The organism is Spirosoma terrae (assembly GCF_010435915.1).
In the GTDB taxonomy this organism is placed as follows: Bacteria; Bacteroidota; Bacteroidia; order Cytophagales; family Spirosomataceae; genus Spirosoma; species Spirosoma terrae.
On record NZ_JAAFZH010000009.1, the window covers coordinates 1 to 115,343 of the forward strand.

Below are 115,343 nucleotides of genomic sequence, written 5' to 3' on the forward strand. Positions count from 1 at the left end.
TCCAAGGGTAATGGGCAACTTCAAATAGGAAACCTCGAATGTATTCTCCCCAGACATATAGACCTTGTCCCTCATTGATAGCGTCAATACAAAGCAGTACCCGCGATCCAAGCGTTTCTCCATAACTGTTAAGCGTTGCTAGAAAGGTATCGCGATTGCACGATAAATGTAATTGACGTAGTATCTGTGTCCAAGGCTCATCTGTCGTTGTAAAGTGCTGACCTAATACAAGAACTGTTGGTAGATTTTCTTCTTTACGCTTTTGAGCAATATCAGCTAACAAATGTGATTTCCCCATCCCAGCATCGCCGGATAACAATATGGCGGGAGAATTTGCGGCTTGCACTTCTAAGCTATTGATGTACTCGCGATATTTATGAATGCTACTACTGACCTCACGAAATTTCTCAATATCCCATCCATAAGAATTAGAATATTCACTGTCATATTGTCCTGATGCTTTCTTCTTTTCCTTTGCGATTCTGTTCAATTCATAAAATCGGCTTATAATATCATTCACACAACTTAAAAGCTGATTGAACGCATCGATGATTACTTCCCGATTAACAATCGATAAACGATAAGGCCGGTTGATTTCCTCAAACTGATTCAGTAGAGTTAAATGTTGTTTAAATATATCTCCCAGCTCATTTACGCGTTGATCTTGAACATGCAGTTGATGGATGGCTTTATAAGCGGTAATCTTAAATTGATTAAACTCCTCAGACCAGCGGACTAAAAAGTGAGTATCTCGGGCTAAACCATGAAACACTTTGGCAATAGGTAATTGGAAATCGACTTCTGGGGTATATCGATTACCAAGATGACAAATACTTTCACCTAACCGACGAGTAAACCATTCTTCCGATAGTTCAGTCTCCTGAAACCAGAAACTAGACCGTCCCACATTGATAGGTCGACTTAAGCGGTCAAATAACTCATAGTTACCCCAGTATATAAAATCAACCGTACGGTTCGTGCGTTGAGCTAAGCCTTGCCATTTTTCCACTCGCTCATTCCACTTATCCATAAACCACCGCTGCTTATCAATTCGGGGGTCTTCACGGTCCAGTGGCGTGCAGATATAATAACGAATTAATTTAGGATGCTTATTTAGGACAGTTTCAATAGATTCATCTAATTGGCGCCATTGAGTTTCACTCATTGAAGTAAAAAACTTTGCTTGCCAGCCATATTCCTCGTCAGTTGACAAGGTACAGTAGGCTTCCTTTCCGCCATCCGGAGCGGCAACTCTAATAAATTGTACACGATTTCCAATTGGTTCAGAATCGGCCAATTGGCAAACCAACTCTTCAAATGCTTTCTTCTGATCGCCATCATAAGGGCGCAGTTTCAGCCATTGCGTATTCATAGTATTCAGCTAAACTCTCAAATAACTAAGCCAATATAATAAGTGGCTAACTCTAACCGAAATTGATTAAGAATAAGTGATAGATTTCTCTTTTTGCCGTATTTTTATCGGCTTACAACCTAATCGTCAGAATACAATACCATGAAAACTACATTTCTTACAACGGCACTTCTGTTGCCATTGCTAGCGGTAGCCCAACCCAAGGCAAAGAAAGCCGTTGCCCCCGCCGTAGACGCTGACAAAAAAACAATCATCTCGAATCTGGATAAACGATTCCCTGAATATGCCGGAATTTCGAAACAAATCTGGGATTTTGCCGAATTGGGTTACCTGGAAGAGAAAAGCTCAGCACTGCTGGAAGAACAGCTAAAGAAAGAGGGTTTTGAAGTGCAGACAGGCGTGGCGGGTATCCCAACGGCTTTCGTTGCTACGTATGGTTCGGGGAAACCGGTGATTGGGATTCTTGGCGAGTATGACGCCTTACCCGGTTTGGCTACGGAAGCAAAACCAGAATTTACACCTATCGCCGGACAGAAAGGCGGCCACGGATGCGGCCACAATCTATTCGGAACGGCGTCGGTGGCGGCCGCCGTTGAAGTGAAAGAATGGTTGAAGAAATCGGGGCATTCAGGCACTATTAAGATATTTGGCTGCCCAGCCGAAGAGGGCGGCTCGGCCAAGGTGTATATGGTTCGTGAAGGTTTGTTTAACGATGTCGACGTAGCACTACACTGGCATCCGGGAGCGGCCAACGCGGCCGATGCGGGCACGTCGCTGGCCAATAAAAATGCGAAATTCCGTTTCCGTGGAATTGCCGCTCACGCAGCGGCATCGCCGGAGCGTGGCCGCTCGGCGCTGGACGGCGTTGAAGCAATGAACATGATGGTCAACATGATGCGTGAGCATATTCCCTCCGATACCCGTATCCATTACGTTATTACGAAAGGTGGCGAAGCGCCGAATGTAGTGCCTGCTTTTGCTGAGGTATATTACTATGCCCGCCATCAGGACAGAGCCATCGTGCAAAGTGTCTGGAAACGGATCGAAAATGCGGCAGAAGGAGCCGCTAAAGGTACTGGCACAAAAGTAGAGTGGGAAGTTCTGGGTGGCGTTTATGATCTGTTGCCAAACGTAACGCTGGCCGAAGTGATGCACCAGAATCTGAAAACGGTAGGTGGTGTCAACTACACCCCTGAAGAAACGGCTTTTGCGAAGAAAATCAGCGAAACGTTCGACAGAAAAGTACCGATCGAAGATGCGGCCGTAGTCAAAGATTTCCGGGATGCATCGGGTAGTCCAACCAGCGGTGGCTCAACCGATGTAGGCGACGTAAGCTGGGCCGTTCCAACCGTGGGTTTATCGACCGCTACGTGGGTTCCGGGTTCATCGGCACACAGCTGGCAGTCAACAGCGGCTAGCGGCATGAGTATCGGTCAGAAAGGGATGATCGTAGCGGCTAAAACGCTGGCCATGACAGCGCTTGATCTGTATAAAACCCCGGCGCTCATTGAGAAGGCCCGCGTCGAATGGAATCAGAAACGCGGAGCCGATTTCAAATACGAAGCGCTGCTCGGCGACCGGAAGCCCGCTCTGGACTACCGGAAATAATACATAACCCCTAAATCCCCTAAAGGGGACTTTGCTCCCGAGCGAACAAAGTCCCCTTTAGGGGATTTAGGGGTTTCAGACTATTTTATATTTGACAGAAATTCAGCGATCTTTCTCAATACATTTTCTTTATTTCCTATAACTTCTTCATTTCGGAAACGAATTACAGTAAGGCCAAATTCTTCAAGTATATATGTGCGGTTAGCGTCATATTCCTGCTGATCGCTCGAATCATGCACACTTCCATCAAGTTCAACAACTAATTTGGCCGCGTGACAATAAAAATCAGCTATAAAGTATGAAATCGGATGTTGTGCTTTAAAGCGAAACCCTTTCAGCTTGTTAGTTCGCAGTTCTTCCCAAAGCAACAGCTCAGCAGGCGTCATCGCTTCCCGAAGTTTTTTAGCATTCTCAAACAGTTGAGAAGAGGCTCCATAAAACATATCACTTGCCATTTGCCTTGTTCTCTACAGCGTTAGTCTTAAAGACGTACTAAGTAGTTCTAGTCACCCCTAAATCCCCTAAAGGGAACTTTACTCGCCAGTTAATAAAGTCCCCTTTAGGGGATTTAAGGGTTAAGAGGCAATTGTATGTTGTAGAGATTACGTTGTCCATTGCTTCATAGTCCGTACCTTTGCGGCAGAATTCAAAGAATGGAGCCCGGTTACTATTAAATACAACAGCGTTTTCATTCTTTCACTCTTTCGCTCTTTACCTATGCTTCGAACGCATACCTGCGGAGAACTCCGCCTTTCTGATGTTAATAATACGGTCGTATTGACCGGCTGGGTCCAAACCATTCGCGATAAAGGTGGCGTACTGTGGATCGATCTGCGCGACCGCTATGGCATTACGCAATTGTTGCTCGAAGACGGTCAATCGTCGGCCGAGCTGTTCGCGACCGCACGTTCGCTGGGTCGCGAATTTGTTCTGAAAGCCTCCGGAACAGTTATTGAACGGAAGTCGAAGAATCCCAACTTACCAACTGGCGATATTGAGATCAAGGTTACGACTCTGGACGTTCTGAATCCAGCCAAACTTCCTCCGTTCCTGATTGACGACGAAACCGATGGCGGTGACGACCTTCGGATGAAATATCGCTACCTCGATCTGCGTCGAAATCCCGTTCGGCGGAATCTTGAATTGCGCCATCGAATGGCTCAGCAAACTCGCCTTTACATGGACGGGCAGAACTTTATTGAGGTTGAAACGCCGGTTCTGATCAAGTCTACCCCCGAAGGTGCCAGAGATTTTGTGGTTCCCAGCCGCATGAATCCGGGCGAATTTTATGCCCTGCCCCAATCGCCACAAACATTCAAGCAGTTATTGATGGTATCGGGTTTTGACCGTTACTATCAGATTGTCAAGTGTTTCCGCGACGAAGACCTTCGGGCCGACCGTCAGCCTGAGTTTACACAGATCGACTGCGAAATGTCGTTTGTGGAGCAGGAAGATATTCTAAACATGTTCGAAGGGTTGGTACGTCATCTGTTCAAAGCCGTGAAGGGTATCGATCTGGCCGAAGTTCCGCGGATGACGTACGCCGATGCCATGCGGCTCTATGGTTCCGATAAGCCCGATACTCGCTTTGGTATGCAATTCGTTGAACTAAAAGGCACGTTCGATACGGTCGATATGACATCGGGCAAAGGCTTCGGTGTGTTCGACTCCGCCGAAATCGTTGTCGGTATCAACGTGCCTGGCTGTGCTTCGTATACACGCAAACAACTTGACGAGCTAACCGACTGGATCAAACGCCCGCAAATCGGCGCCAAAGGCCTGATTTATGTTCGCTATAACGAAGATCGCGACGGCGAACCGGGTACATTAAAATCGTCGGTCGATAAATTCTATTCTGAAGAGGATCTGAAAGCATGGGCGGCTCATTTTGGTGCCAAACCCGGCGATCTGATGCTGATTATTTCGGGTGATGCCGCTAAAGCGCGCAAACAACTCAATGAATTACGGCTGGAGATGGGTAGCCGGTTGGGTCTACGCGATCCAAACGTATTCAGTACGTTGTGGGTACTCGACTTCCCATTACTGGAATATGGCGAAGAAGAACAACGCTGGTTTGCTATGCACCATCCGTTCACATCGCCCAAACCGGAAGATATTCCATTGCTGGAAAGCGATTTGGGTGCTGTTCGGGCGAATGCCTACGATCTGGTCATCAACGGTACAGAAGTGGGCGGTGGCTCAATCCGGATTTTTAACCGCGATTTGCAGGCTCGTATGTTCAGTATCCTGGGCTTCTCGGACGAAGAAGCGAAGGCTCAGTTCGGCTTCCTGATGGATGCTTTCGAATACGGCGCTCCTCCGCATGGTGGTATTGCATTCGGGTTCGACCGGTTGTGTTCTCTGTTTGGCGGGGCCGACTCGATCCGTGATTTTATTGCTTTCCCGAAAAACAACTCGGGTCGCGACGTAATGATTGATTCGCCATCGACAATTTCCGGCAAACAACTTGATGAGTTGAAAATCGCAACCCTAGCGAAATAAGTTGCCTGTAGCGCGGACCTCCGGTCCGCGTAGCCGTAGGCTGATTTTGCAACTAGCATTATTAGCCTACGGCTACGCGGACCAGAGGTCCACGCTACATAGCTACCCAAGGATCGCGGGTCTGCTGTTGAAATCGCTTTAGTTTTTCCTGCATCCGTTTCAACGTAGCCTGATGCGCTGGATTCGTAGCCAGGTTCTTTAGTTCGTCGGGGTCAGCCTGCAAATCGTACAGCTCAAATTTGGGTCGTTTCAGATAGGCCGCTACGCTACGTTTCCCGTACAATTTCTCTTTCCGTTTCAATACGTCCTGCCAGGTATACGAATTATAGAGATCAAGAGCCATCGGAAAAGGCAGTTGATGGGCTAGGTTGTTAATCAACTTATACCGACGTTCGCGCAAAACCCGCATCGGATAATACATGGTTATTTCGTGTAATGAATGTGATCCATACACATCATCCCACCCCGTTACGTTGTCTTGCTCAACAATGTTCTTGAATGAACGCCCCTGCCGTGCTATGTTGGAAACACCGGCAACATCCAGCAAGGTCGGCGTTACGTCTGTCCATGAGATCATGGCATGTTGCACAAACCCGCGCTTTGCTGGTTTCGGCAATTTAACAATACAGGGTAGTTTCATACCGGGCTCATACAGAGTTGTTTTAGCGCCCGGGAACGGTGCCCCATTGTCGGAAAGATAGATAATGATGGTATTGTCGTACTTTCCTGCATCTTTCAGATAGTCAATCAATCGGCCTACTCCCTGATCAATTCGGCTGATCGATTCGTAGTATTGAGCTAGCTCAGCCCGGCAGGCTTTGGAATCTGGCAGATAAGCCGGAACCCGAACGTCGCGGGGTTGATAGAAATGGTCGCCAACTTGCGGATAACCACCGGGTTTGTTGCCAAACAAATTAGGTTTCGTTCCATCAAAAATGGGATTTCCGTCGGCAGCAACGGTGTTACTACGGTGTGGATCATCAGACGCAAAATATAGAAAGAAGGGCTGGTCTGATTTTTCGTTAATGAAGTCATAGCATAAGCGTGCCATCTCTACGGGGCTCCGCCCGATCGATGTAGGGTTATTGACGCTCCCTGCCTGCAACACCTGCTGAAAATGATAGACTTTTTCAGGCGCTACGTGCAGCTTACCAATCCTCGCGGTGCGGTAACCAATCTGTTCGAGCATAACAGGCAACGACCTAACCGTGTCAAACGAGCTGAAATGGTGAATCTGATGTTCTAATCCATACATTCCATTTGCGTGATTATGTAATCCAGTCAGTAAGACCGAGCGACTAGGACTACAACTGGCCGACGTGCAGAATGCATTCGTAAAACGGGTTCCGTCGGCCGCTAACTGATCAATGTGTGGCGTCCTTACGGCTGCATTACCGTAGCAACCCACCGCTTCCTGCCCATGATCATCAGCAACAATTAGAACAATATTGGGCCGCGAATTGGCTTGTTGAACCAGTACGTCTTTTCGATGGATCTGATGGTCTGGCAATTCCGCAAAGCCATACAAGCTGATTACTAAGACGATCGAAAGGGCTCTTATCAGATAGCTCATATTTACCGATAGCATTATTAGCTACAAGTATAGTTTTTCTAAACGGCTTTCTTCCGTTCCTATCAGAAATGTGGCAAGAAGCAGGTTGCTCGACTGAAACGTAGAAGAACAGAGAGAAGCATTCGAAGCTCATCAAATGCAACCAAAAACAATGAATAATACCTAGATAATACCTATAGCTACCAAAAACCGAGATTATTTAATTCTTAGTAAAAAGCCACAGACCGGTTAATAACGCTACTTGCCTTCTAGTAAGTCAACTGTATATTTTGTAGATGCTTTTTTAACCAGACAATAACTGAACTAATGCAAACTATCCACATCCCCTCTGTTTATGAATCGACGTATACTGTACTGGTCGCTACAGGCTAGTTTTATCAGTTTACTAGTGTATTTTGGCCTGCAATCAGGTTGTGCACAAACCATCACGACGACCAATCTCCCCATTGTTCTCATTAATACGGAAGGTCAAACCATTAATGACGAACCAGGTATTGTCTGTACGCTGCAAATCATAGACGATTCGAGCGGCATTAATTCGCCATCGGCCACGCCCAATGCTTATAATGGTAAGGCTAAAATTGAATTTCGTGGCTGTAGCAGTCAGAATTTCCCCAAAAAACAGCTCGGCATAGAGCTTCGTTCGTCTATTGACGTTACCGAATCCATTGATGTTCCACTACTCGGCTTTCCAGAAGAAAGTGATTGGATACTGAATGCTTCTTATACCGACAAAACCTTTGCGCGTGATCAACTGGCCTATCATATGTCCAGAAAATCGGGGCGATATGCTTCCCGGACACGACCCGTGGAGGTTATTATCAATGGCGTCTATCAGGGAATTTTTATTTTTCAGGAAAAGATCAAACGAGACGCGAATCGGGTAAATATCAACAAATTAGACCCCACAGACCTGGGCAATAACTCCATTACGGGTGGATACATTGTTAAGATCGATAAATCATGCGGCAACTTCGATCCAACGCATCAGTGGCAATCGGCTTATTCGAGTCCCGGCGGCAATCGACCACACTACTGGCTGACCGACTACCCTAATGACAAAAATCTGGTTAGCCAGCAGTATACATATATCAAGAATTACGTCAACAGTTTTGAAACAATGATGGCCAGTAGCACCTGCTGCCATGCGACGAACGGCTACTCTAAATACATTATAGACGATACGTTTGTTGATTACTTTCTGTTGGAAGAAATTAGTAGTAATGCCGATGCGTATCGATTCAGTACGTTTATTTCGAAAGAGCGGGAAAGTAAGGGCGGCAAACTGTCGGCAGGTCCCGTCTGGGATTTTAACCTGGCCTTCGGTTTTCTGACTAGTGCCTTTAATGGCAATACGAATAGCTATGAAGGCTGGCGCTACCTGGCCCCCGGCGATCCTGCTTTCCCAGTACCTTTCTGGTGGGGAAAACTTTTGTCCTGTTGCGCTTATAATCACAAAGTGGTAAGCCGTTATCGGCAACTTCGCCAGACGGTCTGGCATACCGATTCGCTGATGGCTTTCATTGATAACCAGTATGATTCGCTTAGCCAGGGGGCTTACGCCCGTAATTTCCAGAAATGGCCCATTATTGGTGTGTCGCTATGGAATGATCAGCCATCCTATAATGGCGCTACGTTACAGGCAGAGGTCAATTATCTGAAAACCTGGCTTACCAACCGACTCAACTGGATGGATGCCAATATTGGCACTTTCATTCAGGAGCCACTAGCTACGTTAAGCGCAGGCAATAAGTCGGTCAACGTTGGCCAACCCGCTTCGCTTTCCATTTCATTCACGGGAAGTGGGCCCTGGTCCTATACCTTATCGTCGGGTCAATCAGGAACGGCCTCCACAAGTCCAGCCGTTATTACCGTATCGCCGACTCAAAGCACTACGTATACGATTCAGGGAGTCAGCAATAGCTGTGGCTCAGGAATTCAATCGGGCACTGTAATCGTGACGGTTTTACCCGACTCTGCCGATCTTTCTTTATCAATGGTAACAAACCGGCGAGTGGTCAATGTTGGAGATACTATTGATTTAACCCTGACGGTACGTAACGAAGGGCCCAAAATTTCCCGATCCATAGTAGCCCAGAATCGACTACCTGTAGGATTAACATTTCTGAACAGTTCATCTTCGGCCGTCACGGCTGCCGATGGCATTGTATCTATATCGACCGATAGCTTGCTGGTAGGCGACGAAATTTCCTACACCTATCAGGTACGTGTTGACAGTAGTGGGTGTTTTTGGAATGCCGCCCAGTTGCTAAGTGCCAGTACGCTTGACCCAGATAGTCAACCCGATAGCGGCACCGGCGACGGTCAGGACGATATGGCTACCACCGATATACGGGTAGGCAATGATGCGTCGATGCGTTTGTTCACGTCAGCGAACCCTAATCAAACGCCCCTACCGAACGTAGTAAGCAGCCAACCTATTCCTGATCCTAATAAAGTTGATTTAGGTCTGTCTGTTGTTTCGAGCCAATTAGTCCCTAAACCCAGTGATACGGTAATTTTCACCCTGATTGTCCAGAATAAAGGAGGTAAAACCGCAACTAATGTTTCGGTTCAGTTAGCGCTGCCTACGGGATGGCAAACCAACCCGGCCAGTGGCCTGCAAATTACCGGGCAAAACGCTACGTTGTTGATTAGCACAATTCCCTCACTGGGTAGTATCTCCACCGACGTAGCCATCCAGGTTTCCAATGAAGGGTTGTTACAAGGGCAGATTGTCAGTTGCAACGAAATCAACGCCGGTTCTGTACTGGGCAATGGTTTCAATAATGGCGAAAAAGACGAAGCCAATGTAGCGCTACGTATGCGTTAAAATAACCTATTCTATTCGTGTTTTGAGTGTAATAGGAACGATATTTGTGCGACATAAAGCACTGATTTATCGCAAAGCGTGCCAAAAACACAGCTTAAACGATAAATCAGTGCTTTTGTCATATATAAACCAATTATTATGCCAAACCCCATACATAACTAGATCATAATCAGCTAGTTCAACCTTCGCAACAACACTGTTTGCGAGTTTCATCCACTCCCCCTAAAACCACATCAATAACCATGTCCAGTTGCATTAGGACATTTGCTATTTTATTTCTACTCTGGTGGCCAGTGTTGGGTTTTTCTCAACTTACCGTTACCAGCCCCGTTCCCCGAATTGTTTATCAACGGAACCAACTGGATGTAGCCAATATAGTTGTTACAGGTCAGGCCCCATCAAACGCAACTAGTGTTGAGGCCCGTTTTGTACCCATGGCCGTAGGGCAGGGTGAAATCACGGCCTGGTTATCTTTATCGTTCTTACCGTCATCGACTACCTATCGAGGAACGATCACCGTCAAGAAAGGATACTACCGGCTGGATGTCAGAGCCAAAACCGGATCGACCATCCTGGCCGAAACCAAAGTTAATCGGGTCGGTGTAGGCGAAGTATTTATAATCGCGGGCCAATCGAATGCCTATGGGGGTTTTGAGCGAGTGCCTAACTCCCAGGAGGATCGGGTTTCGTGCCTCGATTTTCGTCAGACCATGATTGACGAATACCTGTTGCCCTTTCGATTTAGTAATGTTAGCTATGGCAGTAACATCGGTCCTAGTCAGCCCCCTCATCTTTGGGGGGTCTTAGGCGACCGGCTCGTCCGACGGTTGAACGCACCGGTTATGTTCCTGGGAGCTGCCCTGGGGGGAACATCAAGTGCCGAATGGCAACAATCGGCAGCGGGAAACCTTGGGAACACACTTAATTCGTCGGTTTACAGACGCCTGGGCCTTACATTAATGCACTATGCCTCGCGCACGGGCGTGCGGGCCGTTCTGTGGCATCAGGGAGAAAGTGACCTTTCGACCAGTACAGAAACCTATTTCAATAATATTCAGTACGTTATAAATAAATCGCGCCAGCAAACAGGTTTTAATCAGTTAGCCTGGATGGTTTCGCGGGCTTCGTACATACTGGGAAATACGAGTCCTCCCGTAATTGCCGCTCAGAACCAGCTTATTGCTCAGGTTCCCAATGTATTTGCCGGACCAGCCACTGATAGTATTGTTGGCTCTGCGAACCGCCCCGACAATATCCATTTGTACGGGGAAGGTCTCTATCGCTTTATCAACACCTGGGAGCAATGTCTAAATACTGCTTTCTTCGCCAATTCGGTTCCTTTTTCGCCAAACAACGAAGCGACTCTAATTACCAGTGGCTATACATTGCCTCTAACCCGACGACCTGGCGAAACAATTCAGGTTGCCTCGCTACGTTCCGACGCCCACGAAAATGATAACCAGTACGTTGCTCAAATTCTCCGCGCCGATAATAACCAGTTGGTTTATGAATCGCCGGCCACGAACAGCAATCCGATCATGGTTACGTTACCCGCCAATCTGCCCGATGGTCAGTATCGTATGCGAACGCGCTCAACCCATCCTATTACACTCGGAACCCTGGGCGAAGCATTTCAGGTACAACAGTCAGCCGCTTCTACCGGGCCACAATCAGCCACATTGCTGACCGTACAGGGCGGAACCGATGATCCTGTAATCCAACGGTTTGGCTACCGCTACGAAGCAGGCAGCCACGGTTTCTTTAGCATGGTTCGGGCCACGGCACCCGTTGAGATTCGTATACAACGTATCGATGGAGGCAGTTTTAGTGATTCAGGGTGGAATCTGGCGGGGCCCAAAGAACAATTTCCCGATTATTTAGAATTTGCCGATTTTAACTATATCAGAAATTATCCACCTGCTGCATTTGGTGTTGGCGGTGTTGCGCCGGGTCGTTATCGATTCTCGGTACGTCGGCAGGGCGATTCCGGAACTGGCTTGTGGTTCGACGTAACGCCCATCGACGGACGTAACATCTTGTACTATGCCATGGAACCAATCGGTACAGTTGCTCCTATCCTGACAGCTGACGGCTTACCGACACCCTGTGTTACGGGCACATTTCCAGTTTACATCAATATCAGCGAAGGCGCTGTCAATAACGGCAATACGTTTACGATTCAGTTGTCTGATCCCGCAGGCTCGTTTACTAGCCCAACAACCATCGGCAGCGGTAACAACAGCCCGGTAATGGCCACTATTCCAGCCAACTTACTGGCCAGCAATACGTATCGCATCCGAGCTATCGGCAGTAATCCGGCGGTGGTTGGTATGCCAAGCTCACCCTTAACGATTTGCAGTAGCCTGGCCGATTTGTCGATGGGCATGCAGGTTGACAATCGGGTGCCCACACTCAATCAAATTGTTTCAGTAACCCTTACCATAACCAACGACGGCCCGCAGCCAGCTACTGGTGTTCGAGCACAAAGCCTATTACCCCCTAATGTCGAATTCGTTGATTCGCCCAATCCGGGAATTACGGCAAGCGGGAATGCTGTAACACTCAACGCAGGTTCAATATCGGTTGGTCAGACAATACCCTACACGTTCCGCATGAAGGCTACCCAGGCGGGTACGTTTTTTACAGCCGCTCAAATCACCGAAAGCCAGCTCCAGGACCCAGACAGCCAACCCAACAGTGGCACCGGCGATGGTCAGGACGATGCCAGTATGGTTGATATGCGTACTCCCGATGCAGTAGGTCCGCTGGTGGTTTCTCCCAACCCTAACCAAACTCCGCTCCCACCGGTAGCATCTAGCCAACCCCCTGCCGACCCCACCAAAGCCGATCTTAGTTTAGACGTAACAGCCAGTCAATTAACTGTAGCAGCAAATGTTTCCCTAACACTAACTGTTACGGTCAAAAACCGAGGGGGCTTAACCGCTACCAATGCTGTTGTACGGCTACTACTGCCTGGGAGCTGGCAGGTAACGAACTCAAGTGGACTGACTATTAGTGGACAGCTCGTGTCAGCAACTATAAGTTCCATTGCGGTCGATGGTTCTGCCACTATCAATATACCGTTACAAGCGGGTACTGGGGGTACAGCACAGGTTCAAATCTTCAGTGTTAACCAACCCGACTCAGATTCTACACCGGGTAATGGCTATACCAACGGCGAGGACGATGAGGCTAGTATTAGCGTTAGAGCGCGCTGATTTTACAGGTAAGTTATATACTATTTCTGGCGCTTTCTGCGTATATTGATAGGCCTTTTAACACTAAAAGGCCTATTTTTTTATAGCTCAGAACATAAAGCGGATAAACTCTTTACTACCAATTCGTTGTCGAATTTGAAGGCCGATTTATGCTTATGTCAAAGGCGCACTACGTTTTCGGAGTAAAAGCTTTTAACTAGGCGCAATTTTAATCTATTAAAATCTGTTGGAATAAAGCATACTCTTTGGGAGTTGCTTAGCACCTGACACCATGGAAGCCACAACGTTAGTACCTACTGAAAAACAACGCTATCAGAAGCATTTAAACTTACCAGAAATCGGTACAGCCGGTCAATTAAAACTCAAGAATGCTCGTGTTTTGGTAGTTGGAGCGGGCGGATTGGGATGCCCCGTATTACAGTACCTGACAGCGGCTGGCGTTGGCACCATCGGCGTGATCGATCCTGACGTAATTGACCTTAGCAATCTTCAGCGTCAGATACTTTATAATACCGATGAGGTTGGTAAGCCCAAAGCCAAAGCCGCTGTTAACCATCTGAATCGGCTCAATCCCGATATTTCATTCGATACGTATACGATGGCGCTGGACATTAACAATGCCAGAGGTATTATCGAAGCCTATGACATCGTCGTTGACTGCACCGATAACTTTAAGGTTCGCTATCTGGTCAATGATGTATGTGTGTTCCTTAAAAAGCCCTTCGTTTACGGAGCAATCCATCGTTTTGAAGGACAGGTAGCTGTCCTGAACGCAGCGCTGGAAAATGGCCAGCGTGGGCCAACGTATCGTTGCCTATTTCCTGAATACCCCAACGATATAGAAATTCCAAACTGCAGCGTTACGGGCGTGCTGGGCGTGCTGCCTGGCGTTATCGGAACGTATCAGGCCAACGAAGTAATCAAACTAATTACGGGTATTGGGCAATCATTAAATGAACACTTGCTGATGATTGACCTTCTGGCGATGACCCAGCAACGTATCAAAACCAAACGTCGCGCCGATGCCGAAGAACTGGCCCGGCAAGGGTTAGCCTCGGGGTACCGCTCATCGACCGTAGCAGTAGGTCCACAAAAAATATCGGTGCAGGAATTGTCTGACCGGTTGGCTCTAGGCGAAGAAATATTCTTACTCGACGTTCGCGAACGGCCAGAATATGATCTGTGCCATCTCGAAGGCTCAGTACTGATTCCGGTCAGTATGATCCCCAATAATCGGAAACGAATTCCGACCGACCGACCAGTAGTTATCTATTGCCATCACGGCATTCGATCGGCCAACGTAGTCAATTACCTCTACGCTCAGGAAGGAATGACCAATCTGTATAACCTCGATGGCGGTATCGATGCATGGGCCCGAGACATTGAACCCGAAATGGCTACGTATTAATTAACGCCCTAGCCTTCGCTGACATAATGCCATGACCAACCGTTGTGGCATTACGTTTATCCCCCAACAGGCAGCCCACAAATAGGAACCAACACATACTGGCGGCTGTTTCCCGATTGCTATTGGCACGTATTACTTACTCTGGCTAATGGCATTATTTTAATAATCATGTTTGTCAACGTATTAAAATCCAAGCTCCATCGTGTCAAAGTCACACAGGCGGAGCTGAATTACGTCGGCAGTATTACCATCGACGAAGATCTGATGGATGCTGCCGGATTGTTCGAAAACGAGCAAGTACATATTGTCAACAATAACAACGGCGAGCGGCTCATTACGTACGTCATCAAAGGCGAACGAGGTTCAGGCATCATCTGCCTGAATGGAGCCGCAGCACGAAAAGCGCAGGTCGGCGACATTATCATCATCATCGCCTATGCCATGATGACGCCCGAAGAAGCAAAAACCTATAAACCTACCGTTGTTTTCCCCGACGGCAGTAATCAGCTTGTGAAGGTTTAACAGGTTGCCCGACCGCTGGATAGAAGGAAGGATGAAAAGGAGATAGAAATCAATACGGACTGATTCTCCTTTTCATCCTTCTTGTTTTTACTCCTTACTTTTGCAATATGAATGTAAAGAACGTTTTCCAATACGTTATTTCTCTGGCACTGGCTGGTGGCTTATTATGGTTTACTTTTCAGCAAAGCCATCTGGACCCCGATGATTTATGGAAAAAAATCAGCACGGCCGATTATCGATGGATACTACTATCGTCCGTCCTGACCCTGGTGGCCCACTGGAGCCGCGCCGAACGATGGCGTACGCTGCTGGAACCAGTCGTTCCCCAACGCCCGTCCTCACTCGATACAACAGTTAGCGTTTTGACCGGTTATCTGGCGAATATGGCTTTACCCCGAGCCGGCGAAGTGGCTCGTTGCGGTACTCTCTACCGACTGACCGGCGTACCCGTTAATGTTAGCTTTGGCACCGTAGTAGCAGAGCGACTATTCGACTTGCTGATGCTGCTACTGTTGCTGGCAGCTACGTTTGTACTGGAATTTAATCGCCTGAGCCAGTTTTTCATGGATTTTCTGGGTGGTAAGCTACCTAAAGGATCGAGTAGCTCTGGGCTAATCATCATGGCCGTTGTCGCCTTGTTAGGGGTTGCACTACTCGCCTGGTTTTTGTTTAATCGGTATCGCGAAGCCCTCGGCAAACACCCACTTTATCAAAAAGTATCTAGCTTTTTAGCGGGTTTATTGCAAGGGCTGTTGAGCGTTCGTAAACTACGTCGGCCGGGCGCTTTCATATTCCATACGGTGCTGATCTGGACGATGTATTACTTCATGTCCTATACGCTCTTTTTTGCCATGCCTGCTACGTCGGATCTAGGTCCGTTGGCCGGATTAACCATTCTGGTCGTTGGTTCACTAGGCATGGCAGCCCCCACGCCGGGCGGTATTGGCTCATTCCATTTACTGGTTGGTCAGGTTGCTTTGTTATACGGCCTAACCAGTCAGGATGGTCAGGTTCTCGCTACGTTCATTCATGGTGTGTCCACTATGATGGTTATTATTCTGGGCGTATTAAGCCTACTGGTTGTCTTGCTACGTCGCAATAAAACGACTGAACTGGCCGACGTACTTGACGACCCTAACGCGATTAAACTGGAGCGATAAATTACGCTCACTATTCTTACATGACTGAGTCCAAAATTCTCACCCGCGATCAGGCCATTCAACAGGCCGAGCGCTGGCATGCGGAAGGCAAGCAGCTTGTTTTTACCAACGGTTGCTTCGATATTGTCCACCTTGGGCATATCGATTATCTGGAAAAGGCCCGGAATTTAGGGGATCGCCTGATTCTTGGCCTTAATACCGATGCGTCGGTTAGTTGCATAAAAGGGCCGCTACGTCCGGTTGTCAATGAGTACGCACGAGCGCGTTTAATGGCTGCGCTTGAATTTGTCGATGCCGTTACACTGTTTGATGAGCCAACCCCGCTGGAGCTTATTGAAGCAGTCCAACCTGATATACTTGTTAAGGGAGACGATTATTCGGTCGCCAATATTGTAGGAGCCGATTTTGTGTTAGGACACGGAGGACGCGTAGAAACAATTTCGCTCGTACCGGGTTATTCTACTACAAAGCTTATTGAACGTATCAAGCAGAGCTTTTGAGATTACCACCATAAGTATTTTCCGTTAGTCCTGATTAAAATATACTTATAGACGACGGAAGCTATTTCACTATAAACTACTGACTAACAATAGACTGACTGACCCAATCAGTCAGTTTTTTTATACCACTTAATTTTTAATCTACCAAACGAGTAGAAGTTAACAAATATATTCCTTAGCTTTATTCCATAAGTTACTACTCACCGACCTATAACTGAATCGTTTTAGCTTGTAACACCTTGTAAACCAGAAGTATAATGCTTTTCTTAGTACGCCATAACTATCTGTGGGCACTAAGCTTTTTTCTTCTTTGCTTATGGCCCGTTTCAGGAAAATCGTCAACAGATTACACGGGTGATCTGATTTTAGGCTATTGGCTTTTCCCAGCGAAAGGATCGAGTGTAGAACTGTATAAATCGGGTGACCGCTATTTCGGCCGGATCGCTGATGTGGCCCCGATGGGAAAGCAGCAATTTGGTATTACTAAAAATCAGCTACTTATGTGCGACCTGGAATTCGACGGAGAAGGCTGGTCGGGTGGCAAGCTCATTCATCCAAAAACGGGGAATCGTTTCGATGTGGCTCTCAAAATGGTTGATTCAAAAACAATTCACGTCACCGTTTACAAAGGGTTTCGGTGGATAGGCAAAGATTTTGTCTTAACCAGAAAATAAATCTAATACGTAGCATTTTTTTATTGCGAGAACGCCAATGGCCTCCTGAAATCGTCGGGAGGCCATTGGCGTTTTTAGGAGCTAAGCGGCCTGTAGTCTTGATAAATGGTTCAGAATTTGGAGACATTTCTGAAAAACTATTGTTTACTATATGATGGGCTAGTAAGTTGCCCGTTACTAATACGTATAAACCTGACCAAAAAACGATGATTTCACCTTGGTTATTAATGCTCCTTATTTTCGGCCTCAGCGCGTTTGTAAGCTGGCGACTGCGAAGTAAGTTCAATGAATACTCACAGATTGGTTTAAGTAATGGCCTTAGTGGCGCTGAAATCGCTCAACGGATGCTACAGCAAAATGGCATCTATGATGTGCGCGTTGTGTCTACCGAAGGTGCGTTAACGGACCACTATAATCCACAGGATAAAACGGTTAACCTGAGTAACGATGTATATTATGGACGTAGCGTTGCGGCTGCCGCCGTTGCCGCTCACGAATGTGGGCACGCGGTACAGCACAAAATGGCGTATGGCCCTTTGCAGATGCGATCAGCTCTAGTGCCAATCCTGTCCGTATCGTCCCGGTACTTGCAGTGGGTTATCCTGCTGGGTATTTTCATGCTTCAGACTACACCTATTCCGCTGGCTATAGGGGTGGCTCTGTTTGCACTGACAACCTTGTTTAGCTTTATTACGCTCCCTGTTGAGTTCGACGCCAGCCGTCGGGCATTGGCCTGGATTCAAAATCAGGGCGTTGTTAATCAGCGGGAATATGGATTTGCAAAAGATGCTCTTTGGTGGGCTGCCATGACCTACGTAGTAGCCGCTTTAGGCTCGCTGGCTACGTTACTCTATTACGCCAGCATTCTGGCAGGTGGTCGCCGTAGTGACTAATCCTTCTTTATACATAACTAAAAAGTCCCGGTCGAAAAACGACCGGGACTTTTAGTTATAGCCTGTTTATGGTTATCCGATTCTCAACTTGGCTAAGCCGAGTAAAGCTTCGTATGTCGATTCGACCATTACCTCATTAGGTGCCGACCGATCAATTAACATACCAGCCACGGCCACGGCAAGGGCGATCACCAGAGCAGGCCAGAAGCCGACAATCGTAAAACTATCCATAAGCTTATCGATTAACTTAAGCAGAATGGCCGTTACGACGATACGGATAATTCCCGTCAGGAGGAAGAACGTGACCAGGTTAAGCGGAAACCGAATAATCCAGCCCACAAAGAAGTTAAGCAAGCCAAGCAATACGGCAATAAGCAGTGCAGTTCCGAAATTTTTCACATCGACTTGCGGCATGATGTAAGCCAGTCCAAAAATCACAGCTGCGTCTACCAGTAAGTGTAGTATAAGATTCATACAGAAACGTTTGAATGGTTTTTGAGAAAACTGATTATAAACCAGGTTGTTTGGCGAAGATATAATTACTTTTGAACGAATAGTAGCTTAATGCTATAGCTCTGCGAAAGAACCACCTGGCAAAACGAAATAGATAGCACTATAAAGTCATCTGTTTCAACGCGATACATACGATGGAGTCATTTCCTCAACTAGAAACCGAACGGCTCATTCTATCGCAGTTGCGGGCCAGCGATATTCCAGCCATTGTCGACTACGCCAATCACAAACGTATTGCTGACTACACGCTCAATATTCCCTATCCTTATTCGGAGAACGACGCTATTTACTGGCTTAATCAGGCGCATCAGGGTTTTCGGAACAACACGTTGTTTGTCTTTGCAATCCGGCAAAAGTCCGATCAGTCCTTTATGGGCGGCATTGGCTTACATATTGAGCAACGATTTAATCGGGCTGAGATTGGCTACTGGCTTGCAGAACCATTCTGGAATCAGGGCTACATGACAGAAGCCGCAACAACCCTTATTGAATTCGGCTTTAACCAGCTCCATTTACATAAAATTACCTCCTCCCATTTTACACAAAATCCCGCTTCTGGTCAGGTTTTGATCAAAAGCGGGATGCATAAGGAGGGTGAGTTAAAAGAGCACGTTCGAAAAGGCGCTGCCTATCATACCCTGCTTGTATATGGATTGACCCGAAGCGATTATGAACAGGCTTCGGGCCGGAGAAACGATCAATGACTATGCGAATCGGGTTCGAATTCCAGTGAAATCGAATTCATACAAAACCGCTTGTAGGTTGGCGCGGGACCATCGTCAAATATATGCCCTAAATGCGAATCGCAACGGCCACAGAGCACTTCAGTACGTCGCATTCCATAGGAATTGTCGGCCCGGTAAATGACTCGATTTTTGCCAATCGGCTCAAAGAAACTCGGCCAGCCGCAGCTACTGGCAAACTTGGCATCTGACTTAAAAAGAACATTACCACACACAGCACAGTAGTACGTTCCTTTTGTGTCGCTATTCCAGTATTTACCGGTAAAAGCCCGTTCAGTGGCTTGCTCTCTAGCCACGGCATATAAATCGGGGGAGAGTATTTTTTTCCACTCTTCGTTGGAAACAGTCAGATGATGCGTGTCGGTATGAGAATAATAGGGATTGTTTTTATGATTCTCGTCCGACTGACGATCCTGAGAAAACGCGTTGAAAGTTGACATAATCAGCAATAAGAATAACGTGAGTTTACCTGGCATGGGTTAAACGGATAGGGTACTACTTAAGTTTGTCGTGGAAGACCTTTTTGAATTTGGCCAATTCGGGCTGTATCACAATCTGGCAGTAAGGCTGGCCCTGATTCTGATTGTAATAATCCTGGTGATAATCTTCTGCTTTATAGAAAATCGTGTAGGGGTTCACCTGAGTTACAATCTTGCTTTTGTACGCCTTTTCGGTATTTAACTTCGTGATGTAATAGTTGGCTTTCTGCTTCTGCGACGCGTTATGATAGAAAATAGCGGACCGATACTGCGTTCCTACGTCGTTGCCCTGACGATTAAGTTGGGTAGGATCATGCGCCGTAAAAAAGGCAGCCAATAAATCGTCATAGCTAATCTGGGCTGGATCATAAACGATAGTACAGGCTTCGGCATGACCCGTTTCACCTGTGCAAACCTGCTTATACGTAGGGTTTGCTACGTGTCCGCCTATGTAGCCCGAAACTACTTTCTTTACGCCCTTCAACTGTTGAAACTTAGCCTCCGTACACCAGAAACAGCCGGTTGCGAACGTAGCCGTATCCAGACGGGCAGCGAACGTAACGGTGTTTACTGTATTTAACTTATTTGTTTGTTTACGGACACCAGCATTCAGCGTAAATGCGAACAGAGCATACGTAGCAACTAGCCACATGGGCAACCAAACAACATTTTTTTTCATGGGTTTCAGCAACGTCCTTACTTTTTGAATGAGCTATTGAACAGTAAACAGCCCTACGTAACAACGTTAAAAACCCATTTTTTGTGCCATTTGGTACAATTTACGAACGTAGCAGAACAGATAGAATAAAGAGACCTGCCCCACTTTATTCTACTACGTACCGGGAATCAATATGCCTGACACCGGTCGGTTAGTCGCGCTTCAGATCGGCGAGTGTGCCCTTTATCAATGCCTTCATTTTACTATTGCTAAGCATTGGATTATCATCTTTGGTGATGATTTTGCACCGGAACGTAACCAGAAAAGGAGTATCTTTTTTGTCGAACAGCATCTTAGGCAGTAACCCAATCGATTGACCCGGTTTTACCGTTACCGGAAACACGACAGGAGTTGTCCCCTGCTTTTTAATGATGATTGGGTCAGTCTGCTCCCCCTCCGCAATTTCTTTACCATCAATAGCCACAGTATAGTGCGCATCGGTGAACTGAAAAGGGAAGTTATTCTTATTCGTTACGTTCACCTTGGTTGCTACGTCGGTTTTCTTTAGCCCCAGCTTACCAAAATCAATATCATCAATCTCAATCTTAGGCAGATAAACGGTAGGCATCCTACGGGTAATGGTTTGGGTAAACGTGCGTTCCCCTACGATAGGAACATCCAGATCGAAGCGGCAGCGAACGGTATAATTGGTACTATCAATATCCTTCCGATCCAGCGTATTTAAAACAGTCAATAGTTTCTTATTGATCACACGAACCGGTAAGGTCACCAACGTACTATCGCCTGACTCTACCGTAATGGGTTTCTCGTACGCGTCTTCGACAACGGGGGTATTGGCAATGAGAACTGTATAACTTAATCGTCGGGCCTGGAAACCGATTGGCAATGGATTATCGACCAAAAGTTTCACATTCATGGTAGTCTGGTCGTCGTCAATTTCCGTAATCTCCATAGTCGTCATTTCCAGACGAGGTTTTAATGTATTGTCGTAAGGACCATCTTCAGAGGCAGCCTCATTTTTTAAACGACTATACCATATATAAGCGCCAGCAATGCCCAGTAGCAAGAGTACGATGGCAACAATCCATCCCTTTTTCATAATGATGAGTATGATAAATACTATTTCGGACCAACATAGGCCTACGGCCCTTCATAGAACGAAATAGATTTGATTACAACTAATTGGCAAGCCACTCCGGTAAACAGGGCGGGGTTCAGCAGATAAGGAACTGTGAGCGTTTAGATTCGCAGCAACCTCTATTATAACCGTAGAACAGCTGCCATCGATTTTGTTTTCATAACCTAGGTTGAGCACATTGTTAAACAGACATTTATTAATTCAGCCAACGCCCAGTTTATGATGATTGTTTGTATAACCTACCGAAGTAATCATTCGTGGTGATTTCCTGGCCGTTTCCTTACTTTCGGAAGTCTGTTTTCCAATCCAGGACTCATTATTTCAGCCACCAATACGTAGTGTACCGGCGTAGAAAGTCATGGAAAAGGCAATACTCCACGAATTCTGATAGAGCTTCAATACCCAGCCTCCTATTTTGTGTGCAGACCGGAGAGTCCAAGTCCCCGCACGACTAGGCAACGGTCGACGAACTACCTTCTCTGATTCCTTGACCAACAAGTCCATTTTTCTAGGAAAATGCACACAAAGCAGAATCAGCCTACCCGTTAGCTTACTACCGGAACCGTTTCCTCACTCCTAAGGTGTTTGTTCAGGCTGTTAGTCAATAGCTGATAGTTTGTTATAAGACAGTATCCAATCTTTTCACAAATGATTAGCGATGAAACAACTGAACTCCTTATTACTTATTCTGGGCTTACTGGGCTGTTCGGGTCAGTCAAGCGACAGCTCCGACACGGGTAATAATAATCAGTCGGGCGACGGTAGCATTGCCCGCCGGGTTAGTGGTACATGGTTACTCAGTACAGATTATCATTATCAGGATCGGTGCAACTACATGCCCGAAGAGTTTGTACGGAACTTGTTCAAGTTGGGCGAGAACGTAGAATTAGCCAAACACAGCGATCTGAATAGCTGTGAATTCCGTTGGGGATCTAACCATATAGGCTTTCATCTGGAAAGCGAAAAACCGTTCGAATCCACCTACCAGTCGGAATATCATTTCAACAAACTCTTTGAACCCGAAGCGAACAAAAGCGCAGATAGCAGTGAACCTAAACCGACACTCTTCGGCCCTGCTCCACAAGGTACTGGCTCCGAATCGCCTGCCGACAATACTGCTTCTACTACCGAGGAAGATTCTATCCGTGGAGCCGACCCCAAAGCCCCACTCGAAGGTATTACGCATCCCACTCCTCCATTAGCCACTCCCGCTCAGAACACGGCGACTGGGGTAGCAGTCAATGGTGTAGGCGATAAAGCCATCTGGGAGCCCGGCAAAAAGACGTTACACGTATTGTATATAAATCATGTCTTCAGCGTATCGGCTCAAATGCCGGGAGATCCGGCTAACCTCAAACAGGGCTGTATTTCTCTGGCCAAACTAGTGGTCGACTCCCTCCATGACCCTACCGACTAGCCAACTCCTATAAACAGACTAAAACCTTCCTCTTCTATAATCTCTCCGTATAGCCAAATGCGCTGCATATGGCGCCCATAGTGCCAATCAAGTTCAATAAATCTATCATAAATCCATTTAGAGCAACCTATGCTAGCGATGAATTATCGGGGCCCTCGACGGGTTAGAATCGACTCTAAACCCTACCCCGAAATAAAACACCCCGAAGATGCTATTGTGCGGGTTACACGGTCATGTATTTGTGGTTCCGATCTGCATTTGTACAATGGCAACGTACCGGATACCCGAGTCGGCTCCACGTTCGGCCACGAATTTGTAGGCGTAGTGGAAGAGATTGGTTCAGACGTAGAAAAACTGAAAGTAGGCGACAACGTACTGGTTCCCTTCAACATCGCCTGTGGCAAATGTTCGTTTTGTCAGCAGGGCTTGTATGGCAATTGCCACGAATCCAACCCGCAGGCAACGGCGGTTGGCGGCATTTTTGGCTACTCGCACACAGCCGGTGGCTTTGATGGTGGTCAGGCCGAATACGTACGAGTACCGTACGCCAATTTTGGCCCAACGGTTATCCCGCCAGGTATGGACCCCGACGACGCCGTTCTTCTAACCGACGTAGTACCAACCGGCTATCAGGCCGCTGAAATGGCCGGAATTCAGCCTGGCGATACAGTTGTTGTGTTTGGAGCGGGGCCAGTTGGCATCATGGCGGCCCGGTGTTCCTGGCTGTTTGGCGCAGGCCGGGTTATCGTTATTGATCAGGTCGACTATCGGCTGGAGTTTGTCCGAAATTATGCACCCTGCGAAGCTTATAATTTTAAGGGGATGGACGATCCGGTGGTCTTCATCAAGAAAATAACGGACTGGATTGGTGCCGATGTTTGTATTGATGCGGTCGGCGCCGAAGCCGCTGGCAGCGCTCTTCAAACCATTACTGGCCGAAAATTATTGATTCAGGCAGGTTCAGCCACAGCGCTGCACTGGGCAATCAATTCCGTCAGAAAGGGCGGTGTTGTTTCCATTGTGGGGGTGTATGGCCCAACCGATAACCTGGTTCCTATTGGCAACGTAGTAAACAAGGGAATTACTATCCGGGCCAATCAGGCTTCGGTAAAACGACTGCTTCCCCGACTGATCGATCACGTTCAAAATGGCATTTTAAATCCCAAAGCGCTGATTACTCACCGCGTGCCGCTGGAAGACGTAGCGGATGCCTATAACATCTTCTCGAACAAACTAGACAACTGCATTAAACCGGTTCTGATTCCGTCGACCAGAAGCTAAACGAACGTATCATGGAAGCACAAGCAAAAGACTATTCTCATATTCTGGGTTGGGGCATCGATGCGGACCCTAAAAACGACCCCACCTACCCCATCAAGCAACGTAACGGCAACCTAACCGACCCTAAGGGGTACACCTGGGATCGGCCCGTCCAGCAACCCGTCGACGTAGAAATACTGCATTCAAAAGAACGACCGAATGTAAGTGCCGTGTTTGGTACGTCGGTACCACCATCAGGACTTAGCGGACAAATTCGACGGTTTGCTTTCCGGTTTAGCGAGTCGGAATACGGTCATTGGCTCCCCTTGCTGGTTGCCGACCGAGTTAACGTAGTGGAAGGCATTATCGATGATTTCAGGCAGGGACGCGTGCCAAATATTCTCGCTGAAAAGGGAATGAGTGCCGACTGGAAATACAATCGAAAAGGCCTGCTTCAGCAAGCAATTATCGGAGCCGTTGTGGCAACTGCCGTTATTACGTTCCTGTCCAGAGATAAACGTCCGACAAAACGAGCGTACTAAACTCTTTATGAATCAATCCCTTTCAACATAAGCACTCTTAAACAACAACGTTATGGCAGAAGATAAAACCCTGGAAAAAGTCGAAAAGGAATACGAAAGCCAACGGATCACGGGTAATCAGGATAATGGCACCCAGCATGGTAGTAAAGGAACCGGACGGAGTTCCGTTTCCCATAAAAGCTCTTCCAAAGGTAGTAGCAGCGCAGGCGGCTCAACTGGCGGCAGCAAATCGGGACGTAGTAAATAAGCAATAAAGCATATGGCTCGACCTGGGCGGATTGGATTCAATCCGCCCAGGTCGTTTTTATACTAGTAAACTAGCCACGACAGGTTATTTTCGTGATAGATTCCAACCTTTACGTCTCAGAGAGAATCAGTTAGAAAACTAAGCTCCTTAACCGATGCGTTCACTTTACCTTATCCTCTGTCTAGTGTCATTATCGATCAGTTGCCGGGATACTGATACGGTTCGGGCCATCAATTCGCCGGTTCGATCTCTGGCTGATTTACCGGCCATTTACCAACCTGTTCAGCAAGGTAGTGAACTAGCCGGGCGTTTAAAAAGCCAGAAACAGGCTGGAGAACTAAATTCCGAATGGCGTTACAACCAGTCGGGCAACCTGGTGGAAAGTCGCTGGTATCGATCAGGCGACGTAGTAACCGCAGATCAATATCGCTATGACGTTGATGGTCGCTTACGGTTTATTCAGCACTTCGATAATGAATGCATGTTATCCAGCTACTCGGAATGTAAAGGCGCGGTAAAATGGACAAGCTATAGCGAAGTAGATACCGACAATACTGGCCGAATTCAGGAGATCCGGACGTATCTGAAACAGTCAGAGCAATGGCAGCTTCGGAGCATAGCTGTTTATGCCTATAACAGCCAAAATCAACCAGTGAAGGTACTACGGTATACCAATGATCGTAAACTGGCCTCGAGTCAGGAATTTACCTACGACAGTAATGGCAACATTACGTCTATGCGGGAGATTAATCAGTCCGCTACGTCCGATCTTGCTGACCGCACGTTTCATTATGAGTACGATAAAGGCCTAAACCCTTATATCGGAACTGTACATTACGTATCACCTTTTTTCTCCAGTAAACATATGCAGCATACGCCCGGTGCTACGTATCAATACGCGCCCAATGGCTATCCGACACGAATTGATCAGAACAATGTAACAACCGAGCTAATTTACTATTGATCCGCCAGTTTACTTCTCCGAAAGCCATACGAGAAATAGATAGCCAATCCTATGATCAGCCAGATGCCGAATATTTGCCAGTTGCTGGCTCCCAGCTCGGTCATTAGATACAGGTTAGTCAGAATACCAATGACGGGTAATAATGAAAAATTATGGCGGAAACCCTGAACCGCCAGCACGATCCATACACCCCAGAAAACAAAGAGTAGTGGTTTGCTTTCCATCGTAGCCAAGAAATCGGTACTGGTTATGCCATAGCCCAAAGCCACCAGCAAGGCTAAACCGATGATATACTTACCATTAACATAAGGCACCTTAAACTTCGACTGCGCCGACAGCCCTTTCGCATCCAGAAACAGAATACCCGCGCAGACAAGAATAAACGCGAAGAAGGTACCCACACTCGTCAGATCGACAAAAAACTTAAGATCCATAAACATGGACGGCACCGCCACAATAATACCGGTAATTATGGTAGCAAAGGATGGCGTTTTAAACGTGGGGTGAATGGTCGAAAAGCGTTTCCAAAGCAGTCCATCGCGGCTCATGGTCATCCAGATCCGTGGCTGACCGAGTTGATACACCAGCAACGCACTGGTGATGGCTACTACCGCGCTCACCGAGATAACTCCTGCCACAAAGTTGAGATTCACTTTCTGGAAAACGTAAGCCAGCGGATCACTTACGTTCAACTCACTATAAGGCACCATTCCCGTTAAGACTAACGTAATCATGACGTAGAGCGTAGTACAGATAGCCAGGCAGTACAGCATGGCTCGAGGCAGATCTCGCTGTGGATTTTTACATTCTTCCGCCGTAGTTGAAATAGAGTCGAAGCCGATAAATGCAAAGAAAACCGAGGCCACTCCACTCAATACGCCAGCCACACCGTTTGGTGCAAACGGCGACCAGTTCGCTGGTTTCACATAAAAAGCCCCTACCGCAATTACCAAACCGATTACCGCCAGTTTCAGTATAACCAGAATATTACTGGCTGTCCGTGATTCTTTGATGCCGATATAGACCAGTGCTGTAATAAGTACCGTAACGGCACCCGCAGGCAGATTAGCAATTAGTTTCAGGCTGCCGAGCATGGGTGCATTAGCATACGCGTCGGCCAGAATACGGGTGTTTTCAGGAAGGGTGCTAAGGGCGGCTCCACTTTGCTGGGTTTGCTGAACCAGCTCAAAAGCGCTGGCAGCCGAGCCATAGTCGGTAGCAAAATACTTGGGGAACGTAATACCAAACCCACTGAGCATAGACGTAAAATACTCAGACCATGAAATAGCCACGACCATGTTACTGACTGCATATTCAAGAATCAGAGCCCAGCCGATTACCCAGGCAAAAATTTCCCCAAATGCTACGTAAGCGTATGTATAAGCACTACCGCTGACGGGTACGGTGCTAGCAAACTGAGCGTAACTGAGGGCCGTAAAAACACACGCAATAGCCGTAAAAACAAACAGCAGCGACACGGCCGGTCCACCATTGTAACTAGCCAGGCCAATGGTGCTGAAAATACCGGCACCAATAATAGCCGCGATACCAAACGATGTCAGGTCACGAACACCTAATGTTTTGACTAGCTTACTTGATTCGCCTTCGGCGGCATCACTCAGAATTTGTGTTACGGTCTTTTTGCGAAAAATGGACATGTATAGGTCTGAAAAACGGTGTCTATTCACGTTAAACGCTAAAAATAGGCATTCTTTCCCGTTCCGCAAAAGCCTATAGACCATTCAGCGAATAGCAAACCCCAACCCAGATTACTAAAAGAAAGCCATCAATGAATGGCTCGTTGATGGCTTTTTCACGGTATTGGACGTAGTCATGTAGACCTCGGCTCTACATGACTACGTCCATGTTTAAAATCCTGACTATGATACGTCCATAGACGACAACGTATCACGAAGAAAAGCGTAGTATTTACTAATGAATAAATTGCTGGAACGAAAAGTCGGGCTGGTGCATCGCCATTTCGTTCTCGCTTGATTCACGCTGGGCGTCAGTTGCATAAACAATCATTTTTTGTTCATAATCGCTGATTGCTGCTTCTATGCTTTCAAACGTACCATTGGTTAGATTTTCAGACAAGATCAATGCATCCATCAGGCCGGTATTCACTCCCTGACCAGCAAAAGGCGGCATCAAATGAGCAGCATCGCCGATCAGCGTTATTGGCAACGGACGATCCGTTTTCCAGGGTTTATCTAACGGCAATTTTCTCGTCGACAAGCCAACAAAAAAAGAAGTAGCCTGAATTACCTGCAGATACCGTTCGTCCCAATCAGAAAGCCTATCGGAGAGAAATGTATGAATACTGTCTCTGTCCTGAAAATCCAAGGCGTTTCCGTTCGCCCAGTTCTCTGGCTTTTTAAACATGACGCCATAGCTTAATACACCGTTGTTATAGGGGTTGGCGACTAATAAATTACCCTTATGAGCAGTCATTAGTCGGTTACCATAGCATAGTTGATAAAACTCCGGACAGTTTATTGCTGGCTCAGGTACATCTCCCTGTATGATAAATGTACCGGTATCATACACGTCAGCCTCCGTTACGTAGCTCCTGACTCTGGACATCCCGCCATTGGCAACGATAACAAAATCGGCGGTTGCGTCTGGTTTATCGTCGAATTGCAACAACCATTTCCCATCCCGTTCTTTGAGCTCCGTCACTTTTCTATCCCAGACAACGGTGCCGTCTTTCAAACTGTCGAGCAATAGTTGTCTTAAATCGTTTCTATTGATTTCGGGGTTATCAAACTGGTTTTCGGGAGTAGTTTCTTTCTTCGACAATACGTTGCCATGCTCATCAGCAATAGTAACGCCCATAGGTAACGCCGTAGCGTAATAGCGCTCCAGCAAGCCTGCTTTTTTCATGGCTTCCTGCCCCGAATGTTTATGCAGGTCTAACGTACCACCCCAAATTCGGGCCTGTGGACCGTTGTCTCGTTCATACACCGTTACGTCGGCTCCTTGCTGCTGTAGCAATCGGGCCATTGTTAGCCCAACCGGCCCTGCACCAAGAATAGTTATTTTTTTATCGTTCAATAGCATGGTTTTGCGTTGTTTACTGATCAATTGCAACGCAAAATTCCGAAACACCACTACGTTGATCTTGTACAAACGCGACAAAATCGTTGCTGACCGCCTGTTTCCTCTCCCGAGCTTTTCGGGCAAAAGCCGCCGGTGTGGTGCCGCTGTAGCGTTTGAATTCTCTACTCAGGTGGGCCTGATCGGTATAACCCAGCTCATGAGCCAGCCCCGCCAGACTGGCGTTGGGGTAAAGCCATAAATGATTTCGAACCTGCTCGAAGCGTATCAGCCCCGAAACGTCTTTAACCGAATAGCCAGCCGATCGCTTGAACTTTCGCTCCAGGGTACGAACGGTTGTGTGAGCCTCAGCCGCTACCCGACTTACCGACATGGTTCCGGCTGATTTGCGCATGGCAGCACCGGCTTTGAACAGCATACTATCGGTGGCGACACCAGCCCGAGCCTGCAAAAAATACTGCGTAAGTTCAGCAATTGCTTCATCGATCCTACCGGCCTGAATCCATCCAGCCAACCTGGCCTGAAGCTGAGCAACGGGATGCTCAACGGTACGTATTGCGCCTTTATCAGATGGTAAGCCAAGCAAATCGAATACAGTCCAGGGGAAGCATCGTACGGCAACAAGTTCCAGGCAGTTTTCCGCGTAGAACTGTATAGGTTGATTGAGTAAGCCCACCATAAACGGTGATGGCAACGGTTGCAAATTAGTATTACCACCAATACTACAGCCACTTCCGATATGAAAAATAATTTCAGCGTAGCCATCAGGGGTTACCTCAAAACTCGACGGTTGTTCTCCGAAGTCTATGCGGTTGTACCAAAAGCATTTTATGGTGTCCTGCAGCTCTTCAGGCGGCTCAAATTCCAGATGTTGCATCATGAAAGATAAGTGGTTGCGTGCTCTAAGTCAAAAACGAATCTGTTACCCGTGGAGTTGGGCTTTACTCAATGCTTCAGAATCTAATGCTTCAGGAAATTGCCGGTTTTATTACGTAATCTATGGTACACGCTCTCATTTTTTGTGTGTTATCGCCACATTCTGTTTAGGCCTTTACACGTTAGATACAAGAAGTTGTATATTGGATAGTTTACTTTTGCCCAGACCTATGTCATGCTGCTTAAGCAGTCACCTATTCATTTCATTTTGTCATGTCTATACAGGTTAAAAACCTTACTAAAGAATATAACCAGCAGCGAGCCGTTAATCAGATTTCTCTGACGGTTCAACCGGGCGAAATTGTTGGATTTCTTGGCCCTAACGGCGCGGGAAAATCCACAACCATGAAAATTGCTACTGGCTATCTACCACCTACCGACGGAACGGTCGAAGTAAATGGCTTCGATGTTCGAACCAATCCGATGGATGTCCGCAAGAGTGTTGGTTATTTACCAGAGCATAATCCGCTGTACCTGGATTTGTATGTCAAAGAATACCTCCGTTTTTCGGGTTCGTTACATGGACTACGTAGTGACGAGTTAGGCAAACGGATCTCTGAAACCATTGAGTTAGTTGGTTTGGGGCGCGAGCAGCACAAACGAATCAGCCAACTGTCAAAAGGATACCGTCAGCGCGTGGGTTTAGCGCAGGCGTTACTGCATAATCCGCCCGTCTTGATTCTGGATGAACCAACAACAGGACTGGATCCGAACCAATTAGCCGAGATCAGACAGGTTATCCGCGATGCGGGACGTAACAAAACGGTGCTCTTTTCAACCCACATTATGCAGGAAGTTGAGGCCGTCTGCGACCGGGTCGTTATTATCAATCGCGGTCAGATTGTGGCCGACAGTCCGCTTAGTCAACTCAGAAGTAGTTCAGCCAGCAACGCCATTGTAGTGGTTGCCGAGTTTGAGAATGACTTACCTCAACCAGCGATTTTATCAGCCATCCAGGGCGTAGACTCAATTGAGCCGCTCGGTAAAGGTCAGTACCGAATAAAAGCGGGGCCGACTGTCGATCTGCGGGCGGCTATTTTCCGGCTGGCTGCCGACCAGAACCTCACGCTGGTTGGGCTTCGGCAACAGGAAAACTCGCTGGAAGGAATTTTTAAAGAATTAACGAAATAGCTATAACTAGAAAGGCCGCGATACGTATCGCGGCCTTTCTAGTTATGGAGCACACCCAGTACGATGCTACTTTGTTGTAGCCATCAATGGATACTGATCAAAAATAGACCGCACAATTCCTTTGAAGTAATTATTCTTGAAGTTCTGATTACGCATCATTTTGGATGCATATCCCTTCCAGATAACCTGATAGGATTCCGCATCGATCAGCGAGATCATCAGCGTGCCTTCGTCCAGATTATAGTCGATACGTTTATACGTAGCGTCATCATCTTCGCGCACTACCCAGTCTTTAATGACGGGCTGCTGATAACCCCGGAAACGGAGATCAGAGCGGAAGATATTGTACGAAATAAGCAGATTAGGATTCCGGTTGCTTACCCGATAGCCACGAGCTTCCATTTGATGGCGAATGGCATCCTGAATATCGGAACAGAGGAGGGTTGAATCAACGAATTCGCACTCGAGGAAGTTAAACGATTCGTAATTTTTAAAATGACCTTCGTAGCTATAATCATGCTCCACAAATAGTCTGCTGGGCGAACACCCCGCCATAGCGACAATGGCCATTACAAACAAAACACCAATGCACTTTTTCATACTCCAGCTTGTAAAGGTTTTCTTAATAGTATACTAGGATATATTGTTACAGAAATCAATCTTATGCACGAACTCAAATATATACGTAAATGTTTGGCAAACAATGGGCTACCGCCAAATTTTAATCCTTTTTTACCCCACGGTAGAACTCCAGCCCACGGCGCATTTCGGTACCCGTAACTGATATATCGAACGCACAGCTCCCTGCTCCATCCAGGAGTGCCATACGAACCTGATTACCCCGATTTTTTTTATCCTGAAGCGTCAGTGAAAGTATGGGATCCATATCCTCATCCATTAGTCGCACATTACCATATACGGCAAACATGTACTCTTCGATTTGCGTAAGCAACGTCTCATCGATCATTTTTTTATGAAAGGCGATATAAGCTTCAGCAACCATGCCTACCGCAATAGCTTCACCGTGCAAAAGGCGTTTGCGGGGCTGGGTCAAAAAATACGTTTCAACGGCATGGCCCAGCGTATGGCCAAAATTCAGAATCTTGCGTAATCCTTTCTCAGTAGGGTCCTGCGTCACCACTTTTTCTTTAACGGCAACCGAATGTGCTACTAACGTTGGCCAATCCTGCTCGTTAAGATCACGACGACGAATTTCATCCCACATGCTGGCATCAGCGATCAGGCAATGTTTTATTATTTCGGCAAAGCCCGAACGAAGCTCTCTTTCCGGTAACGTCTGCAAAAAAGACGGATCAATCAGCACAGCATTGGGCAATTGAAACACGCCAATGTGGTTTTTGTATCCTCGAAAATCAATGCCAAGCTTTCCGCCAACGCTAGCGTCTACCTGCGCCAGTAACGTAGTGGGTATTTGCGCGAACGCAATACCGCGCTTGTACGTAGCGGCACAAAAGCCACCCATATCGCCAACAACACCACCGCCCAGATTAAGCACCAGCCCATGACGATCGAAGTTAGCCCGAGTCAGCGCATCCCAGATCATCTCGCAGGTGGCAATATGTTTTTGTTCTTCACCGGCTTTAATACGTATCAGCGTATGTTTCGGAAGCAACGGCTTCAGTTCTGGGTAGCAGAAACGAAAGGTATGATTATCGGCAATGACGGCAACAGCCGAGAAATCATAAGACTGGAGGAAAGCTGGCAGGCTTTCAGTGATGGACGCAATAGTTACTGTTGACATACTGTAAAAGTACGGCAGACGAAGCTCGATATGTAAGTAATCCAATAAGTATTTTTAATAGCTAGTCAATATTTTAGCTTTGCACTTCTTACTCTATCTTAACCTCTACCTTCCCTATAATGAAGTTCCGATATCGTGTTCTCACAGGTTTATTCCTGCTCTCCACCATCACTTATCTGGACCGCGTTTGTATGAATGTGGTCAGCAAATACGTCAAATCGGACTTACATCTTGACAATCAGCAATTTGGCTGGATATTAGGCGCATTTTCGCTATCCTATGCCCTGTTTGAGATGCCAACCGGCTCATTAGGTGATAAAGTCGGACCACGTCGGATTTTAGCGCGCGTCGTACTCTGGTGGTCTGGCTTCACAGCGCTCACCGGAACTGCCTTCAATTTTATCTATCTGCTCATCGTACGCTTTCTATTTGGTGCTGGCGAAGCAGGTGCGTACCCCAATGCGTCTATTGTGATTGCCCGCTGGTTTCCGGCCGTCGAAGTAGGGCGTGCCCAATCGGTCATCTGGGCAGCCGGGCGTTTAGGTGGCGCCTTAACGCCCCTGCTGGTTATTCCGCTGGTTCACTGGGCTGGCTGGCGCTGGGCATTCGGTATTCTCGGTCTGGTAGGCGTTCTGTGGGCCGTTGGCTGGTACGTCTGGTTTCGCGATGAACCAGCCGCTAAAGAGGGGATAAGTGACGAAGAGGTCCGAGAGATCGAACGAGGGCGTAAAATCAAATTTGCCGATCACCAGATTCCCTGGAAGGACATTGTCCGTAACCCTGCCTTGTGGTCGTTGATGCTGATGTGCCACCTGTTCTTCTACGGTTCCTATTTCTTCACCAACTGGTCGTCCGTTTACTTTCAGGAAGGACGGGGTATGACGGAAGATGAAACCAAAAACTTTATTTCGCTCTCCTATTTTCTGGGGGCCATTGGTTGTTTAGTAGGCGGCTTACTGAGCGACGTATTATCGAAAAAGTTCGGGCTGAAATTCGGACGCCGGGCGGTGGGCATGGGCGGACTAGGTTTATCCAGCTTATTCTTCCTATTGGCCGGATTAGCCACCGACAATCAAACGGCAGGCTATCTGCTGGCGATGTGTGTCTTATTAAAAGATCTGGCTTTACCCGTAGCGTTCGCAGTTTGTGTAGACATTGGCCAACGTAACGCCGGAATTGTTGCCGGATCGATGAATTTTGCGGGACAGTTGGGTGGCTTTTTCATTACAATTCTCTTCGGCATTATCGTTGAGCAAACGAAGAATTTCAATTACCCGCTGTTTTTGATTGCTGGGTGCCTACTCGTCAGCGCTTTACTCTGGTTACGTATTGATCCCACCAAAGCCGTTACGATTCAAACTAAAGCCTAAAGTAAACAAGGCCGTTACGTTCAACCTAAACGTAACGGCCTTGTTTACTTGCACAATTAACTTAGGAAATAACTTTCAGACCGTCGGCAAATGCCTTCATCTGGTCCATCGTTCCCAGACTTACGCGGCACCAGTACTGGCCATCAAACTTCCACTGACGAATACTGACGCCCTGCTCCATCATACGGCCAACAAAATCTTCGCCTTTCATCCGAATAGGGAACATCACGAAATTAGCGCCCGACGGCAAGGGTTCGTAGCTATGCTGTTTTAATACGCCCAGCAAATAGTCTTTCGACTCTTTTGTTTTACCGAGCGAGAACTTAATAAAATCTTTGTCCTGCAGGCTCACCATTGCCGCTCTCAACGTAGTCATGCTGATACAACCGCCACCCGTAGCAAACTTGCTGATCTGCTCCAGCAATTCAGGCTTAGCAATCATGTAGCCCGTCCGAAGCCCCGCAAAACCGTGAACTTTTGAGAAGGTTTTGGTAATGATTACGTTACTTCCTTTTTTCACCATATCCACCATGGAATAGGCTTTAGGGTCTGGCGTATAATCGATATAGGCTTCGTCAACCAGGATCGGCGTTTTAGCCCCTACGGATTCGCAGAAGGCCCGCAACTTAGACGGATCAACGATAATGGCCGTCGGATTGTTCGGGTTACAGAGATATACCATACCGGTCTGGCTCCCTACCCGCTCATTGAGCTTATTCAGGTTAATGTCGTAGCCATCGGCCGCCACCAGCGGTACCCGATCCATGGTAAGACCGTGCTTTACGGCCGTGCGCGGTAAGGCATCAAACGTCGGGTCTGGTGCAACAATCGTCCGTCCGGCATTTGGTCGGTAAGCAGCCCAAAGAGCAGCCGCTGTCAGCAACTCACCCGAACCTGCACCCAACAGGATGTAGTCTTCGGGAACGCCCTCGGTTTCAGCGACCAGCTTCCGAAACTGCCGGGCATACTCCATCGCGTACAGGTAACCATCAGGCGCAGCTTCTGTGATCGTTTTCAATGCTTTAGGCGAAGGCCCATAGGGGTTTTCGTTGGCCGACAGCCGGGCTTTGATGGCACCAACTTTGGGAACTTTGTAGCCAGCAGGTACTTCGGGTTCGGGTTCACAAAAAGCTGCCGGAGCAGCCGCCAGACTTAAGCCAGATAACATGCTGGCACGCAGCCAGTCGCGACGATTGATTGACATAGGAAAGCGTTGGTATTTAGAGAAATGAGTTATAACTAACTAATCCATAAAAGACTGCTTTACCCCATAATCAGATAAGCAATCGCTAAAACCGTTTTGTTGTACCAACTTTTACACAACAAATATAACTAATAGCAATCATAGACATATATTATTTCAATAATAAAGTATTTTGCAAGATAAAATTCTCAGGAAAATACATTTTACCACAATACACTATAAATAATCATAGCACACCAGCCGTTCTTTTTAAACCTATACCAATATTTGCAGGAGTCAGAAAACGCTTTATCATAAAACGCTAGACCAACTTGACACATGACAACTTATTAGTACATTGCTCTTTGTTCACCTCCCAAGAAAGTTTTCTTTCAGGTTGTTTCTTTCTTTGACCATTGGCAGCTTTAAGGGAAAGTGGAACATATACCCAGTCTCCCCTACTCTATGTAACTGATTTTTATCGTTCATGAAATCATCTTTATTCTATGTAAGAAATAGTTTATCCAGACTACTTCTTCTTTTCTTTGTCCTGTGCAGCTGGCAAGTTCTGGCGCAAAAAAACACGTATACGTTTCAGGGAAAAATTACGACCAAAGACGCTGCCGCTATGCCTGGTGCGTCGATAGGTATAGTTGGTACGTCGTCTGGAGGTATTACCGACGCTACAGGCGAATATCGCTTCACGGCAGCACTCACGCCCGGAAACTACACACTTCAGTTTAGTTCGGTGGGCTACCAGACCCAGACCCAACGTATCACCATAGGCGGCACGACCACCATCACAACCAATGCCAGCCTGGGCGATGATGCACTCGGCCTCGATGAGGTAGTTGTCACGGGAACTTCGGGAGCAACCAGTCGAAAGCAATTAGGTAATACGATTGCTACGGTCCAGTCGAAAGATTTTCAGCTATCGGCTGCTACGTCTATCGATCAGGCGCTGGCGGGTAAAATCTCCGGGGCTCAGATCAACCAGAACTCTGGAAATCCTGCGGGTGGCATCAGTATACGCCTACGGGGACCCAGCACCATCGTCGGATCGTCGGACCCACTCTACATTGTGGATGGCGTTCTTATCAACAACGACTCCCGCGAGTTGATCGATTTAGGCGGATATGCGCAGAACCGTCTGGTCGATATTAACCCGAACGACATTGACCGAATTGAAATCATCAAAGGTGCCGCTGCCGCTGCTATTTATGGATCAAGAGCCAATAACGGGGTGGTTCAGATTTTCACGAAGCGTGGCCGGGAAGGCAAACCGTCAATCAATTTTTCGACCCAGTTTCGGTTGAGCGACATTCGTAAAACACTGCCTTACAATGAATATCCGTTCACGTTCAACAACACTACAGTTACCGATCCGGCTCAAACGCCCGTAACGCGTTACGATCTCCAGAAAGATATTTTCCGAACAGCAGCTGGACATGAGCAATACCTGTCGGTTTCGGGCGGTACGCCTACCACGCAATATTTCTTTTCAGGATCGCTTTTTGCCAATCAGGGTATTGTCAAAGCATCGGATTTCACACGGGCATCGAGCCGGATGCGCATTCAGCAAACGCTAACCAAATGGGCCACATTAAGCATCGGCTCTAATTATGTTTATAGCAATAGCCACGAAATCCCGAACGGCGGTATCAATGAAGCCTATGGTGCGCTGACAGGTTTTATTTTTAGCAATAACTTCATTAACCCGCAACCCGATCCAACAACGGGTGTTTTCCCGTCTACAGCTCCGGTATCGGTAGTTCGTCGGACTAACCCGCTGGAAGCCATCGCCCGTTTCGATTTCCGTCAGCGAACTAGCCGCTACATTGGTGATGTACAGCTTAACCTGACTCCGGTACGTGGTTTGGGCGTCGATTTTACCTTTGGTCTTGATACGTACTCGCAGCTGGCAACGGGTTATATTCCGCCCAACAACACAACGCCTTCTTACAACGCAGGCTACTCACGCAAAAGCGAAGCCTCTGTAATACAGATCAACAACGATCTGAACATCCGTTATCAGGCCAACCCAACCGAATGGCTGAAATCGACAACGGGTGTAGGCGCAACCATACAATATGACCGCAGCTTTACAACGGGTATTACAGCCCAGCAATTAGGTGTTTTTGGACAAACCATTAACAACGGTGCTAATATCGTAGCGGCTGAATCGCGTACCGAACGTAGCTTCATCGGCGTTTTTGCTCAGCAAACCTTTGGTTTATTCAACCGATTCTTCGTAACAGGAGCCGGTCGGGTCGATGCGGCTTCGGTGTATGGTATCGACAATCGCTGGCAGTTCTATCCAAAAGTGAGCGGCTCCTACGTAGTGTCAGAAGAATCGTTCTGGAAAGGTTCTGCCCTCAATACAATTCTGCCGGAGTTCAAACTTCGGGCAGCCTGGGGTCAGGCCGGTAACCTGACCGCTATTGGTCCTTACGATCGGTTTACCAACTACTCTCCCGTAACGGTTGGTGGTCTGGTTGGTTACCTTGCCCCTGCTCAGCTAGGTAATTTCAGCGTTAAACCCGAACGTCAGACCGAACTGGAAATCGGTACGGATTTCAGTCTAGCCAATAACCGGATCGGCGTCGAGTTTACGTATTACAACAAGCAGGTTAAAGACCTGATCCTGAACCGAACGCTTTCGCCCAGCACTGGCTACAACAACCGGTTTGTGAACATCGGCACGATGACAAACAAGGGCTTTGAATTATTGGTACGGGCCATTCTGGTCGAAACGAAAAATGTACGGTGGAACGTAACAGCCACCTACACACACAATAAGAACGTAACGGACGGTGTAGAAGGGAATGGCGTCTTGCCATTTGCGGGCGGTTTTGGCCAGGTAGCCGCCGTTAATGGCTACGCCCTTGGCGCGTTTTACGCTACGTTCTTTGCCCGTAATCCAGACGGAAGCCTTTTACTGACGCCAGGCGGCTTGCCACAACGGGAACGTGGCATTCAGGGAGCCAACGGTACGTATACCGTTCAGCGCGGTGCCGATGGCCAGCCTAGCGGTACCATTTTGAGCAAAGTGATCGGTAATCCAAACCCGACCGCTATTTATTCCCTCATCAACGAAGTATCGGTGGGTCAGCGCTGGTCATTCCGGATGCAGTGGGATGCGATGCAGCATTTCGACGTATTCAATTTTACGAAACGAGTTGGCGACCGCGACTTATACGGTGGTCTGAAAGGATATGAAGCCGAGCTTCGGGGCGAAGTGCCTAAAGGAACGAGTGCTGCCTTATTCAGTATATTCGAAAACTGGATCGAAGATGGATCGTTCGTAAAACTACGGGAGCTTTCAGCCGCTTATACCGTCGCACCGAAATTCTGGGGTCTCAAAAATGTTCGGTTTAGCATTGCTGGCCGGAACCTGCTTTCCATCGATAATTACAGTGGCTACGACCCCGAAACAAACGCAGCTGGCCAGTCTAATGCCGTGCGGGGCTTCGACTTCGTGGAAGTTCCTATTCCAAGAACATTGACGGTTGGTATCAACGCAAATTTTTAAGGACTAGAAACGACCATAGGGTTCGACCTTCAAACGCTATTATCATGAAATCGATACGAATTTTTTTATTCATAGCCGCCCTCTCGATGGCAGGTTGTAAACTAGACCTTACCAACCCCAACGGCCCCACCGATGCTCAGGTTCTCAATACCCGCGATGGTATGATAACGCTCAGCATTGGTATGCGGCAATTTTATTCAACTTCCGGTCTGGAATCACTCATCTTAACGCCAGGTACTACGGCTCGTGAAACAAAAGGCATTACAACCTTCACCAATATTCTGGAAATAGACGCAGGCGGCACATCGTTGCCTACCTTCAATGGGAACGTACTGAATCTATGGCTGCGCCTGTTACGGGTGATGGGCATGGCAGAAGACATCATGGCTAACGCGCCAACGGTACTGGCCGGAGATGCCGCTATGCGTAGTGGTGTACTGGCTCATGCCAATCTCTTCAAAGCTATGGCGCTAGGTGGGCTGGCTACTGCCTTCGAGCAAATACCTCTGCAAACCAATAAAGGGGGTCAGGCCACTTTCTCTGACCGCAAAGCCGCTCTGACCGAAGCAATCCGGTTATTAGATGAAGCCGCTACGTTAGTAACGACTACCCCGCCTTCGGCCGCTTTTAACAGTCAGGTTGCCGGTACGGACTTCGACCTGATCAATACGATACAGGCTTATCGGGCTCGTTACAATCTGGTAGCGGGGAACTATACTGCCGCCATTACGGCAGCCAATGCCGTTAATCTGAGCGCTCGTTCCCAGTTCGTTTATAATACCCAGAGTCCTAACCCGGTTTATCAGCAGGTTCAGATTTCGGCTAACTACGCGCCTAGGGCTAATTTTGGTTTACCAACTTCGCTGGTTGAAACGGCCGACGGACGACTGGCTTTTTATCTGACTACCCCCGATAAAACGGTTAATGGGGAGCAGCTAAAAACTCTAAAAGGCTTCTTTGATGCTATAGACCGCCCAATACCTGTTTATCTACCCGACGAGGTTCGTCTGGCCAGAGCCGAAGCGCTGGTACGTAGCAACGGCGATCTAAACGCAGCCGTAGCCGATATCAATGCGGTGCGCACGCAAAAAACGGGCGATCCTTTTGGCGTCTATGCCGGATTGAATGCTTATAGCGGAGCCGTCACGGCTGAGGCATTATTAGTGGAGATTTACAAACAACGGGGAGCCGAATTGTTCCTGACAGGTCAACGCCTGGAAGATAGCCGTCGATTTAATCGGCCTGCTCCTCCAGCAAACCTTACCGAACGCAACCGAAATTTCTATCCGTATCCAGATCAGGAGCGTTTAACGAACCCCAATACACCGGCAGATCCGGCGATTTAATCTGGGGTAAAACTATAAGTTACACAAATAGGCTTCGGGTACACTAGAAGCCTATTTTGTATAATATACCTCCATATATATTTCTTTGAATTGAGCTAACGGTCAATCTTACTTACCTTTTCTACCGTAAATACCCTTACTGGTTGCTTTTCTGCTTATTCCTGAATCTGATAAGCAGTTCTAACCAAAACAGTGTGAAAATGCGCTTACTGACCGTTACTCTATATGGGTAACCCCGTCAGACCTATTGTTTACCTTCCAGCCATTATAATAGGTCTATACGTTATGAAAACGGTGCTTTTAACAGGCGCGAATGGTTTTTTAGGTGGACACCTTTGTCGGGAATTACTCGCACGAGGGTACGGAGTTCGGGCTTTTGTTCGTCCGCAGGGTGATAATCGAGTATTGAACGGATTGCCTGTAGATGTCTGGCCGGGCGATCTTCGGGAAATTGATAATGTGCGGGCAGCTACGTATGGCTGCGATTACGTTATTCACGCCGGAGCGTTGGCTCAGGTAAATCCAGCTCGTTCACGTACCGTTGTTGACACCAACATTGGCGGAACGGCCGCTGTTCTGGCGGCCGCTATCCAGGCAGATGTAGAGCGACTAGTTTTTGTAGGTACGGCTAACGTCTTTGGTTTTGGGACAAAAGATAAGCCCGGCGACGAAACCTCTCCCTACATGGGCGAACCATATGGATTAGATTATATGGACAGCAAAAAGGCAGCCACAAACCTGGTTCTTCAGGCCGTGCGGGCAGATAAAGTCCCTGCTGTACTGGTTCATCCAACCTTCATGATTGGGCCATTAGACTATAAAATCACCTCTAATGCTTTACTCCTGGCCCTACATCGCCGTCAGGTAGCGGGTATTCCGGCTGGGGGAAAAAATTACATTCATGTTGCCGATGCGGCCGTAGCCACCGTAAACGCTTTAACAATGGGAACAATCGGCGAATCGTATATACTCGGTAACGAAAACTTAAGCTACGACGAGTTTTTCTCACTAGTTGCCGAGATTGCTAAGGTCAAAAAACCTGCGTACACTATACCTCCGCTTATTACGTCCATTATAGGGCGACTGAGCGAATGGCAAGGTCGAACACTAGGCGTTCGTAGTCAGCTCAATGTGGCAATGGCGATGGTTGCTAATGACAGTCATTATTTTAACGTATCGAAAGCCGTCAATACACTTAAGCTGCCCCAAACGCCTATTCGGATCGCCATCCAACAGGCTTTCGACTGGTTCCGGCAGCAGGGTTATGTTTAACACAAAAAAGGCTCTCAGTAATTTGAGAGCCTTTTTTGTGTAGACTATTGCTATCGAACTAGTGAACTGTTTCCAGTTCTCGCTCGACTCGGTTACGTGAACGATCAGCAGGTTTCAGACGTAGCAAAATGCGTTTTTTTATACGCATCCAACGCTCATACAGTGATGATTCTTTCAGGAAGTTCCACTTCTCTGCTTTCTTCTCCTGTTTGTGCTCTTCAGGATCGTATAACATTCCAGTACACAAACAATGCTTACGATTTGTGCGGGTCAGTACATCGAAGTTCGTGCAGCTCGAACAGCCTTTCCAGAAAGCGTCATCGCCCGGCAACTCACTTAACGTAACGGGCTGATAACCCAGATCAGAGTTTATTTTCATGACGGCCAGACTGGTCGTGATGCCAATAATCTTAGCTTCTGGAAACATCGTCCGCGACAGCTCAAATGCTTTTGCCTTGATACGTGTAGCAATACCACTTTTGCGATGGTCAGGATGAACAATCAGGCCAGAGTTCGCTACAAATTTACCGTGTTCCCACGTTTCAATATAGCAAAAACCAACCCATTCGCCTGATAGCGTCATGGCTATAATAGCCTTGCCCTCAAGCATTTTCTCCATAACGTAAATGGGTGAGCGTTTGGCAATACCGGTTCCCCGGGCTTTTGCGCTCTCCTCCATTTCTCGGCAAATGGTTTCGGCCAGCCGTAAATGGTTCTCATTGGCGACCTGAACAATGTATTTATCGTTTACTATTTCGGGCGTAATCATCGTCGTTGAAAAGGCGGTTAGTTAACCGCAAACGGAGACGGCGTAATCCGTGCTGTTTGTTAAGATGAAAAAATAAGAAAAAGTCGGAAAAGGTTTACCGCATAGGCAAACAAAGCGATATGGTCCTTTCGGACCTAAACCGAAATGGCGTAGTATGGAAGAAGGTCGGTATGTAAACGAGCTTTGCCATCGGTTGTTTTGCTGAAAAAGCGGACAATGTTAGATAGATTATCCGGCTCTTGCAATAGGATAACGTTATTTTTTTCAGATAGTTCGGAACCGGCAAAAAAAATACAGCACCAAATTGTACTTACCTACTTTAAAAACTGTATTTTATTGAAATTCATTGCACTATACCAAGATAACTTACCAGCGCTTTTTATCGAATGGCCAGCTCGGTTTTCGCATCAAAAAAATGAGCTTTTCCCAGATTCCAGCCGACATATACCGACTGACCAAATTCCAGTAAAGTGTCTCCTGACAGCTTAGCTACAAATCGCTGTTCCTCAATCGTAAAATAAGCGAGTACTTCGCTACCCATATGTTCAACGACCTGAATCGTTGTTACGTATAGAGTCTGATTAGTTTCTATTAACGACACGCTGATATCTTCAGCCCGAAGCCCCATAATTACTTCTTCACCTTCATACGTTTTCAAGGACTGCTCGTGGCCTGTATCGGTCAGGGGTAGAGTAAGCGTCTTTTGTTTACTCAAAAAGCAGAGCGTACTATCTTTACGCACAATCTGTCCCGCCAGAAAATTCATCGGTGGTGTCCCGATAAAACCCGCTACAAATAGATTGGCGGGTTGATTATAAAGCTTCAATGGGGTATCGAACTGCATGACGTCGCCACTACGTAAGACAACAATCCGGTCGCCGAGCGTCATCGCTTCTATCTGATCGTGGGTTACGTAGATCATAGTCGTCAGTAACTCCCGATGCAATTTTTGCAGCTCGATACGAGTCTGGCCTCGAAGTTTGGCGTCAAGGTTACTGAGTGGCTCGTCAAACAGAAAAACTTTGGGGTTACGCACTATGGCCCGGCCAATGGCCACCCGCTGTCGCTGCCCGCCCGACATATCTTTGGGTTTCCGATCGATCAGGTTTTCGATGTCAAGAATTTTGGCCGCCTGCATCACTCGTTTCCGAATCTCATCTTTCGGCATATTCCGAAGTTTTAGCCCGAACGCCATGTTATCGTAAACCGTCATGTGTGGATACAGGGCGTAATTCTGAAAAACCATAGCAATATCTCGATCCTTGGGCGGTAGGTCGTTGATACGTTGACCATCCAGCAGCAGGTCGCCGTCGGTAATTTCTTCGAGTCCCGCAATCATTCGCAGCAACGTTGATTTACCACAGCCCGATGGTCCTACCAACACCACAAATTCGCGGTCTTTAATGTCTATATTGACGTCTTTAATTACGTTCGTCCCCTTGTCATAAGCCTTGGCAATATGACGTAGTATAACTTCAGCCATAGTTTTTATTGATGGAAATCCCGGCCTGTTTCTAGTTGTATTTTTTCAATGCGTTAATGGCCTCTGGGTATTGTTCCAGCCGCTGAAATGCCCAGAGAGATTCAATGGTCGATTCAGCTCCTGAATTGTAGTTCACTTTTCCAGTTGCCCCGATGCCATCATAACCACGGCCAGTTGCTACGTCATACATAATCGCTTTAGCAACATTATTTCCCAGAAACCAGCTTGCCAACTTCCCGGCCAGCTCAGCGTATTCAGGCTTTTTAGTTTGTTCGTAAGCCTCCAGCGAAGCCCAGATCATTGGCCTGATGCCATAGGCGATTTGCGAAAAACGGCTGGTTCTGACCGGTTCCATCCCCTTCTTCGTTGACCTCACCTCAAATGACTCCAGAAATCCCTGCCGAAGCAGATACGGATAAAAATGGTCTATCTCACGACGGGCAGCCGCCACCCATTCTGGTCGATTAAGCGCTTTCCCGACACGTAGCAACGCATACGACTGATCACTGGCGTAGGCGTGCCAGTTATTCTCAAAGCTCAATATGGCTCCATATGGGAATCGATTCTTATCGCCATGCTGCATGGACAGAATTCCTTCACCCAGCGCATCGATCAGTTTCAGCAAATCGAGAGTGGGATGTTGCTGGTAAATAGTATTCAAGCTCAGCAACATAATGGCCGCCTGATCGGTACCTGAACCAAACGGCAGCCAGCCCGGCACTCGCACGCCTTTAACAACCTGATACGTCTTCGGCTGGCTGCCATAATCACGTAGCATATTGGCCACCAGCTTTTGTGTAGCAGCCTGAATACGATCTGCCAGTTCAGCCTCTCTTTTCTGGTAGTACGGCTTCGCTTCTGTCAGTAGCCACATTGCCCGCCACGACCAGAAGTTCGGTTCTGCTACGCTTGTCCGAAATGTTTTGTTAATCGTGCGGTCTGGCCAGAGAAAATTATAAAAATACCCCGCCCCGGCCTCCTGGTCGGGGGCTTGTAGCTGTAACACAAACTCGACCATCGTCCGCAGCTTCGTTTGCTTATCCTGATTCATATCAATGTCAGGCTCTCCCAGCAGAAACAGACCTGCGCGCGCTACGTCATCGATGCACGTAAACCCTTCGTCGGCGTCGGTAACCAGATGATAATCCGGGGCTTCGCTGTAAATAGCGATCGTGCCGACGTCAATACCGCTCGTTTTCAGTTGAACACTCTGATAGAGATGGTTCAGATGAGACAAATTGACGTATCGGGGTGTAGTCCGCTGAGCCAACGAATTACTCGCATTCCAGAAGAGCACCAAGAAAAAAACAAAAAGCAAACGTACCAAAGAAACCATAACGCCAATGCTAAACAGACAAGCTAATCTTTAAGCCCCGAAGACGCCATACTACGTATGAAGTGCTTCTGGAAAAACAGATATAAAACAACAATAGGAATCGCCAGCATCACGGCCGCAGCAATCTTAACGCCCAACTGCCCTTCAGCCCGGCCACCCACCGAAAACAAGGTGACCAGTTGAGGCATCGTCATGGTCGATTCATCGCGAATGACGATCAGTGGCCAGAGCGCTTCGTTCCACAACCCCATAAATGTTAGAATGGTAATGGTCAGCACCGTCGGAAAAATATTCGGGATGAGTACCTGAAAAATGATTCGAAGCTCCCCCGCTCCATCGATCCGGGCCGCGTCAATCAGAGCCTGTGGCAAACTTTGAAACGCCTGCCGAAATAAAAGCACCGACAAGGAATTGAGCGCGAAGGGAACAATCAGGGCCAGGTACGTATCGACCCAACCTAGTTTCACCATGGTGATATAGTTCGGAATCAGTGTGATCTGAAAGGGCAGGGTCATTGTAAAGATGATCAGGTAGAAGATTATGTTTTTGCCCACGAAATCGAGACGGGCCAGCGCGTACCCAACCATAGCCCCGGATAGTAGGACCAGACCCGTAGTCAACACAGCCACCAGCGCACTGTTCAGGAAGGCCCGATCCAATGGAATTTTTGTGAATACCGTTACGTAGTTGTTCCAGGTGAAATCGACGGGCAGCAGGGTTAGCTCGCCTAAACTACTTTCCGACGATAGCGACGCGCTCAGCATCCATATAAACGGGTAGATGAACGACAAGGCGGCCAAAACCAGAAGCGAATATTTCAGGATCGTCTGAAGCATGATACAAAAGATGGTCTAGACTTCCTGTTCAACGTAACGGCGCTGGATGATCACCACAAACAGAATAATCAGCGCAAAGCAAAACCCTAACGTAGCGGAATACCCCATGTGGTAGTACTGAAAGGCCTGCCGATAGATATACATCACTGCCGACAGTGTCGTGTTCATAGGCCCTCCTTCCGTCATGATATACGGCTCCACAAAGAGCGAAAAACCACCTATGGTCGACAGCACCACCACCGTAAAAATTGTAGGATTGATCATCGGTAAAGTAATATACCGAAACTTCTGCCAGTTAGTCGCTCCTTCCAGATCCGCTGCTTCGTAGAGTTGCACGGGCACCGATTGAAGACCTACTAAAAACAAAATAATATACAGGCCAACGTTTTTCCAGGTTGCCATCACCGCAATAGAATACATAGCTACAGCCGGATCATCGAGCCAGGCGACACGGGCCATCCCGACAGTCGTCAACAGGCGGTTCAGAATACCTGAATTGTAGCTCAGCAACTGCTGCCACAGAATGGTAACGACAACGCCGGATACGATGACCGGCAGAAAAAAAGCAGCTCGAAAAAAGGAAGCCCCCCGAACAGTTCGATTCAGTAATTCAGCCAGTGTCAGCGCGACCAAAATTTGCAAGGGTATATGTACAATCAGGAAACGTACGGTATTCCAGACAGCCTGCCAGAACAGTCGATCATGAATCAGATGCCGGTAGTTGGCAAGACCCACATACTTCATGGGGGAAATAATATTCCAGCTGTGAAAAGTCAGCACTACCGAAAATACAACCGGAAACGCCACAAACACCGAAAAGTGCAGCAGATAAGGCGAAACCAACAGATAAGGCATCCACTTTTTCATCGTGATCGAATGATTCGCTGATTGAGTAACTGGCTAGACCGACACGTATGCATTTATTCTCTCAATTTGTGCCCAGTAACACATCCACTGCCCTTGCCGCATCAGCAATAGCCGCTTCAGGCGTTTTTTTATTAAAAATGACACACGCTTCGTATTCCTGTGAAATAATATCAAATACCTCAACAATGACTTCGCAATTATCAACTCCTTTAATGTAGCGGGACTGTTGGGCAAATGGCTTCAGACGAGGATTGTTGGCGAGGAACGTAGCAAAAAACGGATCGGTGTCTACGTGCTTACGGCGGGGAAACTGGTTGGTCAGTTCCATCAACTGCCGATCCCCTTCTTTATCAATGAGCGTTTTCACGAACTCCCAAGCCGTTTGAGGATCACGGCAGGTGTTGAAAATGACGATATTCTTCGGATCGCCGTAGGTATACACTGGCCCCTGATGTCCATCGGGCACCGGCATGGTATAAATTCCATAGTCGAAACCAGGATCTTTGAATTTATCCAGAAAGCTCACCGTCCATGGACCCGTAAACTGCGTAGCGATACGTTGCGCCAGAAAAGGATCGCGGGTTGCCGAGAGCCGCTCCCTGGCAAAATAATCATTCTTATACAGCGTCTGTAGAAACCTGAACACCTCAATAGCGTACTGATTGTTAAAAGCAGCTTTGTTGTTCTTGATGAGGGGGGCGCCGTTAGAAGCCGCCAGATACAACGGGTAAAAATTGAACAGGCGTTGATACCAAATGGCTTTCACTTCGGTATAGCCCAGCCACTGATCGACATACCCATCTCCGTTTTTATCCTGTCTGAACTGGCGGCCTGCCTCCAGATACGTCGAATAGGTATAGGGAGGCTGTGCACTACGTAGTGCGCTGAGAGCCGGAATATTACAAAACAGCATAATCGGATTTACTTTCCAGGGCACCTGATAGATATGGCCGTCGGATGAGGTAATTTCCCGAATCACGGCACTGTCGCACCGAGCCGCAATAAACTCTCGAAATCCCGTTAACGTATCCAGCGGAATCAGAACGCCTGCCTTGGCATACATCTCAACATTACCCTGCCACATGTTGGCATAAATGTCGGGTGTTGTCTTGCCAACAACTGACGCCAGAATAATCTCTTCGCTCGACTGCCCTTCTGGTATCGGCTGGTAACGTAGTGGTTTATCAGGATGTAGCTTTTTCCAACGTTCGGTTTGCTGTTGAGCAAATGTAATTTCACCCGCATTGTTGGAGCACCAGAACGTGATAGGTTGATCGGTAGACTGCTCACGGTGGCAGCTACTAATCAGCACACTTACGAACAGTAAGCGAAAAATCATACGCTATCGTTAATTGGCATTTACTCAAAAACCCCATAATAATACAAACAAACCTACAAATAATCGTGGACAACGGCCTTTTATGACCTACAAACCCTATCCGAATAGCAATCTGTCTTTTTTAGGCTTAGTGGGCCACGAATCAGAATCCGTCTACTTCTCCGTTTGAAATCCGGACCGACCTTGCTAACTTTGAGTATGGAAAATTTCGTGGTCTCGGCCCGCAAGTACCGCCCTGCTACTTTTGATACCGTTGTTGGGCAGGAGCACATTACTACCACCCTTAAAAACGCTATCAAGACCAATCATTTAGCGTCGGCGTTTTTATTCTGTGGGCCGCGCGGAGTGGGCAAAACCACCTGTGCCCGGATTCTGGCCAAGACAATTAACTGCCAAAACCTGACTCCTGAAGGAGAAGCCTGCGATACCTGCGAATCGTGCGTTAGCTTCAAACAGAATGCATCGTTCAACATTCACGAGTTGGATGCGGCATCGAATAACTCCGTTGAAGACATCCGAAATCTGATTGATCAGGTTCGTTACCCACCCCAGTCAGGTAAGTATAAGATTTATATTATTGACGAGGTTCATATGCTCTCGTCGGCGGCTTTCAACGCCTTTCTGAAAACGCTGGAAGAACCTCCCTCCTACGCGATTTTCATTCTGGCCACGACCGAAAAGCATAAGATTCTGCCAACCATTCTGTCGCGTTGTCAGATTTTCGATTTCAATCGAATTCAGCCCCAGCATATTGCCGACCACCTGGCCCGAATTGCTGAAAAAGAAAACATCACGGCCGAAACCGAAGCCCTGGACCTGATTGCTCAGAAAGCAGACGGTGGCCTTCGGGATGCCCTATCGATGTTCGATCTGAACGTAACGTTTGCCGCCGATCGGATTATTCGGTACAAGGAAGTGCTGGATAACCTGCACATTCTGGATTACGACTATTATTTCAAGCTTACTGACCTACTGCTGGCTGGCAACCTGCCTCAAAGTCTGCTGACGGTCGATGAGATACTACGAAAAGGGTTCGATGGCCACCAGTTCGTGGTCGGTTTATGCCGGCACTTCCGCGATTTGCTGGTCTGTAAGGATGCCGCCACCGTTCAATTACTCCAGGTAACCGAAAACGTCCGTCGGCAATACCTCGACCAGTCGGCTCACGCGCCGATGTCATTCCTGCTGTCGGCCCTTAGTCTGGGCGGCCAGTGCGACATGAATTATAAGCAGGCCAAGGACCAGCGGTTGCATATTGAGCTTTGGCTGATGAAACTGGCTAACCTGCGAAACCTGCTTGACTGGAATGCTTTGCCCGACAACGTCGATAAGGTAGCGCCGGTAACTAGTAGCCGCCCCGCTGAAAGTATTGCTACCGGCCAGCCAGCCGTCGAAAAAAAAAACGGTCAGCCAGTCCAGAGCAGTCCATCCCCGTCTGATTCCGGTCATCAACTGGCCGAAAGTCAGCCCATCACCAGCGAGCCCGTAACCAGTTACCAAACGAACGTAACGAACGGCTCGCCAGCGAATGGTGTCGTTTCGGCTACTCCACAGGCGCCCGTACATGGAGCTAACGGCACGACGACGAAAGCACTGCCGCCCAAGCAGCCTATTCCTGCGCCGGTACGTCCACCGGGTAGCAAGCTACGTTCTACCCTATCGCTGAACGCCAGCGTAGCGGCAGGTCCTTCGACCGACACCGCCGAAGTAGCTTCCTCGTTTAACACAACTCGTGTTGATAAGGCATTCAATCTGGATGATTTACAGGATGTCTGGTCAACATTTGCCCGCATCCGTAAGCAGCAGAACGACATTACGTCGGAGCAGGTTGTTCTTAACAGAGAGCTGACGCTTGACGGAACCACCGTTCATTTAACGCTCGACAATACGTTGCAGGTCGATTTCCTGAACGAATTGAAGCCTGATTTACTGGGCTACCTGCGGAAAGAACTTCAGAATAGCCAGATACAGATTGAACATAAAGTGGTGATTCAGGAAGTCAAGAAGATGATTTACAGCTCGCAGGACAAATTCAACTATCTGGCCGAAAAGAACCCTGCCCTGCACGAACTACGAAAAGTACTCAATCTGGAAGTCGACTACTAACCGGGATTTAACGGATAAAGGGATAACAGCAAAATCTGTTGTTATCCCCTTATCCGTTAAATCCCGCAGATTCTGACAGCGGTTCTGATTATCGATACGCTTTAGCCTCCCGAATCAGCGATTTGTATTCACTCACTGCCAGCGCTTTCTTGTAGAACATTTTGGCTCGATTTCGGTCATTAGCTCGAGCAGCGATCCGTGCAATTCCGGAATAGGCAAAGCCGTGGTATTCCTTCGTATAAGCTTCACTAAAAGGAAGTTTCAGCGCTTTTTCGTAGAACGCTAGCGCGTCTTTATCGTTTTTCTCATCATATTCAGCCAGCATTCCCTCGAACGTATTGACGGCCAGAGGTACCAGCTTGTTCGACATTTTCTTCAATTGCTCTACGTAGGGTCTGGCTTCGGCGTAACGACCCGACAAGAGTAGAGCTTCCGCATTGATCATTCCGAACAGTGGATTGTTGGGATATTTATCAGCCAGATATTTCGTGTATGTAGAAGCCCGGCTGGGATTCATCTCGTGCTTCAGGTAAATATGCGCCAGATAGTAATTAGCCACAGGCCGCATAAATACCGACTTTTTACTTGCTATGTCGATTTGTTTCAATCCCTGCGCCATATCGCCATCCTGAAAGAAAAGCATAAACGGTTTCACGACCGAATGATCCATTGGATAACGTTCGATGTAGTAATTGTAAAGACCCGACGTAAAATAAAAATCAGGAGTCTTGTTAACCAGTGTAAAACCCGATTTCAGATAACTATATGCTTTTTTAGACTCCCCAACGGCCTTCAGCGCATCGCCCCGATTGTTATATAACGACGCCAGATAACTATGAGCGGTTAATGCGAAAAACACCCCTTCAGGATCATCTTCGTTTTTATCTAGCATAGGCTTGGAAAGTGCCAGCCCGCGCTCGGCGGCCTGAATAAACTGCGCCGTAGCCGCTTTATTCTCATGTAATGGCAAGTACTGAAGCTCCAGTTGAGTAGCGCGCAGAATCGGGCCGATTGGGTGCTGCGGATACCGGGTCTGAATTTGTTTGATCATCCCTTCGGCTTCGGCAAAATCGCAGTTGTACAGATTATCGAGCGTTTTCAATACCGTCTGCTGAAAAGATGGATCGTTCATCACCTGCGCTCGGCTAACCAGCGATAAGCACAGACTAGTAAAAAGAAAGAATAGGTATTTCAAGGCCATTACCATTTATGTGATGAACCATCGTTTGATTCTATACAAGCCGAAACGTACTTTTGTTAACAGCGTATTATCTAACGATAGCTATACGCAAAAGTTTTATCTATGATTCATTACGAACAGTTCGTACTCAATAATGGCCTGCGCGTATTTGTCCACGAAGACGAATCGACTCCCATTGCAGCCGTTAATATTCTTTACAACGTAGGTTCACGCGACGAAGATCCAGAAAAAACGGGATTTGCTCATTTATTTGAACACCTGATGTTTGGCGGTTCCCGGCACATCCCTTCGTACGATGAACCCCTGCAAAAAGTAGGTGGCGAAAATAACGCCTTCACTAGTCCAGATATCACCAACTATTACATTACCCTTCCGGCGGCCAATCTGGAAACGGCGTTCTGGCTCGAATCGGACCGGATGCTGAGCCTGTCGTTCGATCCGCAGGTGCTGGATGTGCAGCAGAAGGTGGTCATTGAAGAATTCAAACAGCGCTATCTGAATCAGCCATATGGCGACGTCTGGCTCAAGCTACGTCCACTGGCTTACCAACAACACCCGTATCGCTGGGCAACGATCGGCAAAGACATAAACCATATCGAAAACGCTACGTTGGACGACGTAAAAGACTTTTTCTTCAAGTATTATCTGCCCAACAATGCCGTTCTAGTCGTGGCGGGCAACGTAACGGTTGAGCAGGTCAAACAGCTATGCGCTAAGTGGTTTGAACCTATTCCGGCAGGACCGCAGTATATCCGGCAACTCCCCACGGAGCCTATTCAGACCGAAGCCCGCAAGCTCGAAACATCGGCGAAGGTTCCGTTGAACGGCTTGTACAAAGCCTACCATATGCCAGGTCGCTTTGAGCCAGGTTTCCATACCGCCGATCTCTTGAGCGATATGCTTGGACGTAGTAAATCATCGCGGCTCTACCAGAAACTACTGCGCGATAATCCCCTCTTCAGCAACGTTGGGGCATATATTACGTCGTCTATCGATCCGGGGTTGCTGGTTATTCAGGGAACGCTCAATAGTGGCGTAACCCTCGAAGAAGCCGATGCAGCTGTAGAGGCCGTCGTTCAGGAATTTATCGATCAAACTGTATCGGAAGAGGAACTGGCGAAAGTAAAAAACCAGGCCGAAGCAACACTCGCTTTTTCTGAAGTTGAGCTGCTGAACCGGGCTATGAACCTTGCCTTCGCAGCCAATGCGGGCAACCCCGACCTGGTTAATCAGGAAGCGGCCCACATCCAGGCCATTACGTCCAACGACATCCAGGCTATGGCGCAGCAGGTGTTACGTAAAGACAATTGTTCAACGCTCTATTATCGGGCTGACGCATCGGCGGCATAGAATGAAAATACGCGTAGGACAAGGGTATGATGTGCATCGCCTGGAAGAAGGGCGTGCTTTCTGGCTGGGCGGTATTCAGATTCCCAGTACGTTCGGGCCGGTTGGCCATTCCGATGCCGATGTGGTCTGCCACGTACTGTGCGATGCGCTGCTGGGAGCCGCCAACATGCGTAACATCGGCTACCACTTCTCAGATAAAGACCCGCGCTGGAAAGGCGTAGACAGCAAACTTCTGCTGGCCGAAGTGCTACGTATGGTACGGGGCGCAGGCTACGAGATTTCAAACGTCGACGTAACGGTCGTTTTGCAGGAACCCAAGCTTAACCCACATATCCCGGCCATGAAAGCGTGTCTGGCCGACGTAATGGCCATCCCGGAAGACGACATTTCCATCAAAGCAACCACTTCGGAGCATATTGGTTTTGTGGGCCGGGGCGAAGGCATTGCCGCTCATTGTGTGGCTCTTATCTTTAAGGATTAGTTTACTACAACCGCTTGTATGAAAAGCCTGATTTACCTCCCTGTTTTCCTGTTGGCAGGCGTAGTTGCCTGTGGTCAGCCCAAACCGACTCAACCCGATATGCCACTCGGCTTTGAAGAGTACGATCCGGTTTCGACGCTGAAAGTACCCGAGCACAAACTGACCCGCTCGAAGTATCCGTTTATTGACGTGCACAACCATCAGTATCAGATGGATCGTGAAGACCTGAGCAAGTTAATTGCGCAGATGGACGATCTGAACATGGGGTTAATGATCAATCTAAGCGGTCGGGGTTTCAGCAACAGTGAAGCGGAGAGCACCAAGTTTTTCGACAACGCTCTGGCTAACATTCAGAAAAGTAATCCAAAGCGATTGGCCTTGTTTACGAACCTCAATTTTAGCAATGTCGACGATAAAAACTGGACGGCTATAGCCGTCAAAACCCTGGAGGACGACGTAAAAAAAGGGGCTCATGGACTAAAAATCTATAAAAACCTAGGTTTCAACGTTAAAGACGATAAAGGAAAGCGAGTCCGGGTTGATGATCCGCGTCTTGATCCGGTCTGGGCTAAATGTGGTGAGTTAGGCGTTCCGGTACTGATCCACACGGCCGATCCTAAATCCTTCTGGGACCCAATGGATCGGTATAACGAGCGTTGGCTGGAATTGAAACTGCACGGTGGCCGGAAACGGTCGGCCAACGATCCGGTGCCCTGGGAACAACTGATTGCCGAACAGCATAATGTGTTCAGAAAGCATCCGAAAACCAAGTTTATTGCCGCTCACATGGGCTGGTTCCCAAATGATCTGCAAAAGCTCGACAGCTTGATGACTGTTTTCCCAAACATGAATGTTGAAATTGGGGCCGTTATCGCCGAACTAGGCCGCCAGCCCAGAGCGTCGCGTAAATTCTTCGAAAAATACCAGGATCGGATTCTGTTTGGCAAAGACAGCTGGGTTCCTTCCGAATATGCTACGTATTTCCGGGTGCTGGAAAGCGACGACGAGTATTTTCCATACCACAAAAAATACCATGCTTTCTGGCGTATGTACGGCATGGCTCTCCCCGACGAAATCCTGAAAAAAGTCTATTACAAAAACGCGCTACGTATCATTCCGGGCCTCGACAAGAGCCAGTTTCCTAATTAACGTAAAAAGTTAATTTCCCACAGAGACACGGAGGCCACAGTGAGTTGATTTAGTATAATCGATACCTCCGTGTTCTCCTTGTCTCTGTGGGAAATAATCAACAGTAAGTTTACTTACTTAATAACTCTTCTTGGGGCTACCAACTTCAGGTTCTTTTCGCTCCTCTGTAAAAATGAAAATCACCAGAATCAACCTGTACCGGTACGATATTTCGCTTAAAGCACCCATTGCTATCTCGCTGGGAACGATTGAACACGCTCGCAATATGTTGGTCGAAATACAGACGAATGAGAGCATCACGGGCTGGGGCGAAGGCTCACCATTCTGGATGATTGCCGGTGAAACACAGTCCTCGGGATTAGCAGCCGCTCATGATATGGCACGGTTGCTCATCGGTCGAAATCCGCTGGATATCGAGGGGTGTATTAACGCATTAGTACGTTATTTACCCGCTCACCCAACCACCCGCTCGGCCTTCGATATGGCCTTGTATGACCTGGCAGCTAAAGCAGCCCATATGCCACTCTACCAGTTTCTGGGTGGCGAAAAACGGGCGCTCGTAACCGACGAAACTATTTACATCAATACGCCTGAGCGGATGGTGGCCGACGCGCTACGTATCAAAGAAAAAGGCGCGGAAGCGATTAAGGTAAAATTAGGAACGAATCTGCGGGATGATATAGCCCGGATAGAGGCCATTCGGGAAGCGATTGGCGACGAAATTCCTATCCGGACAGATGCCAATCAGGGTTGGGACACTATTACGGCTCAGGCCGTGCTACGGGGTATTGGCGACTGGAACGTTCAGTATTGCGAGCAACCCATTAAGCGTCACGATATTGCCGGGCTACGCCAGATTCGGCAACACGTAGCGGTCCCGATTATGGCCGACGAAAGCCTGTTCGATGCCGCCGACGCCATCCGACTGGTACGCGAAGAAGCTGTCGATTATTTCAATATCAAGCTATCGAAAAGTGGGGGTATTTTTGAGGCTTTAAAGATCAATGCCATTGCCGAAGCCGCCGGTATTCCGTGTATGATCGGCTGTATGTCGGAGTCGCGGCTGGCGCTGACGGCCAATGCTCATTTCGCAGCGGCTCGGCAGAACGTACGCTTTTGCGATCTGGACGGCTGTTTCGAACATGCCGACGATCCGGTTTACAATGGCATAACCTATAACGGCTATCAGATTGAGCTACCCGAACTGCCCGGAATCGGGGCCGAGGTCGACTCTGCTTTCCTGGCTCAATCTGAGCGTATTAGCATCGCTTAACTGACTACATGATTTCGATTACTACTGTCCAGTCCGATACCGACGTACGCGGCATTCTGGCTCTACAACAAAAAAATCTGCGCAAAAATGTCTCCCTCGACGTTCAGGTCGATCAGGGGTTTGTAACGGTTGAACATGACCCGGCCGTGCTTACCCGCATGAATCAGGCGGCTCCCAGCATCATTGCCAAAGATGGCGATACGGTTGTCGGTTACGCGCTGACGATGCTTCCTCAATTCGGGAGTGATGTTCCAGAGCTGCTCCCCCTCTTCGATTTAATTGATACGCTAACGTATCAGGACAAACCGTTACGTTCCTACAACTGGTACGTAATGGGTCAGGTTTGTGTAGCAGACGGTTATCGGGGCCAGCGGTTGTTTGACCGAATGTATGATCACCACCGGGAAGTGTATAGTACTACGTATCAGCTCCTGATCACGGATATTTCCGCCAATAACGTCCGTTCGCTACGTGCCCACGCCCGCGTCGGTTTTGAGGCAATACACGAATTTCATGATCCGGCTATCGGCGAAACCTGGGTGGTTGTTGCCTGGGATTGGGGAAAGTAGAAAATAAATAGCTTGTCGTTTTCACCAGTATAAATGACAAGCTATTCAACCAATGCGTTTACTCCTCCTACTTACTTTTATTACTCCATCACTTTTTGCCCAATCACCCCAGACCTTCACAATCCCTAAATCGGCTACCGAAGCTGGTTTCTCGGCCGATCGGCTAAAACGACTCGATACCTGGCTGCAGGGTTTGATTGATCAGGGCATTGCCCCCAATGCTGTTACGTTCGTAGCGCATAAAGGCAAAATTGTTCATTATAAAGCGTTCGGGTATAAGAATCTGGAAAGGGAAATACCCCTGAAACGCGACGATATGTATCGGATTGCCTCGCAGTCGAAAGCAATTACGACCGTTACGTTGATGACGTTGTATGAAGAGGAGAAATTTCTGCTCGATGATCCTATTTCGAAATACATTCCGGCCTTTAAAAATCCCAGGGTGCTGGTTAAATACGACAAAAACGATCCGACTGGCGGCTCTTATGAAACACGTCCGGCCAAAGGAGAAATCACCATCCGACAGTTACTTAGCCACAATGCAGGCTTACCCTATGAGCATCCACTCGACAAACGGCCAGAATTTAACGTGTCCTTTTTTAATTCGTTAGCGGCTGATAAGCTCGAAAATGCGATTAATAAATTGGCGAAACGCCCGTTGCTACGTGACCCCGGCAGCGATTCGACCGGAGCCGGATTTACGTATGGCCTGAACACCGACATCATTGGTCGACTCGTTGAAATACTATCCGGCAAACCCCTCGACGTTGCCATGCGCGAACGCGTTCTGACGCCACTGGGTATGAACGATACGTACTTTTATCTTCCCGATACGAAAGCCAGTCGATTGGTTGAACTATACAGCAAATCGAGCATGGATAAGCCATTGACACTCCACACCAACGAAGCGTATCGCCATTCATCGACAACAGGGGCCAAAACGTATTTTTCGGGCGGAGCGGGCTTGATCAGTACGGCCGAAGACTACGCTAAATTCGCTCAGATGCTATTGAATGGCGGACTGTTCAATAACCAGCGTATTCTGGGTAGAAAGACGGTTGAGATGATGCTACGTAACCAGATAGGTGCTGCCGAGGTGTGGGATCGGAAAGACAAATTCGGATTGGGAGTGCAGTTGATCACCGAAAATTCGCGCTATGGCGATCAGGCGTCACCGGGCTCCTTCGGCTGGGGCGGCATGTATTGCTCCGAGTTTACGGTCGATCCTAAAGAACAGCTTGTTATGGTGATCTTTACGAATGTACAACCATACGCGTATTACAGCGATTTCGTCAGAAAATTCCGGATTGCTGTTTATCAGGCATTAGAGTAAACACGCGGTTGGCTCTCCTTTCGTTATCATATCGTTATCAACCCCAACTAGCTATGAATCCGCAAAAAACCGCTGTTGTTCTGATCGAATATCAGAATGATTTCACCTCGCCGGGAGGTAGTCTGCACGACGCTGTCAAGGGCGTTATGGCGTCAACCAATATGCTCCAGAACACGATTGAGCTGGTTCAGAAAGCCCGCGAAGCCGGAGCTGTGATCATTCATTCGCCCATTAGCTTTCAGGAAGGTTATTTTGAAATTACTAAACACCCATACGGTATCCTGAAAGGAGTTGTCGATAGCCAATCGTTTCGCAAAGGATCGTGGGGTGTCGAAATCGTGGATTCGATGGCTCCTCAACCGGGCGATATTGTGCTGGAAGGAAAACGCGGATTAGACGCGTTCGCTAGTACCAATCTGGACTTTATTCTACGTAGCAAAGGGATTGAAACCATTGCCTTGGGCGGATTTCTGACGAATTGCTGCGTGGAATCAACCATGCGTTCGGGTTATGAAAAAGGCTTTGAAGTGATTACGCTCACCGACTGTACCGCTACGTTGAGTGAAGAGGAACAAACCTTTGCCTGCACCAAGAATTTTCCCATGTTTTCTAAACCTATGGCGCATGATCAATTCCTGGACGAACTGACGGGCGAAACCGTCCACGACGTTGAAACAAGAGGCTATTCGGCCTAATCGTTTACAGCCCTAAAAGGTTGCCCCTAACTTTTTAGGGCTAATTGCTTTCTGGACGTAGGAAAGAGCAGGAAAGTTGTATCAGGAAAGAATATCAATTTTACAAACCACTTTTTCTCCCCCAGGAAACAAGTGGCCCAAGCCCTCGAAAATGCCCTAAACCTTTTACTTATGAATGCTATTCTGGGAGTTTTTTATCATGCTGTCGGTGGGTTTGCTTCCGGCAGTTTTTATTTGCCCTTCCGTAACGTTAAACAATGGTCGTGGGAAAGTGCCTGGATAGTGGGTGGTGTAGCCTCATGGATTATTGTTCCCTGGGTTATGGGCAGCCTAACCGTTAACGGGCTGATACCCAGCATTACGTCGGCCGATAGCAGCACACTTTTCTGGACATTCTTTTTCGGCGTTCTCTGGGGTATTGGGGGCTTAACCTTCGGATTGACCATGCGTTATCTGGGTATATCACTCGGCATGGCGGTCGCTCTCGGCTTTTGTTCCGCGTTCGGCACACTTGTGCCACCCATCTGGGAAGGTAAAACCGATATGCTCCTTCACACGCGAACCGGCCATTTCACCTTGGGTGGTGTTGCCATGTGTTTAGCGGGTATTGCCGTTTGTGGCTGGGCCGGCATGCTTAAAGAAAAAGAACTCAACCCCGAACAGCAAAAGGCAACCGTGGCCGAATTTGATCTGCGAAAAGGAATTATTGTTGCTACAGTTTCGGGAATTCTAAGTGCCTGCTTTGCCTTCGCACTGGCGGCCGGTCGTCCGATTGCGCAACAGGCCGTTTCGAACGGAACCGACCCACTCTGGCAGAATAATGCGATCTATCCCGTGTTGATGTTTGGCGGCTTTATCACCAATTTTATCTGGTGTATGATTCTGAACCGGCGGAATAAGTCCTTCGGCGACTACACAGATAGTCAGACTCCTTTGCTACGTAATTACGTCTGGGCGCTTCTGGCCGGAACAACCTGGTATTTTCAGTTCTTCTTCTACGGCATGGGCGATAATTATCTTCCCGATGGCATCCGGTTCGCAGGCTGGACCATGCACATGGCTTTTATTATTACGTTCAGTACCCTCTGGGGCTTGATTCTTTGGGAATGGCGGGGCGCCAGCCGCCGTACCTATGGTGTTGTCTTTGCCGGGTTGTTCCTGATTGTACTATCAACCGTACTGATTAGTCTGGGTACACAATCCTAATTGTTTTTTGAGAGGATTAACAAGATTGACGGGAAACTAAAAAGAGTACGAATAAAATCATGTTAATTCTGTTAATCCTGTCGGGAAAGAACCGATTTCCAGACGGGCATCGTTATTTTCGTAAGTGAATAGTTGTAGAAGATGAACGTAGGCTTATTTATTCCCTGTTACGTCGATCAGTTTTATCCGAAAGTAGGCATTGCCACTTTACGATTGCTCGAATCTCTCGGCGTCAATGTCATTTTCCCTATGGAGCAGACCTGTTGCGGCCAGCCTATGGCCAACTCAGGTTTCCAGAGCTTGTCGGTGGGCTGCGACAGGAATTTTATCCGAAATTTTGCGAATTGCGATGTGGTCGTGGGCCCTTCGGGAAGTTGTGTTCTTCATCTTAAAGATCACTTACATTCCGACGAAAACCCCGCCGAAGCAACCCGGCTACGTAACAACGTCTATGAACTTTGCGAGTTTCTGACCGATGTTCTGAAAGTCAGCGAATTGCCTAAAGCTCGTTTCCCGCATCGGGTAGGCTTGCACACCAGTTGCCACGGTCAGCGCGGACTCCACCTGTCGTCAATGTCGGAATTGATGGCGCCAAAGTTTTCCAAGCCAGAAACTTTGCTACGTATGGTTGACGGACTTGATCTTATTCAGCTATCGCAGCCCGACGAATGTTGTGGGTTTGGCGGTACGTTCTGCGTATTCGAAGAGGCTGTTTCGTCCAAAATGGGGAAAGACCGCGTGGCTGACCACCTCCGACACGGTGCCGAAGTAATTACGGGTGGCGACATGTCGTGCCTGATGCAGTTAGAAGGCGTGTTACGTCGTCAGAAAGCGCCCGTCCGGGTGATGCACATTGCCGAAATTCTGACGGCCGAAAATTAAATCAACTTTATGAAAACGGCTTCACCTAAACATGCCACAGCTGCGGAAACGTTTGTCCGCGACGAAGAGAACACAGACTGGCACAACGAAACGCTGTGGTTCGTACGTAGCAAGCGCGACCGGGCAGCCCAAACAATACCTGAGTGGGAAGCCTTACGGGAACAGGCATCCCAGATTAAAAACCATGCGCTGTCGAACCTGGATAACTACCTGATTCAGTTGGAAGAAAACGCCCGCCGAAACGGAATTACAGTTCACTGGGCGGCTAACGGCGACGAACATAACCAGATCGTTTACGATATTCTTCGGAAACACAACGCAACCAAAATTGTCAAGAGCAAATCGATGCTCACCGAAGAGTGCCATTTGAATCCGTTTTTGATTAAACAGGGCATCGAGGTCATCGATACAGACCTGGGCGAGCGAATCATTCAGCTCCGGGAAGAGCCGCCCAGCCACATCGTGATGCCGGCTATTCACCTCAAGAAGAAGCACATCGGCGATTTATTCCATAAACACCTCGGCACTGACGCTGGCGCTGACGATCCACAATACCTGACCGAAGCAGCCCGTATCCACCTGCGGCAGAAGTTTCTGATGGCCGATGTAGCCATTACGGGCGTAAACTTCGCCGTTGCCGAAACGGGTGGCTTCGTTGTCTGTACTAACGAAGGGAACGCAGACCTTGGCGTTCATCTATCTAAGGTTCACATTGCCTGCATGGGCATTGAAAAAGTAATTCCGAAGGCCGAGCACCTCGGTGTATTTCTTCGTTTACTGGCCCGATCGGCTACCGGACAAGCCATAACGACCTTCTCCAGCCATTTTCAAAAGCCTGCTCCCGGTCAGGAAATGCACCTGGTCCTGGTCGATAATGGTCGGACGCGTCAGTTAGCCAGCCCCGACTTTCGGAACTCGCTGAAATGTATCCGTTGCGCAGCCTGCATGAATACCTGCCCGGTATACCGACGTAGCGGAGGCCATAGCTATCATTCGGCTGTGGCTGGGCCAATTGGCTCTATTCTGGCCCCAAATATCGATATGAACGAATACGCCGATCTGCCGTTTGCTTCAACGCTTTGCGGATCGTGTTCCAATGTATGTCCGGTGAAAATCGATATCCATCAGCAACTCTATAAATGGCGGCAGGTTTTGGGGGCTGCCGGAGCCGTTGAGCCAGCTAAAAAAGTAGGAATGGCCGGCATGGACGCCTTGTTTAGCCGTCCCTGGTTATATCGTTTTGCTGGCAGAGCTGGCCGCTGGCTTATGCAAACCTTCCCGTCACTGGCCAATAAGCCGGGCTTAAATCCGTGGGCTATTCACCGCGACATGCCACAACCTCCCGAACAAAGTTTCCGCGACTGGTACGCGCAACAAAACAAAAAAACGAATGGCTGAAACGAGCACACGTGATACAATCTTAGCAGCCATCCGGCGCGGTAAACCTGATCTCTTGCCTTTGCCCGATCCGATTGGCTTCCCTCCCAACATTACGCCCGACAACCTCGTCGAATCGTTTATGACGATGGTAAAAACAAACGGCGGCCGAGCTATTCGGGTATCATCCATGGATGAGGCTAAAGCGTTTCTGGCAACCGATTATGACCTGAGTTTGCCGGTGCTGAGCCATGTGCCGGGCCTCGACATAAGCAACTTCACCCCCGCCGAAGAACTTCGGTTACTGGATACGCTACATCTGGTTGTACTGGAGGGAATCGTTGGCGTGGCCGAAAATGCAGCTATCTGGGTTGACGAAGCGGCTATGGGCATTCGGGTTTTACCATTCATTACGCTTAATCTATCGATTGTCATTTCAGAGAAAAATCTGGTTGGCAACATGCATGAAGCGTATCCCCGAATCGATACCAGCGTAGGCTTCGGAACATTTATTGCCGGACCCTCGAAAACCGCCGATATCGAACAGTCGCTCGTGATCGGGGCGCATGGGTCAAAGACCTTAACTGTATTCATTATGGAATAACACAACCGCAAACAAGCAGGGTAACGTACTGAAACACTTTTTTATAGGTAAAGTCATTATCCTGCTTGTCCACCAGTAGCCAATGTTGCTATTCCGCGCTACGTTAAAGACTGAGGTGCTACGCATTCTTCCTCAATAACTAAGAAGCTTAGCCAAAAGCAAGCTATTCGATCACTACTGTTGATTTTAGTACTACACAAACTCCACATAGTATTTTTATTTTCAATCTAAAATCAATCCTATTTACATAATAAAATAAATAAAAGACATAACAATACCGCTACATCTATCTTTTTACACCATCCACCACTACATTCTATAAAGTAAGATATAATTCTTTCTAAAAAGTAAGCATAATTATACTTATACTTGAAGGCGATTAGTCAGTATTGTGACTACCGAACAAGTAACAAATATTCTCTATCTTACTATACGATGACGAATGTCAACTACCTCTTCCTCACCAAAGCTTACTCTAAAGCTTTACAGAGCAGCCCAGAGCAAGACACTTTTTATCAATTTGAAAAAGATTGGGTTTCCAGACGTCCCGATAAACTCCCGCCTAACATAGTACGAGCAGATCGACAACAAAGTACAAGCGTCGTAGCTAAAAAACATAGTCTGGGGCTGGATGGCAATGAGCTACACCTTTATCGCTCCCCGCTTTTATCTATAGGAACAATTGGCTCTATTGTCTGACCATTTAGTAGCAAAAGTCAACTTAACCAACTGGTTACCAGCCCGAATCAATTCCAGATTTATGTATTAGTCAACATCTTCTGCAAGCCCTAATCGTCACTGGCCTGCCTAAAAAGCAGCGCCAACCGAGCCGATCAGCTACGGATGATGGCAATATGCTGTAAAGCACTTTTAGTACCTATAGCTAACTCCAAAGGTATGTAGCTGAAGGGTTTTTGCTTGGCTATACGGCTTCTATCTGAACCCACTAGCGGTTATTGGGATTGGTAGACGCCTGGCATGTTTTCCGGTAGTTATGAGAATCACCCCTTCCAGGCCTTGGCTTATCCGTTTCTTATTGACATCATTTCCTCTACAAATCCACATGGCTACATCCTATACATCCTCAATAGGAATCTGCAAAAAAGTATGGCTTCTTTCCGTGTTTTTGACCAGCGGATGGGCTACTTTATTCGTTTCACAAGCTGCATTAGGCCAGGCTGCCCCCAACATTCCATTTGATATTGAATTTGCCGGTGTTACGGTTCATTTAACCCAGAATAATCAATTAAAGGTAAAAGAAGAAGTAGAAAAGCTCTACGCTAAACGGTCAGTTGTTACATCCTACGTCTACAGCATTCAGCAATTAGCTCCTTTACTCAATCCGTTGCTCAGGGCATCCAATATCCCTCCCGATTTCATACATGTAGCTCCCATTTTTCCGGACGTAAATTCTGTCGGTTATTGGGGAACCTCACTTAGCAAAGGGCATCAGTTAAAACTAACGTCCAATGGGCAGATTGATGAACGGTTGCATCCGCTAGTCTGCACCCAAGCGGCTTTGCGAGACATTGATTATTGGCATCGAATACGAAAAAATTATGTTGCTTCTTTACTGGACTATCTGAATATCAATGGCGACTCATCAGTCCCGGATCGGCTTAGCGCATACTACATCATGCCTAATGCTCAAAGCTCCTCCTTATTCTGGAAAGTAATTGCCCGTAAGCTGGTTTTCGACCATGAGATGGCCACAAACCAAAAACCGGCTCAATATATCTTGTACGAATACAAGAACGGAGGGGGAAAAACACTTCAGGATATTGCACAGCAGTTGCAGGTTAGCGCGCAGCAGGTCATCACCTACAACACCTGGCTGCGTACCAGCCGGATACCGACCCAGACTCCATATCCCGTTATTGTTCAACTCACCCCTAGCGAATTCACCTATGCTTTGTCGGGTGAACGGCAACTATCAGCTAAACAGACAAACCAACTGACCGACATTGGCTTCCCCATAGTAAAGAAGAGTACAGAAAAAGGAGAAGGACTGCGGTCAGCCGCTACTTACTACTCGATCAACGGCTATCGGGGCATTCAGGCTCAAAACTGCGATAATGTTATTACCCTATCCTTTTTAGGCAAACTGTCAGTCAATACATTCTTAAAATACAACGACCTGACAGCTACCAGCGTCATCAGCCCAGGAACCATATACTACCTTGAACCAAAGGCGAAACGAGCTAAGGTCCCCTTTCATATCGTTCAGAACGATCAAAGCTTACGATCCATTTCGGCTATGTACGGCGTAAAAATTAAATCGTTGCAGAAGTTCAATCACGTTAAAGCCACGCAGCGATTACAGACAGGACGTGTTCTTTGGCTACAGCGGAAACGGCCAACCGGAAAAGCGTTTGAATATATTCAACAAGTCGACACGGAAAATAACCAGTCTGCCCCGGAAGAATCAACGCCAGAAAAGGTAGACTTACCTACCCAATCTGTTGATGATAGTACTACTATAATTACAGAACTCTCTGACGAAACGCGGCTCTCCTATAAGCCATTGAACACAAATGAGACAAACACAGCAGCATTAAGTCCGGAGTCGGAACTAGATCCAGACGATACAATCGTGGAAGAAACCCCCAAAGACCCTATGCTTTATCATTGCGTTGTAGCGGGCGAAACATACCACGCAATAGCCAGACAACACGCTGTAACGGTCCAGCAACTCTATAGCTGGAATAATAGAACCGCTAGCAGTCCCCTAAAAACGGGCGATATGTTATTGATCCAAAAACAGTCACCCACTCCATCAAAAGCCGATTCTTCTGGGAAGCCCAGTACCGATGTTGTTCGCCTTTCCGACATAGATTCATCCCAATACTTGTTTCATCATACTGTAAAACCAGGCCAGACCCTGTATCGGATTGCCCTGATCCATAAAGTAGCCGTCAAGGATCTCATGAACTGGAATCATTTATCGAACTACACCATTGAAGTTGGTCAGCAGCTCATAATCCGCAAATAACCCGCGCATGGATAGCTAGTGGTGGACTCCTGTCGCAGAAGAGCCGATATGACGGTTCTATCCATACACTATTCAAAGGCCAATAGCAGGAGAATTAGATCCCTTTCTGCTTTTGCTTCCAGACGTTTATTTTCAAGAATATGCAGCTCAATCGCAGGCTCTTTCTAAAACAAATCGGTTTTGGTGCCGCTGGCATTGGCCTCCTGACTTCGCTACCATACGATAGCTTCGCTAAAACCGCTACAAAGCTCGTTCGTAGTACACCCGAATCACAAGGGATGTCATCAGCCGACATTCTGAATTTTCTGAATGCGGTTGAACAGCAAAAGCTTAATCTACACAGCGTGATGGTGCTACGTAACGGTAACGTAGTAACCGAAGGCTGGTGGGCGCCTTATGCGCCTGACCTGAAACACACGCTGTATTCGCTGAGCAAAAGCTTTACGTCGACGGCGGTTGGTTTAGCCGTAGCCGAAAAACGGTTAACGGTCGAAGATAAGGTTATCAAATTCTTCCCCAATGACCTGCCTGCTACGGTAAGCGACAATCTGGCCGCTATGCGGGTGAAAGATCTGCTAACCATGTCGACAGGTCACGATAAAGAGCCTGCCGTCCGGTCAGAAAAGAATTGGGTCAAAGCCTTTTTAGCCCAGCCCGTTGAGCATAAACCCGGAACATTTTTTCTCTACAATAGCATTGCTACGTACATGCTCTCCGCTATTGTTCAGAAACTCACTGGCCAAACCATCCTGACTTATCTGAAACCTCGTCTTTTCGACCCGTTGGGCATCGAAGGCGCCGATTGGGAGGTCGACCCACAGGGCATCAATACGGGTGGTTGGGGACTCCGGGTCAAAACCGAAGATATTGCCAAATTTGGTCAGCTTTATTTACAGAAAGGCGTCTGGAGTGGTAAGCGCCTTATTGCCGCCAATTGGATTGAGAATGCCACCAAATTCGAGATACAGTCGAAAGGAGGCTCTCGGCCGAAAGAAGAAAACGATTGGCTGCAAGGCTACGGCTATCAGTTCTGGCGCTGCCGGAACGACGCTTACCGGGGCGATGGCGCCTATGGTCAATATTGTATTGTGATGCCCAAAGAAAATATCGTGGTGGCCATTACCAGCGAGACCGCCGATATGCAGGCCATTCTGGACAACGTATGGAAGCACATTCTTGGGGCCGCAAAAGGCAAAACACTGCCTGCCAACACGAAAACCCAGGCCGAACTGAAGCAGAAACTGGCGTCTCTCGCACTGCCCCTTCAGCAGGTAGCCTCAACGTCGCCAATTGTCGCTCAGATCGATGGAAAAACCTTCAGCATCGCTGACAATTCGTTACGTATCAAAACCGTATGGCTCAACTTTGGGAAGGATGGCGGTATTTTCAAACTCGAAGATGATAAAGGCGAGCACCGAATCAACTGTGGCATGGGGCGCTGGATTGAAAAAGAAACGGATCTGTCATCGCTACCACTTAAATTAACCCCAACCATCATTCCGGGCGAGACAAAAACCAAAATAGCCTCCAGCGGTACCTGGACCGATCAGAACACCTTCGTTCTGACCGTCCGTTTCATCGAAACGGCCCACTACGAAACCATTACCTGCCACTTCGATCAGAACAACGTAACGGTCGAATTCAAAAAGAGCCTGGCTATTCTGAACGCAGCCCTCAAAGATGATCGACCCGTTTTGCACGGGCAGTTATTGGCATAAGCAGGAATTCCTCAAACAAACAGTGAGTAGTAGACAGTTACCGTATGTAAACACTGTCTGCTGCTCGCTGTTTTGTATCCACGGTATCTTGTATGTTTGTAATCAGAATTGAGTCGAGTGTATGTGGAAAAAAATCGGTATAGGGGTCTTGCTGATTTTAGTTGTCCTGGGTATATGGCAGCATGAACTGGTGAGCTACGGCTGGATGCAGGCACGTGGTCAGGTACGAATCCTGTGGAATACAAAACCTGTCGACGAAGTCCTGGCAGATCCGACGTATCCCGATTCACTAAAACAAAAAATAGAACTTATCCGCGAAATTAAGCGTTTTGCTATAGATTCTCTCGGGCTCGACAAGTCGGGTAGCTACGAATCTTTTTACGATCAGCATGGTAAGCCAATCCTCTGGGTTATCACGGCAGCAGAACCCTATCAACTTGTTGCCCGTCAATGGAATTTTCCAATACTAGGTACTTTTTCGTACAAGGGTTTCTTTGAAAAAGACCGGGCAGACTCAACGGTTTCTGACTTGAAACGAGAAGGTTATGATACGCGTACAGGCGAAGTATCGGCCTGGTCAACATTAGGATTTTTGAATGATCCCATTCTGTCCAGTTTTCTGGATAGGCCCGTTGGTAGTTTGGCTGAATTAATTATTCATGAGCTAACGCACGGGACATTATTTATTAAAAATAGTTTAGAGTACAACGAGAACCTGGCTGATTTTGTAGGGGAATATGGGGCACTGCGTTTTCTTGCCCAGAAGTATGGAAAGGACTCAATGCCCTACCGCAATTACCTGGCAACGAAAGCATTTTATGAACGCTATGACGATCATATTCTGCGCGGAACCCATTCTCTCGATAGTTTATACCACACATTTAAACCGTCGACCCCTATTCCAGTCAAAGATTCGTTGAAGTGGGATGTGATTCGGCAGATTGTTGTCTCCTCAGACACAATTACCGACGAACGTAGTGACCAAACGACTCGTTCAATAAAAAAACGACGTTTAGAAAAACTAAACCTACCGAACAATGCGTATTTTATTGGTTATCTGACGTATCGGAAGCAACAGAATCGCTTCCGGCAGGAGTTCGAAAACCAGTTCAAAGGAGATTTTAAGCGATACCTGACATACCTAAAACAAACCTATCCATCCCTGTAAGGGTCTTAGTAGAGATGGCAGAATTATGAAGAAATTATTGATAAGCATCGGTATTCTTTTTGTTCTAGGCAGTGGTTTTACAGCCCTGAATACGTATCGACGTGTAGTAAATACTAGTTTTGGCCCCGGCGAACACCTCGAGTATCGTGTCCATTACGGGTTTATCAATGCGGCAGAAGCTGTTGTTGACGTCAGCCCTACCCTTTACAAAGTCAATGACCGGCCTTGCTATCGCGTCAATGTGGACGGCCGAACCGTCGGTGCTTTTGACCTGGTCACCCGCATTCGCGATACCTGGCGTTCGTACATTGACACGTCGGCTATCTTACCCCAGAAGTTTTACACAAACCTTCAGGAAAACAACTATCGTAAGGAGGAAAACATTACGTTCAACCACGAAGCCAATACGGTAAAAGCCGAAGAACGCACGGAGAAAGATGTATTTAAAGTCCCGGATAATGTCCATGATCTGATTAGTGGTTATTATTTTCTGCGGACTATCGACTTCAGCAAACTCGCTTCCGGGCAGGTAATTGAGGTTCCTGCTTTCTACGACGATACCATTTACAATATGAAAGTGCGGTATCGCGGAAAAGACGTAATAAAAACAAAGCAGGGCCGAATTAACGTTCTGAAATTGAACCCCGTTCTACCTCAGAACAAGCTATTCAAGGACGAAGAATCAATCCGGATTTTTGTTTCGGACGATACTAATAAAGTCCCCGTCAAAGTGGAAGTTGACCTCTGGGTCGGCTCGATGGTTATGGACCTGAAGAAAAATAGCGGCCTTAAACAACCGCTGAAGTTTCAATAAAAGCCTTTTAAATGAATCTCAATCGAGTTTTCTGGTTTTTCCATCATCATTACTGATCTTTTTGTTCTCCCATTCATTATCGTTCTCCTTACCAAAACGGTAACTGAATGTCAGCCCTATGCTCCGGTTCACAAGCAAAATGGAGGTGTTGACAGAATCAAAATCGGGTGCCTTGTTATGGTTCCGAATAAGCAGTGAGGGCGTAAAAAAATTGTTAAGATTAAGCCCTATAGCTGCCTTTTTATCGGCCATAAATTCTTTTCTTACAGCAAAACCATAAAAATACCATCCACCTGTTTGGCTTTGCAATAAAATCTGCCCTGAAGTGTAATAGCTATCGAATTGAATAGCTACGTTATTCGGCCATTTATATGTAGCACTTAAATTCGAATTTGCCATCCAACCACTACTACGTTGATAAGGACTGGTTAAATTAGCGTAAGAAATCGTTGTATTGGCATATAGATTAAGGCTTTTAACAGGGCTGAGCGAGACACTCATATTTAAACCATAGGTACTGTTATTTCCTATATTTTGTGGAGTAGTAACACCCACCCCCAACTGGTCAATAACCGTTACTGATTGAATATCATTGTTAGTTTGTCGCCTAAACAAGGCTGACGAAAACGACAACCCACTTTCAGAAAAAGTGCTATATCCTAATTCTATACTGTGAGTTTGCTCTGGGAGCAAATAGGGATTTCCAGATTGTACATTTTTTGAATCGGCATAATTGCGATAAGGATTCAAATACGAAATCAATGGTCTGGCTAGTCTTTGTGAATAGCTTATCTTCAACGTATGTTTACCGTTGATTGTCTTTGATAGGTTTATGTTAGGGATCAGGTTACTATATTGATTATTGATTTTCGTATTTGACGTTATAAAGTCCCCTTGAATAGTTGTATATTCAAAGCGTAACCCTATTGTTGCCTGCCAGTGTTGTTTCGATTCTGTCCGTAAAGAAGCATACCCTGACACAATGGATTGATTATACGAAAAAACGTCTGATTGTGTAGGCTCAGGCAGGTAATCAGCTTCTAAGCCAGTAGACGAAGTCTTAATCTGGTAGTTACTACCAGTATTACGTCGGATTACTTTAGCCCCGGTTTCCAGTTTACAATTGAGCGTATCGTGGCGCATTGTCAATCGGAAAGGATTGACAAAATCGGTCTGAAAGGTATACTCATCACTATAGCTCCGATTCGTACTTCGTTCTAAATAAGTCGGCCTATCCGCTAGCCAATTAGTCTGAATCAGGTTATAATTATTATTATCTGGTGTTTGGCTGTATTGAGTTAAAATTGATAGCTCGGGAAATTCATCATTTTCTGAGCCAACCCAAGTCTTTTTGAGGATTTTAGTCCATCCTAAATCTAATTGTACATTACCTGCTTTGTTCTGCGAATTGATAGATCGCCGGAAAGATTGTAAAACTGAATCAGAAGCACTCGACAATTGAGTCGATAATATACTGTTGTTAGGAATTTGGCTTCCAAAAAAACTTGCGGATGCATTAAGATGATTAGTAGAGTCGGGGTTATACTCTAAATTAAATTCGCTGTAACCACCAAAGGTCGTATTATCTTTCGTGCTGGTTTGTTTCAGGATGGAAACCGGCAACAGTACATTATTTTGGTCATCAAGCTCTGTTCGGTCAATCCTGTTTTCGTAACGATTGCGATTTGTATACCCATTTGCAGAAAGAGAAATAGCTGCTTTTTCTCTTCTCACACTAACATCTCCACCTAGTCTACTGCTCACATTCCCTGCTGTAGTATTTAGGTTTCCAGAAACGCCAAGCGGTGCTTTCTTCATAATAATATTGATAACGCCCGCTGAACCTTCAGCATCATACTTTGCTCCAGGGCTTGTCATTACCTCTACGGCTTTAATCATGCTGGCAGGTATTTGCTTTAATGCATTGACCCGATTATTAGCCATAGCGCTCGATGGTTTACCGTTTACTAGTACCAGAATACTACTACTACCCCTCAGTTGTAAATCGCCAGTCTGATCAATGCTAACCATTGGCACTTTCCGCATAACATCGATTGCTGATCCTCCTGCGTTAGTAATATCCTGTGCGGCATTGTAAACCAGGTGATCACCTTTGTCTTCAACTATTGGCTTTTTACCTATAACGTTAACTTCAGTAAGTGTACTTGTTATGGGCAATAGCTTAATTAAGGCTAGTGTCAATTTTTGCTTATCAGCCATTAATGAAATTGAGCGAGTTTTGGTCTGATAACCTACCGATGATATTACTAACTGATAGGTTCCAAATGATACGTTATCAAGGACGAATACGCCTTTTTGATCAGTATTCGTTCCGGCTTGAAGCTGTCCGTTTGGCAATTGAATAACTATCGTAGCAAAGGGAATCGGCTTACCGGATACAGAATCTGCTAAACGACCATCTATTTGTCCATTTATGGATTGGGCACTTGTAACTAATGTAATTATAGCCAATAGAGAAAAGAAGCCAAATCGAGCGAGGTAGAACTTATTCATACACAACAATTCTGATTAATAATTCACCAAACCCGATAGTAGTTGAGAAAACAATGTTTCATTCCTGACTACTACATGGGCCATGCCAGTTAAGTATGGACGAAAAGGCAATTGCTCGATAAGCTGAACAAGGCGTTGACCTTTTCCTATAGCGATGGTAGCCTGACACTCATTTGGTCTCAGACCAGGTCTTAGTTCTCTAATAGTCCCTGTCCATTGGCCATATTCCTCAACAGGAAAGGCATTAAGCTGGATGTTAACCCTTTGGCCTATACGTAGCTTACTAATGTAACGAATACTAAAGGTGGCCTCACCTTCCAGCGCCCTCGCACGGTCACTAGCTTTCGCAGAGACAAACTTTACGACAATTGATCCTTTACAAACTTCTGGATATCTGATAAACCTAGTGCCTACCAATAAAAAAAGGCAAATTCCCAGTAGAGCAAGTGTCCCCCAGCGAACTAATCCCTTAGGAGGACGAGACAGAATATCATCTAATTCTTCGTTCATGAACCAAGTTCTAGTTGATTTTTGACGAGCCCGAAATAGGCTCCCCGCCTTGCCGTTAACTCTTCATGCGTCCCTACTTCTGTAATTATGCCCTTCTCTAGTACAACAATTTGATCCGCATGACGCACAGTACTAAGACGGTGGGCAACTACTACAACTGTCCTGCCTTGAAAAAAAGCCTGTAAGTTTTCCAAAATCACTCGCTCGTTCTTCGCATCTAAGGCATTAGTTGCTTCGTCAAAAAATAGGTAATCAGGATTTTTATAAACAGCACGAGCAATCAAAATGCGTTGCTTCTGCCCTTGGCTAATTCCATTTCCTGTAGCACCAATTTTTGTATTTAACCCTAGTGGTAACTGATCGATTAAATCAGTGATATTGGCCGTTTCAATAGCTTGCCAAAGCCGTTCAGAATCAGGAATCTCATCAGCAACAGCAATATTGCGAGCTATGGTATCTGAAAATATATATCCATCCTGCATTACAGCTCCACAACGGTTTCTCCATAGTTGATGCTCAACCGAGGCTAAACGAAGATTACCAATATGAATCCCTCCCTGGGTTGGCTCATAAAAACGCAATAATAGTTTTAGCAGCGTAGTCTTGCCACTACCACTCATTCCCACGATAGCCGTTACCTTGCCTGATGGAATATATAAATTGATACCCCTAAGTATAGACTCAGTACCTGATCCCGGATATTTAAATGATAGATTTTGAAGAGACAGCCCACTTAATGCCTTTTTGGGCAGCACCTCTACTCTATTTTCTATAGAACGTTCTGAGCTCTCATCAGGCAGTTGATGAATTTCATTCAAACGTTCCATACTCAGCTGCGCATGTTGTGCTACAGGCAAAAACTGAATAAGCTGATCTATGGGCGCATTAAGTTGTCCTATGATGTATTGCACAGCCATCATAGCTCCCAGAGTCATTTCCCCATCCAGAACTGTTTTGGCAGCAATAAACGTAATCAATATATTTTTCCCTTCATTCAATAGTACAGCTCCAGCTTGTTGAAACTGTGTGAGTGATAGACTCCGGATTTGTAATTTTAATAATCGGGCCTGCAAGCGCTCCCACTCCCAACGATGAGTTTGTTCACTATTATGAAGTTTAATCTCCTGCATTCCATCAAGAATTTGGACCAAACTACTTTGGTTACTTGCTGATAGATTAAAGAGTTTGAAATCGAGTTTACGTTGCTGTTTCAAAAACAAACCGACCCAAAGGCCATATAGTAAACTACCCACCATAAAAAGCCCTAAAAGCAACCAACTGTAGCTTGCCAATACAATGCTAAATACGGCTAGGTTAACCAGTGAGAATATAATTTGTAAAGCTTGCCCTGTTAAAAAAGCTTCGATACGTTGATGATCATTAACACGCTGCAGCAGATCGCCGAAGTTTTTTGTATCAAAAAACGACATTGGCAATCGCATCAGTTTAACCAGAAAATCGGTCAGAATGGCAATATTAACCCGGCTACTAATGTGAAGTAAAATCCATGATCGTAAAAACTCAATGGCTGTTCGGCCCAGCATTAGTGATAGCTGCGCTGCTAGAACGACATAAATAAAACGTAAGTTCTGTCCATTTATACCAACATCAACTATCGACTGAGTTAAAAATGGTAACACTAATTGTAAGCCGCTACCTACTAATAGACCAATTCCTAATTGAACTATTAAATGACGATAAGGGCGCAGATACCCTACTAAGCGTCCTAACCCTATTGATGACTCAGTATCTTCCTCCGATTCATAAAAAGCAGGGGTGGGCTCTATAAACAAAGCAATTCCGGCAGCACGCTCATGAATAACGGTACTCCCCCAGCTTCGGCAAAAATCCTCACCCGATAATACCCCTAAGCCTTTTCCAGGATCAGCAATATATAGTTTATCTTTATGACGGCCAGAAGTATTAACAACAGAAGAATAGACTGTTTCTGGATTATCAGGAATAAAAAAGCCATTGTCGCTCTCTGGCTCTGATTCAAAACTAACTGCTGAATTACTTAGCGTATGAGTTTCTAAGTTGGACGGAAACCTTTTTTTTCGTCTGAACAACGAACCACTTTTTTGAATCGCATACACCACCACAAAATGTTCCTGATTCCAGTGCACAATGCAAGGCAAAGGTGCTTCATTAATAAAGGAATCATAGCTGACTTTCATGGCTACCGTCCGGAAGCCAATCCGCTCAGCAGCTTCGCTAATGCCTAACATAGATATACCCTCCCTTGTAATTCCACTTTGGGTACGTAAACGCTGTAGACTTAGGCTTTTCCCATAAAAACGGGAAATCATACGCAAACATGTGGGACCACAATCCATCGAGTCCAACTGAGCATAAAAGGGAAATTTCTTCACAAAAACAGTCAGTTAGTCAGTTCTTCATGCATAGCTCCGATATGGTAAGCCAGATTACGTAGTGTATAAAAATCAGGCAATTTTTTACCATTCAGATAAATAGTTGGCGTATGATCTATGCCTGTAAAAGCACACCAACTAGTATGATTAGCCAATAGATACTGACCTGCCTGTTTATCAAATGGAGGTATAGTTTGTTGCCATTCTGTTAAATTGAGCGACGAGAACCAGGCTTTTAAAGCATAATTACGTGACTCTTTAGGTAATCCAAGAATTGAAACAGCTACCTCATTACGGTCATCCGAAAGATCAGCATGTCGTGTGTATAAAATACAGGCTATACCAACACTATCTGGATATTGACTCTGGAGGTCTTCTAAAAATTGATGCGTAGTCCGACATGGAGCACAATGAGGGTCTGTAACAAGGGTAAACTGAATAGGTGCATTAGCATCTCCTATAACTAAATCTCCATCAATTTTTTGAAAATGAACAGCGGGTTGGTCATTCAGCAAAGCGCCAAAAATCGTTGTATCTCGCCGAAGTTTACCTAACTGATTTCGCAATGGTTTTACTTCTGCAGATGTAGTCAACAATGTCCGAATAAGAAGCCAAATCCCAATACACAAACCAGCTAACCACATCACTGCCATTCCCACTGATGTAGTAATCATGAGCCATTCAGCTACCGGCTGTAAATAAGGTAGTAGTAGGAAAAAATTAACCCATAATACCGCCTGTACCCCCAAACACAACGGGCACCATTGACGAACAACTCGATATTGGTATACTACCGAGAAAACGGTATATGGTAAGCTCAGCAAACTAACTAAGGCAAAAAGGGATAGAAAACGAGTAGGATTATGTTCACTACCATATAAGAAAGCCAGCGATGTTATACCCGTTGCAAAATAAACTAATCCCGCATCAGCCACTTTTAGCCAGCCAAACAACGTAGCTGCAGGAGAATTAAGGACACTATTACAATCTGTATTTCTTCCGGCACGACATAAACGAGCAATAACCGCATTGGCCTGTATACTACTCATTGCCAGCATAACACAAAGTATTAACCCAGCCAGAAAACTAATAAGCAATAAACTCTGTCGAAAATCAGGAGTAATTGCTAGAAGAGTTCCTATCAAACCAACTCCCAACCCGATCAACCCATTCTGAAAATAGATCTGTTTTCGTTCTTCTTTTACATGATCATCATAACCCACTTCACCCGATCGATCCGTACGTTCTGCCAAGAGAGCTACCCCCGCCCATGAAGCTCTAAACTCCTCGGATGAGGTCACTACGATTCTTCGATCCGGATATTGCTGAGTAACATACGTATCGGAGATAGTTGTAATTAGCGTTGGTTCTGGTTGATCACCTGTTGAAAAGACCAGTATGGGGGCATCAAGACTTAAAAGCTGATCAGCCGACAACTTAATAGCCGCCGTTTCAATACGACGCTCTCGTAAAACACCCAACACGGCATGAAGACTGGGGAAATCGGGATGAGTCTCCAGATCATACCGTAATGAAGATTTAGTGAAAGGGACCTTAAGTTGGGTCAATAATAACTCAACCGCTCCAATTATCTGGTCGTTGTAAGAAAGTTGCATAAGAAATAATGGACTTAAACGCCTATACGTCGATAACCGACAAAAAGGACAAGCAACAAAAACAGTAGTACAATACTGAGGTTCCAGCCTGTACCCAGTTTGTAATCAACCCATTTTCCTGCCTTATTAAGAATGATCTTCAAGCCAAATCGCTCAGCGCTTGCGCGGCCATGTCGAAACGAAGTTGCTTTGTCATATACGGCTGGAATAATCAATTGACCAGCCTGATTCACATAGCCAAACCGACCATCCTGCTCCACAAGAGACAGTTTTTCAGAGAAAGGGTGAACTGACTCATAAGCTAGGGGTGTCACAATACGACCATCGGCCCGAATATGTCCCATTCGCCCATCTCGACCGGCTATACTAATGCTGTCAGCATCAAAATAACTGACTACATTATACACAAATGGAAGTAGAACGATATTGTGCTGATTGATACATCCCCATTTACCCGACTTACGGACCCAGGTAAACGGAAAGGTTGAAGCAACGGTGGCCTCGTACTGAAATGGAATTATTTGCTGGCCATTTCGATCATCAATAAACCCGAATCTTCCATTTTGCTCAACCCGGCGCAGATGCTGCCAACGATACTGATTGTCAGCATCAAAATCGTTTAATATAGGTTTTATAACTTCCTGCCCTGTAGTATCCAGAAAGCCAAACAATCCCTTCTTCATTACCATTCTAATTTTACCTTCCCGATAAGGCTCTATCGAATCGTAGTATTTAGGGATCATCAGTTCGAACTTCCTATTGACGTAGTTACCAAGAACATGAAATGGATTTTGTTGTCCTTTTGCATTATACGGCGTTTCCCGTCCAGATTTTGTATAATCAATCCCTGGTATAGAGTGCGCAAGTATATAAGCTAGCCCGCCTTCAAAGCTATAACTACCTGATAAATTACAAAAGAAAGGGACTCTGCCCGACTCTAAAAGAAATCCTTCTCCCGAACGGGTAACAATAGGAATACAGCCTTCTTTAAACTGAAAACCATCCAGAAAACTAATTTTTCTCTGCAAAATATTGCCCAACCTATCGAGTATTATATATTCTCTATAACGCTCTGTTATACCTTTTCCTAAAGCGAGGAGATTTTTATTTAGTACAACTACAGTATCATACTCTTCAAGTTTTATTTCTCTCTGTAAATTGAATCCTTTAAGTAGGAATTTGCGAAGAGAATCCTCTTCTGTAATCCCTTTGTCAATTTGTCTTATCTGCCCAAAACTAGCATTACAAGCTATATGAAAAAGTATTAGTATAACAAAGAATGCAGCTCGAAATAGATTGTTCATCAGAGTAATAATTATTTTACCATCTAACTCTTTGACTATTAGATGGTAAAACAAATTACAATTGTATTGTAATCAGCTAATAACTCTATTTTTCGGTAGTGCACCCCTCACGGCCACCGCAACTCTTCGCGTTGCCACAAGGCCCCGAGCAGGTGCCAGATCCTGCGCCAGGGCACCAGCATTTTGATCCCCCCGTAATTCGTTTTTGCTGATCTCTCGTTAAGACTTCTGCGCCTGATTGTACTAGTGACTTTAATAAATTTTTCATTTTAGTAATCGAATTGCCTATCCATTACATTTTGTCATGTAACTTTATGCAACGCAAAAATACACTTCTAAATATTCGAAAACGATCAATATATTAATAATATTTGCCATATTATTAATATTAGTACGCTAAAGATCAAATTCTTATCCATTTTCAATAAACAGTATATTGAATGAGTATCGGACGTGTTATACGTAAGAAACGTATACAAAATTTATGGAGCCAGAGATTATTAGCTGATCTTGTTGACGTTTCCCAATCTACTATCAGTAATTGGGAGTCAGAGGCTAGTTTTCCAGATGCAGAAGCGATAAAGAAGCTAGCTGAAATCTTTGCTATTCCGCTATATAAACTATTAAACGTCTCAGAAGAACCTCATACGCCTACAGAATCTAGTCTTTCAACTCAGCACATAGCCTACGAGGAACTGATTTCAACTCAGCGAGAGTTAATTCAAAATTTGAAGACTCAGATTACTATTTTACGGGAAGAAAATGAACGCTTAAAGAGTCAACTACACTAGCCCCGTATCCATCTGGAATACCATAATAGCCTCTTCTCCACCTGGCTCAGTCTATTCCACCGAATCGACCAAAAAGGCTCTTCTACCGCGCCAAAGCTTTGGTAAAACCGAACGATAGACGGTTTGACAGGGCTTTCAAAATCGAACGTAACAGGCTTTCCCGAATATTCCCGGATCACCTGATCAATCAGCAAAGTCCGGGCATTTTTTTTACGGCCAATTTCCGAAGCCGCATTGAAGAGATAGATTATGCGATTGCCCTCACGCGTAAAGAATGCTCCGGCCTCGATGTTTCCATCCAAAACGGCGTAGCGTAAAAAGCCTAGTCCGCGCTTCAGTAATTCATTCGCTACTGTTGCGAACACCTCATAACTCCAGTCCGCAATGCCCCCTTTTATCGAATCGGCATGATGATTCCGAAATAAATAAACCAACGGGTCGAGATCAATCGCATTTGTTACAACCCAATTGGTAGTGGCGGCATGACGAAGATTTGTTTTTCGGTCGCTGGAATATCGGCTAACTAACGCTTCGTATCCAACGGACAAATCAAGTACGTGGGTAGCGAATTTTTCAATCTGCGTCTCATGATCTGCCCGTATTAACTGACGCTGATGTAACCGCGAGCCATACCGAAACTGCTGCTGTATACGTAACAGAAAAGGAGTAGGATCGATAGCTTCCGCACTGAAAACAGCCAGAAGCTGGCAAAAAAAAGGTTGGTGAACGACCCAGCCGAACGTAATACCAACCAGCCGTTTTTGACGTAACGGAACGGGCATAACTGCCCGATATCCCCCCTGCTCATCCAATAGCACTAAGCCAACCCATTTCCAGCCCGGAGCTGATAAAACAGCGTCGAGATACCAGGTATACCCATACACAATTCCGTTTGGCGCTGATGCTACACACGCATCCCAGGCAGAATCATTAATATCGGTTCTGGCAATAAAATCCATGAATCTGGTACGTAGCACTAAGCGAGAAGCTCTTATTTGAACTGTGCTTTCAGTTTTTCTATTGAAGCACGCGTTTCGGCGTTTTTACTGACCAGATCGCTGATCGTTTGTATGGCATGAATGACGGTACTATGATCCCGGCCGCCGAAATGATAACCGATTGATTTGAGCGACAAATCAGTCTTTTCTTTTGCCAGATACATAGCCACCTGACGTGGATAAACCAGCTCGCGTTTGCGACTTTTCGCCTTCAGATCAGCAATAGTCACATTGAAAAAATCGGCAACTGTTTCCTGAACTGAGTCAATCGTAACCTCACGTTCAGAATCAACCACAATATTACGTAGCGTCTGCTTCGCCAGTTCCAGATCGATGTCGCGTCGATTCAGCGAGGCCTGCGCAATGAGCGACACGATTACGCCTTCCAGCTCCCGAACATTCGTATTGACACTATGAGCCAGATACTCAATAACGGTGTTATCGATGTAGATACCTTCGGCCTGAAGTTTTTTCTGAATAATAGCAATACGGGTTTCCAGATCAGGCGTCTGCAAATCGGCCGAAAGCCCCCATTTAAAACGCGACAGCAGCCGATCCTCCAACCCATCCAGCGCACGCGGAGCCCGGTCGGAAGTCATAATAATCTGCTTGCCAGACTGATGCAGGTGATTGAAGATGTGGAAGAAAATCTCCTGCGTTTTTTCCTTTTTTTGCAGAAACTGCACATCGTCGATGACCAGTACGTCTACCTGCATATAGAACGCCGTAAAATCACGGATGCTATCGGTCCGAATAGCGTTTAGAAACTGGTTTGTAAACTTCTCCGACGTAACGTACAGAACAAACTTATTCTGGCTCTTATTCTTGATGTAATTACCAATAGCCTGCACCAGATGGGTTTTACCCAACCCCACCCCGCCGTGAATCATCAACGGATTGAACGACGTAACGCCCGGCCGCTCAGCCACGGCATAACCCGCCTGCCGCGCCAACCGATTGCAATCGCCCTCTACGTAGTTATCGAAGGTATACGTCGGGTTCAGATAGGAGTCGAGCGATAACGAATCAAGATCTTTCAGTTGAAATGGACTCTTCAGAATATCTGGATTGACGTTATCGGGTTTCGCCGTCTGGGGCGTTTTGGTTGTCGGTACGTTAACCGTCAGCGGACGATTTTGCTCGTTGCCTTTATCGACAATGATGGAATATTCCAGCTGCCCATCGCGGCCAATGGCCGTATCGAGCGCTTTACGCAATGCATGAACAAAATTTTCTTCCAGCCATTCGTAGAAAAACTCGCTGGGCACCTGGATGGTCAGTACGTGGCCGTTCAGGCGAAGGGGTACGATAGGCTCGAACCACGTATTAAAACTTTGTTCGGGTACAATCTCCCGGATAACATTCAGACAGCGATTCCACACCGTCATTACTTCACGCTGCATGGTTGGCTGAGTAGTTACATTCACGGGAGTACATCTTGCGTTACGTTGGTGTCGTCAAAAAAGGGAGACAAAAGTAGGGAATTATCTGACCCGACCTACGCTAACCAGCCACGTTTTTTATCATTTTTTTTGCAGCTATGGTCGTTTCAGGCCGATTCATTAATCTAAAATTAATTGATTCAGGCGGAACGTCAAGACCATTAACCAATCCCTTTGAATAATCCAACGGTGGTTGTAGCCAGACACTTGAAAAGGCCATTTTGCCTCCGAAAAGAGAAATACTACCTTTACCTACACATCGTTCCCAATTTGCAGATGGAGCCTACTTTCTCTAATATGTTTCCGGGTGCTGATAAGTCGGCCTGGTTAGCACAGGTTCAGAAAGAACAAAAAAACAATCGTGCCGACGTATCAGCACCGGAAGATTCAGTGCTGGACGGTCTCCGATGGCATACTACTGAAGGCTTCGTCGTTGATCCTTACTATACAGCCAGTGACCTCGACAACCTTCCGCTGGATACGATTCAGGCAGCTCAAAAACAGAGTCCCGGCTGGCTAAACGCTCCAGCCTTTACTACGTCGTCGGCTACTAAGACGGATAATGAGCTGATGCGTACTAGTTTACACAAAGGTGCTGATGCGCTGATCATAACGCTGGCGAGTCAGGTAGACTGGTTTTCAGAAACCGGGCCCTTGTCTCGGCTGCTGCATGGAATTAAACTCAGCGAAACGCCCCTTTTTTTCCGTACCAGCCAGCCGCAGCAACTGGCAGACATGCTAGGTCGTATTGTTCCCTATTCGCTAAAAGGTGGCATTCAGACGCCCTTACCAGCGAATTCGTCAACCCTGACGGATTATTATCAATCAATAGCGAATCTAACCCGATCAACTCTCGACGCTACGTCCTTCAGAACTATCAGTATAGGCAGTGAATCATTCCATAATGCTGGCGCCAACGCTGTTCAGGAACTGGCTTTTACGCTGAGCCTCCTGGCCGATCAGTACGATTTTATGACAAATTCGGGTTTGTTGATCGAACAGATTGTACCGAAAACTATGATTTCGGTTGCGACAGGTACAAGTTATTTCATGGAAATTGCCAAGCTCCGGGCTTTGCGGGTTCTGCTCAATCGCTTTCTGTCGGCCTATAACGTAGCCGATCTAGCCACAAATTCGTTTACCATCCATTGCCAAACGTCGGTGTTTTACGACTCGATGTCCACGCCATACACGAATCTGTTACGTTCCACTACCGAAGCGATGGCAGCTGTGATTGGTGGTTGCGATTTGCTAACCGTACATCCGTATACTAGCATTGTAGGACAACCGCAGGAGCAAGAAAATCGACTGGCTCGCAACGTATCGATCTTACTGAACGATGAAAGTTTCCTTGGCAAGGTCGCTGATCCATCGGCAGGTTCTTATTACATCGAAAACCTCACGCATCAATTGATTGAATCGGCCTGGACTATGTTTCTGGACGTAGAGCAGCAAGGCGGTTTTAGTCAGGCCTCTTCCACGGGTTTCATTGCGGGAGAACTGCAACGGTCGTATCAGAAAAAAGTCGATGCGATACGTAGTGGAAACGTACTGGTAGGCGTAACGAAGTTCCGGTTCGATGAACCAACACCCGATAACGTCAATCCAGACGTAGCCAGCTTATCCGACGAGTCTTTCTTACCGCTACGTCGTCTGGCCAGCGAATTCGAGTAACCTCAAACCCACCATCCCGATGCGTCCAGATTTCAGCACTATACCGAACCAGCAGTCCGCTCCAGCCACTACGTCTACGACCGTTTCTGGCTCTTTCACCACTGCCGAAGGAATCAGGCTTAAACCCCGATTTTCGGTAGCCGATATAGACGACACACAATCAATTACGTCGTTTCAGGCCGGAATTCCGCCATTTCTGCGGGGGCCGTATGCCAGTATGTATGTTCGGCAACCCTGGACTATTCGGCAGTATGCAGGCTTCTCAACAGCCGAAGAATCCAACGCATTTTACCGACGCAATCTGGCGGCAGGACAGAAAGGCTTATCGGTAGCGTTCGACTTGGCCACCCACCGGGGTTATGATTCCGATCATCCTCGGGTAGTTGGCGATGTTGGAAAAGCGGGCGTAGCCATCGACTCCGTGGAGGATATGAAGATTCTGTTCGATCAGATTCCGCTCGACCAGATGTCGGTATCGATGACTATGAACGGGGCTGTCCTACCGATTATGGCGTTTTTTATCGTAGCTGCCGAAGAGCAGGGCGTTTCTCCCGAAAAACTTTCCGGAACCATTCAGAACGACATTCTGAAGGAGTTTATGGTCCGTAATACGTACATCTATCCGCCCGAACCATCCATGCGTATTGTTGGCGATATTTTCGCCTACACGGCCCAGCATATGCCCAGGTTCAACTCCATCAGTATCAGCGGCTACCACATGCACGAAGCGGGAGCACCCGCTCATCTTGAGTTAGCCTACACCTTGGCCGATGGGTTGGAATATATCCGAACGGGTATCAAAGCGGGTATGAGCGTCGATGATTTTGCTCCGCGATTATCGTTCTTCTGGGGCATTGGGATGAATCATTTCATGGAGATCGCCAAACTACGTGCCGGTCGATTGCTATGGGCGAAAATCGTAAAGCAATTTGATCCCAAAAATTCAAAGTCGATGGCCCTGCGAACGCATTGTCAGACGTCGGGCTATAGCCTGACGGAGCAGGACCCATTCAATAACGTAGCGCGTACAACGATTGAAGCCCTGGCTGCCGTACTGGGCGGCACGCAGAGTCTGCATACAAACTCCCTCGATGAAGCGATTGCCTTGCCTACTGATTTTTCGGCACGTATTGCCCGTAATACCCAACTCTATCTACAACACGAAACCGACATTACCCGCGCTATTGATCCCTGGGGCGGATCCTACTACGTTGAATTTTTGACGCAAGAACTGGTCAATAAAGCATGGGCTTTAATCGAAGAAGTTGACCAGCTTGGCGGTATGACCCGCGCTATTGATACTGGCTTACCTAAACTTCGAATTGAAGAAGCTGCAGCTCGAAAACAAGCTCGAATCGATGCCGGGAAGGACATTATTGTTGGCGTCAATAAATACCAGCCTGACTCAGCAACGGACATTGAACTCCTGGACATTGACAATAAGGCCGTCCGCGAGGCCCAACTCCGACGGCTTAATGACGTAAAAGCCAATCGAGATCAAGAAAAGGTAGCGGCTACGTTACGGGTATTGACCGAAGCAGCTATGAACCCCACAATGGGGTCTAACCTCCTCGCTCTGGCGGTAGAGGCTGCCCGCCAACGCGCCACGCTTGGTGAAATTTCTGACGCTATGGAAAAAGCATTTGGACGACACAAAGCCACCATCCGCGCCGTTTCAGGCATCTACTCGGCGGAGGTATCGGATGACGAAAACTTCCGCATTGCCCGTACGATGAGCGACCAGTTTGCTGAATTGGATGGCCGTCGTCCTCGGATTCTGGTTGCTAAAATGGGCCAGGATGGCCACGACAGGGGTGCCAAAGTGATTGCCACAAGTTTTGCAGACCTGGGGTTCGACGTAGATATGGGGCCTCTGTTCCAGACGCCCGCCGAAGTGGCCCGGCAAGCTGCTGAAAATGACGTACACATCATTGGCGTATCGAGTCTGGCAGCTGGTCATAAAACGCTGGTACCGCAGCTAATCGACGAACTCAAAAAAATCGGTCGCGACGACATTATGGTTATTGCTGGCGGGGTCATTCCCGCCCAGGATTATCAGTACCTCTACGATGCCGGTGTTAAAGGCATTTTTGGGCCAGGTACGGTTATATCTGTCGCGGCTCAGAAAATTCTGGCGGAGTTGATAGGACCAGCGTCGGAGAGCGAGTAAATCACGCGTTCGTTAAAATATGCTAATTGCTTCATAGCAATAGCGGTTGAGAGTAACTTAGCCAGGACTATTCCAAAACACCTTATTAATGGCTAAGTTACTCCTACTTGCATGCCTTTTCCCTGCTTTTTTATATGGGCAAGCACCTAATTTTAACCTCGAACAACGTAGCGTCGATGGTACTCCCGCTGGCTGGAATCGTTTCGGCAACAACTACCTTTTCTCGCTTGACTCCACAACCCGTCATGGTGGCCAGTACTCGCTACGTATTGCCTACACCAACGAGAAAGGGTTTAGCGCAGCCGATTGGGTGATACCTGCTACGTTCAGCGGTAAAAACATGACGTTGAAAGCGTTCATCAAAACGCAGGATATCGACTCTGATGCCTACGCGGGGCTTTGGATGCGTATTGAAGATAAGGCAGGCAATGTCATTGGCTTCGATAATATGCAAAGTCGGGGTATTAAAGGCACGACAGACTGGAAAGAGTATTCCATCTCATTACCCATCACCGAAAAAGCGACCACCATTCATATTGGAGGTCTGCTCGTTGGAAAAGGCACGGCCTGGTTCGATGATTTTAGCCTGCTCGTTGACGATAAGCCATTCGAGAAGGCAAAGACTAAGGCAGTAAAACTGGCCAAAGCCGATATCGATACGACCTTTAACAAGGGATCGGGTATTGAACTCAGAAAGCTAACACCCCAACAAATTGATAACCTGACACTGCTGGGAAAAGTCTGGGGGTTCGTAAAATATTATCACCCAGCGGTTGCCGAGGGGAATCATAATATGGATGCCGAACTATTTCGGATCATGCCTGCGGTTCTGAACGCTACGTCGATAGAGACGCGTAGCAGCACCTTGCAGAACTGGCTCACTACGTTCGGGCCAGTTAAGGGTGAAGGTGATAACCAGAAAGAGATTGACAAGGGTGTGCACAAACCAGATTTAGGCTGGATAAGCGACTCGAAGCAAATAACAAAAGCCCTGCAACATCAACTCACTGTCATTCGGCAGGCCAAACGTTCCAATAAGTCGTACTATATCAGTATGGAACCGCAGGTTGGTAATCCGGTTTTCGATCACGAAAACCCGTATCGCTACATGAAAACGCCCGACGGTGGTTATCGGTTACTGAGTCTCTACCGCTTCTGGAATATCATTCAGTATTTTTTCCCCTATAAACATTTGATCGGCGAAGACTGGCAGACGGTATTACCTGAGTTTGTGCCGAAATTTGCAGCGGCCAATGACTCATTAACGTATCGGCTGGCCGCGCTCGAACTCATTGGCCGTATTCATGATACGCACGCTAATTTGTGGGGCGATCCTATCGTCAGGGCTAATCTTAAGGGAAATCATTACGCCCCGGCCCAGCTTAGGCACATCGAAAACCAGTTTATTGTTTCGGGCTTCTATAACGACTCGCTAGGCAAAGAATCAGGGTTAGTCCGGGGCGACGTTATTAAAGCTATCGATAACGTACCTGTTGAAACGCTGGTCAAACAACGATCCCTCTATTATCCAGCATCGAATGAACCCACCCGGCTCCGCGATATGTGTCGAGAACTATTGATGGGCCACACCAATACCGTCAGACTGGATATTGACCGTGCTGGTAAACCCCTAGTCATCAACCTGAAACGCTACCAGGCCGGACAGGTTAAATTCAATGAACAAATCGATTATAGCAGTTATCCTAAAGACAGTTGTTATCAACTCCTCCATCCCGATGTTGGCTACCTGTTTCTTGGGAATATAAAGGCCAATAAGCTTCCGCAGATTATGGAATTATTCAAGGCAACCAAAGGATTAGTGATCGATTTACGCTGCTACCCTTCCGAATTTGTCGTTTTTTCATTAGGAAGATACTTAACCGAGCCAACGCCTTTCGCTAAATTTACCATTGGTCAAACGGAAACACCAGGTCTGTTTACGTGGGGGCCTGAGTTGAAAGTAGGTCAGCGTAATGTAACGAACGCGTATCGGGGAAAAGTCGTCATTCTGGTTAATGAACTAACACAGAGCAGTGCGGAATACCATACGATGGCCTTTAGAAAAGCGCCTGGTGCCATTGTTCTGGGCAGTACGACGGCAGCCGCCGATGGCAATATATCGCCATTTAGCCTACCCGGTGGGTTACGAACCATGATTAGCGGGATTGGCGTCTATTACCCCGATGATCGCGAAACGCAACGTATCGGCGTTGGTGTCGATCTGGAAAAGCGCCCAACCCGTAAAGGAGTTCAGGAAGGCCGAGACGAATTACTTGAACAAGCAGTAATCCTTATTCGGGAAAGTAAATAATCTGCACACTTCCCCTACTTTTCATGTTACATAGCTGTAAGCTAACTCCCTACAGGTATGAAAATTGGAATTATTGGAGCCGGAAACATTGGATACACCATGGCCGCCCTATTTACCAAAGCAGGTCACGAAATAGCCATCAGTAATTCGCGTGGTCCAGACTCTCTTAACGACATCATTGATGAATTAGGCCCCAGCGCGCACGCAGACACGGTCGATAATGCGGCCGCATTCGGCGAAGTGATCCTGCTGGCTGTTCCCTGGCGATCGCCGGAAGCACTGCCTCATCCCGATTTAGTAGCTAACAAGGTTGTCATCGACGCCATGAACCCTTATTCAGCCGATTCGCAGATTATCGATTTGGGTCTGTCTACTTCGAGTGAGGAAACGGCCCGTCGTTTACCCGACGCACGTATTGTTAAAGCCTTCAATACGATCTGGTTTAAAACGCTGGCTCAGGAAAGCGACCCATATAAAGAGGACGAAACAAAGCTTGCTATTTTTATTGCCGGCGATGAACCCGGTGCCAAACAAACAGTTTCTGATTTGATTCGCGATATTGGCTTTGCACCGATTGACGCCGGTACGTTGCGCGAAGGCGGACGTAAATTGCAGCCGGGTACTTCGTTGTACGGTAAACCCTTTACACAAACCGAAGCACAGGAAGCGCTACAACAAGCATAAAAGCAGTACTTACCAACCAAAAAGACCGCCTTTAGGACGGTCTTTTTGGTTAAAGATGGATTATGACTTAATACTTATTCAGAATAGAATCGGGCAAGAACTTAACGTCTATGCCAGTCGCTTTCATGAGGTTAGCCCGGTTGTTAGGGCCATCCACATAAGCCGGGTTCACCACCATCGACCGATTATAGTAGTACGAAGCTAACTCTAACTTTTGCCGGTTATTCTGTGTGAATCCTTCCGTCTGATAAATTACCCCCAGGTTGTTATAAGCCGGCGCATACGCATTAGCAGCCCGGATTGTCTGTTTGTAATAATACTTGGCCGAATCGACGTTAGGCGTGATTTTCTGGAACACATACGCCATTGAGAAATACGCTTCGCCAAAGTTTGGATAAATCCGGGTCGATTGCTGAAGGTGATCCAGTGCCCAACGTCCGTGTTTGTTGGCATGGGCAATGTTGGTGTCAATCAGTGTCTGTGCTTTTTTGATTTGCTCAGGCGATGGTTTAGGTTTAATAGCATTCGTAGCGTTGGCGATTGAGTCAGCCTTGTTACGGTCTTTCAACCCTTTTTCAATCCATTCATTCGCTACGTGACGCTGAACCTGGCAACTGTTGGGCGCATAAGGCAGGCCCGAATTAAAGAGCACGAAGTTATTCTCCCAGTCGCGGTTACGTTCTACTGTCTTGAATGAATATAAGCCCGTAACTACGGCCATCAGTGCAAATAATGGTACGTAGCGTGCCAGAGCAGGTTTCGCAACCGGCTCTTCACTCGTCGTTTCGGGTTTCTTGATCAGGAACTTCTCTAAAGCCCAGATCAGGATAAACGCAAAGCCCATAACAGCGGCATACGCAAACCGCTCAGCAAAAATGCCGCCCCGGAACCAGATAAAGCCAAGCCCTGGCGCCATCGTTACGAAGAACCAGAACAGACCAAAGCCCCATAATGTCCGCTTCAGGAAACCTTTCCAGGCCAGCCATACCATACCAACAAAGGCAAAAAAGCCACCCCATGTCAATAAATCACCTTTGCCACCCGATGGAATTACGTTGTACGAATAATCGTATACCAGCGGATGCGGATAAATCAGTAATCGGATATAATAGAGCAGGAATTTGAACGTAGTGGATTTCTGCGTTTTTTCGATCGCATACGGGTAGTTAGCCCAATCGACGGGTGGTGTACCACTCAACGTACCGATCATTTTCTGCTTCTGGTAGAAAAACAGCGCAGCCACAATCAGGAACGGCCACAAACTGATCAGCGACTGCCATACATTCCGACGAGCGAACCAATATTGCATGGCGGGAATCAGCCCTAAACTCACAATAGACGATTCTTTGGAGAGAAAAGCCAGATATAACGATACGCAGGCTCCAACGATCCATCCCCAATGCTTTGTTTCCAGATATCGCCAGTAAGAAAGCAGCATCAGCGAAATAAACAGAAAGCTTAGAATCTCATCGCGACCTTTGATATTGGCAACAATCTCGGTATGAATTGGGTGCGCAATAAAGACCAGCCCAATCAGAAAAGCCGTAATTACCTGACCTGGCAGCCATTTCTGCAATAAGGCACCGATTGCTAAGCCGGTCAACGCATAAAGCCCGGCATTGATCATGTGGCTGATATTCGGATTATCCTTAAAATACTCCTGCTCAATAGCGAACGTAATGAGCGACAGAGGACGATAATAGCCGAGCGAGATATTGCTAAAATGCCAGAATTCGGTACGCATCAAGTCGGGAATACCGGCCAGCCCTTTTTTCACAAATAGGTTCTGGCTAACAGCCGCAATGTCGTCAAGTGCGTACTGATGGCCGAATGTATTTACGTACAATACGAAACCGAGCACTGCCAATACGGCAAGCGGCCACCATACTACTGGTCTTGATTCGATAGGTAAATCAGATTCAAGGCCTGAATCGGAAGTTTTCGGAGATACGGGTCGAGCCGGTGGTCGCACTGTAGCCTCGGTTGTCCGATTCACAACAGGCCGACTGGAGGAAGGAGGCAGAGTTGGTTTAGGAGCAACCGGACGACTTGGCCGATCCTGACCTGTCCCTGTGGGTTGTTTTTTTTTAGCCATAACAGCAGATAACTCGTCTTTTCGAATTTATGGGCGAAATTGTTGTTACTTAGCTAAGCATACAGGCTAACTAGAGTCCTGTCACTTTTCTTAATGGTAAAGTTCAGCAAGAATGTCAGCAAAATCAATTCAAGTACATTATCAGATTAAAAGTATTATTGTTGGACTCAGCCTTCTCACCCTGTTGAATGGCTGTTTACGCTCAACAACGCCCAGCTCAACAAACCGTGGATCAACTGAACCCACCCGCGACGAGAACCTCGCTCTTGGCAACCCCAGCGGAGCCTCTACCAGTAATCCAGACAACTACCTGCTCACTAAATCGGCTTATGTCTTATCTTATAACCGAGGTAAAGGTATTGCAAACTGGGTTAGCTGGCATTTGAGCGCGGCCTGGAAAGGCGACAGCCGCCGTACGAACGACTTCCGACCCGATGCCTCGCTGCCAGCTGGTTGGTACGCTGCTAAAACATCCGATTACACCAATACAGGTTTCGACCGAGGCCACCTTTGCCCATCCGATGATCGCGATGGATCGCCCGAAGACAATGCGGCAACATTTCTCCTAACCAACATCGTGCCACAAGCACCGCGACATAACCGGGAAGTCTGGAAAAATTTAGAAGATTATGAACGTCAGTTCATTACAACCGGCAATGAAGTGTATGTTATTGCTGGCACCTACGGAGCGGGCGGCACCGGTCAGAATGGTTATGCCACAAAACTTGCTAATGGCAACCTAACAGTACCGGCTTCCTTATGGAAAATCATTGTGGTACTACCAACCGGCTCAACAAACGACGTCGACCGTATATCGACCGATACTCGTATTATCGCGGTTAATATTCCAAATAACCAGACAGCTGCCGACAAACCCTGGAGTGCCTACGTAACAAGCGTAGATGCCCTGGAAACTTTGACCGGCTACGACTTTCTGTCAAACGTACCAACATCGATACAACGTATCATTGAAGCCCGAATTGATGGCGGAAACCTATAAAAAAAAGCGGACTACGTAGTCCGCTTTTTTTTAAGCTGCCACTGCTTCCACAGAAACCGCAACTGGAATTCGCTGTGTCCGCCGACGTAGTACCGCTATTGCTTCTGCGTCATCGGCAAATGCTCCATCCAGGTTCACCATATGACTGGCCAGCACGTCGTAGCGTCTGCGCATCAGCAAAAAGAATATTTGCAGAAAGTCTAAACCATCAAAAACAACAGCCTGATTCTGAGCATACTTATCAAGTGTTTTTTGAAAAAAAATGGGGTGTTCAGTCCAATGTAAACCCGGACGAACGTGATGGCTGATGTGATAGCCGTCATTCCAGCATTTTTTGTTGTACTTCACATTAATACAGGTAATACTATTTTTATACGCATTCCCCGGATCATCAAAGTCAACAAAGGCATGCTGAGTCCAGTTACCCATCATGGCAATCAGTCGATAAATCACCAGCGGGAGTAAAAAGACCAGAACCGTTGCCTGCCAGTTTACAAAACATAGTATCGTACAAACAATACCAAATACAATTTCACCGGTCATCGCCCGTTTTGCCAGCTTACCCCGTTTTTTCCGGCGCAGATAGCCTAACAGGTTGTGAACCCCCAACACAAAAAAACGGCCGAAATAGCTTAGAAAGCTTTTATAGCAATCCCGTTGAAATTCCATCGTGCTGCTATCGTCATCTTCCAGATTGTTCTCGGGATGATGCATGCCTATATGATGACTATAGTACGTTTCAGGAGTATGTCCGAAAAAAGGAGCCAGCACCCAGGGTAAGTAATTATTGAGCAAAGGATACTCAGGCTTGAAAAAAGGGCGATGGCTCGTGCAGTGCAGCATCAGCCCAAATGGACCTTTGAAAACGAAGTTACTGATGTAAAAATGAATGGCTGCTACTGTCCACCACACCCATCCCGTTACGAACGGCATAAATAGCAGAGCTGCTAATGGAAGCAACGTAACACTGATACGGATGGTTAGGTAAATAAATGGTAAGTCTCGCTCGTCTTTAATGTACTGCAGAAAAAACTGGTCAAGTCGACTGTACGTACGTTCCGTAAAAACAGGGTCATGAATGGTGCCAAGCACTTTCATACAAGAAACAGCATTTAAAAGGTTAAGTACAAAAAAAACAGTTTCGATTGTCGTATATACGACAATCGAAACTGTCCGAACTTCATTGATAACGTAAAAATAGAGTTAAAATTGAATGCAACAATAGAACAATTATTATCTTTTTGTGCATTTACCGAAAAAGTCGAAATTTAATTTCGATACAATTAGCCAAATCGACTCGTTATTTTTTCTCAACGGCATGGCCGCCAAACTCATTCCGAAGAGCCGCCACTACTTTTCCCGTGAACGTATCATCCTGTAACGAACGATAGCGCGTCAGCAACGAAAGGGCAATTACGGGCGTAGGAACGCCTAAGTCCAGCGCTGCTTCGAGCGTCCATTTTCCTTCTCCCGACGAGAACATTTTTCCTTTGATGCCGTCGAGTTTAGGATCTTTACTGAAGGCATCGCGCGTAAGGTCCATCAACCAGCTCCGAATAACGGAACCGTGGCCCCACATATTAGCGACGGCCTCAAAATCGTACGGAAACTGACTTTTTTCCAGTACTTCAAAGCCTTCGGCAATGGCCTGCATCATACCATATTCGATACCGTTATGCACCATTTTGCAGAAATGACCGCTACCGGCAGGACCCGTATACAGATAACCTTCCTCTACCGAAATTTGTCTGAATACCTCGTGGAGTGGTTCTATTACATCTGGGTCTCCACCAACCATCGTACAAGCTCCGTTCAAAGCCCCACTAATACCGCCACTGGTGCCGCAATCCAGAAAACCGATACCTTTCTCTTTCAAAAAAGCATGTCGACGTAGCGAATCTTTGTAATGCGAATTTCCACCATCAATAACCACATCGCCTGGCTGCATAAACGCCAGAAGATCATCAATAACTTTGTCGATCAGTGCTCCTGCCGGTATCATCAGCCATAAAACACGCTTTTCCGGCAGCGCATTATATAAGTCCTGCAGGGTCGTAGCGCCCTGAGCACCTTCTGCTTTTACTGCGTCTACTAACGCTTCGTTGATGTCATAACCAACAACCGTGTGGCCGTGGCGAACCAGATTACTGACAAGGTTAAACCCCATCTTTCCTAAGCCAATAAATCCAATGTGCATACCGATCAATGTTTGAATAGTTAAATTGGCGATTTTTTTCTAAACGCCCACTTACCTGATTGAACTTAAAAACGAGGGTTTGGATATAATCGTGACCAAATTCGGGAAAGAACGAATCCGAGAACAGCTCCTATACTGTCAGCTACCAGATCTTCCCAGTCTCCGCTTCGGTTTATAGGAAGGCTATATTGTAATACTTCAATGAGCCCTCCGAATAAAATGCCTACGATAACAACAATACCGGGGCTGTAGCCAGCTTCGATCCAAAGTAACGTAAAAAGAGCGAATATGGCCAGATGCTGCAACTTATCGCTCCAGTCAAGCAACGTATCGGGCAGTCGGTCGTGCGGTGTCAGGCAACCTATTAATATAACAATTGTCCAGCCGATAGCCAGCCAGCGGCATAGTTTCGAATAACTCATAAACTTGCAATGAATTTAGTCCTTTGTATCAGAACGTTTTCTTCAATCTAGATACGGTTAACAGCAGAAAGAAGAACGTTAAGGATAACAAAAAAATAACGTTTCGCGAATCGATCAGCCCCCGCCCCAGTGCGCGATATTGCTCGTCCAGAGCCACGTAGGAAAGATAGTAGGCTATACTACCCAACGCATTTAAACTGGCTAATGCCCCCAGACCAACGTAAAGAAGAAAGCAGAAAAAAACACCCAGCACAAAGGCTACCACCTGATTGTCGTTTAACGATGAGGCCCAAAGCCCAATAGCGACGAAAACGCCCGCCAGCAAGAGCAAACCGACATACGATCCAAACACGACCGCCGAATCGATATTACCCACTGGCGAACCAAGCCGATATAACGTAACGTAATAGATCAACGTGGGTAACAGCGTTAGCGACACCAACAGCCAGCTGGCGAGAAACTTCCCTCCCACAATCCCCCAGCGACTAACCGGTTTCGACAGCAGCCATTCCATCGTACCGGTGCGTACTTCATCAGCAATGGACCGCATTGTAATGGCCGGAACGAGAAAAATTAGTACATAAGGCGTTAAATTAAAGAAAGCCCCCATGTCGGCATAGCCATTTTCGAGCAGGCTGGTATCAGGAAACACCCAGAATAATAACCCGATGGCGGTTAAGAACACAACCATCACAATGTAGGCAATGGGCGAGGAGAAAAACTGATTAACTTCTTTACGAAAAATAGCCAACATAGGTCTGGGCGCTTACAGGCTGCGTGGAGTTCTGCTCAGGTGAATGACTTCTGTTCAGGGCAAGACTGACACTAGTTTTAGTCAAACGGGTTATTCCTGTTCCGGCGTATAATCGCTGCAATAATCAGGGAAAGAATAGCGCCCATAATAATCGTCCCGAATACACCCGCAATGAAGGTGAAACCCGGCGACTGAAATTTTTGCGAGATTTCCAGCGCCTGATCAATCTGTTCATCGGATAACTTGCCCTGATCTTCCAAACGTTCACGGGCCTGCTCAAAAGCACGCTGCTGGATCGACGGATCAATCACTACGTTATAGAACGTATTGAATAACGACGATAACAGCCCTCCTACTGCTGACAGCAAGGCACCGATGCCAAATCCTTCGCCATACGTCATAAACCCGCCGTTCAGCTTTCGATATTCCTGCATAGACAGGACCAGAACACTTACCATCGCGCCCAACGTAAGCAGGCCAAACCACGGATTACTCCCCTGGTCGGTCAGATACATGATCAACGTTACCAGCATTAAACTAATGCCAAGAATAACACCCCATTTCAGGGCAATACGAGTCGGAGATAGTTTTTCCATAGGGTCTTTTCAGCTATCGTTACCGTAATACGTTGTAATCCTGCTTCCGGAAAAGCAATGAAATAATAAGCGTAGGCAGAACGGCCAGCGCTGTCTTTTTTGTCAATTCGTCGGGCAACAGGACGCCGGGCGTCATATTACTTACCTTCGCCCATTGTTCGTTGAAAGTTTCCGGGCCAAACTGATCGGTCAGTTGCTTCTTACTTTCCAGTAATAGCTTCTTGGAATTAACAACATACTCGTTGAAGACGCTGGTATCGACCTGTGTGATGAAGAAATAAATCAACCATCCCGTTACCAGAGCCGCTACGGTGTTGATAACGTAGCAGATCGTGATTCCTTCCCACAGATGAAGCATTCCGTGACCAATGTATTTGCGGTAGTACCAAACGGCAGAGATCATCATGATAATATGAATACCAAAGTCCAGCACGCGAATATTACCCAGTGGCGGTACGTCCAGCGCATACAACGCCAGGAAGTAAAGAAAACATAATACACCCGTTATCAATCCGGCAAGCAGCGGGATTTTTAACAACGGGTGTTTAAAATAGTCAATGATATCTTTCATGCAGTATGATTCAACTGTCCCTGATGAACAGTTCCAATAACTTGCCCGGTTAACGTCTGGCCGAGAAAGGGAGAATTTTTTGATTTAGAAACCGTTCGGTCATAGGTCCAGTTGGCTGCCGGATCAAAGAGTGTCAGGCTAGCTGGCTGCCCCTCTTCGATGGTCAAAGCAGGTAATCGTAAGATCTGCCGTGGCCGAGCCGTCAGTTTGTCCAGCAGTTGACTTAACGGCAAATTCCGGTTATGGGTCATCAGTAGAGCAAAAACCGTTTCGAGACCAATGATACCAAATTCAGCCATATCGAATTCCAGATTTTTACTCTCCGCATCCTGTGGCGTATGGTCCGACACAATAGCATCGATAGTGCCGTCGGACAGTCCGTTCCATAGGGCTGCTACGTCGTCGGCCGAACGAAACGGCGGATTAACCTTCAGATTTGTATCGAATCCGGCCAGCGACGTATCGTCAAATACCAATTGATGAACCGCTACGTCGCAACTAACGGGTAAGCCACGCAACTTTGCCTGCCGAATCAAATCAACGGAGCGAGCCGTCGAAATGGTCGAGAAATGAAGTAGCGAACTGGCTGGTTCCCGTTCGCTACGTTCCGTAGACAATACGTAGTCGAGTAAGCGTAAATCACGTTCAATCATCAGCTCTTCGGCCAGAGCGGGCATTCCTTTCAACCCTAACAGTGTGCTTTGAACGCCTTCGTGCATTTGCCCGAACAGCGTTAGTTTGGTTTCTTCGGCGCGGTTCATCAGCAAGCCATTTACGGGATACAGATATTGCAGCGTTTTGAGCAATAGATCTGGATTCTGTAACGGATGATGACCATCAGAAAAAGCAATGGCACCGGCATGGTGTAAATCGAGCATCTCCGTAAAGTCGTCGCCAGCGGCTTTTTTGGTAATAGCAGCCGCTACGTGCACACCGACGGGTTGGCCCTGAGCCATGCGCTGTATGTATCCCAACGTTCCTTTATTATCGATGGCGGGCTGGGTATTGGGCAGGACAACAATATCCGTGAAGCCTCCAACAGCCGCTGCCCGACAAACACTGGTTATGTCTTCTTTGTGTTCAAAACCGGGGTCCTGCGCCAGTACACGCATATCGATCCAGCCCGGCGATACGTGTAGATTCGGCTGGTCAATCACCCGGACATCGCTATCGACAGCCAGATCCGTACCGATCTGGCGAATCAAGCCATTAACCACTAATAAATCGCATACCTGACCATCAAAGGGCGAAGTAGCATCAACAACGCGGACTGAACGGAGTAAGAGTTGCATAACTTTTACCCTCTTTCTCGTTGAAAAAAGGGAAGTAAAATAAGGTAATTTGAAAAAAGGCTCCACGGGCAATTAGCCGGTTGGAGCCTTCTCATAGTTTTATTTAAAAAGTGAATCAGGCACCAACTAACTCCTGATAAGCGTCGGCTGTCAGCAAGTCATCATTCTGGCCCGCATCAGCAAGTTTAATACGTACAATCCAGCCTTCGCCATACGGATCGCTGTTCAGCAGCTCCGGCGATTTCTCGATGGCATCATTCACTTCTATAACTTCTCCTTCAAGTGGCAGAAACAGGTCAGATACTGTTTTCACAGCTTCTACTGATCCAAAAACGTCACCTTTAGCAAGCGATTGGCCAACGGTAGTAATATCGACATAAACAATATCACCTAACTCGCGCTGTGCAAAGTCCGTAATACCGACCACAGCGGTGCCGTCGTCTTCTAGCCGAATCCACTCGTGATCCTGCGTATAACTCAATTCTGCGGGAAAATTCATTGTGGGGTTGTTGATTTATAGGCACAAAATACGGTAGACTAGCTCGGATTTGCAAACGGTTTGTTGCCAGAATCCTACCGCGTTACTGCCGGAGGAGTAGGCGTAAAACTGGCCGGAGCCATTCGGTCGCGTTTCTGCCGCTCAATCATCCATTGCGGATACGGTTTTCGAATAGCGCTCACCTCATCTAACTGCTCCAGTTGTTCGGTAGTCAGACTTAATTCAGCAGCTTTGATATTATCCAGCAGCTGATCGGTATTTTTTGCGCCGATAATAACGCTCGTTACGCCAGGTTTAGCCAACACCCAGGCCAGCGCAATCCGGGCTACCGATACGCCATGTTCCGCCCCGATACGTTCCATTACGTCGATAATGTCGTATGCTTTTTCCTGATCGACGGGTGGAAAGTCAAAGCTGAGTCGACGCGAATCGTCGGCGGGTTTGTTATCACGCGTGTATTTCCCGGACAGAAAACCACCGGCTAACGGGCTCCATGGCAAAATAGCCATCTGTTGATCCTCGACCATCGGTACGATTTCATGCTCCAGGTCGCGCCCGGCAATGGAATAGTAATTTTGAGTCGATATAAATTTCGACCAGCCATATTTATCGGCAATACCGTTTGCCTTCATCACCTGCCAGGCTGCCAGATTGGAACAGCCGATGTACCGGACTTTACCGCTACGTACTACGTCTTCCAGGCCGCGCATTGTTTCTTCCAGTGGCGTTACGCCGTCAAATCCATGAATCTGGTAGAGGTCAACATGATCGACCTGCAACCGTTTCAGGCTACCTTCCAGTTGCTGCATAATTTGAAGACGGCCCAGACCAACCTGGTTTTTCCCTTCTCCCATTCGGCCACGAACTTTAGTGGCAATCACCAGTTCATCGCGCGACAGACCCAGGTTTTTTATGGATTGTCCCAGCAAGGTTTCCGACTGACCAAAGGAATAGACATTGGCCGTGTCAATAAAGTTAACGCCTTCATCAACAGCCGTCTTCACAATGGCATCAACGCTGTCCTGTTGAAGCTCGCCCATTGCTTTCCAATGGCCTTCGCCCCCAAATGTCATGGTACCCAGACAGATTTCGGAAACCAGTACACCCGTGTTTCCGAGAAAGTTATAGTTCATGGTTTATTGGGTTATCATCCAGTAAACTCAACCAGCAAATCGGCTGTTTGTTACTTCATTCGCTACGTATCAGTCAACTTATTCGGCCAAATTGAACTTCAACTGTATCCCTCCGGCTGTGGTGGCCCGCCGGAACTGGTTCGAGACAAGGGGATCGTTGAAGGTCCGGTCGAAGTAGAAATTAAGATTCAGGCGACGGCTGACAATATAGCTCACCTGTGGCCGCAGCTGGAAGTTTACGTTACCAGCGGTAATGATCTGTTCGGCATCCAGCTTCCGTTGAATCGACCGCGTATCCCGGAACGTTACGTTACAGGAGAACGTCAGGTCGTTTTTCAGGCGTTTATACGCGCCATTGATTCGGAATGGTATCCGAATGTTCTGCTTTGTAAAACCGATCGAAGCTGTCAGATCTTTACTGCTTAGTTCAGCCACCTGCGAGTTCGACAAGCTTAGCGCAATGTCGCGGCTTTGGTTGTACTCCAATCGGCCAGTAACCCGGCTCTTGGTCTGGAATTGAACACCAAGCATCGGTGCGAACTTTTCCGACATGGTGATGGTACTCATCGCCAGCAGCGGCATATACTGCCCCAGTTGGTTCACGTACAAGGGCAACACCTGTCCATTCTCGTTGGTAACCGTACCGGGAGCAAAGTTCTGTACGGCCAGATTGACGTAAGCCGCTCCATATTCCAGATTGGAAATAAAGTTACCAACACTGTAGTTTGAGGTATAGCTGTGCGTAATGGTGAAGGCACTGAACTTCTTCCGAATAAAATCTAAACCCGACAGTCCGTTATAATCGACCCGCCAGTTTGGCAACGGAAAACTATAAAACGGCGATAACTGAGCTTTTTCTTTCGGCTGACCGCTGTAGGCCGCAAAAAATGCCGGAATCAATACGTCCTGCGATGTAGTCGTATACTTTCCTTTCGTTTCGGAACCGGAAGCCGCATTGGTCAATCGTTCGACAAAGTATTTCCGATATTCTTCAAAACGGTCGAAAATGGGCGACGTATTATCACTACGTAATCCGATGAAGGCTGTTCGGAACGACCAGAACGACATACTAAACTGACCGTTACGTACCGGCGACTGTGTTTCGAATGGGCCACCCAGTGATGATGGTCGGAAATATTCCTGATAGGCATCGGAACGGGTCAATCGCCATTCGACCTGCATTCTGAAGTCTTTAAACGGCTCCAGCGTTGTTCGCGCACTGAAGTTTTTGGCTCGTGATTGCTGGAAGGCTGTATTTTGAACAATACTAGGCGATAGCCACCCTTTCTGAGCTGCCCTCTGAGCAATACTATAATCTTGCCCACCCAGTACAAAACCCAACCCCGGCGCATTTTCCGGACTCACACCAAAGAAACGAGGTGTTGGTAAGAAGCCTGGTAGCACCGTCGACTCCTGAATCGTGTACGAGAAGTTAATACCCCGCACGGTTAGCAACGCCCGTGTGAAGTTTTTCAGCACTTTACTTTCTCCCCGTTCAATTTCCTCGATATCACCAGGGTTACGGGCAAAATTCTTACGTATGGGCGAAGGCGTATTCGCGAAACGCAGGTACCGGATTTTATTGTAGAGACGTATTAAATCCACGCGCCCCGTAACGCCCCGCTCGCGGTTATTACGTATAATATTGCCGAACGGTACGCCCGACGAATCGGCAATACCAAATGAGTTAGCCTGGAATTGGTACCCTACACCATACAACGCATCGGCAGCCATCCAGTCGAGCAACGGAATTTTGTCGAGTGGTAACCGATACGTTGCCCGAATGTCCTGTACGAAATTTTTCATCCGACCCAGATTTTTGATGCTGTTCATGATCGAGTCTCGCTTGGCCTTGGTATTAATATCGCCAGCGGGTTCATCGATAATGGCATTAGCCTGGGCTTTGTACGTCAGCACCAGACTTCGGGTCAGATTCCAGGTCAGATCATAATACCGATTGAAGAGAAAATACTTTTCAAATTGCGGTATAATACCGTTCGTTGTCAGATCCGACGAGCGAAGCTGTGTTTTGATAAAACTGCGATCAACATCGGTCCGGATCGATACCAGCGTTGGCAAAGGCGTCAGATTAAAATCTTTCAGCCAGCGTAAATAAGGTGCTTCGAAAGCTGTTTTATTCCGAAATGGCTCAAATGCTTTTGGCTGACTGCTGTAGGTATACGCAATGCCGCCACGGGTTTGCTGCTGCAGGTATTCCTGCGTCAGAATATTCGTCCGCTTGGTATCATTATAGGCATAGGTAAAGGCAAAATTCTCAAAATCGTAGAAGTGCGCTTTGGCATTCGGATTCATTTTCACCTTTCGAACATTCGAGAAATTATAACCCCGGCGCGTGGTGTTATCCTGCACCATTTTCCGGTAATTTTCGCGTTCGGTGCCCTCCGCTTTAGTGGCCAATGAGGTTTCCAGCGGCATATCTGGGTCGAGCGGATCAAAATGCGGGTTAATATTCCGATGATCATAGTTGACGTACAACGGAATCCGGAACCCCCAGTTTTGCGGTAGAAGCTTATCGACCGCAATAGCCGAAGATAGCCCAAATTCTGCCGTGGTTTCGCGGGCCCGATCACCAATTCGGGTCTGCACCCCGCCAAAGCCAAACGTGGTCAGTCGGCCCGAAGCCGTTAAGGTAGCCAGATCAGCCAGCTTTACATTGGCCACGCCAATAGCCGCTATACCAGCCTGCTGATCATAACCATAGGCCCGTAGTTCGTCCACCCAGACCGTAAATGACTTCGCCCGCTCGCCATCGTTTGCCATTTTTGGGTTTCGCACCCCGATCATGATAGACTGAACAGAACTCAGATCGGGATTACCCACGACGGTTATCCGATATCGTCCATTCGACGAATTGTCACTGAACGGCAAAGCTGTTTGCCGGGTCAGTTGCCGGTTGCGCCTGGCTTTCAGGTTGACCAGCTCTTCAAACGCGATATCGAGTTCATTGGCAGATGGCCATACCTGCTGACGTAACGCTTCGTCGTTAGGATCGCCCGTAAGATTGCGTGTTGTTGCCTGCAGATTTGGGATTTCAATTTCGTAGTAGTTATCGGTATAATCGGTTCCCAATCGCACAAAAGCAGCAACCTGACCGCTTTCATCCTCCGGGTTGTGCATGTGCACAAACATCTTTAGTCGCTCCCGGAACAGCAAATCGAAATTGGTATTGCGGAACGCCCCGCGCGAATCGCCATCGCGCAGATTCGTTACGCTCAAACGCATCGACTGTTCGTTCAACTCGACGGTGTTTACCTGCGTATAGTCGCGGTCACGAACGTAACCAGGGGGAACAGTATACATGTATTTGGCTCCTCCCGTCGTTGATACCTGCTGGCTACTATTTTCTTCAATGTTAACCGTAGAAACCGTAAACTGAGCATCATAGGGTTCGGGGACTTCCTGTAGACCACGCTGGTTGAGATCACCGGTATATTTACGATACTGGTTTGCCTCCATCTGTAACTCAGCAAACCGCAACACCACTGGCTGTTCAAAATCGGTCAGATACATCCGAATAAATCGCATGGATTTGAACCCGTTTATACTTCCCACTTTGCGCGTTGGCTCCCGAATCGGAATCCGGAACTGATACCACGTAACAACCCCGCCCGGAGCCCCAGGGGCCTGAACCGTAACTTTGTCAATAATGTATTTATTAGTACCTACCTCAAGCTGGCCAGGGCGTAAATTCAGCTCATATTCGTAATAAGCCTCATTATCGTTAATGGTATTATCGATATTCAGATCCTCAATATCGGGCAGTGTTGTAGAAGCAGGTGTCAGAAACTGGTTCGTAGACGTATTTTCGGGGGAGTTGTTTTCCATACCCATATACTGCTTGTACCGCCCTACGATAGACTGTTGCTGATCAGCTTCTTCGCCCAGATAAAACTTAAAGTCGTCTCCTGCCGGGTCCTGCTCAATCGCCGACATGGCTACGGGATTGGTCACTCTCGGACGAATTGTGTTCAGGTAGCTCTGGAAACGAGTTCGTTCGGCCGCATTACCCAATCCATCCAGACCAACATCCTGCCTGTCGCGGCCGCCACTCTGAAACGCATTCGTGACAAACTGCTGCGTTGGTACTCGCCCCCAAACGGTTTGCTCTGTTCCCGGATTACGGGCACTGACGGTAGAGTCGATCGGAAAGCCGTTCTCAAACGTATACCGGCTGTCTTTCATGACATCTTCAGAAATATCCCCAATATTGAAGAATAGCTTACCCCCTCTTTCTTTTGAAGAATCCGGGACCGTTATTCCCCGCAGTCTTCCGGCCTCGCCCCCAACAAATGGGTCCATGAGCCAGAAGGTCAGGTTTTCAATATTGGCATTGTCGAAGTCATTGTCGGATGCAATAGCCCGTGTTACAGATCCGAAATTCTGTTTAGGATTCGGCAAAAAACCATTAGCGTCCAGATTCGTATTGTAGTTGTACATGCCGCGCTCCGACGGGAAATACGCTACGTCCAAAATACTCTCTGGCAACTGAACGGGTCGAACTGAGCGACCAGGGAATAACTCCTGTGGCAGAAAGTAGCGCTCGTAGACGTAGCGTTTCACCTGATCAGGATCAATGTTCGATACAACGCCCTGCGAACCTGGGGTGTACAAGGTCGGGTCAACGGAGTAAACCGACATACGCGCCCGGTTGTAAGCCGACTCTAACGGGTTCTGAAATGATCCCTGCGGAAATTGTTGCGGGGTTGCGCCCAGTCGCCAGCGAATTGGTTGGCGGGTCAAATCAAAGATGGTCCGGGCAGCCTCAAAATCATCCAGGTAACTCTCGTTACGCGCTCTGGGGTTTGTACCGGGCAACAGCTGTGCGACCTCCCCCGTAAACTGCACCGTCGATAGCTCCTTGGTTTGCACAATGGGTAGCTTATCGAGCAACCGCGTTAGCCCCGGAACATCTTTGCGAATATTGGCGCTCAGCCCCAGAATTGTGTTATTGACCGGCTCATTACCAAGAGCCACGCGAGTCAGAAACCCGGCTGGGGTTTCTTTCATGTGCATAGCCGTCAGGCCGAAACTGATGTCTTTTGTTAAGGCATAATCCAACCGCGTACCAATCAAGGTCCGAATCTGGTTCTGAAACAAATCAGGTTGTTCATAACTGATACGTATTTCCCGGCCTGAATTACTGATGCCTTCATTGATAATACGTAGTCGACCCGTTTGTGCTTCGAAAACGTAATCGGCACCCGGCGACAACGATACACCACCCGCCGTAACCATCACCGATTGCTCGTTTACACCGTACGGCAACTGAATTTCGGCTCCGTTGCTCGACTGGAAGGCTCCTTTCAGGAAAAATTTGTTCTTACTCGCCAACTGTTGCGCATCCGACAAGGTGGTCGTGTACAACTGGCTGAATACGTATTTAGCTTTAAGTGCTTCTTCATCAGCCCCAAATTGATTATTCAGATACGATCCAAAAGGCTCCAGTATGGGAAAAATGATTTTGCCGTATCGACTGTCGACCGTAATGTTTTCAACAAAGTCGAAGTTTCCATCCGGTTGGGCGTCCAACTGCTGATTCAGTCGGTCCATCCCAAACAGTTGTACTAATGGTCGGTTTTGCGTAAGACGGCCTTCCTGCAGGTTTGGGTTATCGATCCCCGTTAAATCATCCTTATAGACAACCCGCAACTGGAAACCAGTCCGCGAGATCTGTGATGTGCCCAATGAGTAAATATTTTTCATCATCAGGTTCCACATCGGCAATTGGAGGTTATTGCGAATAGTTGCCGATTTCAACAGTTTGAGCACCAGCACCTCATCGTCTTTCCGGGACTGATAATCTTCGGTCAATTCACCAACCTTATAACGGCGGCCCTGATACGTATACTCAAAAGCAACGGCCAGGATTTCATCGTTTCGCAGTGGAGTCACCAATGATATATAGCCCAATTCCGACTGAAGTTTGTATTCCGTCTCGGTTAAGCGTTTGGCACCCCGCAACAGATCGTAGTCAGTTCCCTTTGCCAGACTAAACGTAGTAGTTAGTCCCTCATTTGTCTGATCGACCTGCCGGAAGGCCGCATTAGGGTTACTGGTTAGTTTGTTATACAACCCATTGGCATCGTTGCTGGCCGGTGTACGTCCATTGCCCGAAAAAGGCTGAATATTATTATTGGTCTTACTATATGGATTTCCTTCGCCCAAATCCTGAAAACCAGCAATGTTACGTAGCGAAGCCGTCGTATTGGTACGATTTGTTACGTATACCTCAATCCGCGTAACGTTAATACCCGACGTTACCTGAGGCAGCGACCTGAGCGATTGTTCGTAGATATTTCGGAAAAATTGCGACAGGAAAAAGTGGCGGTTTTCGTCGTACTGATCGGCCCGAATTTCGAACGGCCGGTTCGATGTTCCACCACGTAGCACAATTTCCTGTTTGCGCGACCGCTGCTGCGATAACACCACCGTAGCATTCAACTTGCCAAACCGAAGCTGCGACTTTACACCAAACAAATTCTGAACACCCGGAATCAGCTGACTATTAACGGCCCAGCTAATATTTCCCACTTCCAGTCCTTGCAGAATACTTTCGTTCTGGGGCGTAAATCCAGGCAAGGTGCCGTTTGCTCCCGGAATACCGGGTAAGTTCGGCGTACTGGGCAGATTAGGCAGATTGGGTAAGCCCTGACCCGTTCCGAATGCAGGCAAGCCACCACCGGGTTTGTAATTTACCTTTAGCGCATTTTCAAAGTTGAAACTGGCTTTCGTATCAAAATTGGCTAGTACGCCCAGCTTTTCACCAATCTTCCCGTTGAAGTTGATGCTAATCTGCTCATTAAACAGGAAATTCCCGTTTCGACGTTGGCGAACGGGCAGAACGGGATTATCGATAAATTGGTAGAGATAGCCGAAATCTAACGTAACAAATCCGTTTGGCTTAAAATCAACATTACTACCACCAAACAGGCGGTCTATGACGGGCGGCAGATCCAGTTTAGGGATAAGGCCGCGCCCGGTCAGCGAGCTTTGGCCTTCGGTACGCGCACTAAAGTCGCGCATAACACTCTGCCCAACGCGCTGATTCTGCAGTTCGTTATAAGTCGAATAGGGAACGGCTTCTGACGGTCGGTAGGGCATACCATATTGCGATGGCGGCAGAGCCAGCCCAGGCATAGGTGTGCCGGGCGAAATCATACCCGGTGGAGTTGTGCCAGGAACAGCGGCATTCGGCAAAACGGCCGTTGTACTTCCTGGAGTACCAATAGTAGTGCGGCCGGGCGTATTATTCGGTAATGGCGATCCAGACAGCGACACGCCCGTTCGAACTCGCTCAGAAACACCGATCTGCCCAGACGGATCAAGCAAAAAATCGGTTGAAACCCCTTTGGGGTCGCGTAAGATAAACGGAGACCGGGATGGCCGTTCGGAGAAGCGCGTAGCTCTACGGTCGGGCCAGTTCACGGTTGGTCTGCGGTTGGCACTCCGGGCAGCCCGGATACTATCGGTACGATTCTGAATAGCCTGTTTTATGGAATCGGCACGTATAACGGCCTTCCGACGGGCTTCTGCTCGAGCGGAGTCCTGAGCAGCCTGCTGACGACGGGCCGCAGCACCACGACGGGCCGGAGCCGGATTTGGCTGGTTCTGCGCCATAGCCAGACCAGTACCCAGCACGATCCAGAGGAATAGTATTAATGTCCTGTTTCGTACAAACACAATCCTCCCTACGGCCAGGAAACAGGTATTCACTAAAAAATTGTGAACAAGGTAAGGGTTCACCATTGACGATACTTTCAGGTTCGGTAGTGGTAGTGCGTTATGACGCCTACCCTTAAACGGCCAAAATCGGGCCAATCGTCTAATCAGACGATAGATTTTTTATACGGCGGTCAAACAATCGATTAATCGAATAGTTTCAGGTCACCAGCTTGTAAAAATAGGCAAAATTCATCGCTTTTTAATTTATGTGACCCAGGCATCAGTAACAATACATGATCAATGCAACATCTTACAGATTACACACCTGACTATCAAAGACATACAAGTCAATATCCAGCAAAAAACCCTATTAATTCCAGAAAATCAATAGGGTTTTCGAGTCATATACTGACAGGTCGGGTAACAAAAATTAACGTAACGCGCGCCGGATCACATCTTCAACCGACAACGCTGGATCATCCTTCAAAGCATCATCCACGCTTTTCTCAGCGGTTGGTTTAGGAAATCCGAGTGCAACCAGGGCAGCCAGGGCTTCTTCCCGAACGGGATTGATAGCACCCTGCTGACGATACGTTGGACCGTCGGGAACAACACCCGATTTTTTCATTTTATCGCGCAACTCCAGGATAATACGTTGCGCCGTTTTAGCACCAATACCTTTTATAGCCTGTACCGCCCGAACATTTTCGCCCAGAATAGCTAACCGCAGATCGGCCGGTTGCATGGCCGACAACATCCCCAAGGCCGTGTTGGGTCCTACGCCCGAAACACCAATCAAATCCAGAAATAGTGCTTTCTCGTCAGCCACAGCAAACCCATACAAAATCTGGGCGTCTTCGCGGAATAAATGGTGCGTAAACAGTTTTACCCGGTCACCACCACCTGGCAGGGTAGAATACGTTTGGAGAGAAATATGGACTGCATACCCTACGCCATGCACATCGATTATTACGTATGTTGGCTCTTTGTAGGATAGCACGCCGTCTAAGTAAGCAATCATTCAGACGTTAAAAAGGCTTGCAATCGAAGCAGTTATAATGAAGTAAATATACGAAAAAAGTGCGACTTTTCCCCGAGCTGATTTAGTCAATCTTATCCAGTAAGCCTGTCATCATTTCCTTAAAATAGTCGCCATTGTAGGGACCAAACCAGTTCATATCCCGGACTTCGTAGGCCTGGCGATCGTAGTATCGATCGGGTGTAATATACCCAATATAACCACCGTCGAAGCTTGTTACCATAAGGTTCAACCCTTTCTGGGCAGCAATCGGGTTTAGCTCGGCCGCCAGTTCCCCCGAAAAATCGCAGGGAGTGCCTAACAGAACCGTCTGCCCGATACGTAGCGCCTTCAGATCGGACGGATAATCGCCATACAACGCATAAAATAACCAGGGACGTACGCGCCAGTTGCCAACAACACGCGGATTTGGTTCCCGCAAACCCAGCGGTAATGTCAGGATCGACAAAGTGCTATCTGGCTGGGTTTTCATGGCCGGAACAGTCCGTTCTATACGTACTGCCAGATCGCCAGCGTAATTACGAATCTCCTGAAAATCGGTCTTACCACGCGATACCGGTGCTGTGCTGCCCACCGCTCCCGCCAGAAACAGCGCGAAATCAGCCGATTTTTTTTCCAGACGATCCACCAGTGACCCCGGATAATCGCGGCTTAAGTACGCACTGTTATCACCGTCAAAAAGCGTTGGATGGCCCGCAAACGAACACAATAACGCCGACTCTCCCGAGCGCTTTCGAAATTCCAGTAGTCGTATTTTTCCATCCAGCGTTCCGGTTGGGCCCGATGAGGAAAGCCGATTGGAAATCATATCACTGGCATCCGTTTCGCCAAACGCAATTTGTACCGGCTCCATTTTCATCTGCGCCTTTCGTATGGCAGCCAGAACGCCATCCGTAATCTGCTTAACAATTTCTTCGTCGTACCCACCCGCAATTAGTTGCCCGACCAACCGGGGAGCCCAACCGCCCATGCTATTGTGCGAATGGATAGCCCCCATATATACGTTTTCCCAACGCAATCCCACTTCTGGTAATCGCTTCTTCAGCGCTTCTGTTACTGTTGGCGGTGTAATAACCAGGTCGAGCGCTACGATAGCCACTTTAGTACCGCCATTATCAAGCATGATGGCCCGGGCGAAAATCGAATCACTCAGTGTTTTCCAATGTTTACCAAGTCGTTCGCCATAACCACCCGTAGGCGTTGTATGCGACGGTGTAATGTTCACCTTACTCCATCCGGCCAGCAACCCATGCCGAGCCGCAGGAGACGTAGTGAGTTGGGCTAATCGTTGCTTGGTCTGGGCGTAGTAAGGCATTTCCTGGTAGGGCGTATCATCAACAGGAGCCAGTGCAAAGGCCAGAAAAATCAGGATAACGACCACAAGGCCTGCCAGGATTTTAAAAAGAATGCGAAGGAATGTCATACCGGTTTGCCACCGTCGATGGCGAATTTGGCGCAAGCAACAAAAAAAGGACGAATGAGAAACAAAAAGGCACCGGAGAAAATCTCCGATGCCTTCATCCACCCTGCCGGTTTCCCGGCTTCCCTATGCGTCACTGTTGTGCATTATGCCAAAAATGGCGTAACGATTGCCAGTACCTGCTCTTTGGTTAGTGGTTCGTCAAAGGCTGCCCGTAGCGCATCGTCAGATTGACCACTTAATGCGGTTAAGTTTTTCAGATTAACACCGCCCTGCGTAAACGTCGTTTGCTGTGGATTAGAAACCCATCCTTTCAGATTCTGCATACGACGAATTTCCGATGCGTGCCGGGCCTCTACTGAATGAATCTGTAACGCTACCGTCAAAATCTGTTTATCGTTGATGAGCGTACCGGCCTGACCTTTGTAGGCCTGAACACCCGTATCTTCAAAAGCCTGCGCTGTAGCCAGGAACGTTGAATACGTAGTGAACGTAGCAGCCGGGAACTTAAACGTCGGCTTGGCCACTGCGGCAGCTCCCAATGCTGTTTTAAGCAGGTTAACGTGGGCCGTTTCGTGCTTACTGATCTGACTGATTACCGTTCTGTCGGCAGTTGGAACCAGCCCCGAAGCAGCCAGGCCATTTTTATAGAATTCGTCTTCCAGATACTCCAGCGTCAGGGCAAAATTGGCGACATCAATGGCTGCCTGAGAGGGCGTTGTCGATTGCGCAAAAGCCTGGTTGAACGTAGTGGCCATCAGCGTAGGAACAGCGGCTGCGGCCAGATTCGTACCGTATTTGATAAGATTCCGGCGCGAATAAAAACTATATCGCTCGTTAGCTTCCGGATCAAGTTTTTCTATTTCTGATATGACTTTAAATAAATTCATGGCGTTTCGTCGGGTTTATGCAGTTGGAAGACTAGCGCCACTCAATGGCGTGGCAACGTATTTCTGAGCCGTTGGTAAAATATCGGCTGGCTTGGTAGCGGGATCAAGACCCGTTGTTGGTGCAACAATATCGTCGCCCGCAAAATCGGCTGATTTAGGATTCAGCAGATCACGAATAGCGGCAGCATGGCGCGCTTCAACCGACACAATTTTTCCCGCCAGAGTTAGGTACGTAGCATCTTTGATAAGTGGACCCGCCCCATTGTAGGCTGCTACGCCCAGATCTTCAAACGCTTTTGCCGTACCCAGAACACTGGCCCGATCACTAAAATTGATAGCCGTGAAGTTGGGCGACAGGTCGGCAATTCGGTTAGCCGCCGGAATAGCCGCTCTGAAAAACTCCCGATGAATGATCTCATGGTCACGAATATCGGTCAGCAACGTTTTCTCCGCATCGGTCATTCCCGTATAAGGAGTCTTGATAACCTGATCGTAGAAAGCGGCTTCTAACTGCTCCAACGCGTAAGCATAGTTTAGAATACCGATATCACCGGTACCTAAATCAACAGTAGATGGCACTGTTGTGGGATTTTCTTCATCCTTACAAGAGGAAAGAACAGCACCTCCAGCCACTGCCGCACCGGCATAGCGCAGAAACAGCCGACGGCCTACTTTAACTGGCTCCAGCTGCCCCGGCAACATAGTAAGGCCAGATTCTTTTTTTACGTTGTTCATACGTTCGTTAAAAATTAACAAATTAATGTGTGTCGAAAAGGCCACGTTTTTCAGGCGGCTGTTTAGATTTACGCAGACTATTCTGACTTGGATTTATATTCTGCAACAATTGATACAACGGGCTTGTTTTGTGATAGCAGCAGAATAAACGCAATTCTCTGACTATCAAACAAACAATCGACAGAACCGACTCACCAATTCTTCGAGTTCCCACTATAATCAGTAGATTAGCAATCCGCTAAAACAAACAGGCTAAAGACCTGTTTTGACTACATACTCAACGCAAAACAGAATGAACAGAACGTACTTGGATGCCTTACAATTAGGCATGGTAGCTGGTATGCGCAGCATGATGGCACCAGCTTTTATTAGTCATAAACTAGCTCAGTTCCACCCTACTTTACCAGCCAGTTCCAAACTGGGTTTTCTCACCTCGCCAACCACAGCGCGGGTACTGAAATTACTGGCAGGCGGAGAATTGCTTGGCGATAAAGTACCCGGCGCACCCGATAGAACCGTAGCCCCCCAGTTTGCCGGACGAGTATTAGCGGGCGCTATGTCTGGAGCCGCTTTTAGCAAAGCAGAGGGCCAATCGGTTTCGTACGGAGCTCTGGTTGGTGGTGTAGGAGCCGTGGTTGGTACGTTATTTTTCTTTCATGCCCGGCAGTGGCTCACCCACGAGCAGAAACTACCGGATTCTGTTGTTGCCATTGCCGAAGATGCTATCGCCATCGGCACAAGCTGGCAGATCATGAAACAACTGCCAGCCCCTCAGACAACGTAGTACACGTATCACCTGATTGAGACAAAGGCGCATCCGACGGAGTGCGCTTTTTTTATGGTGTTATACCCAACATCATTTCCCGGCAAATCTAAATCAGGCTAATCCTGTCAGAAAAGAAATCGTCCTGCGCCCCGTTTATAACGGTCTGAAGTTTGATACCGATCTTAAATGTTATCTTTGCCCTCCCAAAACTACTTCATCGACAACCTCATTGATACGAATAGTAACTACCCCTCTATCCATTTCATAGCTGGGCATAGATTTATTATTCACTCTACATTCTTCATTCTACATTAGTATATGCAGGTTCTGAAATTTGGCGGTACATCGGTCGGTTCCGTAGAGAGTATAAAACAAGTCATTCAAATCATTGAAAATCACTACCTGAATGGCGATCGAATAACTGTCGTGTTCTCGGCGATGGGTGGTGTTACCAATCAACTGATTGAAATTGGTCGCATGGCCACTACCGGCAATACCGATTATATGGAATTGGTACGTCGCATCGAAGACCGCCATTTCAACGTCATAAAAGCACTCATTCCCGTTAAGGAACAGAGTAAAGTGTTTGCCAACATCCGGGGCATTATCAACGAACTCGAAGATTTGTTACGGGGCGTATCACTTATCCGCGAATTATCGGCCCGCACTCTCGACCTGATTACCAGCTTTGGAGAGCGGTTATCCACAACTGTTATCACCGAATGCGTAAAAAGACGCCGGGGAGACGGTCTCGGCATTCCGGCGCAATTCTGTGATGCCCGCACGATTATCAAAACCGACGCCCAGTTTGGTCAGGCCGAAGTGAATTACACGCTGACGAATCAATTGATTCTGGAGCACTTCGCCAAAAGTAATGATCTTCAGATGGTGACGGGCTTCATCGGCTCGACCGAAAAAAACGAAACCACAACCCTGGGCCGGGGCGGTTCTGACTATACGGCCAGCATTATCGGAGCAGCCCTTAATGCCGATATGATCGACATCTGGACCGACGTAGACGGCATGATGACGGCCGACCCGCGAAAAGTACCTAATGCGTTCAATATACCGACCATTACGTATGCCGAAGCGATGGAGCTATCACACTTCGGTGCCAAAGTTATTTATCCGCCCAGTTTGCAACCCGCTTTTGCCCGCAATATCCCGATTCGAGTTCTCAATACGTTTAATGCAACCCACAGCGGTACGGTCGTGAGCCGAACCGCCGAACGGCGTCAGTACACTATTACGGGGATTTCGAGCATTGATGATGTGGCGCTGGTAAACGTACAGGGTTCGGGAATGATTGGCGTAGCGGGCGTATCCGCTAAATTGTTTGGGGTGCTGGCCACCAACCGTATCAGCGTCATTCTGATTTCGCAGGCATCGTCAGAGCACTCCATCTGCTTTGCCATTGACCCGCGCGGTGCCGAACAGGTCAAAGCGATTCTGGACGCCGAATTTGCGACGGAAATTGCGCACGGCCACATCGATAACATTACCATCGAACGCGACCTTTCAGTTATTGCTACCGTTGGTGAAGGCATGAAAAAGAGTTCGGGCATTGCCGGAAAACTATTTTCTGTACTGGGCAAAAACGGGGTCAATATTGTCGCCGTGGCCCAGGGCTCATCAGAGATCAACATCTCGGTTGTTATCAATAAAAACAACCTCTCGAAAGCACTTAACTCGCTCCACAATATTTTCTTCCAGTCCGAAGCGCGCGTCCTGAATCTGTATCTGGTAGGCACCGGCCTGATTGGCAAAACGCTGCTGAATCAGATCTATAAGCAGAACGAATTCCTACGTACCGAAAAGTTGCTGAAAGTCTGCGTAGTGGGCATGACCAATACGAAAAAGATGCTGCTCGACCCGAAAGGAATTTCGCTGGACGACTGGCGCGAACGGTTACTGACCGAAGGCGTTACAACCTCTTTGCCCGCTTTTGTCGAGAAAATCAAGGATTATAATCTGCCCAACTCAGTATTTATCGACTGTACGTCGGATAAAGACATCGTGCAGTTCTACGAATCGTTGCTGGATGCCAACATTTCGGTCGTTACGCCCAACAAAGTAGCGAACTCAGGCCCATACAGCGAATACCGGCGCCTGCAACGTACCGCCCTGAACCGGGGCGTCAAATTCCTCTACGAAACAAACGTGGGGGCGGGTTTACCCATCATCAATACGGTGCAGGGCCTGATGACCGCCGGCGACCAATTCCTGAAAATCGAGGCCATTCTTTCCGGTACGTTATCGTTCATTTTCAATACGTTCCGCCCCGGCACTTCGTTTGCTGATGTGGTTCGCGAAGCCAAAGAAAAAGGCTATACGGAACCCGACCCGCGCGACGATTTAAGCGGTCAGGACGTAGCGCGCAAGATTCTGATTCTGGCCCGTGAAGCCGGTTTCGCCCTGGAGCCGGAAGACGTAACCATCGATACGTTGCTGCCACAGCCCTGTCTGGATGCGCCCACCATTTCGGCATTCTTTGACGAACTGGAACGTAACAATGATTATTTCGAAAACCTATTGTCGGCGGCCGAAGCCAATGGCGAAAAGCTGCGGTTTGTAGCCAGCTTCGAGAATAACAAAGCAACAATTGGCCTGAAACCCGTTGGTGTCGATCATCCGTTTTATCAATTGACAGGTGCCGACAACATTGTTTCATTCACGACGGAGCGCTACAAAGATCGCCCGTTGGTGGTAAAAGGCCCCGGCGCAGGTGCCGAAGTAACAGCCGCTGGCGTCTTCGCCGATGTAGTGAGTATTGGCAGTTATCTGGCGTAAGTTAATAGCTTATCAGATGAGTACGAGTAGCAACTACCATGCTGGCAGAGTCGTTAAAAAGACTGATGATAGATGGTAGTTGCTGATCAAGCCAATCCACTAAATCGTTATTCCGAATATTGCCCAGGGTTAAATAAAGCAAGCGAGGAGGTGGACCAAGTTTATAGAACAGGTCTGGAAAATCGCTGTCCTTCGTAATCACGATTCGCTCTTCTGCAATCGCAATAGTACGTATTGCGTTGTCTGCTAATAGATGGCCATTGTCAAAATGAGTCGTATGGATAGCATCGAAGCCTTTTCTACGTAAAAAAGAAGCTAAAACTGGAGGTAGCTGCGTGTCAACGATGAACCGTAAGTGCTCCATTATTACGCTGCGAGCGGGGCTATACTTTTCGCATTCGTTACTTTCGACGCATACAGAAGGCAAGCCTGAATATCAGCTTCTTCCAGATAAGGATAGTCTACTAATATTTCCTGATAACTCATCCCTGCGGCTAACAATTCGAGCAAGTGGGAAACGCCAAAACGCATATTCCGGATAGATGGCTTTCCGTGCAACACCTCCGGATTTATAGTGATTCTGTCTAGTAGATTTTCCATCTGTTGTTGACTCATGCGATAAAAATCAAATATAGGCACTTACATAGTGAGTATTGGCAGTTATCTGGCGTACGTTATTCGCACTGATAGGTAAATGTCTGCAGGTTTTTCTTCGACACAGGATTAGGCACACTGGCCTGATAGAGCAACGCAGCCTGATCCTGTGTCATTACTTTGTTGTCGGCATCATAAACCGGCGTAAATGTAGACGACTCCCGTAGGTTAGAGCGGCTTCCGGTGCTGGTCAGGTTATACGATTTTAAGGCAATACAGTTATTGTTGTGCCAGAATCGACCGGGTCGTGTTTCTACGGCCTGGCTCAACGCAACAACAGTCAGCAATGGCAGCTCCGAGAGTCGTTTGTAGGGAGCAGGTTTCGTATCGAACGTGTATTCGGTTTCCTGTTCCACCACCGAACCATCATTGAGTGTAAATCGAACCTGCTCATTCGTCAGATTACCATTGGTATCATACGTCAGCGTAAAAGCACGTTCTTTCGTCAGCGAACCCGTAGGCAGTATCTGGCGACTTTCCACAATTTTCGACAGCCGTCCCGCAGTCGTATATTCCATACCAAACGTAGACATCACTTTTCCGCCCCTGGTGAACGTAGCACTCGTTGGCGACGTAGCCGACCCGTACCCGAACGTAACGACATCCTGCCCGCCCGCTGCCGAACGAACGCGCTGATCGGCATAGGTAACCGTAAACGTTACGTCCTGATTTTTCGTTTTCTCTGCAAGCGTCGTCAACGTAGCCGCGTTATACGTGAAGGTCCGTTTGATCTCATCAGTCAATTGCCCATCCGCAGCAACCACCTGATCGTTCGTACTGGTCAGGCGGCAGGTGGGAATAACAGGGTTTTCTTCCGGCTTACAGGCAAACGTAGCAGCCAGCAGAAACGTAACGGATAAGCAAATCGGTAGAATTCTAGTTTTCATAAATAGCTGGATAAATACATAACAAATGTATTGTTCTCTCGTAGTCTTACCTACAGGATAAGCATAAAAATTGTAGCTTCGCAATAGGTTATAGGGTTGTTTTGAGAGAATCTCACACCATATACCTTATGACACCCAAAATCAGGAAA

General features: G+C 47.3%; 92 protein-coding genes. 46 read left to right on the forward strand and 46 right to left on the reverse strand.

Annotation, left to right across the window (positions count from 1 at the left end):
* Positions 1-1,372, reverse strand: a 1,372-nt coding sequence (locus tag GK108_RS18705; protein ID WP_170305408.1) for an ATP-binding protein, incomplete at its 3' end; no start/stop codon positions are given.
* 141 nt (positions 1,373-1,513) lie between these two features.
* Between GK108_RS18705 and GK108_RS18710 the strand changes: the two genes are divergently transcribed.
* On the forward strand, positions 1,514-2,980 hold the full coding sequence (locus GK108_RS18710) for an amidohydrolase (protein WP_163951894.1): 1,467 nt from the start codon (positions 1,514-1,516) through the stop codon (positions 2,978-2,980).
* Positions 2,981-3,060: 80 nt separating this feature from the next.
* Here the strand turns inward: GK108_RS18710 and GK108_RS18715 are convergent, their stop codons facing one another.
* Entirely contained in the window at positions 3,061-3,435 is a 375-nt protein-coding gene (locus GK108_RS18715) for an endonuclease domain-containing protein (protein WP_163951895.1), read from the reverse strand.
* A gap of 262 nt (positions 3,436-3,697) precedes the next feature.
* Between GK108_RS18715 and aspS the strand changes: the two genes are divergently transcribed.
* Positions 3,698-5,482, forward strand: coding sequence for an aspartate--tRNA ligase (gene aspS / locus GK108_RS18720; protein ID WP_163951897.1), 1,785 nt, complete (start codon positions 3,698-3,700; stop codon positions 5,480-5,482).
* Between the two features lie 94 nt (positions 5,483-5,576).
* Here aspS and GK108_RS18725 read toward each other — a convergent pair whose 3' ends face one another.
* Positions 5,577-7,055, reverse strand: a complete 1,479-nt coding sequence (locus GK108_RS18725; RefSeq protein ID WP_246224982.1) for a sulfatase family protein — start codon at positions 7,053-7,055, stop codon at positions 5,577-5,579.
* Positions 7,056-7,389: 334 nt separating this feature from the next.
* Here GK108_RS18725 and GK108_RS18730 point away from each other — a divergent pair, with 334 nt between their 5' ends.
* From GK108_RS18730 to GK108_RS18765, 8 genes are all read left to right on the forward strand, one after another.
* Complete coding sequence (locus GK108_RS18730; protein WP_163951901.1) at positions 7,390-9,888, forward strand: CotH kinase family protein; 2,499 nt, start codon at positions 7,390-7,392, stop codon at positions 9,886-9,888.
* A 242-nt stretch (positions 9,889-10,130) separates the two neighbouring features.
* Positions 10,131-13,106 carry a sialate O-acetylesterase gene (locus tag GK108_RS18735; protein WP_163951903.1) on the forward strand — a complete coding sequence of 992 codons (2,976 nt, stop codon included), beginning with the start codon at positions 10,131-10,133 and terminating at the stop codon, positions 13,104-13,106.
* Positions 13,107-13,377: 271 nt separating this feature from the next.
* On the forward strand, positions 13,378-14,514 hold the full coding sequence (gene moeB / locus GK108_RS18740) for a molybdopterin-synthase adenylyltransferase MoeB (RefSeq protein WP_163951905.1): 1,137 nt from the start codon (positions 13,378-13,380) through the stop codon (positions 14,512-14,514).
* A 168-nt stretch (positions 14,515-14,682) separates the two neighbouring features.
* Positions 14,683-15,036 (forward strand): aspartate 1-decarboxylase, encoded by a 354-nt coding sequence (gene panD, locus GK108_RS18745; RefSeq protein WP_163951908.1) that lies wholly within the window; start codon positions 14,683-14,685, stop codon positions 15,034-15,036.
* A 107-nt stretch (positions 15,037-15,143) separates the two neighbouring features.
* Positions 15,144-16,196 carry a lysylphosphatidylglycerol synthase transmembrane domain-containing protein gene (locus tag GK108_RS18750; RefSeq protein WP_163951910.1) on the forward strand — a complete coding sequence of 351 codons (1,053 nt, stop codon included), beginning with the start codon at positions 15,144-15,146 and terminating at the stop codon, positions 16,194-16,196.
* A 20-nt stretch (positions 16,197-16,216) separates the two neighbouring features.
* Positions 16,217-16,696 (forward strand): D-glycero-beta-D-manno-heptose 1-phosphate adenylyltransferase, encoded by a 480-nt coding sequence (gene rfaE2, locus GK108_RS18755; protein WP_163951912.1) that lies wholly within the window; start codon positions 16,217-16,219, stop codon positions 16,694-16,696.
* 257 nt (positions 16,697-16,953) lie between these two features.
* Entirely contained in the window at positions 16,954-17,370 is a 417-nt protein-coding gene (locus GK108_RS18760; protein ID WP_163951914.1) for a DUF2147 domain-containing protein, read from the forward strand.
* A gap of 227 nt (positions 17,371-17,597) precedes the next feature.
* Positions 17,598-18,263: a zinc metallopeptidase gene (locus GK108_RS18765; protein WP_163952282.1), complete on the forward strand. Its 666-nt coding sequence runs from the start codon at positions 17,598-17,600 to the stop codon at positions 18,261-18,263.
* Positions 18,264-18,335: 72 nt separating this feature from the next.
* Here the strand turns inward: GK108_RS18765 and GK108_RS18770 are convergent, their stop codons facing one another.
* Positions 18,336-18,737 (reverse strand): phage holin family protein, encoded by a 402-nt coding sequence (locus GK108_RS18770; protein WP_163951916.1) that lies wholly within the window; start codon positions 18,735-18,737, stop codon positions 18,336-18,338.
* A 173-nt stretch (positions 18,738-18,910) separates the two neighbouring features.
* Here GK108_RS18770 and GK108_RS18775 point away from each other — a divergent pair, with 173 nt between their 5' ends.
* Positions 18,911-19,480 (forward strand): GNAT family N-acetyltransferase, encoded by a 570-nt coding sequence (locus tag GK108_RS18775; RefSeq protein WP_163951918.1) that lies wholly within the window; start codon positions 18,911-18,913, stop codon positions 19,478-19,480.
* Here GK108_RS18775 and msrB read toward each other — a convergent pair.
* From msrB to GK108_RS18795, 4 genes are all read right to left on the reverse strand, one after another.
* Positions 19,474-19,959, reverse strand: coding sequence for a peptide-methionine (R)-S-oxide reductase MsrB (gene msrB / locus GK108_RS18780; protein ID WP_246224986.1), 486 nt, complete (start codon positions 19,957-19,959; stop codon positions 19,474-19,476). The two genes, GK108_RS18775 and msrB, sit on opposite strands and share 7 nt — an antisense overlap.
* Before the next feature lie 55 nt (positions 19,960-20,014).
* The gene (gene msrA / locus GK108_RS18785; protein WP_246224988.1) at positions 20,015-20,677 is read right to left on the reverse strand and encodes a peptide-methionine (S)-S-oxide reductase MsrA; all 663 of its coding nucleotides are present in this window, start codon (positions 20,675-20,677) and stop codon (positions 20,015-20,017) included.
* A 190-nt stretch (positions 20,678-20,867) separates the two neighbouring features.
* Complete coding sequence (locus GK108_RS18790) at positions 20,868-21,776, reverse strand: LEA type 2 family protein (RefSeq protein WP_163951922.1); 909 nt, start codon at positions 21,774-21,776, stop codon at positions 20,868-20,870.
* A gap of 360 nt (positions 21,777-22,136) precedes the next feature.
* Positions 22,137-22,319 carry a hypothetical protein gene (locus GK108_RS18795; RefSeq protein WP_163951924.1) on the reverse strand — a complete coding sequence of 61 codons (183 nt, stop codon included), beginning with the start codon at positions 22,317-22,319 and terminating at the stop codon, positions 22,137-22,139.
* 154 nt (positions 22,320-22,473) lie between these two features.
* Between GK108_RS18795 and GK108_RS18800 the strand changes: the two genes are divergently transcribed.
* The 5 genes from GK108_RS18800 to GK108_RS18820 all read left to right on the forward strand — a co-directional run bounded on the left by GK108_RS18800 (position 22,474) and on the right by GK108_RS18820 (position 26,245).
* On the forward strand, positions 22,474-23,232 hold the full coding sequence (locus tag GK108_RS18800; protein ID WP_163951926.1) for a hypothetical protein: 759 nt from the start codon (positions 22,474-22,476) through the stop codon (positions 23,230-23,232).
* A 129-nt stretch (positions 23,233-23,361) separates the two neighbouring features.
* Positions 23,362-24,513 (forward strand): zinc-dependent alcohol dehydrogenase, encoded by a 1,152-nt coding sequence (locus tag GK108_RS18805; protein WP_163951928.1) that lies wholly within the window; start codon positions 23,362-23,364, stop codon positions 24,511-24,513.
* An 11-nt stretch (positions 24,514-24,524) separates the two neighbouring features.
* Complete coding sequence (locus GK108_RS18810) at positions 24,525-25,034, forward strand: hypothetical protein (RefSeq protein ID WP_163951930.1); 510 nt, start codon at positions 24,525-24,527, stop codon at positions 25,032-25,034.
* A 52-nt stretch (positions 25,035-25,086) separates the two neighbouring features.
* Complete coding sequence (locus tag GK108_RS18815; RefSeq protein WP_163951931.1) at positions 25,087-25,281, forward strand: hypothetical protein; 195 nt, start codon at positions 25,087-25,089, stop codon at positions 25,279-25,281.
* Positions 25,282-25,435: 154 nt separating this feature from the next.
* Entirely contained in the window at positions 25,436-26,245 is an 810-nt protein-coding gene (locus tag GK108_RS18820; protein ID WP_163951933.1) for a hypothetical protein, read from the forward strand.
* On the opposite strand, the gene GK108_RS18825 is transcribed toward GK108_RS18820, so the two are convergent.
* The 3 genes from GK108_RS18825 to GK108_RS18835 form a co-directional block, all read right to left on the reverse strand.
* The gene (locus tag GK108_RS18825; protein ID WP_163951935.1) at positions 26,239-27,903 is read right to left on the reverse strand and encodes an amino acid permease; all 1,665 of its coding nucleotides are present in this window, start codon (positions 27,901-27,903) and stop codon (positions 26,239-26,241) included. The two genes, GK108_RS18820 and GK108_RS18825, sit on opposite strands and share 7 nt — an antisense overlap.
* A 274-nt stretch (positions 27,904-28,177) precedes the next feature.
* Positions 28,178-29,308, reverse strand: a complete 1,131-nt coding sequence (locus GK108_RS18830; RefSeq protein ID WP_163952287.1) for an FAD-dependent oxidoreductase — start codon at positions 29,306-29,308, stop codon at positions 28,178-28,180.
* A 13-nt stretch (positions 29,309-29,321) separates the two neighbouring features.
* On the reverse strand, positions 29,322-30,185 hold the full coding sequence (locus GK108_RS18835) for a helix-turn-helix domain-containing protein (RefSeq protein WP_246224992.1): 864 nt from the start codon (positions 30,183-30,185) through the stop codon (positions 29,322-29,324).
* 269 nt (positions 30,186-30,454) lie between these two features.
* Here GK108_RS18835 and gldA point away from each other — a divergent pair, with 269 nt between their 5' ends.
* Positions 30,455-31,372 (forward strand): gliding motility-associated ABC transporter ATP-binding subunit GldA, encoded by a 918-nt coding sequence (gldA, locus tag GK108_RS18840; RefSeq protein WP_163951937.1) that lies wholly within the window; start codon positions 30,455-30,457, stop codon positions 31,370-31,372.
* A gap of 66 nt (positions 31,373-31,438) precedes the next feature.
* On the opposite strand, the gene GK108_RS18845 is transcribed toward gldA, so the two are convergent.
* Positions 31,439-31,972, reverse strand: coding sequence for a DUF4136 domain-containing protein (locus GK108_RS18845; RefSeq protein WP_163951939.1), 534 nt, complete (start codon positions 31,970-31,972; stop codon positions 31,439-31,441).
* 121 nt (positions 31,973-32,093) lie between these two features.
* The gene (aroB, locus tag GK108_RS18850) at positions 32,094-33,134 is read right to left on the reverse strand and encodes a 3-dehydroquinate synthase (RefSeq protein WP_163951941.1); all 1,041 of its coding nucleotides are present in this window, start codon (positions 33,132-33,134) and stop codon (positions 32,094-32,096) included.
* A 119-nt stretch (positions 33,135-33,253) separates the two neighbouring features.
* Here aroB and GK108_RS18855 point away from each other — a divergent pair, with 119 nt between their 5' ends.
* Positions 33,254-34,504, forward strand: coding sequence for an MFS transporter (locus GK108_RS18855; RefSeq protein ID WP_163951943.1), 1,251 nt, complete (start codon positions 33,254-33,256; stop codon positions 34,502-34,504).
* Between the two features lie 61 nt (positions 34,505-34,565).
* Here GK108_RS18855 and GK108_RS18860 read toward each other — a convergent pair whose 3' ends face one another.
* On the reverse strand, positions 34,566-35,708 hold the full coding sequence (locus tag GK108_RS18860) for a pyridoxal phosphate-dependent aminotransferase (RefSeq protein WP_163951945.1): 1,143 nt from the start codon (positions 35,706-35,708) through the stop codon (positions 34,566-34,568).
* Positions 35,709-36,174: 466 nt separating this feature from the next.
* Here GK108_RS18860 and GK108_RS18865 point away from each other — a divergent pair, with 466 nt between their 5' ends.
* From GK108_RS18865 to GK108_RS18875, 3 genes are all read left to right on the forward strand, one after another.
* The gene (locus GK108_RS18865) at positions 36,175-39,219 is read left to right on the forward strand and encodes a SusC/RagA family TonB-linked outer membrane protein (RefSeq protein WP_163951947.1); all 3,045 of its coding nucleotides are present in this window, start codon (positions 36,175-36,177) and stop codon (positions 39,217-39,219) included.
* A gap of 44 nt (positions 39,220-39,263) precedes the next feature.
* On the forward strand, positions 39,264-40,565 hold the full coding sequence (locus GK108_RS18870) for a RagB/SusD family nutrient uptake outer membrane protein (RefSeq protein ID WP_246224994.1): 1,302 nt from the start codon (positions 39,264-39,266) through the stop codon (positions 40,563-40,565).
* 285 nt (positions 40,566-40,850) lie between these two features.
* Positions 40,851-41,837, forward strand: coding sequence for an NAD-dependent epimerase/dehydratase family protein (locus GK108_RS18875; RefSeq protein ID WP_163951951.1), 987 nt, complete (start codon positions 40,851-40,853; stop codon positions 41,835-41,837).
* Positions 41,838-41,895: 58 nt separating this feature from the next.
* On the opposite strand, the gene GK108_RS18880 is transcribed toward GK108_RS18875, so the two are convergent.
* The 6 genes from GK108_RS18880 to GK108_RS18905 all read right to left on the reverse strand — a co-directional run bounded on the left by GK108_RS18880 (position 41,896) and on the right by GK108_RS18905 (position 48,467).
* Positions 41,896-42,606 carry a GNAT family N-acetyltransferase gene (locus GK108_RS18880; protein ID WP_163951952.1) on the reverse strand — a complete coding sequence of 237 codons (711 nt, stop codon included), beginning with the start codon at positions 42,604-42,606 and terminating at the stop codon, positions 41,896-41,898.
* 379 nt (positions 42,607-42,985) lie between these two features.
* Complete coding sequence (locus GK108_RS18885; RefSeq protein WP_163951954.1) at positions 42,986-44,089, reverse strand: ABC transporter ATP-binding protein; 1,104 nt, start codon at positions 44,087-44,089, stop codon at positions 42,986-42,988.
* A 31-nt stretch (positions 44,090-44,120) separates the two neighbouring features.
* Positions 44,121-45,425 carry a hypothetical protein gene (locus tag GK108_RS18890; protein WP_163951956.1) on the reverse strand — a complete coding sequence of 435 codons (1,305 nt, stop codon included), beginning with the start codon at positions 45,423-45,425 and terminating at the stop codon, positions 44,121-44,123.
* Positions 45,426-45,448: 23 nt separating this feature from the next.
* Complete coding sequence (locus GK108_RS18895) at positions 45,449-46,261, reverse strand: carbohydrate ABC transporter permease (RefSeq protein WP_163951959.1); 813 nt, start codon at positions 46,259-46,261, stop codon at positions 45,449-45,451.
* Positions 46,262-46,276: 15 nt separating this feature from the next.
* On the reverse strand, positions 46,277-47,128 hold the full coding sequence (locus GK108_RS18900) for a carbohydrate ABC transporter permease (RefSeq protein ID WP_163951961.1): 852 nt from the start codon (positions 47,126-47,128) through the stop codon (positions 46,277-46,279).
* A gap of 61 nt (positions 47,129-47,189) precedes the next feature.
* Positions 47,190-48,467 (reverse strand): extracellular solute-binding protein, encoded by a 1,278-nt coding sequence (locus GK108_RS18905; protein ID WP_163951962.1) that lies wholly within the window; start codon positions 48,465-48,467, stop codon positions 47,190-47,192.
* Between the two features lie 198 nt (positions 48,468-48,665).
* Between GK108_RS18905 and GK108_RS18910 the strand changes: the two genes are divergently transcribed.
* Positions 48,666-50,573: a DNA polymerase III subunit gamma/tau gene (locus GK108_RS18910; protein ID WP_163951965.1), complete on the forward strand. Its 1,908-nt coding sequence runs from the start codon at positions 48,666-48,668 to the stop codon at positions 50,571-50,573.
* 88 nt (positions 50,574-50,661) lie between these two features.
* Here GK108_RS18910 and GK108_RS18915 read toward each other — a convergent pair whose 3' ends face one another.
* Positions 50,662-51,774, reverse strand: coding sequence for a tetratricopeptide repeat protein (locus GK108_RS18915; protein WP_163951967.1), 1,113 nt, complete (start codon positions 51,772-51,774; stop codon positions 50,662-50,664).
* Between the two features lie 102 nt (positions 51,775-51,876).
* Here GK108_RS18915 and GK108_RS18920 point away from each other — a divergent pair, with 102 nt between their 5' ends.
* The 16 genes from GK108_RS18920 (at position 51,877) to GK108_RS18995 (ending at position 69,385) form a co-directional block, all read left to right on the forward strand.
* Positions 51,877-53,124 carry a M16 family metallopeptidase gene (locus GK108_RS18920; RefSeq protein ID WP_163951969.1) on the forward strand — a complete coding sequence of 416 codons (1,248 nt, stop codon included), beginning with the start codon at positions 51,877-51,879 and terminating at the stop codon, positions 53,122-53,124.
* Between the two features lies 1 nt (position 53,125).
* Positions 53,126-53,605: a 2-C-methyl-D-erythritol 2,4-cyclodiphosphate synthase gene (gene ispF / locus GK108_RS18925; protein WP_163951971.1), complete on the forward strand. Its 480-nt coding sequence runs from the start codon at positions 53,126-53,128 to the stop codon at positions 53,603-53,605.
* 18 nt (positions 53,606-53,623) lie between these two features.
* The gene (locus GK108_RS18930) at positions 53,624-54,754 is read left to right on the forward strand and encodes an amidohydrolase family protein (RefSeq protein ID WP_163951973.1); all 1,131 of its coding nucleotides are present in this window, start codon (positions 53,624-53,626) and stop codon (positions 54,752-54,754) included.
* A 172-nt stretch (positions 54,755-54,926) separates the two neighbouring features.
* A complete protein-coding gene (locus GK108_RS18935) occupies positions 54,927-56,027 on the forward strand; it encodes a mandelate racemase/muconate lactonizing enzyme family protein (RefSeq protein WP_163951975.1) in 1,101 nt (366 codons plus the stop codon).
* Between the two features lie 8 nt (positions 56,028-56,035).
* Positions 56,036-56,596, forward strand: coding sequence for a GNAT family N-acetyltransferase (locus GK108_RS18940; RefSeq protein WP_163951977.1), 561 nt, complete (start codon positions 56,036-56,038; stop codon positions 56,594-56,596).
* A 52-nt stretch (positions 56,597-56,648) separates the two neighbouring features.
* Positions 56,649-57,929 carry a serine hydrolase domain-containing protein gene (locus GK108_RS18945; protein WP_163951978.1) on the forward strand — a complete coding sequence of 427 codons (1,281 nt, stop codon included), beginning with the start codon at positions 56,649-56,651 and terminating at the stop codon, positions 57,927-57,929.
* A 53-nt stretch (positions 57,930-57,982) separates the two neighbouring features.
* Positions 57,983-58,624, forward strand: coding sequence for a cysteine hydrolase (locus GK108_RS18950; RefSeq protein WP_163951980.1), 642 nt, complete (start codon positions 57,983-57,985; stop codon positions 58,622-58,624).
* 171 nt (positions 58,625-58,795) lie between these two features.
* Positions 58,796-59,830: an L-rhamnose/proton symporter RhaT gene (gene rhaT, locus GK108_RS18955; RefSeq protein ID WP_163951981.1), complete on the forward strand. Its 1,035-nt coding sequence runs from the start codon at positions 58,796-58,798 to the stop codon at positions 59,828-59,830.
* 141 nt (positions 59,831-59,971) lie between these two features.
* Positions 59,972-60,712 carry a (Fe-S)-binding protein gene (locus GK108_RS18960; protein ID WP_163951983.1) on the forward strand — a complete coding sequence of 247 codons (741 nt, stop codon included), beginning with the start codon at positions 59,972-59,974 and terminating at the stop codon, positions 60,710-60,712.
* A gap of 9 nt (positions 60,713-60,721) precedes the next feature.
* Positions 60,722-62,110 carry a lactate utilization protein B gene (locus tag GK108_RS18965; protein ID WP_163951985.1) on the forward strand — a complete coding sequence of 463 codons (1,389 nt, stop codon included), beginning with the start codon at positions 60,722-60,724 and terminating at the stop codon, positions 62,108-62,110.
* Positions 62,103-62,693 (forward strand): LutC/YkgG family protein, encoded by a 591-nt coding sequence (locus GK108_RS18970; protein ID WP_163951987.1) that lies wholly within the window; start codon positions 62,103-62,105, stop codon positions 62,691-62,693. The genes GK108_RS18965 and GK108_RS18970 overlap by 8 nt, the downstream gene beginning before the upstream one ends.
* A 435-nt stretch (positions 62,694-63,128) precedes the next feature.
* Positions 63,129-63,392 (forward strand): hypothetical protein, encoded by a 264-nt coding sequence (locus tag GK108_RS18975; RefSeq protein WP_163951989.1) that lies wholly within the window; start codon positions 63,129-63,131, stop codon positions 63,390-63,392.
* A gap of 364 nt (positions 63,393-63,756) precedes the next feature.
* Positions 63,757-65,685, forward strand: coding sequence for a LysM peptidoglycan-binding domain-containing protein (locus GK108_RS18980; RefSeq protein WP_163951990.1), 1,929 nt, complete (start codon positions 63,757-63,759; stop codon positions 65,683-65,685).
* A 140-nt stretch (positions 65,686-65,825) separates the two neighbouring features.
* Positions 65,826-67,403: a serine hydrolase domain-containing protein gene (locus GK108_RS18985; protein ID WP_163951992.1), complete on the forward strand. Its 1,578-nt coding sequence runs from the start codon at positions 65,826-65,828 to the stop codon at positions 67,401-67,403.
* A 121-nt stretch (positions 67,404-67,524) separates the two neighbouring features.
* Positions 67,525-68,571 carry an aminopeptidase gene (locus GK108_RS18990; RefSeq protein WP_163951994.1) on the forward strand — a complete coding sequence of 349 codons (1,047 nt, stop codon included), beginning with the start codon at positions 67,525-67,527 and terminating at the stop codon, positions 68,569-68,571.
* A 25-nt stretch (positions 68,572-68,596) separates the two neighbouring features.
* Positions 68,597-69,385 (forward strand): DUF3108 domain-containing protein, encoded by a 789-nt coding sequence (locus tag GK108_RS18995; protein ID WP_163951996.1) that lies wholly within the window; start codon positions 68,597-68,599, stop codon positions 69,383-69,385.
* A gap of 18 nt (positions 69,386-69,403) precedes the next feature.
* Here the strand turns inward: GK108_RS18995 and GK108_RS19000 are convergent, their stop codons facing one another.
* From GK108_RS19000 to GK108_RS19020, 5 genes are read right to left on the reverse strand one after another with little or no spacing between them, the layout of a single operon-like run.
* The gene (locus tag GK108_RS19000) at positions 69,404-71,899 is read right to left on the reverse strand and encodes an outer membrane beta-barrel family protein (protein ID WP_163951999.1); all 2,496 of its coding nucleotides are present in this window, start codon (positions 71,897-71,899) and stop codon (positions 69,404-69,406) included.
* A gap of 15 nt (positions 71,900-71,914) precedes the next feature.
* Positions 71,915-72,409, reverse strand: coding sequence for a hypothetical protein (locus tag GK108_RS19005; RefSeq protein WP_163952000.1), 495 nt, complete (start codon positions 72,407-72,409; stop codon positions 71,915-71,917).
* Positions 72,406-74,781 (reverse strand): peptidase domain-containing ABC transporter, encoded by a 2,376-nt coding sequence (locus tag GK108_RS19010; RefSeq protein WP_163952002.1) that lies wholly within the window; start codon positions 74,779-74,781, stop codon positions 72,406-72,408. The genes GK108_RS19005 and GK108_RS19010 overlap by 4 nt, the downstream gene beginning before the upstream one ends.
* Before the next feature lie 8 nt (positions 74,782-74,789).
* Positions 74,790-76,397, reverse strand: coding sequence for a vitamin K epoxide reductase family protein (locus tag GK108_RS19015; RefSeq protein ID WP_163952004.1), 1,608 nt, complete (start codon positions 76,395-76,397; stop codon positions 74,790-74,792).
* Between the two features lie 14 nt (positions 76,398-76,411).
* Positions 76,412-77,701, reverse strand: coding sequence for a WG repeat-containing protein (locus GK108_RS19020; RefSeq protein ID WP_163952006.1), 1,290 nt, complete (start codon positions 77,699-77,701; stop codon positions 76,412-76,414).
* 440 nt (positions 77,702-78,141) lie between these two features.
* On the opposite strand from GK108_RS19020, the gene GK108_RS19025 reads away from it, so the two are divergent.
* On the forward strand, positions 78,142-78,492 hold the full coding sequence (locus GK108_RS19025; RefSeq protein ID WP_163952007.1) for a helix-turn-helix domain-containing protein: 351 nt from the start codon (positions 78,142-78,144) through the stop codon (positions 78,490-78,492).
* Here GK108_RS19025 and GK108_RS19030 read toward each other — a convergent pair.
* Together GK108_RS19030 and dnaA are read right to left on the reverse strand one after the other, a co-directional pair.
* The gene (locus tag GK108_RS19030; protein WP_163952008.1) at positions 78,489-79,451 is read right to left on the reverse strand and encodes a GNAT family N-acetyltransferase; all 963 of its coding nucleotides are present in this window, start codon (positions 79,449-79,451) and stop codon (positions 78,489-78,491) included. The genes GK108_RS19025 and GK108_RS19030 overlap by 4 nt on opposite strands.
* Positions 79,452-79,483: 32 nt before the next feature.
* Entirely contained in the window at positions 79,484-80,893 is a 1,410-nt protein-coding gene (dnaA, locus tag GK108_RS19035) for a chromosomal replication initiator protein DnaA (protein WP_163952292.1), read from the reverse strand.
* A gap of 315 nt (positions 80,894-81,208) precedes the next feature.
* Between dnaA and GK108_RS19040 the strand changes: the two genes are divergently transcribed.
* From GK108_RS19040 to GK108_RS19055, 4 genes are all read left to right on the forward strand, one after another.
* Positions 81,209-82,606 carry a methylmalonyl-CoA mutase family protein gene (locus GK108_RS19040; RefSeq protein WP_163952009.1) on the forward strand — a complete coding sequence of 466 codons (1,398 nt, stop codon included), beginning with the start codon at positions 81,209-81,211 and terminating at the stop codon, positions 82,604-82,606.
* Between the two features lie 19 nt (positions 82,607-82,625).
* On the forward strand, positions 82,626-84,776 hold the full coding sequence (gene scpA, locus GK108_RS19045; RefSeq protein ID WP_163952010.1) for a methylmalonyl-CoA mutase: 2,151 nt from the start codon (positions 82,626-82,628) through the stop codon (positions 84,774-84,776).
* Between the two features lie 88 nt (positions 84,777-84,864).
* Complete coding sequence (locus tag GK108_RS19050) at positions 84,865-87,087, forward strand: S41 family peptidase (protein ID WP_163952011.1); 2,223 nt, start codon at positions 84,865-84,867, stop codon at positions 87,085-87,087.
* A gap of 57 nt (positions 87,088-87,144) precedes the next feature.
* A complete protein-coding gene (locus tag GK108_RS19055; RefSeq protein WP_163952012.1) occupies positions 87,145-87,771 on the forward strand; it encodes an NADPH-dependent F420 reductase in 627 nt (208 codons plus the stop codon).
* A gap of 67 nt (positions 87,772-87,838) precedes the next feature.
* Here the strand turns inward: GK108_RS19055 and GK108_RS19060 are convergent, their stop codons facing one another.
* Positions 87,839-89,866 carry a tetratricopeptide repeat protein gene (locus GK108_RS19060; RefSeq protein ID WP_163952013.1) on the reverse strand — a complete coding sequence of 676 codons (2,028 nt, stop codon included), beginning with the start codon at positions 89,864-89,866 and terminating at the stop codon, positions 87,839-87,841.
* 112 nt (positions 89,867-89,978) lie between these two features.
* Here GK108_RS19060 and GK108_RS19065 point away from each other — a divergent pair, with 112 nt between their 5' ends.
* Entirely contained in the window at positions 89,979-90,866 is an 888-nt protein-coding gene (locus GK108_RS19065; RefSeq protein ID WP_163952014.1) for a DNA/RNA non-specific endonuclease, read from the forward strand.
* A gap of 30 nt (positions 90,867-90,896) precedes the next feature.
* Here GK108_RS19065 and GK108_RS19070 read toward each other — a convergent pair whose 3' ends face one another.
* The 14 genes from GK108_RS19070 to GK108_RS19135 form a co-directional block, all read right to left on the reverse strand.
* Entirely contained in the window at positions 90,897-91,964 is a 1,068-nt protein-coding gene (locus tag GK108_RS19070; protein WP_163952015.1) for a fatty acid desaturase family protein, read from the reverse strand.
* A gap of 202 nt (positions 91,965-92,166) precedes the next feature.
* A complete protein-coding gene (gnd, locus tag GK108_RS19075) occupies positions 92,167-93,063 on the reverse strand; it encodes a phosphogluconate dehydrogenase (NAD(+)-dependent, decarboxylating) (protein ID WP_163952016.1) in 897 nt (298 codons plus the stop codon).
* Between the two features lie 65 nt (positions 93,064-93,128).
* Entirely contained in the window at positions 93,129-93,485 is a 357-nt protein-coding gene (locus GK108_RS19080) for a VanZ family protein (protein ID WP_163952017.1), read from the reverse strand.
* 28 nt (positions 93,486-93,513) lie between these two features.
* On the reverse strand, positions 93,514-94,239 hold the full coding sequence (gldF, locus tag GK108_RS19085) for a gliding motility-associated ABC transporter permease subunit GldF (RefSeq protein ID WP_163952018.1): 726 nt from the start codon (positions 94,237-94,239) through the stop codon (positions 93,514-93,516).
* A gap of 77 nt (positions 94,240-94,316) precedes the next feature.
* The gene (locus GK108_RS19090; RefSeq protein WP_163952019.1) at positions 94,317-94,835 is read right to left on the reverse strand and encodes a DUF4199 domain-containing protein; all 519 of its coding nucleotides are present in this window, start codon (positions 94,833-94,835) and stop codon (positions 94,317-94,319) included.
* Positions 94,836-94,854: 19 nt separating this feature from the next.
* Entirely contained in the window at positions 94,855-95,406 is a 552-nt protein-coding gene (locus GK108_RS19095) for a DUF4199 domain-containing protein (RefSeq protein ID WP_163952020.1), read from the reverse strand.
* Positions 95,403-96,698, reverse strand: coding sequence for a dihydroorotase (locus tag GK108_RS19100; protein ID WP_163952021.1), 1,296 nt, complete (start codon positions 96,696-96,698; stop codon positions 95,403-95,405). Before GK108_RS19100 ends, GK108_RS19095 begins: the two co-directional genes overlap by 4 nt.
* A gap of 115 nt (positions 96,699-96,813) precedes the next feature.
* Positions 96,814-97,197 (reverse strand): glycine cleavage system protein GcvH, encoded by a 384-nt coding sequence (gene gcvH, locus GK108_RS19105; RefSeq protein ID WP_163952022.1) that lies wholly within the window; start codon positions 97,195-97,197, stop codon positions 96,814-96,816.
* A 74-nt stretch (positions 97,198-97,271) separates the two neighbouring features.
* Entirely contained in the window at positions 97,272-98,330 is a 1,059-nt protein-coding gene (locus GK108_RS19110; protein WP_163952024.1) for an aldo/keto reductase, read from the reverse strand.
* 78 nt (positions 98,331-98,408) lie between these two features.
* Positions 98,409-106,097, reverse strand: coding sequence for a T9SS outer membrane translocon Sov/SprA (gene sov / locus GK108_RS19115; protein ID WP_163952026.1), 7,689 nt, complete (start codon positions 106,095-106,097; stop codon positions 98,409-98,411).
* Positions 106,098-106,443: 346 nt separating this feature from the next.
* The gene (ruvA, locus tag GK108_RS19120) at positions 106,444-107,034 is read right to left on the reverse strand and encodes a Holliday junction branch migration protein RuvA (protein ID WP_163952028.1); all 591 of its coding nucleotides are present in this window, start codon (positions 107,032-107,034) and stop codon (positions 106,444-106,446) included.
* A gap of 82 nt (positions 107,035-107,116) precedes the next feature.
* Positions 107,117-108,475, reverse strand: coding sequence for a neutral/alkaline non-lysosomal ceramidase N-terminal domain-containing protein (locus GK108_RS19125; RefSeq protein ID WP_163952031.1), 1,359 nt, complete (start codon positions 108,473-108,475; stop codon positions 107,117-107,119).
* A gap of 143 nt (positions 108,476-108,618) precedes the next feature.
* Positions 108,619-109,362 carry a ferritin-like domain-containing protein gene (locus tag GK108_RS19130; RefSeq protein WP_163952032.1) on the reverse strand — a complete coding sequence of 248 codons (744 nt, stop codon included), beginning with the start codon at positions 109,360-109,362 and terminating at the stop codon, positions 108,619-108,621.
* Between the two features lie 15 nt (positions 109,363-109,377).
* Positions 109,378-110,097, reverse strand: coding sequence for a ferritin-like domain-containing protein (locus GK108_RS19135; protein WP_163952034.1), 720 nt, complete (start codon positions 110,095-110,097; stop codon positions 109,378-109,380).
* Positions 110,098-110,389: 292 nt separating this feature from the next.
* Between GK108_RS19135 and GK108_RS19140 the strand changes: the two genes are divergently transcribed.
* Complete coding sequence (locus GK108_RS19140; RefSeq protein WP_163952037.1) at positions 110,390-110,881, forward strand: DUF4126 family protein; 492 nt, start codon at positions 110,390-110,392, stop codon at positions 110,879-110,881.
* A 300-nt stretch (positions 110,882-111,181) separates the two neighbouring features.
* Positions 111,182-113,653, forward strand: coding sequence for a bifunctional aspartate kinase/homoserine dehydrogenase I (thrA, locus tag GK108_RS19145; RefSeq protein WP_163952039.1), 2,472 nt, complete (start codon positions 111,182-111,184; stop codon positions 113,651-113,653).
* A 1-nt stretch (position 113,654) separates the two neighbouring features.
* Here the strand turns inward: thrA and GK108_RS19150 are convergent, their stop codons facing one another.
* The 3 genes from GK108_RS19150 to GK108_RS19160 all read right to left on the reverse strand — a co-directional run bounded on the left by GK108_RS19150 (position 113,655) and on the right by GK108_RS19160 (position 115,194).
* A complete protein-coding gene (locus GK108_RS19150) occupies positions 113,655-114,017 on the reverse strand; it encodes a DUF5615 family PIN-like protein (protein WP_163952041.1) in 363 nt (120 codons plus the stop codon).
* Between the two features lie 2 nt (positions 114,018-114,019).
* The gene (locus GK108_RS19155; RefSeq protein ID WP_163952043.1) at positions 114,020-114,253 is read right to left on the reverse strand and encodes a DUF433 domain-containing protein; all 234 of its coding nucleotides are present in this window, start codon (positions 114,251-114,253) and stop codon (positions 114,020-114,022) included.
* A 74-nt stretch (positions 114,254-114,327) separates the two neighbouring features.
* On the reverse strand, positions 114,328-115,194 hold the full coding sequence (locus tag GK108_RS19160) for a hypothetical protein (protein ID WP_163952045.1): 867 nt from the start codon (positions 115,192-115,194) through the stop codon (positions 114,328-114,330).
* Between the last annotated feature and the right edge of the window lie 149 nt (positions 115,195-115,343).

Excerpts from the sequence above, each read along its gene's own strand:
- GK108_RS18710 (WP_163951894.1), top strand. The coding sequence starts at position 1,514 with ATGAAAACTACATTTCTTACAACGGCACTTCTGTTGCCATTGCTAGCG.
- GK108_RS18715 (WP_163951895.1), bottom strand. The coding sequence starts at position 3,435 with ATGGCAAGTGATATGTTTTATGGAGCCTCTTCTCAACTGTTTGAGAAT.
- aspS (WP_163951897.1), top strand. The coding sequence starts at position 3,698 with ATGCTTCGAACGCATACCTGCGGAGAACTCCGCCTTTCTGATGTTAAT.
- GK108_RS18725 (WP_246224982.1), bottom strand. The coding sequence starts at position 7,055 with ATGAGCTATCTGATAAGAGCCCTTTCGATCGTCTTAGTAATCAGCTTG.
- GK108_RS18730 (WP_163951901.1), top strand. The coding sequence starts at position 7,390 with ATGAATCGACGTATACTGTACTGGTCGCTACAGGCTAGTTTTATCAGT.
- GK108_RS18735 (WP_163951903.1), top strand. The coding sequence starts at position 10,131 with ATGTCCAGTTGCATTAGGACATTTGCTATTTTATTTCTACTCTGGTGG.
- moeB (WP_163951905.1), top strand. The coding sequence starts at position 13,378 with ATGGAAGCCACAACGTTAGTACCTACTGAAAAACAACGCTATCAGAAG.
- panD (WP_163951908.1), top strand. The coding sequence starts at position 14,683 with ATGTTTGTCAACGTATTAAAATCCAAGCTCCATCGTGTCAAAGTCACA.
- GK108_RS18750 (WP_163951910.1), top strand. The coding sequence starts at position 15,144 with ATGAATGTAAAGAACGTTTTCCAATACGTTATTTCTCTGGCACTGGCT.
- rfaE2 (WP_163951912.1), top strand. The coding sequence starts at position 16,217 with ATGACTGAGTCCAAAATTCTCACCCGCGATCAGGCCATTCAACAGGCC.
- GK108_RS18760 (WP_163951914.1), top strand. The coding sequence starts at position 16,954 with ATGCTTTTCTTAGTACGCCATAACTATCTGTGGGCACTAAGCTTTTTT.
- GK108_RS18765 (WP_163952282.1), top strand. The coding sequence starts at position 17,598 with ATGCTCCTTATTTTCGGCCTCAGCGCGTTTGTAAGCTGGCGACTGCGA.
- GK108_RS18770 (WP_163951916.1), bottom strand. The coding sequence starts at position 18,737 with ATGAATCTTATACTACACTTACTGGTAGACGCAGCTGTGATTTTTGGA.
- GK108_RS18775 (WP_163951918.1), top strand. The coding sequence starts at position 18,911 with ATGGAGTCATTTCCTCAACTAGAAACCGAACGGCTCATTCTATCGCAG.
- msrB (WP_246224986.1), bottom strand. The coding sequence starts at position 19,959 with ATGTCAACTTTCAACGCGTTTTCTCAGGATCGTCAGTCGGACGAGAAT.
- msrA (WP_246224988.1), bottom strand. The coding sequence starts at position 20,677 with ATGAAAAAAAATGTTGTTTGGTTGCCCATGTGGCTAGTTGCTACGTAT.
- GK108_RS18790 (WP_163951922.1), bottom strand. The coding sequence starts at position 21,776 with ATGAAAAAGGGATGGATTGTTGCCATCGTACTCTTGCTACTGGGCATT.
- GK108_RS18795 (WP_163951924.1), bottom strand. The coding sequence starts at position 22,319 with ATGGACTTGTTGGTCAAGGAATCAGAGAAGGTAGTTCGTCGACCGTTG.
- GK108_RS18800 (WP_163951926.1), top strand. The coding sequence starts at position 22,474 with ATGAAACAACTGAACTCCTTATTACTTATTCTGGGCTTACTGGGCTGT.
- GK108_RS18805 (WP_163951928.1), top strand. The coding sequence starts at position 23,362 with ATGCTAGCGATGAATTATCGGGGCCCTCGACGGGTTAGAATCGACTCT.
- GK108_RS18810 (WP_163951930.1), top strand. The coding sequence starts at position 24,525 with ATGGAAGCACAAGCAAAAGACTATTCTCATATTCTGGGTTGGGGCATC.
- GK108_RS18815 (WP_163951931.1), top strand. The coding sequence starts at position 25,087 with ATGGCAGAAGATAAAACCCTGGAAAAAGTCGAAAAGGAATACGAAAGC.
- GK108_RS18820 (WP_163951933.1), top strand. The coding sequence starts at position 25,436 with ATGCGTTCACTTTACCTTATCCTCTGTCTAGTGTCATTATCGATCAGT.
- GK108_RS18825 (WP_163951935.1), bottom strand. The coding sequence starts at position 27,903 with ATGTCCATTTTTCGCAAAAAGACCGTAACACAAATTCTGAGTGATGCC.
- GK108_RS18830 (WP_163952287.1), bottom strand. The coding sequence starts at position 29,308 with ATGCTATTGAACGATAAAAAAATAACTATTCTTGGTGCAGGGCCGGTT.
- GK108_RS18835 (WP_246224992.1), bottom strand. The coding sequence starts at position 30,185 with ATGATGCAACATCTGGAATTTGAGCCGCCTGAAGAGCTGCAGGACACC.
- gldA (WP_163951937.1), top strand. The coding sequence starts at position 30,455 with ATGTCTATACAGGTTAAAAACCTTACTAAAGAATATAACCAGCAGCGA.
- GK108_RS18845 (WP_163951939.1), bottom strand. The coding sequence starts at position 31,972 with ATGAAAAAGTGCATTGGTGTTTTGTTTGTAATGGCCATTGTCGCTATG.
- aroB (WP_163951941.1), bottom strand. The coding sequence starts at position 33,134 with ATGTCAACAGTAACTATTGCGTCCATCACTGAAAGCCTGCCAGCTTTC.
- GK108_RS18855 (WP_163951943.1), top strand. The coding sequence starts at position 33,254 with ATGAAGTTCCGATATCGTGTTCTCACAGGTTTATTCCTGCTCTCCACC.
- GK108_RS18860 (WP_163951945.1), bottom strand. The coding sequence starts at position 35,708 with ATGTCAATCAATCGTCGCGACTGGCTGCGTGCCAGCATGTTATCTGGC.
- GK108_RS18865 (WP_163951947.1), top strand. The coding sequence starts at position 36,175 with ATGAAATCATCTTTATTCTATGTAAGAAATAGTTTATCCAGACTACTT.
- GK108_RS18870 (WP_246224994.1), top strand. The coding sequence starts at position 39,264 with ATGAAATCGATACGAATTTTTTTATTCATAGCCGCCCTCTCGATGGCA.
- GK108_RS18875 (WP_163951951.1), top strand. The coding sequence starts at position 40,851 with ATGAAAACGGTGCTTTTAACAGGCGCGAATGGTTTTTTAGGTGGACAC.
- GK108_RS18880 (WP_163951952.1), bottom strand. The coding sequence starts at position 42,606 with ATGATTACGCCCGAAATAGTAAACGATAAATACATTGTTCAGGTCGCC.
- GK108_RS18885 (WP_163951954.1), bottom strand. The coding sequence starts at position 44,089 with ATGGCTGAAGTTATACTACGTCATATTGCCAAGGCTTATGACAAGGGG.
- GK108_RS18890 (WP_163951956.1), bottom strand. The coding sequence starts at position 45,425 with ATGGTTTCTTTGGTACGTTTGCTTTTTGTTTTTTTCTTGGTGCTCTTC.
- GK108_RS18895 (WP_163951959.1), bottom strand. The coding sequence starts at position 46,261 with ATGCTTCAGACGATCCTGAAATATTCGCTTCTGGTTTTGGCCGCCTTG.
- GK108_RS18900 (WP_163951961.1), bottom strand. The coding sequence starts at position 47,128 with ATGAAAAAGTGGATGCCTTATCTGTTGGTTTCGCCTTATCTGCTGCAC.
- GK108_RS18905 (WP_163951962.1), bottom strand. The coding sequence starts at position 48,467 with ATGATTTTTCGCTTACTGTTCGTAAGTGTGCTGATTAGTAGCTGCCAC.
- GK108_RS18910 (WP_163951965.1), top strand. The coding sequence starts at position 48,666 with ATGGAAAATTTCGTGGTCTCGGCCCGCAAGTACCGCCCTGCTACTTTT.
- GK108_RS18915 (WP_163951967.1), bottom strand. The coding sequence starts at position 51,774 with ATGGCCTTGAAATACCTATTCTTTCTTTTTACTAGTCTGTGCTTATCG.
- GK108_RS18920 (WP_163951969.1), top strand. The coding sequence starts at position 51,877 with ATGATTCATTACGAACAGTTCGTACTCAATAATGGCCTGCGCGTATTT.
- ispF (WP_163951971.1), top strand. The coding sequence starts at position 53,126 with ATGAAAATACGCGTAGGACAAGGGTATGATGTGCATCGCCTGGAAGAA.
- GK108_RS18930 (WP_163951973.1), top strand. The coding sequence starts at position 53,624 with ATGAAAAGCCTGATTTACCTCCCTGTTTTCCTGTTGGCAGGCGTAGTT.
- GK108_RS18935 (WP_163951975.1), top strand. The coding sequence starts at position 54,927 with ATGAAAATCACCAGAATCAACCTGTACCGGTACGATATTTCGCTTAAA.
- GK108_RS18940 (WP_163951977.1), top strand. The coding sequence starts at position 56,036 with ATGATTTCGATTACTACTGTCCAGTCCGATACCGACGTACGCGGCATT.
- GK108_RS18945 (WP_163951978.1), top strand. The coding sequence starts at position 56,649 with ATGCGTTTACTCCTCCTACTTACTTTTATTACTCCATCACTTTTTGCC.
- GK108_RS18950 (WP_163951980.1), top strand. The coding sequence starts at position 57,983 with ATGAATCCGCAAAAAACCGCTGTTGTTCTGATCGAATATCAGAATGAT.
- rhaT (WP_163951981.1), top strand. The coding sequence starts at position 58,796 with ATGAATGCTATTCTGGGAGTTTTTTATCATGCTGTCGGTGGGTTTGCT.
- GK108_RS18960 (WP_163951983.1), top strand. The coding sequence starts at position 59,972 with ATGAACGTAGGCTTATTTATTCCCTGTTACGTCGATCAGTTTTATCCG.
- GK108_RS18965 (WP_163951985.1), top strand. The coding sequence starts at position 60,722 with ATGAAAACGGCTTCACCTAAACATGCCACAGCTGCGGAAACGTTTGTC.
- GK108_RS18970 (WP_163951987.1), top strand. The coding sequence starts at position 62,103 with ATGGCTGAAACGAGCACACGTGATACAATCTTAGCAGCCATCCGGCGC.
- GK108_RS18975 (WP_163951989.1), top strand. The coding sequence starts at position 63,129 with ATGACGAATGTCAACTACCTCTTCCTCACCAAAGCTTACTCTAAAGCT.
- GK108_RS18980 (WP_163951990.1), top strand. The coding sequence starts at position 63,757 with ATGGCTACATCCTATACATCCTCAATAGGAATCTGCAAAAAAGTATGG.
- GK108_RS18985 (WP_163951992.1), top strand. The coding sequence starts at position 65,826 with ATGCAGCTCAATCGCAGGCTCTTTCTAAAACAAATCGGTTTTGGTGCC.
- GK108_RS18990 (WP_163951994.1), top strand. The coding sequence starts at position 67,525 with ATGTGGAAAAAAATCGGTATAGGGGTCTTGCTGATTTTAGTTGTCCTG.
- GK108_RS18995 (WP_163951996.1), top strand. The coding sequence starts at position 68,597 with ATGAAGAAATTATTGATAAGCATCGGTATTCTTTTTGTTCTAGGCAGT.
- GK108_RS19000 (WP_163951999.1), bottom strand. The coding sequence starts at position 71,899 with ATGAATAAGTTCTACCTCGCTCGATTTGGCTTCTTTTCTCTATTGGCT.
- GK108_RS19005 (WP_163952000.1), bottom strand. The coding sequence starts at position 72,409 with ATGAACGAAGAATTAGATGATATTCTGTCTCGTCCTCCTAAGGGATTA.
- GK108_RS19015 (WP_163952004.1), bottom strand. The coding sequence starts at position 76,397 with ATGCAACTTTCTTACAACGACCAGATAATTGGAGCGGTTGAGTTATTA.
- GK108_RS19020 (WP_163952006.1), bottom strand. The coding sequence starts at position 77,701 with ATGAACAATCTATTTCGAGCTGCATTCTTTGTTATACTAATACTTTTT.
- GK108_RS19025 (WP_163952007.1), top strand. The coding sequence starts at position 78,142 with ATGAGTATCGGACGTGTTATACGTAAGAAACGTATACAAAATTTATGG.
- GK108_RS19030 (WP_163952008.1), bottom strand. The coding sequence starts at position 79,451 with ATGGATTTTATTGCCAGAACCGATATTAATGATTCTGCCTGGGATGCG.
- dnaA (WP_163952292.1), bottom strand. The coding sequence starts at position 80,893 with ATGCAGCGTGAAGTAATGACGGTGTGGAATCGCTGTCTGAATGTTATC.
- GK108_RS19040 (WP_163952009.1), top strand. The coding sequence starts at position 81,209 with ATGGAGCCTACTTTCTCTAATATGTTTCCGGGTGCTGATAAGTCGGCC.
- scpA (WP_163952010.1), top strand. The coding sequence starts at position 82,626 with ATGCGTCCAGATTTCAGCACTATACCGAACCAGCAGTCCGCTCCAGCC.
- GK108_RS19050 (WP_163952011.1), top strand. The coding sequence starts at position 84,865 with ATGGCTAAGTTACTCCTACTTGCATGCCTTTTCCCTGCTTTTTTATAT.
- GK108_RS19055 (WP_163952012.1), top strand. The coding sequence starts at position 87,145 with ATGAAAATTGGAATTATTGGAGCCGGAAACATTGGATACACCATGGCC.
- GK108_RS19060 (WP_163952013.1), bottom strand. The coding sequence starts at position 89,866 with ATGGCTAAAAAAAAACAACCCACAGGGACAGGTCAGGATCGGCCAAGT.
- GK108_RS19065 (WP_163952014.1), top strand. The coding sequence starts at position 89,979 with ATGTCAGCAAAATCAATTCAAGTACATTATCAGATTAAAAGTATTATT.
- GK108_RS19070 (WP_163952015.1), bottom strand. The coding sequence starts at position 91,964 with ATGAAAGTGCTTGGCACCATTCATGACCCTGTTTTTACGGAACGTACG.
- gnd (WP_163952016.1), bottom strand. The coding sequence starts at position 93,063 with ATGCACATTGGATTTATTGGCTTAGGAAAGATGGGGTTTAACCTTGTC.
- GK108_RS19080 (WP_163952017.1), bottom strand. The coding sequence starts at position 93,485 with ATGAGTTATTCGAAACTATGCCGCTGGCTGGCTATCGGCTGGACAATT.
- gldF (WP_163952018.1), bottom strand. The coding sequence starts at position 94,239 with ATGTTGGCTATTTTTCGTAAAGAAGTTAATCAGTTTTTCTCCTCGCCC.
- GK108_RS19090 (WP_163952019.1), bottom strand. The coding sequence starts at position 94,835 with ATGGAAAAACTATCTCCGACTCGTATTGCCCTGAAATGGGGTGTTATT.
- GK108_RS19095 (WP_163952020.1), bottom strand. The coding sequence starts at position 95,406 with ATGAAAGATATCATTGACTATTTTAAACACCCGTTGTTAAAAATCCCG.
- GK108_RS19100 (WP_163952021.1), bottom strand. The coding sequence starts at position 96,698 with ATGCAACTCTTACTCCGTTCAGTCCGCGTTGTTGATGCTACTTCGCCC.
- gcvH (WP_163952022.1), bottom strand. The coding sequence starts at position 97,197 with ATGAATTTTCCCGCAGAATTGAGTTATACGCAGGATCACGAGTGGATT.
- GK108_RS19110 (WP_163952024.1), bottom strand. The coding sequence starts at position 98,330 with ATGAACTATAACTTTCTCGGAAACACGGGTGTACTGGTTTCCGAAATC.
- sov (WP_163952026.1), bottom strand. The coding sequence starts at position 106,097 with ATGGTGAACCCTTACCTTGTTCACAATTTTTTAGTGAATACCTGTTTC.
- ruvA (WP_163952028.1), bottom strand. The coding sequence starts at position 107,034 with ATGATTGCTTACTTAGACGGCGTGCTATCCTACAAAGAGCCAACATAC.
- GK108_RS19125 (WP_163952031.1), bottom strand. The coding sequence starts at position 108,475 with ATGACATTCCTTCGCATTCTTTTTAAAATCCTGGCAGGCCTTGTGGTC.
- GK108_RS19130 (WP_163952032.1), bottom strand. The coding sequence starts at position 109,362 with ATGAATTTATTTAAAGTCATATCAGAAATAGAAAAACTTGATCCGGAA.
- GK108_RS19135 (WP_163952034.1), bottom strand. The coding sequence starts at position 110,097 with ATGAACAACGTAAAAAAAGAATCTGGCCTTACTATGTTGCCGGGGCAG.
- GK108_RS19140 (WP_163952037.1), top strand. The coding sequence starts at position 110,390 with ATGAACAGAACGTACTTGGATGCCTTACAATTAGGCATGGTAGCTGGT.
- thrA (WP_163952039.1), top strand. The coding sequence starts at position 111,182 with ATGCAGGTTCTGAAATTTGGCGGTACATCGGTCGGTTCCGTAGAGAGT.
- GK108_RS19150 (WP_163952041.1), bottom strand. The coding sequence starts at position 114,017 with ATGGAGCACTTACGGTTCATCGTTGACACGCAGCTACCTCCAGTTTTA.
- GK108_RS19155 (WP_163952043.1), bottom strand. The coding sequence starts at position 114,253 with ATGGAAAATCTACTAGACAGAATCACTATAAATCCGGAGGTGTTGCAC.
- GK108_RS19160 (WP_163952045.1), bottom strand. The coding sequence starts at position 115,194 with ATGAAAACTAGAATTCTACCGATTTGCTTATCCGTTACGTTTCTGCTG.